Raw genomic sequence first — 101,492 nt, 5'->3', positions numbered from 1 at the left:
CGAGCTGCCCGAGAGGTTGACGTTATTACCAAGACCCGGCCCGGCCTATGTGTGGTTGAACGATGCCTGGACGTTGGATGCCGAACTGGATCTGGACATCAAGACCAAGGAGGAATTGCGCTGGATCGCGCAGGCGCTGCTGCTGGCTGCGCAGGAGATCTACAAGCACGAGGATCAAGATCCCACCGCCACGGCGTCAGAGGATGGCTGGCGGCAGTATCGCGTCGCGCTTCGCGCCTGGCCGCAACATGCCTCGTTTCCCGATATGGATAAACGCCCTACGCCGCCTGCGCAAACTGAGGATGCCGACGATGAAACTTGATAGCGCAGAAACCGTTGGCCTGTTCAAGTGGGTGCTCGGCAGCTGGAGGCGCCTAGGTATGCTGGTTGTGCTCACAGTGTTTGCGGGCTTTTCATATTTCGTGTGGGAGGAGCGCGAAAAGATATCGTCCGCCGCAGCCAGTCGGTGGGCGAATCCGGAAATTATCGAGGAGCGATTGCCCGACGTGGTCGCGGGATTGACGACGGAGCTCAACCCCAAAACCATTTACGTCTGGTCCGCCAATGTCGCCGGCAACACACGGCGCCCCATTTACGTGTGGATCGATGGCGTCCGGCGGCCCGAGCTGGAAGGGAAGGTGGAGATGCTGTTTCCTGACGACAGTCAGGGGATCGGCCACGTCGCACGACTCATCAAGGGGCAGGAATTCTGCGAAGCGTTCGAGCCCCGTGAGTCGATCAGGGAGGCGGTCAAGCAGGCTAACGTCAACTGGTGGTGCGTTGTCGGCATCCCGCCAGAAATGACGACGCTGATTGGCGCCATTACCGTCGGTTTTTCGGAACAGCGGCCTGAAGATTTTTCGGAGATTCAAGCCTCCGTGGTGCGATGGGCACAGTATTCAACGGGGCGCACCTGGTGATGAGCAAGACCTCACATTTCAGCGCACCACTGCGCGTGCAATACGACGCCGAGGCCAGCAAGACCCTCGGCGGCGATCACTGGCGGGTGACCCAGGACTTCCGGTACTACATCCAGCATCACGAATATCCAGCTTGGGTGCACGTGCCGGCTGGCTACCTCACGGACGGCGCCAGCGTCCCCCGTCTGTTCTGGTCACTGATCCCGCCATGGGGCGCCTATGGCCAAGCTGCCGTGGTGCACGACATCGTCTGCGAATACCTGAGCGTTACGGTAGACGGCAAGCCGGCGTCGATCACGCGCGAGTCGTGCGACCAGATCCTGCTCGAGGCGATGACCGTGCTCGAGGTGCCCACGCTCAAGCGCAAAGTCATCTCCGGCGCCGTAGGCCTCTACCGGCGCCTCTCGGGTGTCGCGTATCCCACCAGCACGCCACAGAAGCGTGCGTTGGAAGCGAACTGGTCCAGCTGAAATCGGCCGACGGGTGTGATGCGTGGGGATTATTGGTGGAGGCGTTCCGGGCGTTTGTAGAGCCGCCGGCGCACGTAGAACAGTCGCTGGATGGGCTGGAGGAGGAATAACAAAAGCCCGGCGTTGAGCCGGGCTTACTGGTCAGTCTGCTTGCCCCCAGGGGAGCGCTTGCAGAATGTAACGCGGCTTGCTGTTGCCTATTCTCTTCGCATTTACCGTTATCTTAAATGAGCGATATAGGTGCTGGTTTATGGTGTTCGGATTCGGCACATCTCTCTTGATGCTTCCGTAAATAACATGGCCATCTGCGGTTTTGAACTCAAAGGTTCTTTTGTCTGGCAGGGCCCCAATAAACTCACCCGTGAATGCTTCGATGGTTTCTTTTATGTTGTCTAGGCTGAGCCGTTCCTTGCTGCGCCTTACCTGCTCACTATCAACAAATTGAAATTTTTTCGTCCGAGTAATCAGAGAGCAAGATGCTTCATAGCTGGACAATTTGCCCAGGAAGTCAGCAACAGCTGTAATGGCCCTATCGGCCAGCCTAGATACTGGCTCGGATAATTCTTCATCACTTTTCGTCGTCGCCTCGAGCAGCTCGGCTATCAGATCAATCGCCTGCGAAACCGGCGTGGTCCCCTCAAGATCAAGCTGGCGCTCAGCAGGTGCTTCTTCCAGCTGAAACCCAAAAGATCCCAGTGCCGCACCAGTAATCAATAGCTGATTGCTTGAACGCTTCGGGATGCGGCCTTTATCTTTCAAGGTTCCAGAAATAGAGGCGGCAATCATTGCAACGGCTTCGCTGAATGCCTCGGTAGCCGAGGCTCCAAACTCAGCGAGAACCCCTTGAGTGCCCCACACCGGAGACCCGCGATAGGTTAGCGTCACTTTTGCCGGTTGATAGGAGTTTTCACTATGCTCTTCCAGAAGTGATTTTGTGCGCTGAATCCTGGACTTAAGCGACATGATCGTAAGCTTGCTTAGGCCGGCTTTAGCAATTTCCTTTTCAAGAAAACTAACCTCTGCTGCGGCGTGAAGATACTCATTCCTGTTCATGTGAGAGCTCCTGTTGACGAGCTTCGAGCATTGTCTGCGCCTCTACATCTCGATGTGGCGCCAAGTCCAATTTTAGGAATCCTTTCCATTGTCTCGACCTCCGATGGGACCACATGCTGTACCAATATGCAGTCATTGTTACCAAGCGCTCAGGACTGTCTTGCAGGGATTGGATGTAGAAGTCGACCTTGAATCGCTCCTTGATCCACTCAGTATCACTCAAAAGGCGGATTTGTTCCTCTGTTAGCGCGTCAAAAAAATCATCACCATGATGAGTGAACGTAACAACATCCACATCCCCGGGTGGCCGATGCTCAATCAGCTCGATGTTTTCTGAGAAGCTACCATTGAGCCACTGGAAGCCAGCGTCCATACCCATGCGATGGAGTTCGGCTCGATGCGCCAAGTATCCGCGAAGGATATGACAGCGCTGTACGCTTGTTGCAAATCTCTGAATTAGCTGAATGAGATCGGTTTCGTAAGGCGATCTGTTCAGGTCAACGGGATTCATTTCATTTATTGGAGGTAATAGGCCCTCCGCGTTCCATTCAGGAATCAATCCCGACCTCCTTTTCTTGTTTGTATACGGTCAATCGTACCGAACACCGAAGTTCCACAGAGCCTGAGACTCAGCATTGCCGCACAGAGCGCCCCCTAGATTGTTGTCAGCGCCGAGCTCACGCCCCGGTTTTCAGACAAAAAAATCCCCACGCCTACGGCGCGTGAGCGAGGCGCGGGGCAACAACGGAAATAGGTGAGGAGTGCCGGCCACTCCGCGATCAGCCCCTAGATCTACTAGCGGAGCCATGGTTACCGCCATGTTGGCCAACCCTCCTCGAAATGAATTAAAAGTCAGTGCGTGCTCGGCTGAAAGTGAATAGATATCAAAAACGGATTATGAATTCGGCAGAACGCCGGAGGAGGGGAAAAATCCCCGCACCTGCTGGAGACCAGGTGCGGGGCAAAGACGTTTCGCATGAGGAGCGAAGAGATCTGCAACAGCACGCATGCCTCGTGCTACCTGCTGTTCCCCCCCGGGAAAGAGCCAGCCTTAAGCCCCCTGCAGATCTCTTCGGGGCCTATTAGGGGCTGTGCTTGGCTCTGAGGCCAGTCAAAAAACATCAGAAATAGATTTGGAATTGGCAGAATGCCCGGAGAGGTGGCCCCCTAACTGTAGACGCACGCAGGTGGGGCTAGTTGGCAGTACTTGCGAAGTCGACACTGACTTGGATAACAACGGGGGCTTTTCGTTTTCTGATGAAATTTGGTTGCCCGCCCCCTGATTTTGCTGCGGCAAAGCAAACTTTAGCCGCCAATCCGCATGCGTACTAGAGGTAGATCAGTTCAATGGTGGCAGAACCGTCAATATCAACATCTTGAGTCAAATCAAGATCACTTGCATCGGCTAACGTCAAGTGAGCATCGATCGATCCCGTAACACTCTCGACGGTCGCGGGGGAGGTGTCATTCAAGTTGCCGAAGGAAACCAAGCCGGTACTTTGGTGATCCGCGAGGAAGGGAGCCGGAGACGCCCTCCAATTTTGCCCATCGTCGGACGAGTGCAGGAAAACGCCCCTGTCATTGTCAACCAGGCCTAAACTCACGTCGTATAGGTTGTACCCGATGTTATTGCCACTCGCGTCCTGCCCTATGCCGAATCGCGTAGTCACTGCCTGAGGGCCACCCCCCGAGATTTCAGTACCCTCACGGTTGTCAGTGAACTTTAAAGCGATGCGTGCCCCACCAGGACACATCACTGAATAATTGTTCACGGGATATACCGTGTGACCGAGAAAGTAGTTAAATTCGCCGAAATTGAAGGTGCCGCCGTTGCTAACGTCTAAGGAGCAGGATACGGGCGAAATTTCGCCACTGACGGACAGCGTGACATCGGCGGCGTGCGCTATTGAGGCACTGAGGGCGGTCAGCAATGGCAAAGCCTTCAAAAAACTTGTGTTCATAAAATTCGCTCGCTTGATCGAAGCACTCGTAGCGGCTGAGCATGAGCGTCGCCGAAAGTTTGTTTATGGCTGCCTAATATCCTGAAGACCTCATTAAATACCTAGGCATAGATAATCAAAAAGGCTCGCTGACATCCGGCCCAGCAGCATGAACTCCAGACCCGTCAGTGGCTTGCGCTCGCTTTCGTAGGTCGAACGTGAATTCTGAGTTTGCTAGACTGGCATCCGTTCAAATAGAGCCGAGACTAGTAAGTCATGCAGCTAGTAACGCATGGACAGGGTGCAAGCGCTCCTGGAATCAGACGACGAGTGGATGCGTGAGTGCGTTGGTGGAAGCGTTCCGGTCGTTTGTGGAGCCGCTGGGGCACGTGACGCAGCCTCAGGATGGGCTGGATGAGGAATGAAAAAGCCCCGCACTGGGCGGGGCTTTCAAATGAAGCAATCACTCACTGCGATAAGGCTCGACTCAACCCCCAAACTATCGCACCGACAGCGCTAGAAAGAAGGACTGCTGTGCCGATAAACCACTTGATCAGCGAGCTTTCGACTCGAGTTATCTCAGTTCGGCAATCTGCAATAGCTAAGTTTGCTTTCCCTACCTCCCCGGCCATGTCCGCCTTCGTTGCGAGATTTGGGGCAACATGCTTATCGAATGCTGCCAGTGAGCTCTGGATACCGACAAGCGAATCTCGGATTTCTTGGGTAGTCTTCTCCAGTGCCGCTACGCGCGCTTCCATGATGCCTCCACCTGGTGGGTTTCCACCTCCAGTATTGCGAAGCCTGATCGCTTTGTCATCCTCCATTTGTGGGAAGTCGCGCACGTTATCACTCATAGATTCGATCCTCTATTTGAAAGACGTGCTCCCAAACCGCCCCCGCATTAAGGTGTCTTGTATTGCCGCATTGTCCGCAACTGAGATGGAAGGCCCATTCAGCGATTTCAGAACTATTAACGCTGGGAGTGACATATATCGCAGGCTCTCCCTTAATCATCGGAAAAATCCAATTAGAGCTCCCGCAGGCCGAACAAGGCCGTGCGCAGTTTTTTGCGTAGGTATATTCTCTGAGCTGATCCGTTGTTATGCTCCGGACCTGTCGAACCATCTCATTTATTTCTTTCGCTTTTTCTGTCTCTTCGGTCATGCAAACAAATCCACTGTTCAGATAGGGCGGCGCACTAGGCGGGGCTTTTTATGGTGCGAATGCGCTATCTGACTTTGTTTATTGAAACTAGGGAGTTTCCATCTTCATTGGCTTTCACTATGCATTGAAAGCCTGTCCTGATATTGGCATTAAAGGAGTTTTTCGAAGTGACAAACTGCTGAACTACCCATACTCCTTTTTTCAGATCGGGAGCCGTGACCGGTGTTTCAAAATCAGCAGACGTTGGATCTTTGAGTCGGTCATAGATGGCGCCAAAACATGTGGATTCAACAGAGTCTACGAGTTTTTTTATTTTTTCAGCAGCTTCTTCGGCTGCCTTTTTGTCGGCCGCTTTTTTGGTTTGCTCTTCCTTTTTAATTCTTTCTTCCTCGGCCCACTCCACTTTTTTGACGGCCAGCTCGGCTGGTGTAAGGTTTAGGCTTTTAGCTTTTGAGTAATCTGAATAGGTGCTGAAGCCGTTAGTTTCAGCAAGGTCGTTGCGAATTTTGCTGTTAATCGATTGGAAGGACAAAAGCATCACTATTGATATGGCGATGTAAGCTCGCTTGGTCATATCTCTTTTTGTGAGTTTGTTAATAATTTTTTGTGGGGTTTGAAAAAGCAAGATTAGCGAAATAAATATTCCAATCCCTGCAGTTTTTGATTCACTGCTTATTAGGCAGGCAACATAAATAGATAGAAGTGAAATGTATAGCGCGAATTTAAATAGTTTTTTAAGAAGGGCTTTTCCTTCTTCAATGTCTTGCTTTTCCTTCGCAATTTTCTTCTGTTTTTTTAACTGCTCCCTTAGAAGCTGCTGCGATGCTCCGCAGTGTGGGCAATTGGCTGCGAGGTCGCTCACAGAGCCATTGCATTCGATGCAAGATTGAATAGCCATCATTGTTCCTTTCATGCGCATGAAAGCCGGCCGCATGCCAGCGCGCGAGAGCTTGTCCTTGACTCTGGTGAAGGTCTGTAGGGGGAGCCTTAAAGCCTTGAGGGGGATTCCTGATTTTGTGGCGAGCACTGACGGCGCAGAACGGCTGGAGCCGACAATTTTCACGCCAAAAATCTTGCCGCAAAAAATATTCAGCCATTGGAATACGCGGCCTCTAGAGGCCTGAGATCAAGACATTTGAGGCAACTTTAATGCTGCAAGTGATTGATTATTATATTTATTGTTTCGGACTTAAAATCCCCCGCTCGTAAGGGCGTGCCGGTTCGATTCCGGCTTCGGGCACCATCTTTATCAAGGGCCTGCGAGCGAAAGCTGCGCAGGCCCTTGTTCGTTTCCGGTGCGCAATTATTGACCCGGTCGGCGTTGTTATCCTCTTGCGCCATTCGACGCAGGCTGCGGCACCGGTTCCCCGCTGATCGCATCGACCATGGCTGGATGCTCTCCGGCCGCCACACGCAAATCCTCCGTGACGCGCAATTCCGCACCCGTCGGTGAAAAAGTCGCAGCCGCTGTGAAAGGCGCCGGGTTGGCCGGAACAGGGCGTTTGCCACGGCGCCAGAAGAAAAAGGCGACCATGCAAAGATTGACTGTCGCGAACACCCAGAACAGTCCGTTTGCTCCGTACGAGTTCATCACGGGCGAGATCATCATCGGACTGATCGCCGAGCCCAGTGAGTTGATCAGCAGCAAACCCTGAATCATCGGCACCAGCGCTTCGGCGGGCGCGCGGTCGGCCGCGTGGCTGACGGCAACCGGGTAGAGTGCAAACACGCCACCGCCAAGTAAAAACAGTAGCGCAGCGAGCATGGTTGAAGACAGCGGCAACAACACGATCACCAGTGAGAGCACAGTGCACACCACCGCCAGAAGGGTCAGCACCTGCAAGCGGTCCTTGCGGTCGGACCAGCGTCCAACCGGGTATTGCAAAAGCATGGCGCCGAGGATCGTCCAGGCCATCATGCTGCCGACTTCCCCGACGTCCAGACCGGTGCGTTGCAGGTACAGCGGTAACAAGGTGTAAATCGCCGCGATGGTCACACCCGAGCCGAAACACCCCACCAGCCCGGTCGGCGTCACGCCCAGCAGTTGGCGTGGCTTGAGCGGCTCGACCTGATCGAGCAGTGGCGAGACCCGTGGCAGGATCACGATCGGCAGTACCGACAGCGAGGCGAGCATGCCAGCGACCATGAAGGGCGCGCTGTCGCTTATACCGGTGATCGTGCCCAGCGTGGCCTGTCCGAGAACGCCTGCGCCGTAGAGGACGATCATGTACAGCGCGAGCAGGCGGCCGCGAATCTTCTCGTCACCGGCGAGCAGCAGCCAGCTTTCGATCACCAGAAACACACCGACCGTGGCCCAACCGTTGACCAGACGCAGCACGAGCCAGCCCCAGGTGTCATGGAACAAGCCCTGCAGGAGGATGGTCACGGCAATCAGCGAGGCGAAGCTGCCGTAGGCTCGGATATGACCGATGCGCAAAATCAACCGGTCATTGAACACCGCACCCAGCGTCAGCCCCATGAAGTAGGCCGAAGAAACAATCCCGATCATCGTTGCCGACGCACCGGCCGCATCCAGTCGAAGGGTGGTCAGGGACGACAGAAAACCATTACCCAGCGCAATGATGAACAGCCCGAGCAGGGGCGCCAGCGCCATGGCCAGCAAACGCGGTGACATAAAAAACCTCAAGAAATCGAACAGCGCGACATGCGCCACTTACGCATGCGGTTGCCAGGCTGAAACAGGTGTCAGTGCAAGTGTCTGCCGATCGGGCAGGGCGGTGGCGTGCGCCACACCTCAATGAGGCATGGCCAGGCTTGCAGATTCCTGTCTATGACCCAGACCCGAGCTCTGCAAGAGCGCGCGGGATTCTAAGGCCTGCGCAGGATTTGCCAAGAGCTGAAGGCTGCGACGTTAGGACGCAGGTTCATCCGGCAAAAAAGCGAGCGGCGGAAAAATCATCAATCTCAGCTGCGACAGGGATCTGGTTGTAGACCCCACCGTGGTAATTGAACACCTGTGAATTCCACGAGCAATCCAGTTGCAGTAAAGCCCTAGGTGGTTTCTGACGCGCACATTTGCCGTCGCGGACTTTCACCCCCTTCGGGGCTCAGCACCATGGCGGCGCAAGCGGCCGCCGCAAAAACACTCAGGGCAACGATCACACCGGCAGCCTCCAGCACACCGCCGAATATCGGTGTGCCAGCGGTCTGACCAAGCGCCAGAAGCAGAAACGGAATGCCCAGACCCAGATCCGGACGTTCAGGGAAAAGACTGATGCCCTGAAGCAGATAAACACCTGAGGAGACGATATAGGCCGCACCAAACAGACACATCGCTGCGAGGCCAAACCCGGCTGAAACGCCAGCGGCGGCCAGTCCCAACGTGCCGGCGGCAATCCCTGCGAGCGCCAGATGCTGCATTCGGGCGACACCGAATCGGCCAGTCAGCACACCGGTCATGCATCCGCTGATTCCCGCCGCTCCCAACAATATCCACGCCCACGCAATCGACTGATCGGTGAAACCGGCCTCGCTGCGCAAAATATCGGCACCGAAGGTCCAGATCGCCGTGCTCGCCAATCCCATCAGGAAAGCGCTGGCGCACAACGACAGCACGCCGGGGCGGCGCAGCATTGCCAAAGAGAAATCCTGCGCGACATCATGCGCAACCCGGCGGGGCACCGCCAACCACAGCCAGACCGTGATGCCGACGCCGATCAAGGCAAACAGCGCATAGAGCTGCCGCCATTGCCCGGCTGCCAATACCGCTGCCAGACCCGAAAAAACGATACCTGCCGCCGTCCCGGCATTGATGGAGCCATTCGCACGCGCTCGATTAACCTCAGTGATACGTGCCGCCACCGCGCTGGCCAATGGCGGCGAAGTCAGGCCCGTGCTCAAGCCCGCCAGCGCAATGCCTGCGCCCAGAACCAATCCCGACCAAGCGATGACAACCAGACCCATCCCCAACGTCGCAGCTGCGCCAGCCATTACTGTCAACCCGCGCGGGCTGACCTTGCCGTTGCAGACAAACGCCGCAACGATGCCCACACAGTAAGCCGCAAAAGCGCTGCCGCCGATCCAGCCGGCAGCGGACACGCTGAGTGCCAGATCCTGACGAATCTGCGGCAGCAGCAGTCCATAAGCGAACCGCGCCAGGCCATAGGACAAAGCCGTCAGCGCGAACGCCGCCGCGACCAGATTGATGCTGCGCCGCTCAAGACTCATGGTGAAATCGCACCTGTGTTTGCTGATTGTCCACCACGCCCGATGGATGGTAGGCAAAGGGCGAGGGCAGCACCCCGTTCAGGGGCGTCAGTGCGCCAGCATGTTGTGGTGGATGCTGTCCATGATCCATAGCGAAAGCCCAACCAGTAGAAGAATGATCACCACCGAAAAAATCAGCGCTCTGAGGTTCCAGCGCTGTTCCTTGGCGGTGTCCAGATGCAGGAAGTATTTGAGGTGAGCGAAGACCTGCACCACGCCGAGTGCGACCACCACCCACGCGGTGACGCTGCGTGGCAAGGTAGGGTACATGACGAGGCCAAAGGGAATCACCGTCAGGATTACCGAAATGATGAAGCCGACCATGTATGAACGACTGGTGCCATGGCTGGTGCCGGCACTGCTATGAATCGGGCTCTGGTTATACATGTCACACCACCCCCAGCAGATAAACCACGGTAAACACGCAAATCCACACCACGTCGAGGAAGTGCCAGAACAGGCTCAGGCAACTCAGGCGCGTGGTGTTAGTGTTGGTCAGGCCACGGCCGCTGATCTGCGCCATCAATACCGCCATCCACACCAGGCCGCTGAGCACGTGCGCGCCGTGGGTGCCGACCAGGGTAAAGAAAGCCGTCAGAAAACCGCTGCGATCCGGCCCGTAGCCTTCTTCGATCAAATGATGGAATTCATTGATCTCCATGGCGATGAAGCCGCAACCCAGCACGAAGGTGACGCCAAGCCAGCGCAGCACATGGGCTTTGTCATTGCGGTTCATCGCCAGCATCGCGTAGCCGTAGGTGATGCTGCTCAACAGCAGCAACGCGGTTTCCGCGAGGACGTAGGGCAGTTCGAAAATGTCGACAGTCGAAGGCCCGCCAGCAACGCTGTCGCGCAGCACGGCATAGCCGGCGAACAGCGTGGCGAACAGGATGCAGTCGGTCATCAGGTAGATCCAGAAACCGAAAATGCGCATCGACCCCGCGTCTTCGTGGCCGTGTTCATGGCTGTGTGCGATGTCTTTATCCAGAACGATATTGGACATGTTCAAGCCTCCGCCAGATCTTTGAGACGCGCTGTTTCAATCCGTGCGACTTCCTGCGCCGGGACGAAATAGTCGATGTCTTCGTCGTAGCTGCGCACCACCATCGCCACCACCGAAGCCACCAGGCCGAAGATCGCCAGCCACCAGATATGCCAGACCAGGGCGAAGCTGCAGATCAGCGCGAAGACACTGATCACCAGGCCGGCGGAAGTATTGCGCGGCATGTGAATCGCACGGTAGTCGGTATGGCTCAGGGTGCTGACGCCGCGCTCCTTCATGCCCCAGTAGGCGTCGAGGTCGTTGACCTTCGGTTGTTCGGCGAAGTTGTAGAACGGCGGCGGCGAGGCCGTGGCCCATTCCAGCGTGCGACCGTCCCAGGGGTCGCCCGTGAGGTCGCGGTATTTGGCGCGGTGGCGGATGCTCACGTAGAGCTGCATCAACTGCGTCGCCACACCGCAGAGAATGATGCCGACGCCGACCAGCTCCAGCAGCAGCCACGGTTGCCAGGCGGGGTTGTCGAAATGGTTGAGACGGCGGGTCATGCCCATGAAACCGAGTACGTAAGACGGCATGAACGCGAAGTAGAAACCGACCAGCCAGCACCAGAACGAAATGCGCCCGAGTCGGTCGTTGAGGCGGAAACCGAAGGCTTTCGGAAACCAGTAGGTCAGCCCGGCCATGTAGCCGAACACCGCGCCACCGATGATCACGTTATGGAAGTGGGCGATCAAAAACAGGCTGTTGTGCAGCAGGAAGTCGGCACCGGGAACTGCCAGCAGCACGCCGGTCATGCCGCCGATACTGAACGTCACGATAAAGCCCAGTGTCCACAGCATCGGCGTCTCAAAACGCACGCGGCCGCGATACATGGTGAACAGCCAGGTAAAGATTTTCACCCCGGTCGGCACCGCGATGATCATCGTCATGATGCCGAAGAACGCATTGACGTTGGCCCCGGCGCCCATGGTGAAGAAGTGGTGCAACCAGACGATGAACGACAGGATGGTGATCGCAATCGTCGCCCACACCAGCGAGACATAGCCGAACAGGCGCTTGCTGCTGAAGGTCGCGGCGATTTCCGAGAAGATCCCGAACGCCGGCAGAATCAGGATGTACACCTCCGGATGGCCCCAGGCCCAGATCAGGTTGACGTACATCATCGGGTTGCCGCCGGCTTCGTTGGTGAAGAAGTGCATGCCCAGATAACGATCAAGGGTCAGCATCAGCAGGGTTGCGGTCAGAATCGGGAACGCGGCAAGGATCAGGATCGAGGTGCAAAGCGCATTCCAAGTGAACACCGGCATCTTGAACAGGGTCATGCCTTCGGTGCGCATCTTGAGGATTGTGACGAAGAAGTTGACCCCGGTCAGTAACGTGCCGATGCCGGATATCTGTAGTGACCAGATGTAATAATCCACCCCGACCCCGGGGCTGTAGCCGAGCTCCGACAGGGGCGGGTAGGCGACCCAACCGGTGCGGGCGAATTCACCGACGCCCAACGAGATATTCACCAGCGCCGCGCCGACCACGAACAACCAGAAGCTCAGCGCATTGAGGAACGGATAGGCGACGTCGCGGGCGCCGATCTGCAGCGGCACGACAATGTTCATCAGTCCGACCACGAACGGCATGGCCATGAAGAAAATCATGATCACACCGTGGGCGGTGAAGATCTGGTCGTAATGTTCCGGTGGCAGATAACCCGGCCCGCCGCTCGAAGCCATGGCCTGCTGGGTGCGCATCATGATCGCATCGGAGAACCCGCGCAGCAGCATGACCAGCGCGACGATGATGTACATGCAGCCGATTTTCTTGTGGTCGACCGAGGTAAACCATTCACGCCAGATGTAACCCCATTTGCGTTTCCAGGTGATGGTGCCGACCAGGGCAAAACCCATCAGGCCAACGATGGCCAGGGTGTACATGACGATGGGTTCGTCGAAGGGAACCGCGTCCCACGAAAGTTTCCCGAACATGATTTAACGCTCCTCGGCCAGCAGACTTGGTTGTTGATTGGCGCGCGCGTCGTCGCTGTTGCGTTGCACCTGGGTTTGGTTCTTGCGCGGTGCCTTGTTCATCCCTTCGTACTTGTCGACGATGTCGAGAAACAGTCGCTCCTGCACAGTCGAGTAATAAGTGATCTTGTGCGCCACCGAAGGTTTGGCCAATTCTGCGTAACTGGTCTGATCAAGTTGGCTGGGCGCCGCTTTGACTTTGTTGATCCAGGCTTCGTAGTCCGCGCCGCGCAGTGCCAGGGTGCTGAAGTGCATGTCGGAAAAACCGTGGCCGTTATAGTTCGCGGCGATGCCGCGATACTGGCCGATTTCATTGGCGATCAAGTGCAACCTGGTCTGCATGCCGGCCATGGCATATATCTGCCCGCCGAGTGCCGGAATAAAGAACGAAGTCATCGCCGCGTCTGAGGTGACGGTAAAGCTCACCGGCGTGTTCACCGGAATCGCCAGTTCATTGACCGAAGCGATGCCCAGATCCGGGTAAATGAACAGCCATTTCCAGTCCGTCGCCACCACTTGCACGTTGACCGGTGGCACGTCCGAATCCAGCGGTCGGTACGGATCCAGTGCATGGGTGGTTTCCCATGTCACCCAACCCAGCACGCAGATGATCAGGAACGGCACGCCCCAGACCACGGCTTCGATCTTGTGCGAACTGGCCCAGCGCGGCGAATAGCGCGCCTTCTTGTTGGTGGCGCGGTAGCGGTATGCAAACAGGAAGGTCATGACGATGACCGGGATCACCACCAATAGCATCAGCCCCGTTGCGAGGATGATCAGGTCGCGTTCATCACGGGCAACATCACCCTTCGGGTTGAACACCACCAGATTGCACCCGGCAAGCAAAACGCTGCTCGCGAGACAGACCAGGCAATGGCTGATGATTCGCTTCATACATCCCCCTGTTTCCATATCGATCCCTGTTTGTTCGGGCAACACTTGGCCAGGGACAGACATCACTGTTTCTGTGCCCGCTTATCACCATCGGCGGATTAACGAGTTGTACTTGCGCTCGCCTGGCCTCGAACTTTTGAATGAGCATTCGGGCGATGGTTTTACAAAATGTTTCGCAAGCTGACGAACGGTTGAACCAGCGAAACGGCGAGCGGCAACTGGCGGGCTATGCTGAAAATGCCTCTCCACAAACGGAAATCACTCCGCGAGAGGCCGGTTTTTTATAGAGCAAGTTGAGTTCAGGAGTACGACATGTTCATACGCGGTGAGATCTACGAAAAATGGAAGGCAACGCAAAAGCCAGAGAAGTGCCACACGGAAGAAGTCGAGAACGGTTGCCACATCGAAGTGCGCGCACGGGAGGCCGATGACGGCGACGTGGAAATGTTCATCAGTGTCTACACCGCGACCGGCGAGCGCGCTTACGAGCGCATCAAGAAACTGCCCGGCGTCGAGTGGGAAGTTGAAGATGCGCTCAAACGCGGTATCGATCAGGCAGAACGAATCGCTGGCGGCGAGTCCGGGCGATTGGCCTGTGCCGACGCGCAGGGTCACGACAATGAGTGACCCTGCGCGACGTTCAATTGGCCTGTCGAACGTCAACCTCCCCGAGCTGGTTGCACTGCCAGCGCCAGGCATCGGCGAGCATGCATTGCAGTGAGCGGCTCGCCTGCCAGCCCAATTCTTCACTGGCTCTTTGCGGGTCCGCCCAGCAGCGTGCAATGTCACCTGGTCGCCGCGCTTCGATACGCAGCGCGATCTTGATACCGCTGACTCGTTCGAAGGCGCTGATGACCTCCATCACCGAATAGCCACGCCCGGTGCCAAGGTTCCAGATACTCACACCATGGCGATCGCGCAGGGCGTCGAGTGCGCAAACGTGCCCGAGCGCGAGGTCGACAACGTGCAGGTAATCGCGGATGCCGGTGCCGTCCGGGGTCGGGTAATCGTTGCCGAACACTGACAGGTGCGAGCGCTGGCCGCTGGCGACTTCCAGCAGATAGGGCAACAGATTGTTCGGCGTGCTGGTGGGCGCCTCGCCGAGCAGCCCCGAGGGATGCGCACCGATCGGATTGAAATAACGCAGCAGACCGATCGACCAGCGTGGATCGGAGCTGGCGACGCTCTTCATGATGTTTTCCGACATCAGTTTCGACATCCCATAGGGATTGGTCGGCTGGCCGGTGGCGCAGGTTTCGTTGATCGGCAGGGTGGTGCAGTCGCCATAAACAGTGGCCGATGAACTGAACAACAGATGGAACACTCCGGCCTGGGCCATCGCCTGGCATAAGGTCAGGCTGCCACCGACATTGGTGTCGAAATAGCGCAGAGGCTCGCGCACGCTTTCGCCTACGGCTTTCAAACCGGCGCAATGCACCACGGCATCGATCGGGTAATTGCGCAAAAGATTGTCGAGCAGGCGTCGATTGCGCACATCACCCTGAATGAACTCCGGCCGTTTTCCGGCCAGCGTACTGATGCGCTCGATCGCCGTGCGCTGGCTGTTGCACAAGTTGTCGAGGATCAATACCTCTTCGCCCTGACTCAGCCACTGCAGTGCGACGTGCGCACCAATGTATCCCGCACCTCCTGTTATCAAGATCATGCGCCCGCCCTCACAAGTGCCGCCATCGGCGATGGCTTCGCAGTAGATGGTTTGCATGCGCCTTGCGGCGGCAAAACCATGATTGTCATGGACGGTAGGGGACGGATTGTCCGGCGAGTTCAACCTTGTTTGCCCACCGGTACATGCCCTTCATCGGTTGCGGGCAATGTTCGGCTGAACGCTGGGTGATCAGCGTGATTCCAACATTCACGAGCCTTGCGGCCTCATCGAGAAATGCCCTGCACTTGCAGTGTCGACAAGTGTGACGGGGCGGTGGCTCGGCTTTGAGTCGTCTTGTTTTCCTTGATGAGGATCTGGCTATGAATCTTGCAGAACAACCTGAGTCGCTCGCACTGGCAAGCGCGCAAAACACTGTAGAAACTTCGCTCCAGCTACGGCCAACACTGGTGTGCCTGTCGCACTTGCGTTGGGGCTTCGTTTATCAGCGGCCGCAGCACGTCATGTCGCGATTGGCCAAAGCCTACGACGTGGTGTTTTTCGAAGAGCCGGTATTTGCTGAAGGCATCACGCCCAGGCTTGAAATACTGAATCCGGCGGCAGGGCTGGAAGTGGCGGTTCCGCATCTGCCTATCGGCCTGAGTGCAGAGGCCATCCAACAGGCGCAGAAGCAGTTGCTTGATAAACATCTCGCCGGGCGAGTGCAGGGTGATCTGCTGCTGTGGTACTTCACACCGATGAGTCTGCTGTTTACCGAGCACCTCGACGCTCGGGTCACTGTGTACGACTGCATGGATGAGCTGTCCGCTTTCATTGGCGCGCCCGCGCAGTTGATCGGCATGGAGCAACAACTGCTGGCCAAGGCCGACGTGGTGTTTACCGGCGGCGTCAGTTTGTGGGAGGTCAAGCAGCGTCAGCACGGCAATGCCTACCCTGTGCCGAGCAGCGTCGACATCGCGCATTTCGCCGCGGCGCGACAGGCATTGCCGGAGCCGCCCGATCAGACATCGATAGCGCGGCCACGCCTGGGCTTTTTCGGCGTGATCGACGAACGCTTCGATATTGAATTGATCGAGCGAGTGGCGACGATGCGCCCCGATTGGCAGATCGTCCTGATCGGGCCGGTGGTGAAGATCGATCCGCAAACGCTGCCACAACGGCCGAACATCCATTATCTGGGCGCCAGGCAATACGCCGAACTGCCGGATTACCTCGCAGGCTGGGACGTGGCGCTGATGCCGTTCGCACTCAACGCCTCCACGCGTTTCATCAGCCCGACCAAAACGCCGGAATATCTCGCAGGCGGATGCCCGGTGGTGTCAACGCCGATTCACGATGTGATCAGCGGCTACGGCCAGAGCGGCGCGGTGTTCATTGCCGATACCGCCCAGGCTTTCGTCGAGTCCATCGAAAAAGCCTTGCAGCTCAAAGGTACGACTGAATTTCTGCAGTGCGCCGATGCCGCCATCGCGGGTATGTCGTGGGATAACACCAGCCGCTTCATGCAGGAGCAAATCGAATGCCTACGATAAGCCTTGAGAGCGCCAGGTCCGAACGCGGCACTTACGATTACCTGATAGTCGGTGCCGGATTTGCCGGAAGTGTCATCGCTGAGCGCCTGGCCGAAGGGCTGGGCTGCCGTGTGTTACTGATTGACCGGCGCCCACACATCGCCGGTAACGCCTACGATCATTACGATGCCGCCGGGGTGATGGTGCATCGTTATGGCCCGCATATTTTTCATACCAACGCCCAGCGGATCGTCGATTACCTGTCGCGCTTCACCGAATGGCGCCCTTACGAGCATCGAGTCCTCGCCCAGGTGGACGGTCAACTGGTACCGATTCCAATCAATCTGACCACGTTGAATACGCTCTACGGCTTGTCGATGTCCTCCGAGGAAGCTGAGGTTTTCCTCGCCGAACGCGCCGAACCCGTAGCGACCATCCGCACCTCTGAAGACGTCGTGGTCAATCAGATCGGTCGCGAACTCTACGAGAAATTCTTCCGCGGCTATACCCGAAAGCAGTGGGGACTGGATCCGTCGCAGCTGGATAAATCGGTGACCTCACGCATCCCGACGCGGACCAGTGAAGACGACCGTTACTTCGGCGACACCTTCCAGATCATGCCCCGCGACGGCTACACGAAAATGTTCGAGCGCATGCTCGATCACCCGCACATCGATCTGCTGCTCAGCACCGATTTCAAGGCTGTGCGTGACGTCGTGAAGTACAAGCACCTGATCTATTGCGGACCGATCGACGAGTACTTCGACTTCCAGTTGGGCCGCTTGCCGTACCGATCCTTGCGCTTCGAACACCAGACCCTTGAACATGAGCACTTTCAACCGGTGGCGGTAGTGAATTATCCGCACCCGGACGTGCCCTACACGCGCATCACCGAGTACAAACACCTCACCGGGCAGACGCACCCGTGCACCAGCATCACCTATGAGTTTCCCTGTGACGAGGGCGACCCGTATTACCCCGTGCCCCGGGCGGAAAATGCCGAACTGTACAAACGCTACCGAGCACTTGCCGAGCAGACACCGAACGTGACGTTCCTTGGGCGCCTGGGCACCTACAAGTACTACAACATGGATCAGGTAGTGGGGCAGGCGCTGGCCTTGTACCGGGATATTCAAGCGGCGACCGCCGAACCCGCCGGTGCAACCGAGATCGATGCTTCATGACAGCTCTGCCGAGGGGCGACCAGTATGAGCCCGGCCCCATCTTCAGCAGCTTCGTGATGGCCGGTTTCGAATGTTCCAGTCAGCGCCGCCAGGACGGTCGCCGGCTCGACCTGTTGGCCGACACCGGACATGCGCGCTGGGTGGACAAGGACTATCGACGCCTGGCCGACCTGAACATCCGTTGCGCACGCGACGGATTGCGCTGGCACCTGATCGAGCGCAGCCCCGGCCGTTATGACTGGAGCAGCTTCGTGCCGATGCTCAAAGCGGCGCAAGCGCAGCGACTGCAAGTGGTCTGGGATCTGTGTCATTACGGCTATCCCGATGATCTGGATATCTGGCGGCCGCAGTTCGTTGAGCGCTTCGCCCGTTTCGCCGGTGCTGCGGCGAAGTTGATGACGGACGAGGGTGTCAGCGTGCCGTTCTACTCGCCGATCAACGAGATTTCGTTCTGGAGTTGGGCGGGGGGTGAGGTTGCGTACTTCAATCCGAACGCACGCGGGCGTGCGCTGGAGCTCAAGCACCAACTGGTGCGGGCGAGCATCGCCGCAATCGAAGCGATTCGCGAACAGGCGCCGAATGCGCGGTTCGTCCAGTGTGACCCGTTGATCCATGTGATCGCCGGCTCACGGCGCAGCGACGATATCGAAGCCGCCGAATCCTATCGGCTGTCGCAATTTCAGGCGTGGGATTTGCTCACCGGACGCCAATGGCCCGGGCTGGGCGGGCAAGAGCATTACCTGGATATTATCGGCGCCAATTTCTATGCGCATAACCAGTGGTATTTCCATGGCCGACGCATCCTTCGCGGCGAGCGTGATTTCCGTCCGCTGTCGGGCATGCTCAAGGAACTGCATCAGCGTTATCAGCGGCCAATACTGATCGCCGAAACCGGCGCCGAAGATGAAGAACGCTTGCCGTGGCTGGCTTACATCGTCGAGCAGACGCTGCTGGCGCTGGAGCGCGGCGTGCCGGTGCAGGGGATTTGCTGGTACCCGTTTCTCGATTACCCGGGCTGGGACAACGGGCGATATTGCCCCACCGGCGTCTTTGGCTACCCCGACGGGGAGGGTGAGCGCGCGGCGTTTCACCCGCTGCATGTCGAGCTGGCGCAGGTGCCCGAGCGGGTTGTTGCCTGTTTGCGCAGGGTCAATGGCGGACACATCGAGAGGCCGGGCAGATGAACTTCCAGCGCAGGCGCGATGAGCCCTTGCCGGCGTCAGCCGCTGCGTTTTTATGGCGCTACATAAGAGTCCGCCCGGCGCACTTCATCGCGATGATCGCACTGGTGAGCGGCGCAGCGTGCTGCGCGGTGGTGGTGCAGTACGGCATGAAACTGCTGGTCGATGCCATGGCCGCCGGGTCGGCGGCGGATCAGGTCTGGCACGCGTTCGGCCTGTTCATGGCGTTGATCGTCATGGAAAACCTGTTGTGGCGCCTCGGTGGCTGGGTCGGCTGCCACACCATTGTCGGCAGTTGCGCCGATCTGCGCGTGGACCTCTTTCATCACCTGACCGGCCATCCGATGCGCTATTTCCGACGGCATTTCTCAGGCTCGCTGGCCAATCGCGTCTCGGCGATCGGCGCCGCTGCCGACAAGGTTTACGGCGGTCTGACCTGGCGCATCGTGCCGCCATGCGTGGATTTCATCGGCGCCGTGGCTCTGCTGTTGGCGGTGCATGCGGCGATGGCACTTGCCCTGGTCGGTTGCGTGATCGTGGTTGCCGCGTTGATCACCGTGTTCGGCGTGCGCGGCCGAAGCCGACACATCGCCTTTGCTTCGCAGTCGGCGCGGGTCGGTGGCGAAATTGTCGATCTGGTTTCCAACGTCTGGACGATCAAGGCCTTCTCCGGCCGCGAACGCGAGCGCCTGCGGCTCGAGCGCGAGATCGGCATCGAGGCTGATTCGCACCGCAGCAGCTGGATGTACATGGAAAAGGCCCGGGTGCTGCATGACATCTGCCTGACCGTCATGGCTGGCGGCATGCTCGGCTGGGCGATCCTGCTCTGGCGGACAGGGCAGGTGACGGCGGGCGATGTGGTGATGGTCAGCGCGTTGACCTTTCGCATTCTGCACGGTTCGCGCGAACTGGCGCTGGCGTTGGTGGAGACCAGTCAGCAAATGGGCGTCATCAGCGAAACGCTGGGCATCGTCGCGCAACCGCACGAGCTCAGCGACACTTCGGAAGAACTGGCACCGACGCGCGGCCACATCAAAATGCTCGACGTCAGTTACGCCTACCCGGACGGGCGCACGGTCTTCGAGCATTTTTTTCTGGATATCCCGGCCGGACAAAGTGTCGGCATCGCCGGCACCTCGGGTTCGGGCAAATCGACGTTGCTCGGCTTGCTGCAACGTCTGGACGACGTGCGCAGCGGGGTGATCCTGATCGATGATCGCGACATCCGCTCGGTCAGTCAGGACAGCCTGCGCCGGCAAATCGCCGTGGTGCCGCAAGAGCCGACGCTGTTCAATCGCAGCATTCTGGAAAACATCGGCTACGGCCAGCCGTACGCCACCGAGCAGCAGATCATCGAAGCGGCGCACCAGGCATTTTGCGACGAGTTCGTCCAGGCGCTACCGCAGGGTTATCACACCCCGGTCGGTGAGCGCGGAGTGACCTTGTCCGGTGGACAGCGCCAGCGCCTGGGGCTGGCGCGGGCGTTTTTGAAGGACGCACCGATTCTGATACTCGACGAGGCGACCTCAGCGCTCGACTCCGACTCCGAAGCGATTATCCAGCGAGCGCTGAGCAACCTGATGCGCGGCAGGACGGTACTCGCCGTGGCTCACCGACTTTCGACCATCGCCAATTTCGACCGGGTGCTGGTGCTGGAGGACGGCGAGATCGTGCAGGACGGCACACCGCAGGAGTTGCGTGAGAGCCAGGGGCGTTTCCGCACGCTGTGGCAGATGCAGGCGATGGTGCACAACCGTTGAGCGCAGCCCTATTGCGCTGAACGGGTCCAGACCCTGACGTAATCGATGCGAAAGACCGAGGGCAGGTCAGCATCGTCGACCACGCCGAACCAGTCCCACATCGCTTCGCTGTCGAAAACGATTTGCATGGGAAAGTGCCAATAGTTGTTCTTCATCTCTCGAACCAGAACGCCGTCGACGTACCAGCGCAAGGTTTCGGGTTGCCAGTCGAAACCGTAGACATGAAAGGTATTGGCCAGCCGCCACGGTGCGATCCAGGTGCTGCCGGAGCTCAGGTGTTGATCATTCTGCGGTCTGGCCCAGACATGGGCGTTCATGTTGTACCGGCGATCAAACACTTCGTTGCGGGTTTTGCCGCCGATTTCGAAAATATCGATTTCCGTGGCGTTGTCCGGCAGGCCGGTCCAGGCCAGCCAGAACGCACTGGACCCGGCAGAATTCATCGGTTTCGCCCGCGCTTCGTAATAGCCGTACATCCCCCGTTCATGGGTGCGCACCATTGCCGAGCTGTAGTCCTTGTAGCCCATGGCGACATATTTCTCCGGGAGGGTCTGCTTGCGGAAGGTGATGTTCAGATTGCCGCTGCCGACCTTGGCGTTCTCCGGCAGAAACAGCGCCGGTTTGCGCCCGAGGGAATCGGTGCCGGTGGCGTTGTTGACGTGCCAGCGTTCGGCATCGAGGGCGCTGCCGTTGAATTCATCGGACAGGCGTGCATCGAGCTTCCAGCCGCCGGCATTGGCCTGATCCGACAGTGGAACATCGGGTGTAACCGGCGTCGGTGTCGGGCCTAGCGGGCCGATGCGGGTCCACGCATCGGCCTGTTGCGGAACGGCGACCGCCCATTTTTGCGCCAGGTAGTCGAACACGCTACGGCGTTCGTCCTGGTTGCTGAATGGGCGGTCATAAACCAGCACTTCGGCGATGTCGCCACGCAGGATCTCCGAGGTGCCGACCACGTTGCGCGCGACCGCGAACGGGCCGATCGGCACGTCACTGGTTTCCAGCAGCGCCAGTGTCGGTTCGTACGCGCTGGTCTGCTGCACGCTGATGCCGAAGTTCGGCGCGACGTTATCGTTGTCAGCCAGTTGCGGTCGCGAACTGAACAGCCGTTGCCAGGCCTTGCCACCGGCCTGCTCGGGCAAACGCCGCGAGACCACGAACACCGTCACCGGGCCTTTGGCTGTGCGAATCGCCTGGCCCATGAACGCCGCCGTGCCGCTGAAGCGCACCACGCCATGACCATTGAGGGCATTGTCGACCCGCGTTGGCAATGTCGTCGCGGCTCGATTGTCGACGCTGACGTCATTGCCCTTGCCGGATTTGTCGAGCCAGCGCACGACCTGATTTTGCCCCTCCAGAGTCATGGCCGCCGGATCGTTACCGTCGAGCCACAACACCAGTCCTTCAGTGACCGGCCCTGGAATATTGGCGTTGGCGCCAGCGCTCAGCAGCAGTAAAACAAACAGCATGCAGCGTGATCTGTTCATGAGTTGTCCCTAACGTGGATTTGCGCCGGTTCAAGTGCCCACCGCCAGCAGCGGCGCCGGTTGCGGACGGTAACCCCATGGGTTGTTGGTCTGCCAGCGCCAGCTGTCGATGAGCATTTGCGTCAGCTCGCGCTGCGCCCGCCAGCCCAGTTCGCGTCCGGCCTTGCTCGCATCTGCTCGGCACTCGGCGACATCACCGGCGCGGCGCGGCGCGAACTGGTAGGGAATGCTTAGGCCGGTGACATCTTCGAAGGCGCTGATGATCTGCAATACGCTGTAGCCGGTGCCCGTGCCGAGATTCCAGATATGCAGGCCATGGTCATCGCTTTGCAGAATATGCAGCGCCTTGAGATGACCTTCGGCCAGATCCAGCACATGGATGTAATCGCGAATACAGGTGCCGTCGGGGGTGGGATAGTCATTGCCGTATACGGTCAACGCCGCGCGCTGGCCGCTGGCAACCTCGGTCAGGCACGGCAGCAGATTGTTCGGCCGACCGTTGGGCGCTTCGCCGATCAGCCCGCTTTCATGCGCACCGATAGGGTTGAAGTAGCGCAGGACGGCGATGTTCCAGCGCGAATCGGCGCGGGCGAGGTCGCTGAGCAATTCTTCGATCATCAGCTTGGAGCGACCGTAAGGATTGGCCGGTTTGCCGGTGCCGTGGGCTTCGACGATCGGCGTGACGGCTGGCTCGCCGTACACCGTCGCCGATGAGCTGAACACCAGGTTGAACACATGCGCACGGGCCATGGCCTGACACAGATTGAGTGTGCCGACGACGTTGTTGGCGTAGTAATCCATCGGCCGGCGCACGCTTTGCGCCACCGCTTTGAGGCCGGCGAAATGCAGCACCGCGTCAATCGCGTAAGTGCTGAAGATCTCTTCGAGCAACGCCGCGTCACGGATATCGCCTTCGATGAAAACGATGCGCGAATGACTCAACAGCTCAAGCCGTGCGATTGACTCGCGGCTGCTGTTGCACAGGTTGTCGAGGATCAGTACCGAGCATCCGGACTCGATCAGTTGCAGTGCCGTGTGCGATCCGATGTAGCCGGCACCGCCCGTGATCAACGTGGTTTTGCGCATGACGACGTGCTCCATTGCGAGGAAGTCCAGCTCAGCGGGCGGTAAACACCAGCCTGAATTCTTGCGGCCAGCGCGGATGCAGCAGGCTGTAGGCCAAGGCGTAGGTCAGCGTGCCAATGGCGATGTCACCGGCCAGGTGTGCGTAGCCGGACAAGCCTGTGTGCCGCGATAGCCAGAGCACCACGACGGCCATCAGCAGCGAGGCGAACAGACTGCGATAACCGGACTGGAAAAAGCAGCGCCAGTGGTAACCGATGGCCGCATGCAGGCCGCGCACCTGCAACGGCGTGATCAGCAGCATGCGCAGTAGCAAAGCGAGGGCCGCCGCCATGCCGCCGTAAGTAGCGCCGAGCAGATAAACCAGTGCCAGCGCGAGCAGGGTGGTAACGACTTCGGCCTTGAGCGTCAGGTGCGTGCGGTTGACCGCCACCAGCGCGGTGGTCGCATACAGCGCCAGATTGCCCAGCGCCGCTGTGCAGGCCAGCACTTGCAGCAGGGGGATGGCGTCTGCCCATTTGGCACCGAAGATCAACAGGATGATGTCTTCGGCAGTCAGGGCAATACCGAAAAACAGCGGCGTCAGTACGAAGCCGCTGATGGCGGTGGAATCGCCGATCACCCCGATCAGCCGCGCCGGCTCGGTACTGCGCCGGGCGAACACCGGCAAGGCGTAACTCATCAAACCGTTATAGATCGCCGAGCGCGGCAGATCGATGATGCGCATGGCCAGGTTGAACATGCCCACTGCATGGGCACCGGCGGTGAGACCGAGAATCACGTTGACGCCACGTTGCAGCGTCTGTGAACTCATGACGTTAATGCACACCGGCAGACCAGCGCGCAGCAATTGCCCCAGCACCTGGCGGTCGATCAGCAAGGGAATGCGGCGACGTTCGCTGCGCATCAGCACCACCGTGGCGATGCAGTCCATGATCAACGCCTGCGCGATCACCGCCCACGGCCCGAATCCCAGCAGCGCCACCGCTACACCGCCGACACCGCCGGCGACTTTGCCAAGCAACGTACGCGAGGCCAGCAGCTTGAAATTGCCCGTGCGGCGCATCTGCGCGACATACACCCGGGCCATCAGGGTGAAGAGGATTTTTATCGAGGCCACCGCGGTCATCCAGCGCAACGCAGTGGACGGTGTGTACAGCACGACCGCCAGTGAAATCAGCGCAATCGAGCCCAGACTGACCAGCACCGCAAACCAGAACACGCTGCTGACGTGCTTGTCTTCCAGGCGCTGCAGGCGCACCAGCGGATCTTCCAGCATCGACGAAAACACAATGCCGACCACTTCGACCACGGCGATGATCACCGTGCCGATGCCCAGCTCCGTGGGCGTCAGCAGGTGGGCGTAGACGACAAAGGTGATCATCGAGAGGAAAATCAGGCCGAATTTCTCGGTGAAAATCCATACGAGGGTCATCAGGCGACGGTTGGCCATGAGGGCGATACCTGAATGAGTCAGCTGCTTTTGCGCAAGCTTTTAAAGCAGGCGTAGAGGTAGCGCAGGGTCGGCTTGCCCTGGAGGAAAAACAGCGTCTGCCATGAGTGCCCGAGCATCTGCCGAAACACCTCGATCACCCGCCGATGATCGCCGCGCCGGGAAAACGCGTTGAGAAATTCGGCGTGGTTGGCCAGCACGAAATAGATCCGCTGCTGCCTGTTCAGCCGCGTGCCGTAACGCGCCAGGTACAGCTGGATGAAGCGCAGCTTGTGCGGGTAATACTTGTGCGGTTGCGCGGTGATGTTGGCGCCGTTGACGGCGCGCCAGTGCAGGATTTGCGGCACGCTGTGGATCTCGCTGATTTCAGCGATGCGGGTCCACAGCAGGCGATCCTCGGCAAAGCGCAGGCTCTGATCGAAGCCGCCGATGGCGACGATGATCTCCCGCAGCGCCAATACCCCGGAGGTGCCGTTGATGATGTTTTCGCGCATGAAATCGGCAAAGTGATCGCCCTGCTTGCAGCGATCCTCCAGTTGCCGTTTGCCGTCGCTGAATTCGCTCATCTGATAACAATCGACCAGGCCGACCCTGCGCCCCTGTTGCGTCAGTTCGGCGTGCAGCGCCAGTTGTTTTTGCAGTTTCTCCGGATGCCAACGGTCGTCGGCATCGAGGAAGGCGATAAAGGTTTCCTCGGCACTGAACACGCCGCGATTGCGCGCACTGGCCGGGCCTTGGTTGGGCTGCTGCAAGAGCACGATGGGGAAGGGCGCTGAATAGTGCCTGACGATGTCCGGCCCGGCATCGCTGGAGCCGTCATCGACGACGATGACCTTGTCGGGCAGGCGGGTTTGCGCGCTCACTGAATCCAGCGTGCGTTCGATGCTGGAGGCGGCGTTGTACAGCGCAATCACCACGCACACTGTGACGGCGGACGGTTCGTTCAGCATGGGCGTTGCTCCTTGAACGTTGTGCGCAGCGGCCGGGCGGTGGCAATCGGCACCGGCTGCGTGCGTGTGACGAGGTGATGGCGGAAGGTCAGGCTGAGGACACAGAAAATCAGGAACTCGCCCGAGCGGTAATTGGGGATCACGTAGGCAACGTAGTTGGTGACCACGAACAGACCGATGATCACCAATGCGCAAGCCTGATATCGTGCGGACTGGTCCGCCGTGATTGCCCGATAGCGCTTGGTCAGGGTCTGGGCAAACATCAGCAGCAGGGCAATCAACTGAATCACACCGCCGTTGAGCAGCGTCTCGACGTAGCCGCTGTGGGCGTTGCCGATGTAGCCCCAGCGCGTGATGAACGCATCGGCATCGGCACTGGCCCAGAACGCGCCGAACCCGTAGCCCTTGAGAAACTGATCGTCGATCAGCGGTTGCAATAGCTCCCAGATCAGCGTGCGGTCGGTGAGTGACGGGTCGCGGCCGACCAGTTCCAGCAGCATGGCGTAGTTGGCGTAGAGCACCGCGCACAAGAGGAAGAACACCAGCGTCGCTGCGGTGAACGCGAGCAGTGAGCGGTTGATGCGCAAGCGGATCAGCGTGATGAAGTACGCGTAGCTGGCGGTGCCGGCGACGATCAGCGCAATCGCCGTTGCCGATTGCGCCAGGCCTATGGCGATCAACGCGAACAGCCCGTAGAGCATGGCCAGCGGGTTGCGCTGGCGGATCATCGGCAGCAGTAACAGGATCGCGATTGCGTTGAGACGTGCACCGGCGTTCTTTTCCGCGAAAACGCCGCGAAAGGCACCGTCGCGAATGCCGCCGGAAATGAACGCGATATCCGGCCGGATCAAAGCGAAGATCAACCCGACCAACGCCGCCGCACCGATCACGCAACCGAACAGAAAGGCGATGCGTTCCAGGCTGTAGCGCCAGGCGATGAACCCGGCGAAAAACACCACGCTGAGCAGCGCCACGAAACGCTTGAAACTGAGCATCGGCTCGCTCGACCAACTGATCGACGCCGCCACGCAGGCGAGGAACAACAGCAAAAACAGATTCTGCCGGTAGAAGCTTTTGCTAAGGAACACCTTGTGCCGGATGAAGAACAACAGCGGCACCAGCAAAGTCAGCAAGCCACAAATCTGATTGGCCAGATTGCCCTCAAGATCCTGCTGCGCATCGTCCAGCGTGCTGACGTTGCCCAGGCGCAGAAAGAAGCCGATCACCTGCGTATAGAACAGCACGCCGAAGAGGGTGAAAGCATCGGCCAGCGTCGAATAGCGCACTTGCAGGCGATTCATCTCAGTGCCTCCGCAATAACGCCTTGAGGTAGGTTTGCACGGCGCGACCACTGACGAATCGCGCGGCGGCATCGATGCGCCGCTGACGATGCAGGGCGCGCGGTGTGGTCATTTGATCGCTGATTGCAGCGGCGAGCGCGACCGCGTCGTCAACCTCGACCAAGGGCGCGACGGCGCCATCGGCGAGGATTTCCTGCGGGCCATACGGACAACGCGTCGCCACCACAGGCGTGCCGGTCGACAGGGCTTCGACCAGGGCGTTGGGACTGCCCTCGAAACGCGACGACAGGACGAAACAGTCGGCTCGGGCGATTTCGGCGATGGGATCGCTGGCATAACCGGGCAAGTCGCAGCGCTGCGCGATACCAAGCGCTGCCGCTTGGGCGAGCAGTTCAGTGCGCAGTGCGCCTTCGCCAAAGATGATCAGGCGCGCATCGCATTGCGGCAGGCGGGCGAAGGCCTCGATTAAAGTGTCGAAGCCTTTTTGCTGCGCCAGCCGTCCGACCGCGACAATCACCGGGGTGGTTTTGTGTACAAGCCACGGGTGGCTGGGTGCGGCGGCAGGCTTGTCGCGAAAGTCGTTGTCGAGCACCGGGTTGTCGGCCGTGGTCACGTCGCGCGGGCGGGCGATGGTGGTGTCGACCAGATCCTCGGCGACGCCTTGTGACACACAGATCACCGGGTTGGGAATCAGCCGGTACAGCCACGGCGCCAGCCAGTAGGCCAGCTTGACCGATAAGGCCGGGTTGACGTGCTTGTCCCGCGAGAACGCGTTGCGCTCGCTGACGTGCAGTCGCGCCAGCGTCCCGGACAGCGCGGCCGCGGCAATGGCCACGACGTTGACGTGGGTCAGGGCGGCCAGTTGCGCGTCGTACCGATTGCTGCGCAAAAACCGTGTCAGCGCCGGAACAGCCGCCGCGCTGCGCGGACTGTCCAGCAGCACTTGCCTGACCCGAGGGTCGAGCGCCGGCTGATTCACCCCGGCACCGGTGAGCATCAGCAGAGTGACTTCGTTGCCGGCCTCAACCAGGGCGCCGGCGAGGCGCACCATCATTTTTTCCGCGCCGCCGGCGCCGAGATCCTGGAGGATGATCAACAGTTTTTTCATCGGTTCCACACCTGATAATAAGCCTGGGCGGCGTATTGGCTGGTATAGGGCAGGATCGCCTCACTGACTGAACGACGCACCGGCGCTGCGGGTTCGCGGCTGGCCAGACTGTCGAGCAGCGCTTCGGCCAGAGCCGGAACATCGTTGACGCTGACCAGACGTCCGAGGCGTCCGCCGTCGAGCAACTCGCGCGGGCCGCTCCCGCAATCGGTGGAAATCACCGCCGTGCCCAGCGCCAGCGCCTCGACCAGCACCGTCGGCAAGCCTTCGTGCAACGAACTGAGCACCAACAGTTGCGCATGGCGAATCAGCGGATAGGGATTGCGCAAATGCCCGGTGAAATGCACCAGCCGTTCGATGCCCAGTCGTTGCGCTTGGGCCTCAAGCTGTTCGCGCAACGGGCCGTCGCCGGCAATCACCAGATACGGCAGCGTGCGTTGTTGCGCCGCTAGTGCATAAGCTTCCAGCAGCCGGTCAAAGCCCTTGGTTGCAACCAGTCGGCCGACCGCCAGCCAGTAGTGATGGGGCACGCCACCGGGCAATGGTGCTTGCGCGGCACGTAACAATTGCTCGGTGATCACCGCGTTCGGGCAATAACGAATGCGCGGCTGGCCCCACGGCATCAACCCGGCAAGCGACTGGCGCAAACCCTGAGACACCGCGACCACCTTGCCGCTGCCGCACAGATACAACGCGTACAACAGGCGCAGACTGGCGCGCCCGGTGTTCTGCTCGGCACAATCGAGCGCGGCGTGGCGCGTGTAAATGACCTTGCAAGTGCTGCCCAGAGTGGCGAACCAGGTGCACAGATTGGCCTGCTCCTTGGCGCCGATCAGATGCGTCACGCCTTCGCGGCGAATCATTCGGCGCAGCAGCACAATCGATTTCAGCCAGCCGCCGAGGCCGCTACCGCCACCGGCCATGCTCCGTGCGCCGTCGATGTTTGGCGAATCGCCGTTCATGACGAAAAAACTCACCCGGCGGCCGTCCTGCAGGAACTGCTCGGCGAGGCGCTGCTGCACGCATTCGACGCCGCCGCCAGTCTGGTAATCCTTGAGCGTAAACAGAATATGCATCGGCAAAATCCTCACGGGGCGGTGACATTGATCGCCACTTGCTGGCGCAGAATCAGTTCGGTCAGGCGCAGGGCATTGCTCGGGTAATCGAGCAGGTAGCGCTTGATCGTGTGCGGCTCGCGGTACATGCGGTAGAAGGCGCGCAGATGCAGACGATTGATGGCGTCGGGGTAGTAGCGCTCGCTGGCATTGGCTTCCTGGCGGATGAAGCCACCGCAGGTGAAGGCCACGCCGCTGAAACCGCCGTGCAGCGCCTCAAGGACAAAGCGTTCTTGCAGACCGGCGCCGAGGCCGACCAGCAACAGGTTGGTCCGGCGCTGGCGGATATCGGCGTGCAGCGCAGCGCCTTGTCCGGCGTCGAAGTAACCGCTGTGCGCGCCGACCAGTTGCAGGCGCGGATATTGAATGCCGAGTTTTTCCACGAAACGATCAAGTTCCGCCTGCCGCGCGCCGACCACATAGACGCGCTTGCCGCGTCGCTCGGACTCGCGCAAAACCGGATCGGCAATTGAGGTGAAGTCGAAACTGACCCTCTCAACCGCGCGCCCGGTGATGCGCGACATGAAACCGGACATCAGCATGCCGTCGCAGAAATACGCCAGCGACGGTGGCGGCTGGCGAATGAAGCTGCCGATCGAGGCGAAGTTGAGAAAGGAGAACGCCCGGTTCGATTCCAGCAGCGCCGGCGAATAACGATCCAGCAATTCCAGGCGGATCATGATGCGAGATCCTGTGCTTCGGCAGCGCAGGTCGGCCGACCCACGCTGATGTAGGTGAACCCGCGTGCGCTCAGGCGTTGCGGATCGAACAGGTTGCGGCCATCAAAGATCAGCGGATTTTTCAGCTGGCGGGCGAGCAGTTCGAAGTCCGGCGCGCGAAACGCTTGCCACTCGGTGACGATGACCAGGGCGTCAGCGTTTTTCAGCGCCGCTTCCTTGGTTCCGGCCAGGGTCAGGTCGTCGCGCGGGCCGTAAAGCTGTTGCGCCTGCTCCATGGCTTTTGGGTCGAACGCCTGCACACTGGCGCCGGCACGCCACAGCGCTTCCATCAACACACGGCTGGGCGCTTCGCGCATGTCATCGGTGTTCGGCTTGAAACTCAGGCCCCACAGCGCAAAGGTCTTGCCTTCCAGGGCGCCGTTGAAGTGATCGGCGATCTTGTGGAACAGCGTGCTCTTCTGCTCGTTGTTGCGCGACTCAACCGCCCTGAGCAGGCGTGCATCGATGTCGACGCCGTGGGCGGCATGGATCAGCGCGCGGACATCCTTGGGAAAGCACGAGCCGCCATAACCAATGCCGGGGTAGATGAACTGATAGCCGATGCGCGGATCCGAGCCGATGCCGTGGCGAACCATTTCGATGTCGGCGCCGAGCTTTTCCGCGAGCCCGGCCATTTCGTTCATGAAGCTGATCTTGGTCGCGAGCATGCAATTGGCCGCGTATTTGGTCAGCTCGGCGCTGCGCACATCCATGACGATGATTTTTTCGCGGTTGCGATTGAACGGTTCATACAACTCACGCATTACCGCTTCGGCACGCGGGCTGTTGGTGCCGATAATGATCCGGTCAGGGCGCATGCAGTCGTCGACTGCGCAGCCTTCCTTGAGAAATTCCGGGTTGGAAACCACATCGAACGTCAGCGCACTGCGACCGCTGTCCGTGAGGATTGCGCTGATACACTCGCGCACCCGATCCGCCGTGCCCACCGGCACCGTGGATTTGTCGACGATGATCTGCTCGCCGCGCAGGTGCTCGCCGATGGTGCGGGCGACGCTGAGGACATGTTTGAGATCCGCCGACCCGTCCTCGTCCGGCGGCGTGCCGACCGCGATCAGCAACACGTCGCCGTGCTTTACCGCGGCGGCCAGATCACTGCCGAATTGCAGCCGTGCGCTGTGATGATTTTCCCGCACCAGGCTTTTCAGGCCGGGTTCGTAGATGGGCAGGGAGCCGTCGTTCAAGGCCTGTACCTTGGCCGCATCGACATCCACACACAGCACGTTGTGGCCCACCTCGGCCAGCGCGGCGCCCTGGACCAGTCCGACATAACCGATACCGAATACACTCACATTCATGGGAAAACCTCATGCGCGGTGGGGTGGGCCAGCGAGGTGGCCGCTGTCAGTAGATGTTTTTCGAGAACAGGGTGAAGGGCGTCTTCAGCAGGATCTTGATGTCCAGCCACAGCGACCATTGATTGATGTAATTGAGGTCCTGGGCGACCCGGCGCTGCATCTTTTCCACGGTCTCGGTTTCACCGCGATGCCCGGTGATTTGCGCCAGGCCCGTGATACCGGGCTTGAGTCGATGGCGCGCCATGTAGGCGCGAACCTTGCCGGTGTAATAGATGTTGTGGGTGACCGCGTGCGGGCGCGGGCCGACCAGCGCCATGTGGCCGAACAACACGTTGAACAGTTGCGGCAATTCATCAATGGAGCTGCGCCGCAGAAAGCGTCCCAGCGGCGTGACCCGGTCGTCGTCGCGGGTGGCCTGGCGCACTTGCTGATCGTCATGCACGCGCATCGAGCGGAATTTCCACACGCGAATCACTTCGCCGTCGCAACCATGGCGGTTCTGCTTGAACAGCACCGGCCCCGGCGAAGTCAGCTTGACCGCGATGGCCACGCCGAGCAGCAACGGGCTGAGCAGAATCAGCGCTACCGCCGCCACGCTGCGTTCGAACAGATCCTTGCAGAACAGGCTGCCGGGGTGCGAGGTGAGCAGGCTTTCGTTGAGGTAGATCGCCGGCATCCGCTCGATCTCGGAGATCGAATGGTTGAGCAGCACCATGCTGCCCAGATCCGGAATCCACACCACGTCGACATTCATGTCGAGCAGGTTGATGTACAGCGCTTCGATCGTTGCCGCTTCGGCCATCGGCAGGACGATATACACCCGTCGCGCCTGCAAGCGCGTGATGATTTCGCGAATGTCTTCGACCTCGCCGAGCAGCGGCAGAATGCTCGGCGCCGGGCCGCTGTCGCCTTTGGCAGCGACGAAACCCAGCAGCAGCGCGCGGTCGGGGTCGAGGAGTTTTCGCGCCAGTTCATGGGCGGTCGGGCATGTGCCGATGATCACCGCGCGGCGCTCGTTGCAGATCATCTTGGTGTACATGCGCACGAATAGATGCAAGGGCAAGAAACTCGCTGCCTGGGCGAGGAACCCGACCACCGCCCAGACGATCACTACCTGCCGGGAAAACAACGCACTGGTCTGGGTGACGAAAGCGATGCTCATCAGCAGCCCGAGCAGAATCAGCCAGCCGGCAAGCAATCGCCCCAATCCGACCAGCAAGCCATGGCGTTTGTGATAGACCTGCACCAGGCTGTAGACCGGCATCGAGCCGAGCACCGTGAGAATGATCAGCAGCCGGTATTCACTCGGCATAGCGCCGATGCGCCAGTGCACCAGTACGATCAGCAAGAGGTTGACCAGGGTCATTGCGCACCACCATTGCCCCCAGAAGGTGAGGCCGCGACGGTGTGCCATTTGCGCGGAATATTGCGAAGTCATCGGCGCGATCTCCGATTCGTCGAGCACGGGAAAGGATCGGCGCTGCCGGGCGGCACGGCCCGGAGGATCAGCGCGGGGCGAAGTCGTAGTCGTAGAAGGAGCGGGAATGGCCATGGCCGTATTTGCGCGCCTTGCGCAGATCGACCTGATTGAGCACCACGCCGAACACCGGCGCCTGGCTTTGCTGCAACACCGCGATGCTTTTGCGCACCTGGCCCACGGGCGTGCTCTGCGCCTTGACCACATAGATCACCGCGTCGGAATGCTTGGCCAGCAACAGCGCGTCGCTGACGATTTCTGCCGGCGGCGAATCGATGATGATGTGCCGGTAGCGCGATTTGAGAATCTGCAACAGCCGGCCGAGGCGTGGTGAACTGAGCAAGTCCTGCGCGGGCGCCACGGCGTTGCTCGAGCTGCTCGATGATTTCAGCCGAGGCGCATCGAACGGGTCGAGCGCCGAGGGCGTCAGGCAGCCAGCCGGCAACATGTCGAGATTGCCCACGCTGCGAATGCAGTCTTCGAGCCGCGCAGTGCCGGCCATCAGGTTGGCCAGGCCGGGGTTTTCCGGCGGGAAATCGAAGTTCAGCGACAGCGTCGGTTGACGCATGTCGGCGTCGATCAGCAACACCCGTTCCAGCGGCGCCAGCGACGAGGCGAGGTTGTTGGCGATAGTGCTCTTGCCTTCGCCGGACACCGAGGACGTCACCAGCACCACTTGCGCCGGCCGTTCGTTGCTTTGCAGCATCAGCCAGGTGCGCAGGTTGCGGATGGTTTCGCAGAAGCGCGGGTGGTCGTTATCCTCGAACAACCGCGCCAACTGTCGACGGCTCTTCTTCATCACCAGCGGCACCACGCTGAGCAACGGCACATTGAGCAGGCTCTCGACGGTGTCGTCGGTCTTGAAGGTGTTGCTCAGCGTATCGAAGAGGAAGGCCAGGGCGACACCGACCACGGCGGCGACCAGCGCGACGATCGCCAGAATCAGGTTCTTGCGCGGCTTGCTCGCTTCCAGCGGCGCGATGGCCGGATCGACGATGCGTGCCTTGGCCGAATCCATGTCGGAGGTGGCGGCGGTTTCCTTGAGGCGGGTGACGAAGGTTTCGTAGAGCGCTCGCGTGCTGTCGACTTCACGCTGGTATTCGCGCAACTGGAATTCCTTGCGCGAGATGTCCTGAATCTGCGCCTTGTTGCTGTTGAACGACTTACGCAGCGCGTCTTCGCTGGCCACCGCCAGTTGATATTGCCGTTCAATGCCGGCGACCACCTGCTGCACTTGCAGGCGCAGGCTGTTGGCGGCGGTGCGCTGTTCGGAGCGGGCGGAAATCAGCGCCGGGTGTTTCGGCCCGTAGCGGCCCGACAGCTCTTCAACTTTTGCCTGGGCCTTGGCCAGATCGGCCTGGAACTGTTGAATCAACGGATTGCTCAGCACCGCCGGGACACTCGACAAACGACTGATATCACCGTTGCTCAAGGCCTGCGCCTGGCGGAACTGGCTCTCGGCTTCGGCGCGATCACGCCGCGCATCGATCATGCGGTTGCCGGTCATTTGCAGCTCGTTGGCACTGATCGTGGCAACGCCGTCAACGTCGACCAGACCCTGTTCCTCGCGATAGGCCTGCAACTTGTTTTCGGCAACGCGCAGGTTGTCGCGCAACTCGACCAGACGGGTGTTCATCCAGCTGGTGTTGTTCTGCGAGGACTTGAGGCTGGTGTCCTGCTGGCTGTCGATGAAACCTTGGGCGAGGGCATTGGCCACGGCGGCAGCGAGGGCCGGGTCGGGCAGCTCGACATCGATTTCCAGCAACTGGCTCTTGCCAACGAATTTGACGCTGGTGTGCAGCATCAGGTTTTGCGTGACGTCGTTGAATATCTGTTCTTCGGTGGCTGGCGGCTTCGGCGCCGGGAGCAGATCCGCCCACGGCAGCCATTGATCACGATTGAGCTCGGCCAGCCACTGGCGCGGGGTGAACCAGCTCTGCGCCTGTTGCCGTGGGTCAGTGATCGGGTGAGTGGTCAGGCCGAGTTTGCGCACGGCGCGCTCGGCCAGTTCCCGTGACTGCAACAGGGCTTGCTGGGTCTGCAGGTAATCGGTGGTAGTGGCGCCGCCGGATTCCGCCGCTTGTTGAAAACTCATGACCGGCGGCGTCTTGTCCTTGATCAGCAACGTCGCGCTGCCGACGTATTGCGGCGTAATCAATGACAGCGCCGCCACCGCCAGCGCGCAACTGAGCAGCACCAGCCAGGCGATGTTCCACTTGGCCGTCCAGACCACGCGCCACAGGTGCAGCAGATCAAGGGTGTCCGACTCATCGGCGGCTTGCGCTTGCAAGTGGCCCTGGAGTGGACGTTCGAGGTAGGTGCTTGGGCTGTTGTCCATGATCAGAAAAAGCCTTGTGCAATGGAAATGGTGTCGCCGGGAGCGATGACGGTGGTGCGCGAGATGTTTTCAGTGACCGGCGGGCCGCCGCTGCCGCGCAGAATCGTCACGCGTTTCATCGAAGCGCGTTCGGTCAGTCCGCCACCCAGCGCAATGGCTTTTTCCAGGGTGAGCCCGGGCTGGAAGGGATAACTGCCGGGCTTCTGCACTTCGCCATTGATGTAGAAGGGCCGGTATTCGATCTGGCTGAGGCTGACTTTCGGATCGACCAGATAGCCTTGCTTGAGGCCGTCGACGATTTTCTGTTCGACCTGATTGGGCGTCAGACCCTTGGCGACGATCTCGCCGAGAAACGGGTAGGAAAAAGTGCCGGCATCGTTGAGGCGGATTTTCTTGAAGCTCAGTTCCGGCTCGCCGAACACGGTAATGCGCAAGACATCGCCGGCGGCCAGACGGTAATCGGTGGCGCTGTCCGCTGCTTCGACCGTAGGCACAGTCCAGAGCAGCAACAACAGTAAAATCAGGCGCGTATGCATGGCCCAACCCTCCTACAGACTGACGTCGAAAGTGATCTGCATGACGTTGCGGGTGAAGCTCTCGTTGTCGGCATCGGAATCGTTGTCGCGGTGGCGATAGGCGAGTTCGATGTCCAGCCAGCGGCGCATTTCGTAAATCACGCCGAGTTTGTAATCCTGCAAATCGTCGCTGCGGTCCTGGCCTTCATAGACGTAATGGCCCATGCCGGCTTCGGCGACCGTGGTGATGCGCTCGGTCCAGCCGTGCCGCCAGCCGATCTGGGTGAACGTGGCTTTCACCGCGTCGGAGCCATCGTCGCCCTCGGCCATGGCCTGGCGGGCGAGGAAGGTAAAGGTCGACCAGGTGCGCGGTTTCCACGCCAGATCCACTTGCCAGGTCGGATTGCTGAGGTCGTCGGAACCGCTGCGATCGAAGTTCTTGCGCTCGTAGCCGACGCGCAATTTGCCGGTGGTTTTCGCCGTCATGTCCCACTCGGCGCCGGCCAGCACGGCATCGGAGCGACTGCTGCGCGGGCTGTTCGATTGCAGGTAATCGAAGCGGGTGTGGTCGTACTCAAGCAAGCCACGGGTCTTGCTCCCTAGGCGGTGATACCAGGTGGTGGTCAGGTTGCTGGTGTTGCGCTCCTTGTCATCATTGATGCCATCGGAGTTGTCATAGCGCAGTTGCGCGTAGCTGGCGCCGAGATCGATCTGGTTCAGCGCGCTGCGCGCGCCAAAGGTGTAGACGCCGCCGACGCGCTTGCTCTCGATCTTGTCGTTGATGCCATCGACGGCGGTCGAGGTGGTGCGCTCGTATTTGCGCGCCTCGGCTTCGAGCTTCAGCCGATGCCGATCGGTGAACTCCATGATGCTGTCGGCGCGCAGGCGCTGGGCGGTGTTCGAAGCGTCGGAGGCGCTGTGATAGATGTAGCGCGTCGGCTCCCAGATCACCCGTGTGGCGCTGTTGCGATCTTCGGCCTTGAGCTCGAAGGCGGGCGCCAAGCGGGTGACCATGGTTGATTCGACATCGTGTTCGACTTCGCGAAAGTTGTCGTCGTAGCTTTCCGACAAGGCAAACGTCGGGGTGAAATCGAAGCCATAGACATTGATCGCTTGCGGCTCAACGCTCCACGTGACTTCGGGGGCACAGCAGGCGACGACTAAAACCAGGGAACAGCGAGGCTTCAGAGCCATGGATCACGCTCCTGATGAAGGGGGTCGGTGTCAGGGCGAAGCGGATCCGGCGTTATTGTCGCTGGCGTTCGAGGTAGCTCAGCGGGACGCTGACGTGCTGTTGGCGGTTGAGGAAATTCAGCAAAATCATCACGCGCTCGTCGCCCTGCATGGACAGGAACACGCCTTCAAGCGGGGACAGCGGGCCGTCGACGATGTGCAGGGCGTCGCCGGGTTGGAGTGTCTGCTCGGCGGGAAAACCGAGCGACTCCTGGCTGCGTGCGCGCAATCGCGTAATCACGTCTTCGTCGACCCGGGCAGGCACGTGATTGAATTCGACGATGCGGCTGACACCGCGCGTCGAGCGAATCGGCGCCCAGTTGTCATCCCGACTCAATTGAATGAAGACGTAACCGGGAAACAGCGATTCCAGCGTTCGTTGGCGTTTGCCACGAATACTGCGCTCGCTCATCAGCTGCGGCCGAAAGGTCGAGTAGTTCTGTTGCTGCAAATTGAGTTGTGCCCGTTCATCCTGGCGGGGCTTGCACTGCAATAAATACCAGTTAGAACCGTTGCGGCAAACCGTTAGCATGCTGGAGTACTCCATACATAGCGATCGTTTAAGCAGCGCGGCCGATAACGTGGGACGAGCCGTCATGCTTGCTAGTAGGTAGTAGGCTGATCAAGGCAAAGTGCCGAGCCAGATGCATCAATGTTTATTGGCAGAAGAAGTGTTTCAAAAATGAATCAACTTGGTCGGGTTATTGTTATATCCGTGGTCGTCTTGGCTATAACGAACTGGCGTGCTTTTGTTTGAGCAAAGCTACCGCACGGTTCGCAGTTGCGACCTTCAGGATCCAATTACATAACTAGCCCAAGCGCTGCAAAGTGCGCGACGGCTTTAGCTCTTCGGGCAGTGATTAGTTATCGGCCAGTCTTTGCAGGCTGTCAATTAATAACAGTCAAAAAGACTGCCTTTCATCCGCTGATGATGGCCATGTTTCGTAAGTCACTGGATTGTAAAGACGAAATTTATTCGTCGGATTTTTTAAACTTTTCGAGTGTATTGAAGTCGCGCATCGCTAGATGCAGTCGGTGATAGCAAATTAGTTTCATTATTACATGTTTGAGCCGGAGGAAAGACATCGTGATATATGCCTCACGTCGGATCGCGCTGGTCTCGGAAACTAACGTGGCCTATGACTAGTTGCCGAAGTACTGTTGCGAGACGTCCGGGCTGCGCATCTTCTTAGAGTCCAACTGGGAATCGAGGCAATTATGAGCGTTCTGGTAACGGGGGCAGCAGGCTTTATCGGTTATCACACGGTCATGCGTTTATGTCGCGAGGGCCAGCAGGTCGTCGGCATCGACAACCTCAATCCGTACTACGACGTTAAACTCAAACAGGCTCGTTTGCACCGATTGCAGGCGCTGGCCAATTTTACGTTCCACCCAATGGATATCGTTGACCAGGCTGCGCTGTCCGCGCTGTTCGAACACGGCCACTTCAAACAGGTCATTCACCTGCCCGCGCAGGCCGGGGTGCGCTATTCCCTGGATAATCCTGACGCTTACGCGCAGTCGAATCTGGTGGGTTTTCTCAACGTGCTGCAAGCCTGCCGACACCACCAACCCGACCATCTGATCTACGCCTCCAGCAGCTCGGTATATGGCGCCAACAGCAAAATGCCGTTTCACGAGGACGACCCGGTCGACCGGCCGGTGTCTTTGTACGCGGCGACCAAACGCGCCAACGAATTGCTCGCGCACAGTTACTGCCACCTCTATGGGCTACAAGCCACCGGCCTGCGCTTTTTTACCGTTTACGGCCCTTGGGGCCGACCGGACATGGCGCTGTTCAAATTCACCGACGCGATGCTGCAAGGGCGCGCCATCGATATTTACAACCGGGGCGAAATGGCGCGGGATTTCACCTATATCGATGACATCGTCGAAGCGATATTCCGACTGCTCGAGCGGCCGCCCGCACGCAGCGCCGAGCGCGGCACGAATCGCTTATTCAATATCGGGCGCGGCAGCCCGGTGGCCCTGATGAGCTTTGTCGAATGTCTGGAGAGCGCCCTGGGGATCAAAGCGCAGCGCCGCTATCTGCCGATGCAGGAGGGCGATGTGCTGAAAACCTGGGCGGACGTTTCAGCGCTGTCACGCTGCATCGACTTCAGTCCGCAAATGCCGATCGAGCAGGGCGTGCAGGCTTTTGTGCAGTGGTATCGCCAGTTCTATCGGTCTGAGTGAGGCCATAAGACTGCGGTCGAGAAAAAGAACAGAAACGCTTCTATGGGCAACGGCCTAGTCCGTCGCCAAGAGTTTCTTGACCTCAGCCACAATCACGTCAATGTCGAAAGGCTTGGCCAGCACCACATCGAACAGATCCGAGCGCTGCATGCCGATGTGGGCCTGAGCGCCACTCATCAGGATGATCGGCAAGTGATTGACGGACGGCAGGGCACGCACGGCTTCGGCAAACTCCAGGCCGTCCATGACCGGCATCATGAAGTCGGTGATGATCAAGGCTGGACGTTCTCGCTCCAGCACTTCCAGAGCCTTTTTGCCATTGCTGGCGGTCACCGTCATGAAGCCCTCATCCTCGAGCGCGAAGCCAAGGATGTCAGCAATCAGATATTCGTCGTCGACTACCAGGATGGTGGTCATGTTATTTCAACCCGCTCAAAGACTTACGATGATGAACCAGGCAATGACTCAGTTGAGACTGAAGGTTCATTTCTCAAAGCCTTTTCCAGGAACACATCTTGATCACGGATAACCACCTCGAACCGCGACGGGTTATAGGCGCTATCTCGTACCTTGAGAATGGAAAGTGTCCTGCGAAGTTCAGCGTGATTCTCAAAGAAACGCATGAGTATCAGGTTGTCGACAATACTGGACAGGTCGGAGGTCGGTGCGCTGATCTGGGAGCCGAACAGGTCGCGCATTTCCCAGGAGGCAAACACCGTAACGCCTCTGGAGCGCAGCTCGTTCATCAGTGCACTGAAAAAGTCGGTGATGCGTTCCGGAGTGGTCGAAACCCGTGTCATGCCGCTGAGGCTATCGATGAACAGACGCTTGATGCGTTTTTCCTCGACCAGGCTGAGCAAACGTGCGCCGAGGCCATCCAGCAGGCCTTCGGTAGTAGGCTGCCAAGTGATGCTCAGGGCACCACAGCGTTCCATTTCTTCGATATCGATGCCCAGCGAGCGGCCTTTGAGGCGCAGGCGCTGCGGGCTCTCATAGAAACCGAAGTGCAGCCCCGGAGCGTCGGGCGTCGATTGCGCGAGGAACTTCAGGCCTAGTGTCGTTTTACCGATGCCGGACGGCCCCATCACCAGGGAAACGCTGGAACTGTGCAAGCCACCACCGAGAATGTCATCCAGCGAAGCGATGCCGCTGGGAATGCGCGTCATGTCGGCACTGTCCGGGGCGGAAGGGCGCTTGTACAGGCTCTCAAGGCGCGGATAGACCACCAGACCGTCATCGTTGATTTCGCATTCGTGGACACCGGTCAATGCGCCGCTACCGCGCGTTTTGCGCAAATGGATACGTCGCACCGAACGGGTACCGAACAGCTCTTCGCCCATTTCGATGACGCCGTCGACCATGGTGTGTTCGGGGCTGCCGTCGTCAAGGCGCGAGCTGGTAAGAAACAGCACGGTGCAACCGGCAAATGCCGCATGGCCTTGCAGCTCGGAGATGAATTTTTTCGTGTCGATAGGCGAGTCGGCCTTGGAGCGAGCATTGAGCAATCCGTCAACCACCATGACAGTCGCCTTCTGCCGACTGATTTCACGCCGAAGCAGTTTCACCACCTCATCAAGGCCTTCGTTTTCCAGCGTATCGAACGCGCTGACAAATTGTATTTCGGCGCCTATACGCGACGAGTCGAAGAAACTCATCGTCGACAGGAACTGAAACAGACGGTCGTGCGACTCGGCCAGCAACGTGGCGACTAAAACACGACCGCCGTTGCGCGCATGATGAAATCCAAGCTGATTGGCAAGGATGGTTTTGCCGGAGCCCGGACGCCCTTGAATGATGTACGAAGCACCCGCGACCAGCCCTCCCTGAAGCAGCGCGTCGAGCCCTTCGATTCCGCTTTGAAGGCGTTTTAGCTTTTCCACAATGCGACCCTGATCTGAAAAAAACAGGCTTGTTCAGCCCAATGGTCGGGATGCTAACGCCATTTCAATCCGGCGGCCATTGCGGATAAGAGAAAGTCGCGTTGGCCCTGGGGAAACGGGGCACGTGATCGTCCTCTGGTCGGTTCTTCTGAACTGCCGCTGAACCACCGGGCTCCATTGACTAATCAAGTCGAGAAGGCAGCGCCATGAACTCCCTGACCAACACATTTTCACTCGAGCAACAGCTGAAGCTGCAGGCTTACGATCGCTGGCATCGGGCATTTGATGATGACGCACTGCGAAGCGAGTGCCCGGATACCTGGCATGAGGAACTCCTGCGCCAGGCCGATGAAATGGACAGACTGGGTTTAGTGGACTGGCAGGAGTGGCGAGAACTGCGAGTCGAGGCAGACGAGGCCTATCTGCGCGCTGCGGCGGGAGGGGACTATCACGACTGATGCGTTGCAAGCTCAAGATCAGTTGTCTGTGACAGAAATTGAACTTTGCCACAGTCACGAGCTTCCACTGCTTCAGGTTACAACCTGCCAGCTCCCGGCACTGCAGCTGAATTCTCCACCTGAATCAAGGGCTGAACGTGACGACTCCAACGCATAAGACTTCTCTTCGCCGGGCAATCACCGGCCCGATGCTGTTCCTCTTTATTCTCGGGGATGTTCTGGGAGCAGGCGTTTACGCACTCGCCGGAACGATTGCAGGAGAGGTTGGCGGGGCCATCTGGGTGCCGCTGCTGGTGGCACTGTTTTTTGCGATGTTGACTGCCGGTTCTTACGCCGAGCTGGTAACGAAGTATCCGCATGCTGGCGCGGCTTCCGTGTTCGCCGAAAAAGCCTTCAAATCTCCGCTCGTTTCCTTTCTTGTCGGCTTTTGCATGCTGGCTGCTGCGGTGACCAGCGCGGCCGGTTTGTCGCTGGCATTTGCGGGTGATTACCTCAAAGCCTTCGTTGACGTACCGCCTCATATTGCGGCGCTGGTGTTCCTGCTGGCGATAGGGTTACTCAACGCGCGCGGTATCAAGGAATCGCTTGGGGCCAACCTGGTCATGACGTTGATCGAGCTGTCAGGTTTGATTCTGGTGATTGTTGCCGCTGCGTGGTTTTTCCGCACCGGCGAGGCGGATTTGGCTCGCACACTGTCGTTCAAGCCTGGCGTCAGTCCGGTGCTTGCGGTGTTGGGCGCGGCGTTGCTCGCCTTCTATTCCTTTGTGGGATTTGAAACTTCTGCCAATCTGGCCGAAGAAATCAAAGACGTTCGCAAGGTCTACCCCCGCGCATTGTTCGCGGCTTTGCTGACCGCAGGTGTCGTTTACATCGCGGTGGGTGTGGCCGCTTCTTCGGTTCTGTCCACGGAGCGCTTGCTGGCGACGTCGGCGCCGTTACTTGAGGTCGTGCGAGTATCCACGTTGAATATTCCACCGGCACTGTTCTCGTTCATCGCACTGATAGCGGTCGCTAACGGTGCGCTTTTAACCATGATCATGGCCAGTCGCTTGACGTATGGCATGGCCAATCTGGGACTGTTGCCGGGCGTTCTGGGTGCGGTTCTGCCGAAACGACAAACCCCATGGGCGGCAATTGTCGCAACCACTGTGGTGGCAATTGCCCTGACGCTAACGGGTACCCTGGCGACGCTGGCGCAAACGGTCGTTCTGCTGTTGCTGTTCGTGTTTCTCAGCACAAACGTTGCGGTGCTGGTTCTGCGCCGCGACGTAGTCGAGGAAAGTCACTTCCGAGTTCCCACATTTGTCCCGATGCTTGCTATCGCGTCTTGTCTGGTGCTGCTCAGCCAGCAGGGCTGGGAGACCTGGTTGCGGGCGGGTGCATTGATCATCGTGGGAATGCTGTTGCACGGGTGCTCTCGTATCCGCCTGTCGGCAATCAGTAAACCTGGCTAGCGCACCGCAATAGATGAGGAACGTTCCAGAAAGAACAGGGAACCCCAGAAACGACAAAGCCCTGAATAATCAGGGCTTTGTCGGTACAAAATATGGCGGAGGCGATGGGATTCGAACTCATGGACCTGTTACAGTCGACGGTTTTCAAGACCGTTGCCTTAAACCACTCGGCCACACCTCCGTTTGCGTTGCGGGCGCCATAATACCTGAATGAAACACACTGTCAAACTCTCTGCATGGCTTGTTACAGAGCGTCTGTTATGATCTTTGCGACTGAACGTTTCAAACCAACAGGAGTGTCGCCATGCGCGAACAGGATTACGCAGTTAATAACAGCGTGCAGGCTGAGCAGCTAGAGGTTAGCCGCGTCCTGCGCAACACTTATGGTCTCTTGGCTCTGACCCTCGCATTCAGCGGCGTGATGGCCTTCGTAGCCCAGCAGATGCGTGTCGGCTACCCGAACATCTTCGTGGTGCTGATCGGCTTCTACGGGCTGTTCTTCCTCACCAACAAACTCCGTGATTCCGCGTGGGGCCTGGTGTCCGCTTTCGCGTTGACCGGTTTCATGGGTTTCCTGCTCGGCCCGATCCTCAACCGTTATCTGGGCATGCAGGGCGGCGCCGAAGTGGTCAGCTCGGCATTCGCCATGACCGCGCTGGTGTTTGGTGGTCTGTCGGCCTACGTGCTGATCTCGCGCAAGGACATGAGCTTCCTGAGCGGTTTCATCACCGCCGGTTTCTTTGTCTTGCTGGGCGCGGTGGTCGCAAGCTTCTTCTTCCAGATCAGTGGCCTGCAACTGGCGATCAGCGCCGGTTTCGTGCTGTTCTCGTCGGTCTGCATTCTGTTCCAGACCAGCGCGATCATCCACGGCGGCGAGCGCAACTACATCATGGCGACCATCAGCCTGTATGTATCGATCTACAACCTTTTCGTCAGCCTGCTGCAACTGTTTGGCATCATGGGCCGCGACGATTGATCGTAACGCTTTGAACAAAAAACCCGCTTCGGCGGGTTTTTTGTTGTCTGGAGAAAGGTCCCGGTTCAGTTGATGACGATGCTGCCATCCGCTTGCTGGCGGTAGATCGTGTAGGGCAGCAGCAAGGTATCGAGCGCGCCGGATAGCACGGCATCGACCAGCACCACGGGGATCGCCGCATTGCGATGATCATCGGGATCGATACCTGACGCCAGCGGAGCGTTCAGCGTGCAAAAGTCATAGGCGAGGCCGCTGTAAATTCTCGGCACCGCCCCGCAGTAACTCTTTTGTTCCTTGAGCCCGTCAACGGCAGCCTGATCGTTGCGAACCACCGTTTGTATCGTGCCACAGCCGTTGAGCAGCAATGCCGCGAGCATTAATACCTGGATTTTCATATCGCCATTCCCTAGCCAAAAAAGGCGTCAATCATACGTCGGTACGCGCACAAGAAAGCACCTAGGCCATCGGCGGCAGTCGCCGTTTGACCGGGGTTTTTTTGACAATAGATGTGTTGGTTTCGGCCAAGGTGTTGAGGCGGTCGAGCAGGGTGTCGAGTTGTTCCATCGAGCGCACATGCAGGCGAGCGATAAAGCAATCTTCGCCAGTCACCTTGTCGCACTCCGTGAATTCGGGAATCGACAGAATCTGCCGCTCTACCTCCTGCAATTGCCCCGGCAGCGGCCGGACCCGAACGATCGCCTGCAATTGATAGCCGAAGCATTTCGGATCGATCTCCACGGTGTAGCCCTTTAGCACGCCGCGCTCTTCCAGACGCCGCAACCGCTCGGCCACGCTTGGCGAGGACAAGCCGCTGATCTGCGCCAGTGCCTTGAGCGAGCGCCGCGAATCTTCCATCAGCGCGCTGATGAGGATCTGGTCGATATCGTCAGTCATGAGCAAAGTCCCGATTAGGCAGAGGGCGCGAATCACCCTCGATAAAAAAGGCAAAGATCGAGTTTAGCCTGCTTTATGCGCTGGAGCAGCCCGGTGTGCGCTTGGCATACTTTTGCCATGTTTACACTACAGGCTCAGGAGAAGAAATGATGGACAACGTAATCCGTCGCGGCTCGCTGGAAATGACCGCCGCCATGCTGATATCCGGGACAATCGGCTGGTTTGTGCTGGTGTCCGGGCAATCCGTACTGGACGTGGTGTTCTGGCGCTGCGTGTTCGGCGCCGGCACTTTGCTGTTGATCTGCGCCGCGTTCGGCTTCCTGCGTTCAGGCATTCTGACCCGCACCACATTCCTGCTGGCTGTGCTCAGCGGGGGCGCGATTGTTGGCAACTGGGTATTGCTGTTCGCTTCCTATTCCCGCGCTTCGATTGCCATCGGTACCGCCGTCTATAACGTGCAACCGTTCATGCTGGTCGGCTTGGCTGCGTTGTTTCTCGGGGAAAAAATCACTGTGCAGAAGCTGTTCTGGCTAGCGATTTCGTTCGTGGGCATGCTCGCGATTGTCAGCGCACATGGTACCCACGGCGACAGCGGCAATGACTATCTGCTGGGAATCGCTTTGGCGTTGGGTGCGGCGTTGTTGTATGCGATTGCCGCGCTGATCATCAAGCGCCTGACCGGTACGCCGCCGCATCTGATTGCACTGATTCAAGTGTGCACCGGGGTGTTACTGCTCGCGCCGTTTGCCCACTTCGATGCGTTGCCGCAAGGCGCCGATGCCTGGGCCAGTCTGGTGACCCTGGGCATCGTTCACACCGGTCTGATGTATGTGTTGCTGTACGGCGCGATTCAAAAATTGCCGACCGCATTGACTGGCGCGCTGTCCTTCATCTATCCGATTGCGGCGATCTTTGTTGACTGGTTCGCCTTCGGCCATCGCCTCGAATTGCTGCAGTGGGTCGGCGTCGCGGCGATCCTGCTCGCCGCTGCCGGCATGCAACAAGGTTGGGGCTGGAAAGCCCGGCGGCTGGCGACGCCGTAAGAGTCAGATGTTCCAGCGCGGCGCGGTGGCCGCCAGGCGCTGGCGCATTTCGCTGATGTTGGCAGCAAGTTGCCGGGTCAACATCCGGTAGCCGTCCAGCGTATTGGCAACCGGCGCATCCAGTTCCGCGCCCGGCAGTTCCATTGGCCGATCAAGCCGCTGCGAGGCGCCGGTTTTCAATGCGCGAGCCATGCCGATCAGTTGCACGCGAATCTGCCGGTGTTCAGCCTTGAGCGCTGTTTGCAGATGGGCGGTGGCCTGTGGGTCGGTGGCGTTGGGGCGGATGTTGCCGAGGATTTCCAGGGTGCTGATGCACATCCGCAGGTTGCGCTGAAGCGCATCCAGTTCGGTCATGGATATTTTCACTTCCTTGGACACCGACGGCATCAGCGAACGCAACTGCACCATCACCGCACCGAGCTTGCTCATCAGCCGCACATGTTCATCAGTGCTGATCGGCTCACCGCTGATGATACGGCCATAAACCGTAGCGCAGTCGCGCAAGGCATCGGCGAGGTTATAGCGCCACGAATACACCGCGTAGAGCGGCAAGGCGAAGGAAAAGGCCAGGGCCAGGGCGATACCGATCAATATATCGACGCCACGCCACAAACCATCGGTGATCGGGTTGTCGCCATGCCCGGCGACGATGAACACGGTGATGGCCGAGAGCAGGGCGGTATAGCCGCCTTTTCCGATCGCGTGATAAGAGAAAAAACCGCACACCACGGCCATCGAAAAGTAAGTCAGCCAAGGCATGCCCAGCCAGGCATGCTGCGCCACCAATGCCAGTCCGACACCCGCGCCGATCAAGGTGCCGATGGCGCGCTCGGCGGCTTTTTTGCCGATATTGCCGTGATGCTGCAAACCGCCGATGACCACCAGCATGGTCACCGAGGCCCATTCGCCGTGGGGCAGGCTGATGCCGGTGGTCAGCAGAATCGTCGCCAACAATCCCAATGCCACCCGCAACGAGTGGATCAGTCGCGCGTGGCGGTAGCGCCGATACGGATCAAGCAGCGGTCGCAGGATCCGGCGCAACAGCGGTGGCCATCGATGGGTGCTGAATCTACTCAGTGCAAGGCCCTCGTCAGAAAATGTAATCGGTGGTCAGGAAACTCGAATCGCGCCCGCGAATGATTTCGCTGATCAGATCCTTGTTGCTCTCCTGGAATTTGGTCGCCACCAGCGTGCGGATCGAAAACACCCGCAACGCATCGTGTACCGACAGCGTGCCTTCGGCAGAGTTCTTGCGACCGTTGAACGGGTAGGTGTCCGGGCCGCGCTGGCACTGGGCGTTGAGGTTGATTCGGCCGACCTGATTGGCGAACGTGTCGACCAGCCGCCCGACCGCCACCGGGTTGGTGCCGAAAATGCTCAACTGCTGGCCGAAGTCGGATTCGAGCACGTAATCGATCACCGTATCGAGGTGACGGTACGGCACGATCGGCACCACCGGGCCGAACTGTTCTTCCTGATAAACGCGCATTTGCGGATTCACCGGGTACAGCACCGCCGGGTAGAAGAACGAAGCATGAGATTCGCCGCCATTCGGATTGACCACCTGCGCACCTTTGCTTTGCGCATCCGCTACCAGACCGTGCAGATAATCAACCTTGCCTGACTCCGGCAGCGGCGTCAGCGCCACGCCGCTGTCCCACGGCATGCCCGGTTTCAGCGTGGCCAGTCTGGCGTTGAATTTCTCGATGAAGCTGTCAACGACATCCTCATGGACAAACAGTATTTTCAGTGCAGTGCAGCGCTGGCCGTTGAACGATAGCGAGCCTGTCACCGCTTCGCTCACTGCGTTGTCCAGATCGACCTCGGGCAAAACGATGCCAGGGTTCTTTGCATCCAGACCCAGCGCGGCACGCAGGCGGTGCGGTTTCGGGTGCAGTTTCTTCAGGTCGCTGGCGGCTTTATTGGTGCCGATGAAGGCGAAGATGTCGATCTTGCCGCTGGCCATCAATGCACTGACGGTCTCACGGCCGCTGCCGTAGATCACGTTGATCACGCCGGTCGGGAAGCTGTCACGGAACGCTTCGAGCAACGGGCGGATCAGCAGCACGCCGAGTTTGGCCGGTTTGAATACCACGGTGTTGCCCATGATCAGCGCCGGGATCAACGTAGTGAAGGTTTCGTTCAGCGGATAGTTGTAAGGCCCCATGCACAGGGCGACGCCAAGTGGTACGCGGCGGATCTGGCCGAGGGTGTCCTGCTCCAGCTCGAAACGGCTGGAGCGGCGGTCAAGTTCTTTCAGGGCGTTGATGGTATCGACGATGTAGTCGCAGGTGCGGTCGAACTCTTTTTCCGAGTCCTTGAGGTTCTTGCCGATCTCCCACATCAGCAGTTTCACCACCGCTTCGCGCTGCTCGCGCATGCGGCCGAGGAAGGCTTCGACATGCTGGATGCGTTCGGCCACACGCATGGTCGGCCACAGGCCCTGTCCTCGGTCATACGCGCGGACGGCGGCGTCCAGAGCGGTGAGGGCGGTTTCGGCATCCAGCAGCGGTGTGCTGCCGAGGATCACTTGCTCTTCGCCCGTCTCACCTCGCACATAGACCGGGCTGCGCACCTGCGCGAGCGGGCCGTCCCAGCGGCGCAATTGCCCGTCGACCAGGTATTCGCGTTGCTCGACCTGGTCGTCCAGGCGGTATTTTTCCGGGATGTCGCTGACAGAAGGGAACAGGTTGCCAAGGATGTTTGCTGTGGTCATGTCGCTACCCTGTGTTGAAACCGGCGTGCCGATCAAAAAGTCTTGTGAAGGTTATACGCCTGAATGCCCTCGGATTTAACCCTGTGAATGTCATGCGAATGTCACGCAGCGGTGCAGGGCAGGAGGGCAGGAACAACGCCGTTTCCCCTGTGGGAGCGAGCCTGCTCGCGAAGACGACGGCACACTCAATACCTTCATTGGCTGACCTGACGCATTCGCGAGCAGGCTCGCTCCCACAGTCGAGCGTGTACATCCATCAATCCGTCTTCGGTAATGAAGCTTTTATGACAAAAGTTCGGTAGCACATAGCCAGTCCGGTCATGCCTGTGTAACGCGCTTGAGGAGCCTTTAGGGGCGCACTTTGCAAGCCGACGCGGGACGCCGGGAGTGAGGCAATGGGGACTATGGAACGCTATTCGAAAGTGGGCATGCAGGAGCTCGATCAACGTCTGTCGAAGATCGTCGAGGCCGCGCGCAAGAAGCCTGTTTCGGTGTATCGCTACGGCGCGCCGTGGGTCTGGATTGTCTCGCAGGATGACTGGCAGGGCGCCTTGAAAGAGGTCTCCAGCTACATTCCGCCGGGCCATTCGCTGGTCTTGTTGCGTCCGCAGATCGACGACCTGCTCGACACCCACCGCGACCTGCTGCACGACCTCAATGCCCAACCCGGCATGCTCATTCCCGCGCAAACGGTCATGCACATCCTGCTCCTGCAACTGCTGTATTCGGTGCCCAGCGAACAGCAACTCTATGAACAGCTCAACTACAACCTGCTGTTCCGCTGGTTCGTCGGCCTGGGCCTGAACCAGAAGGTCTGGAGCTTCAACGCCCTCAGTCGCGACATCGCCACGCTGCTCAACGAGCCGCGCGCGGTGCTGTTGATTCAGAAAATCATCGGCGAAGTGTTCTGCGGCGCCTTGCTGCAAATGCCTGAGTTCTCGCTGAACTTCGCGCTGTTGCACACCTGGCTGGGCAAGCACACCTGCGCCACAACGATCAGCAATTGACGCAACACACCGGGCGCTAACGCCATCAGGTCATCGCGAATTTCAGGGGGTAGTGTGGAACGGATTTTCACGTCACGGCTGGCGCTGTGGGGCTGGCTGCTGGTGACGGCGGGCGCGCAGCCGGCGCTGGCCGAGGAGGGCGCAGAGGCGCCCGCCGCGCAGCGTCTGGTCGACGTCAACGAGTACTTCGTGCGCGGCAACACCGTGCTCGATGCGCGGGCGATCGAGGAAGCGGTGTACCCGTACCTCGGCCCGCAAAAAGCCTTGAGCGACATCGAAGGCGCCCGCGATGCGCTGCAGAAGGCTTATCAGGAGCGCGGCTACCAATCGGTGTTCGTCGAGCTGCCCGAGCAGGCCGTGGCCGATGGCATCGTCTATTTGCAGGTCAGCGAAACCAGGGTCGGCCGGGTGCGTGTGGTCGGTGCCAAACACTATTCGCCACTGGACATCCGCGACAACGTACCGGCGCTGAAGGAAGGCGAGGTGCCGGACTTCGCCAAGGTCCAGGGCGAACTGGCGCAACTGAATAAAACCCCCGGACGCCAGGTCATGCCGTTGGTGCGTGAAGGCCAGCGCCCCGGCACCATGGATGTCGATCTGCAGGTCGAAGACCAGAACCCGTGGACTGCCAGCGTCGGCCTGAACAACGACTACAGCGCCGACACCGAGAAGCTGCGCAGCGTCACCAGCCTCGGTTACAACAACCTCTGGCAGCTCGGCCACAGCGTCAACCTGACGTTCTTCACTGCGCCACAGGAAACCGACAACGCCAAGGTCTGGTCGGGCTCCTATACCGCGCCGCTGAGCGAACGCTGGAGCGTGCAGTTCTCCGGTTACCAGTCGGACAGCAACGTGGCCACGATCGGTGGCAGCAACGTGCTCGGCAAGGGCCATTCCTATGGCGTTGCGGCAATTTACACGTTGCCGTCGAGCGGCAACTGGTCGAACTCGCTGTCGGCCGGCATCGACTTCAAGGACTTCGACGAACGTCTGAGCCTGTCCGGCGAAAGCGACAAGGTGCCGTTGAAATACGCGCCGTTCACCTTCGCCTACAACGGTTATCGCTACAGCGAAAAGAGTCAGCTCGGCCTCGGCCTGAGCTTGGTTGCCGCCACCCGCAGCGTATTCGGCTATGGCAGCGACGACGAAGATTTCGACTACAAACGCTACCGCGCCAAGCCGAGTTTCGCCGTGCTCAAGGGCGACACCAATTACACCTGGACCTTCGACAACGACTGGCAGAGCGCAAGCAAAGCCGCATTTCAACTGGCCTCGGGGCCGCTGGTTTCCAACGAACAATTTTCCGCCGGCGGCGCCACCTCGGTGCGCGGCTATCTGGCTGCCGAGCGCACCGCCGATGACGGCTACCTGCTCAGCCAGGAATTGCGCACACCGTCGCTGGCGAAATTTGCCGGCACGTGGATTCAGGACTGGCGCTTCTATGCCTTTGCCGAAGGTGCGCAGCTGTATCTGCGCGACGAACTGCCGGATCAGGACGCCAACTACGCCCTGGCCAGCGTCGGTCTCGGCACCCGCGCCAGCCTCAGTAAATGGCTGTCCGGCAGCCTCGATTGGGGCTACCCGCTACTCGAAGGGCCGAACACCTCGAAGCAGGAATCGCGCCTGCACTTTAACCTTCAAGCCACTTTTTAACGGAGCACGTCCATGCAACGCCTTTTCCTTTCGTTGTTGATCTGCCTGGGCTTCGTGCTCCCGGCCACGGCTCAGGCCTGGTGGCAGGACGACTGGCATTACCGCAAACAGATCGCCGTCGACACCACGCCGCAAGGCGCGGCGATCAATCAGGCGCTCGGCCGCACCGCGTTGCTGGTGCGCCTGCACACCGGCAACTTCACTTTCGACGGTGTGAAAGAGGACGGTTCGGATCTGCGCTTCGTCGCCGCCGATGACAAAACCGTGCTCAACCATCAGATCGAGAGTTTCGACGCGCTGATGGGCATGGCGCTGATCTGGGTTGATGTGCCGAATGTCGAGGGCGGCCAGCGCCAGGACATCTGGATGTATTACGGCAACCAGAAAGCCCCGGCCACCGGCAACGGCCAGCTGACGTTCGATCCGAATTACACCGCGCTGTATCACTTCGACGGCGCCACCGGCACCCCGGCGAAAGACACCACGGCGTATGGCAACACCGCGCAAAGCGCGACCGGCGTAGCAATAGATGGCGTCGTAGGACGCGCCTTGCAGTTCAGCGGTCAACCGTTACTGCTGCCGGCCAGTCCTTCGCTGCAGCACAACGCTGGCAGCGCGTTCACCTTCAGTGCCTGGCTGCGTCTGGATCAGGCCAGTGGCGAGCAACTGATTCTGGCCCGCCGCGAAGGCGCGCAAAGTCTGCTGATCGGCGTCAGCCAGGGCCTGCCGTTCGTCGAGATCAACGGCCAGCGTGCCGCCGCCACGCAGGCGCTGACGCCTGCGCAATGGCAGCACGTGGCGCTGACCGCCGAAGGCGCGAAAGTCACGCTGTATCTCAATGGTCGCGAAAGTGCGGTTCTGGCCCAGGCGATGCCAGCGTTCAACTCGGTCATGGCCATCGGCGCCGATCTGCATGAAGGTGCGTTCCAGCCATTCGCTGGCGCCATCGACGAACTGCGCCTGTCGAAAGTCGCCCGTCCCGCCGCGCTGTTGCTCGCCGATGCCACCTCGCAAGGCGCCGAGTCGAAACTGGTGGCTTACGGCGTCGACGAAGAGCAGTCCGGCTTCGGTTTCGGCAGCCTTGGCTTCCTGCTCAACGCGGTGCCGGTCGACGCGTGGGTGATCATCGCCGTGCTGGTGCTGATGATGTTCCAGTCGTGGATCATCATGCTGCGCAAGAACCGCAGCCTCAGCCGCGTCACTGCGGCCAACGAAGACTTCCGCGTGCAGTTCGCCAAAGTCGGCACGCGTCTGGAAATGTTCGCCGACGACGCGCAACTCGCCCAGCGTCTACAGCATTCGTCGCTGTGGCGCCTGTATCTGGTGGCCGTCAAGGAAATCCGCACCCGCCGCGAGCAGGGCGCCGATACCTCGTCGGTTTCCGCCGCGACCATCGAAGCCATCCGCTGCTCGATGGACGGCGTGCGCACCCGCGAGAACCAGCAACTGAGCTCGAAACTTTCGACCCTGTCCAACGCCATTGCCGGCGGCCCGTACATCGGCCTGCTCGGCACGGTGCTGGGGATCATGGTGGTGTTCCTCGGCACGGCGATGGCCGGCGACGTCAACATCAACGCCATCGCGCCGGGCATGGCCGCCGCTCTGTTGGCCACGGCGATGGGCCTGTTCGTCGCGATCCCGGCGCTGTTCGGCTACAACCGCCTGATCACCCGCAACAAGGAAGTCAGCGCCGACATGCGCGTGTTCGTCGACGAGTTCATCACCCGCCTGGCGGAGATGCACGGCGAGAGCCAGTTCAGTGAGTCGTCGCATCAGCGCGGCCATCACGCCAACCACTCTGTACCGGCCTGAGGAGCACTGCCATGGCGTCCGTAAATGCCTCCCATGACGATGACGAAGATGCCGCGGTGGACAGCATCAACATCACTCCACTGGTCGACGTGCTGATGGTGGTGCTGGTGATGTTCATCCTCACCGCCACCGCGCAGGTGTCCGGGATCCAGATCAACCTGCCCAAGGCCAGCGCTTCGGTGTCGCTGTCCGAGGCCAAGACCAAGGCGATCTCGGTGAATGACGGCGGCCAGGTGTTCCTCGATGCCTATCCGGTGACGCTGGCCGAACTGGAAGAACGCTTGCGTATCGAGAAGGCACAGAGCCCGGATTTCCCGGTGATCGTGCGCGGCGATGCGACGGTGCAGTACCAGAAAGTCATCGAAGTGCTCGATCTGCTGCGCCGGCTGGAACTCTCCCAGGTCGGTCTCGTCACCGGCAAACCGAGTCAGGGCTGAGTCATGACCGCACAACTCCCGATCGAGCCGCTGCCCGTGAAAAAGTCGCCATTGCGCTATGTGAAGTGGGGCGCCGGTTTGCTCATCGGCGCGCTCGCCGCGTGGTTCCTCTGGCAATGGGCCAACGACATGGCCGGTGTGCGTCGCGAAGCACCGAAGGTGCCGACGATCATTCCGTTGCCGCCACCACCACCTCCGCCGCCTGAGAAACCGCCGGAGCCGGAGACACCGGTAGAGGAAAAAGTCGTCGAACCCGAGCCAACGCCCGAGCCGGAAGAGGTCAAGCCCGAGGAAGAGGCGCCACCATCGCCGGCGGACGATCTGGCCAACCCGATGCAAATGGACGGCGATGCTCAGGCCGGCAGTGACGCTTTCAACATCGGCGCAGGCAAGGGCGGCGGCATGGCCGGTGCCGGCGGCGGGCGTTTGGGCACGGGCACCTACAGCCAGTTTCTCGCGTTCACTTTCCAGCGTTTGCTGCGCGAGAACCCCGAGCTGCGCAACCTCGCGTTTTCGCTGCAGGCCGATGTCTGGCTGAGCAGCGTCGGCGAGATCACCCGCGTCGAGCTGGTCAAGTCCAGCGGCAACCCGCAAATCGATACCCAAGTGCTGGCCGCGCTGCGCGGTGCGCCGGCCCTCAGCGAACGGCCTCCGGCCTCCATCACTTTGCCTGTGCGCCTGTCCCTGCAAGGGCGGCGTCCGGGTTAATTCACTTATTCAGTGTTGCCAAAAGGAGTTGTGTGCAGATGATTTCCAACGTGAATCGATTGTCCCTGGCGGTCGGCATGGTCATTGCGACCCTGGTCGGTCAGGCCGCGGCAGCGCCTGCGCCCTCGGAGAACGCCACGATCAATCTGATCCGCTTGCTGGTCGAGCAGGGCATTCTGAAACAGGACAAGGCCGACGCGCTGATCGCTCAGGCGCAGAACGAAGCGGCGCAGGCCAAACAGGCTGCCGCCACTACCGCAGTCGCGGCGGGACCCGTCGCCGCACCGGGCGATGTGCGTGTGCAATACGTGCCGGCGGCGGTGCGCGACCAGATTCGCGATCAGGTCAAAGCCGAAGTCATGGCCACCGCCAAACAGGAAAACTGGGCAGCGCCCAATACCTTTCCGGATTGGGCCTCGCGTATCAGCTTCGACGGTGACATTCGCCTGCGCGACGAATCGCGTTACTACTCGGGCAACAACAGCAACGAAATCGTCGATTTCGCCAAGCTCAACAACAACGGCCCGTACGACGTAAACCCCAACAGCAGCACCAGCTTGCCGCCGTTGCTCAACACCCGCGAAGACCGCGAGAACCTGTTTCGCCTGCGCGCACGCCTGGGCATGAAAGCCGTGATCTCGGAGGAATGGACTGCCGGCATCCGCATCGGCACCGGTTCGGACAACAACCCTGTATCGACCACGCAGAACCTCGGCGGTGGCTTCGCCAAGAAAGACATCTGGCTGGATCAGGGCTATCTGACCTGGAAACCGCTGGATGAGCTGACCCTGACCGGTGGGCGTTTCGCCAACCCGTTCATGTCCACCGACATGCTCTATTCCAACGATCTGAATTTCGACGGCGTGGCGGCGATTTTCGACCACAAGCTCAACCGCGATTGGGGCGTGTTCGGCACGGTCGGTGCGTTCCCGGTGGACTACACCAACGATACGTCCAGCAGCAACGGTTTCGACAAGGAAGAGAGCGACAACAAGTGGCTGTACGGCGCGCAGCTCGGCGCGAAGTGGGCGATCAACAGCAATAACCGTCTGAAAGGAGCGCTCGCCTATTACCGTTTCGACGACATTCAGGGCCAGCGCTCAAGCCCTTGCGAGCCCTGGGCCGGTGCGCCGGGCTGCGACAGCGACGGCACCCGCGCGGCATTCATGCAGAAGGGCAACAGCGTGTTCCTGTTACGTGATATCACGCCGAACCCGCTCAACCCGAGCGCCACGCCGCAACCGCAATTCGTCGGCCTGGCGTCCGAGTTCAACCTGCTCGACCTGAATCTGATCTGGGACGCCGACCTGCCCGAGGACTTCAAACTGCGCAGCCAGGGCAACTACATCCACAACCTCAGCTACGACGAAGGCGATATGCGCAAGCGCTCCGCCGGGCAGATCGTCAACAACCTCGACAGCAATGGCGAGATCGAAAGCGGCGCCAATGCGTGGATGGTGCAGTTCACCCTCGGCAACGCGCTGGACCTCAAGCGCAAGGGCGACTGGAACCTGTTCGCCGGCTACAAGTACATCCAGCCGGATGCCTTGCCGGACGGCTTCAACGATTCGTCGTTCCACCTCGGTGGCACCAACGCCAAGGGCTATTTCATGGGCGGCAACTACGGTCTGGCGAAAAACGTTTCCGCCACTGGCCGCTGGATGAGCACCGAAACGGTGTACGGCGCGCCGTTCGACATCGATGTCTTGCAGCTGGAAATCAACACGCGCTTCTAGGGCGCCGGGAGAGCTTTATGAACACGCGTTTTTTCGCGCTGGGCCTGGGTTTGTTGATTGCCACCGGGGCGAGCGCCGAAGGCATGGAAGAACGCTTGCGCACGCAACTGCGCAGCACCACCCAGCAATTGCAGGCCTTGCAGAGCCAGCAGGCCCAGGCCAGCGCCGCGCAACTGGCGGCGCAAAACGAAGCCAAGGCTGCGCAGGCGCAGATCAAGCAATTGACTGCTGAACTGGCCAAAGCCAAAGGCCTCGCCGAACAACTGGCCGGGCAGCAACAGAGCCTGCACAGCCAGGCTCAGGCGCAGGTGGCGGCCAGCGTCGAGCAGACCGGCAAATTCAAAAAGGCCTACGACGAGTTGCTGGTGCTGGCCCGCGCCAAAGAGGCGGAACGCGCCAAGTTGCAAACACAACTGGCTGAACGTGACACACAAGTGCAGCAATGTTCAGCCAAGAATCAGCAAATGTACGGCGTCGCCAAACAGATCCTCAGCGCCTACGAAAACATCGATGTGGCCGAGGTGATGAAAATCCGCCAGCCCTTCGCCGGCAGCGCTCGAGTGAAGTTCGATGAACTGGCCCAGGGCTTTGGCGACGAGCTCTACAAGACCCAATTCGACGCGCCGAAAGCCGCGATCGCTCACTGATTGAAAGACGGATTCAAAAGACTGATGAACAAGGAAGCAGACATGACTCAATTGATCACCCAAGTGTCCCCGCAATCGCTGACCGACGTTCTGCAAGCCGCTGGTTACCGCGTTAACCAGAGCGAGCAGAACGGCATTGTCCAGTTGCTCAGCGCCAGTCAGGGCATCGGCTACGCCGTGCGTTTCGGCAACCCGGCGCCGGAGCAGGGCGGCTTCGTCGATTTCACGTTCAGCTGTGCGCTGCGCGTGCAAGGCGACCTGCCGCAAGGTGTGGCAGAACAGTGGAACGCGACGCGACGGTTTGCGCGGTTGTCGTTGCAGGGCGAATTCTTGCTGATGGAAATGGACGTTGTGGTGGCCGCTGGCGTCAGCAACGAGCATCTGCGTGGCAACCTCGAACTGTGGGATCGCCTGTTGCAGGAGTTCATCGTTTATCTGCGCGACTTCAGTCAGGCCGGGCAAGCATCCACTGCAAAAGCCGCCGTTGCCGAACCAGAGGAAGTCGCGCTGTGAAGAAGCCAGCCATGGTGATCGGCGCCGGAGCGGGGGCGCTGTTGGTGGTGGCCGTAGCGCTGGTGTTGCGACCGGGCAGTGACCCGGTGGCCGCTCAGCCGCCGTCGCCAGTAACAACGATTGCCAGCGGGCCGGCGGTGGCGCGGTTGGGCAATCAGCAGGTCTCGCCTGAGGAATTGCAGGCGTTGCTGGCCACCGTTCCGGCGCAAACCCGCGAACAACTGCGCAGTAATCGCGAGGCGCTGGAGCGCTGGATTCGCACGCGACTGGCCGAGAAAGCGGTGCTGGAACAGGCCGATGCCCAGGGCTGGGCCCAGCGTCCCGACGTCGCCCGGCAAACCCGTGCGGCGACTGAGCAGATTGTTTTTCGTGATTACTTGCGTTCGGTGAGCCAAGTGCCGGCGGAGTACCCGAGTGCGACCGAATTACAACAGGCGTACGAGGCGGGCAAGGCCAATTGGCAGACGCCCGCGATGTACCGGGTCAGCCAGATTTTCCTTGCGGTGAGCGATGCCTCGAATGTGGAAACCGTTCGCAAGCAAGCACTCGAATTGAGCAAGAAAGCTCAGTCGGCGCCGGGTGATTTCGCTGCGCTGGCCAGCCAGTATTCACAGGATCGGGTCACGGCAGAGCGGGGCGGCGACACCGGGCTGCAACCGTTGCAGCAACTGGTGCCGGAGGTACGTGGCGCCGTGGCGCGGCTCAAGGTCGGCGCTGTATCTGACCCCGTACAAAGCGCCGCCGGATTTCATCTGATCAAACTCACCGAGCAACAACCGGCGCGCACCGCGACACTGGATGAACTGCGCGACCAACTGACCCAGGCCTTGCGTGCCCAGCGTCAGGAACAGATCGCCCAGGCATACCTGGACGGCATGCTCAACACCGCGACGCTGAGCATCGACGGCGCTGAACTGAACAAAATAATAGGCAACTGACACACGTTGCTCCTGTAGGAGCTGTCGAGTGAAACGAGGCTGCGATCTTTCGATATTGCTTCTAAAGAGCAAAAGATCGCAGCGTGCCGCAGCTCCTACACACGTTGCTCCTGTAGGAGCTGTCGAGTGAAACGAAGCTGCGATCTTTTGATCTTGCTTCTAAAAAGCAAAAGATCGCAGCGTGCCGCAGCTCCTACACACGTTGCTCCTGTAGGAGCTGTCGAGTGAAACGAGGCTGCGATCTTTTGATCTTGCTTCTAAAGAGCAAAAGATCGCAGCGTGCCGCAGCTCCTACAAAGATTTGCGCAACGACAACCACATAGATCGACAGGGAGTCATCAATGTCATTCACCGAGCCCGCAGGACGCGCCAACACCAGCGAGTACCGCCCGCCGCAAACCAAAGCCGAACCCTGGCTCAACCAGGCCGCGACCATCGACAACGAAGTCGCCCAATACTTCCTGGTCAGCGCCCGCTGCGGCTGCTTCATGCAGGCCGCGCGCAGCCTCAATGTGCGCTCGACCTTGTTGCGCAAACAACTCGCGCAACTGGAACAACAACTGCAACATTCCCTGTTCAGTTTTCAGGGCAGCGCCCTCAGCCTGACTCGCGAAGGTCAACAATTGCAGGCCCGGCTCATCACCCTGGCGCACGAACGCAAACTTCCGGTGCTCGAGCAGCGATTGATTCGCCTCGCCGTCGCCGAATCGATCCTCCACGACATCCTCGGCCGCGACCTCATCGCGCTGTTGCGCCGTAACGCCAGCCTGCGCCTGGAAATCATCGCCCTCGACAGCGAACTGGCCCTGCGCGCCGTCAGCGCCGACATCGTCCTCTGGCTCGCCCCCGGGCAAACCCCAAATCCCGGCCCGACGTTCGCCACCAGCGAACCGCAATGCCTGGCGCAGATCGAGTATCTGCCGCACATTGCCAAGCGCTATTCACGGGTGACCGCGCGACCGCAAACGCCGGGTGATCTGGCGGATTTCATGCTGGTGCAGTGGCAGCATGATCGGCGAGTTGAAAGCTTTCAGCCTTGGAATGCGCTGGTGGAGCAGAGATTGGCCGGAGTAGTGCAGATGCAATCCTATGAGCTCATGCTGGAGATGATTCGGTGCAGCGCGTGTATCGGTTTGCTGCCGGCATACATGAGCCGCTTCGACCGTGGCCTGATTGCGCTGCCCGGATTATTTGCCAAACCGATGCAGCTACACGCTTGGCTCGCGATCAACGCGGATTCACAAAACGCGCCGGAAATCAAAGCCCTCACCGACCTCATCCAGCAAACCTTCAACGAACGCCACGAATGGTTCCAGCCTTAACGCGATCCCCTTGTAGGAGCGAGCCTGCTCGCGAATGCAGTCCGCCAGTCGATACTTCAATGACTGACACACTGCCTTCGCGAGCAGGCTCGCTCCCACAGGTTTAACGGCGTGAGCACAACCTTGTGATCGACAGAGACCCGTGTGGGAGCGGGCTTGCCCGCGAAGGCGTCGGCAGGCTCAACGCCTCACTGACGGCCAGCTACTGCGGCAACTCCAGATTATCCAGCACCCGATTCACCGCCAGTTCGCCGAGCATGATCAGTTGCGCGATGCCCATCAGCGTCCGGCGCTGGGACGGCTTGACCAGTCCGGCGAATTCCTGGGCGATGATTTTGGCCGAGGCGAGGGTTTCGCAGGCGTTGGCCAGCAGGTCTTCGTTTTTGGTGTCGGCGGTGACGGCGTACATCGATCGCGGAGTGTACGGCGGAGGGGTCGAGCCGGGTGGGCAGAGGTAATGGTCGAGGGCGCGCTCGGCGGCGTCGTGGAGTTTTTTGGAATCGAGGGATTCGTAGGGGAAGGTGGGGTCGGTTTCGGGTGGGTTGGGTGTTGGTTTGATCATGGTAAAGCTCCTTGAGAGATGGAGCCGGCAGCCTTCGCTGCTAAACGAAGAGGGTGGCGGCTTTACGCGGGTTAGCAGACCAGGCTCAAGGATCCCGGCGCACCGAAGTGCCCCACGCAAGCCGCCATAAAAAGAGAGGCGGAGCCAGCGTGCCTTGAAAATTTGCCGGGCTGCTAAACCCGATCACTGAAGATTCAGCGACCGCACCACAATAGAACCCGCCCCCAAGGCGTACAAGCCGGCGGATTCTGGCGTAGCTGTAGGTAACGGCGCAAGGATTTGTAGCCTGGAAGGCATGTCTGGAGGTGTCTTTTAAACACCTTTGTTTAAATTTAAAAAATTGCGTCGGACTTGATGGCTCCTTTTCGCGAGCAAGCTCGCTCCCACATTTTCACCTCGCCAGATTAAAGATCCGCAGTTTAGAGTTAGGGCCCCCTTTGATCACGGACCGATCCCATGTCAGACCCAAGCCCCACCATCCACCTCGAACGCTCCAACGAATCCCACCTCGAAGGCATCACCGCGCTTTACAATGACCCCGCCGTGGCGCGGCAGGTGCTGCAGATGCCGTTCCAGTCCGCTGAGATCTGGCGCCAGCGAATCCAGGGCGACAACGAGCGTGCGTTGAAACTGGTGGCGCTGCATCAGGGCGTGGTGATCGGCAACATTGGCCTGGAGGCCTGTGCCCGCATGCGCCGTGCCCACGCGGGCAGTTTCGGCATGGCTGTGGCGCTGGCGTGGCAGGGCAAGGGGGTCGGTTCGACGCTGTTGGCGGCGGCGCTGGAGGTTGCCGACAACTGGATGAATCTGCACCGCGTCGAACTCACGGTGTACGCCGATAACGAGGCGGCGATCGGACTTTATCGCAAGTTCGGTTTCGAGGCCGAAGGGCTGTTTCGAGATTACGCGGTACGTGACGGGCAGTGGGTCGACACCCTGAGCATGGCCCGTCTGCGCAATTTATCGAAAGCCTGAGTCAGTCGCCCAAAGCGAACGCCACCGCCGATTGCGCATGCAACCCGGTGGTGTCGAGCAGGGGCAGGGCGCTGTGTCCGGGTTTGATCAGCAGGCCGATTTCGGTACAGCCGAGGATGATCGCCTGGGCGCCACGGGCGCTGAGTGATTCGATCACCCGCTGGTAGGTCTGACGGGAAGTTTCGCTGATCATGCCGACGCAGAGTTCCTCGTAGATGATCCGGTGTACGTCCTTGCGTTCGGCTTCGTCGGGCACCAGCACGGTCAGGCCTTGGGCGATCAGACGCTGCTTGAGGAAGTCCTGTTCCATGGTGAACGCGGTGCCGAGCAGCCCGACCGTGCGCGCGTCGATTTCCAGTGCAGCCTGGGCGGCGGGTTCAGCAATGTGCAGAAACGGAATGCTGATCGCTGCCTGAATCTGCTCGGCGACCTTGTGCATGGTGTTGGTACACAGCACTACACAATCGGCGCCGCCGGCTTCAAGCCTGCGCGCTGCATCTACCAGAATCGCCGCGGCATCGTCCCAGCGTCCGGCATGCTGGGCCTGTTCGACCGGGCCGAAGTCGACGCTGTACATCAGCAACTGTGCCGAACGCAACGGCCCGAGACGGTCGCGAACCTGCTGGTTGATCAAGCGATAGTATTCGGCGCTGGACTCCCAGCTCATGCCGCCGATAAGGCCGATGGTGCGCATACGGTGCTCCTGTGCAGTGATGGCGTGGTGGCGAGTGTCGTTTGGAACGGAATTTCGATCCATCAAAATTTTACGCATGCCGGTGCTGCGCATCTGCCATGCTCGGAGTCCGCAGGACCCTTCAGGGAACATCGCTATGAACGACGTACAGCAACTGGGCGAAATGCTTCGCCACTATGCCGAAAGCGAAGCGCACAAGAAGCAACTGTTCACGACGCAATCGGCAGCGTGGGCCGAACGGATTGGTGCGCTGTTCGACGAGATCGAGCAATGGCTTGAGCCGGTCAAGGCACCGAATCTGCTGGAGGTGAGCCGCGAGGCTTATGTCGCGTTCGGGCCGAGCGTGCCGGTGGAGACCTCGACGTTCAAGACGGAAAAACTGAGCATTGTGATTGCTGGCAAACCGGTGGAGTTCGTGCCGGATGTAATGGGCAACGGCGGGCAGATTTCACTGGCGGTAATGGGCCTGACGGCGGCCCGATATGGGAGTATTTCGCTGGTCGGGTTGGTGGATGGCACCTGGCAGTGGCGCAAGACCAACGGCTTGAAGGATCCGGACACGTTTGCTTTTGATGCGAATTTTCTCGCACAGCAACTGCAAAGTCTGATCCCCCGCGAGCGCACCTGACTGCACGCGGCCTTTGTAGGAGTGAGCCTGCTCGCGATAGCGTTTTGTCAGGTTCAAATGAGGTGACTGACCCACCGCGATCGCGAGCAGGCTCTCTCCTACAGTTTGAAAGGCGAATACCGGGGAAACCCTTAGGATCATCGCCAATCCGGGATTTTCCCTTGGGTCACTGATGGCCTTTTGGTAGAGTCGCCGTCGCCAGCGGGTTTTCGGCTGGACGATGGAATCGAAGAAGGGAGTCTTATCAGTGAGTCCGGGCAAAAAAATTCTCGGTCTCACGGCGTCGCTTTTGCTGCTGACGCTGTGGGCCAGCTACTTTTATGTATTCAAGGAAAACCGCGACGGCCAGCTCGGCGGTGTCGGCGAAAGCACGGCGTGGTGCGGCACGCCACCGACCACGGAAGCGGCGCTGCTGGACAAGGATCAGCTGACCTTGCGGGTCACCAACAACCTGCGCGGCGAGTTCATGCTCAGCGGTTCGCTGGTGGTTTCCGAACGCACGTTCAACCGCTACGACCTGGGCCGCAACGAACTGCGCCTGCGTCTGGAACCCTTGCAGTGGTCGTTCGGCGTCACGCCGATCTTCCTTGAACAGGTCAAGGTGCAACCGCTGAGCCGCAACCTCTCGTCGACCAATAAAAGCGCCTTCGCCGAACTGGAGCCCCGCCCGATCGGCGTGCAGGCCCAGACCGCCGCATTCCCTTTCGACACCTATCGCTACGGCTACAAACCGGTGCTGTATTACCTCAAGGGCAGCGAGCGTATCGACCTGCGGTTCAAGAACATCACCACGCTGATGCAGATGTCGAACTCCTTCACACCGATTCAGAAATACAACCGCGTCGATTACATCAACGAAAAAAACTCGATGATCCGCGACGAGGACTACAAGCCTTACGGCCCGCACGAATGTGCGTTCAGCGTCGAGCGCAAAGGCTCGTTCAAGGTCGTAGTGTTGTTGCTCCTGCTGGTGCTGTGCCTGCCGCTGATGCTGGTGTTCTATCGCGATGAGCCGGGTATCGACTTTCTGGCCACGCTGGTGGGGATTGCTGTGGTACGGGTGTTGTTGATCGGGCCGGTGGAGGATTTTCAGCTCTACAACATCGATTTCCTGTTCGGTGCGGCGATTCTGCTGGTGGGCACGGTGTCGCTGATCAAGGCGATGCGGGCCAATAGCAGACGGGAGATGGCGCTGCGCAGTGGCGAGACGTCTTCGTGGTGATATTGGGCTTGACCCCGGCACCGCGTGCAACGCCGTTTCAAAATCGCGTCCGGCAATCGCAATTGCGCCGGTTTTAGCTATAACTGTAATTCCCCTATGCAAATGATTTGGCCGTTAACAGGAGTTACAGAATGAAGTTAGCCGTAATGATGGGCACGCTGTGCATCGCCACCCTTGCTGTGGTGGGATGTTCCAGCAAAACCGTCGCGCCAGACGAGTACTCCGGATTTCTCAAGGATTACAGCCAACTGAAAGAGGCCAAGTCACCGTCAGGTGCTGAAGTGATGCGCTGGATTGATCCGAAGGTCGATATCAATGCGTACACCAGCGTCTACATTGAGCCGACCCAGCTTTACCCGAAACCACAACCCACCACAAAAATCCCTCAGCAAACCCTGAACGGCATCACTGGCTACTACGATCAGGCGCTCAAGCGCGAGATCGGCAAGGATCTACCGTTGGCCGCCGGTCCCGGGCCGGGCGTGCTGGTCGTACGTGCGGCGATCACTGCGGTCAGCAGCAAGACCGAGGGACTGAAACCCTACGAAGTCATCCCGATCGCATTGGTCGCTGCGGCTGTCAGCACGGCCAGCGGTATCCGTGATCAGGAAACGACACTCGCAACCGAGGCCGTGTTTCTTGATGGAGCCAACAATAAAGTCCTTGCGCAAGTAGTACGCAAAGGCACTGGCAAGCCACTGGAAAACGACGCTCAGGTATTGAAGGCCGATGACGTGAAAAGCGTGATCGATGGCTGGGCTTCGGACTTGCGTCAGTCTTACCGCACACTCAAAAACAAATAATCGCCTGCGCTGCCTGCGATCCCGAATGACCTGTGCAGCAGTTTTACGCGAGGCTGCGATCTCTTGACTCTGCTCTTCCAGCACAGTCGAAAGACCGCAGCCTTTCAGCATCTGAAAAAAACACTGTGGATATCTACACCCTGTCAACTCTGACAGTTGTCAGAAAGGAGGGAGGAGCATTTGATGTGCGTGCACAGCGCAACGTCAGGCTTGCGCACAAACGCGAGAAAGGAAAGCAAACATGGCTACTGGAACGGTGAAATGGTTTAACGAATCGAAAGGCTTTGGGTTTATAACGCCGGATGACGGTGGCGAGGATCTCTTCGCACACTTCTCTGCGATCCAAATTAACGGTTTTAAGACCCTTGCAGAAAACCAGAGAGTTTCTTTCGAGGTAACGCAAGGCCCTAAAGGCAACCAAGCGGCAAATATTCAGCCCCTCTGAATAATCCCGCTTCCTGAGCTGCCGCCGGGTACGAGCCTCGGCAGCTCATAGGGGGGGCATCCATCAAAGCGCACCCACCATTTCAAACAGGGCATAGGTCGTCGAATCTTCGTGGGTGGCTTCCGCCTCTTGCATGCTTTCATTCGCACCGTCAGAAGGACTCAAGTCACCCTTATTAGTCGTACGGGCCGGGCTTGAAACCAAAAACCACCAGAAGGTCAGATTCATTTCTCTTTTGCTCTGCCAAAGTCGAGCGGAAACGCTATATCGCTACGGGTACTTATAGGTAAATAATATATCAGACTGTCATTTATGACAGTGGTTGCGAGGTGAGCATCGTTGTACGGTGAGTTTCGGCTGAGGGTCCGCTGCAAATCGGATAATTCTCTGTCGGGGATAATCCCAGGACAACTACTGTATGGAGAAAGCTATGAATAATGATAAAACAGAAAAACATGTTTCGACGGATCAAAATGTACTGTTCACTCTTGTGAAACGTGCTCTTGCAAACTCAGAGTTCAAGAATGCCAGTGTGGCGGATACACAGAAGATGGAACAGATGGATTTCGCTGAAGGGGTACCCCAGCGGGTCGGGAACACCATGGTAGCCGTAGAAACCGGCGGCATTCACCCTTTTCGGGGGCAAGTACATTTCATATGGCGGGCTTTGGATGAAGAGGTGTTATTCGAAAAAATTGAATACAGGATTGACAAGGGCAGAAACAGTGGAGGGAACGGCGCCGACGTTGACGTTGTTATTATTGGCGCGGACGTCGCTTCATCCTCAACAGATGGGGGAATACAAGATGGACAATGGCATACATTGATTACCAATCGTTCAGTCCGTAGATCCAAGCACATTATGCTTATGGTATCCATCCAGTTTGACAGAGCCGTAGTGACAGACCCTGCTCCAGAAGGCGGAATAGGGATAATTACACTTTGATCTCGATATTCGGGAATCGGGTGAGGCCTGTCGAAACTGATCACAGTGGTAGTGGAATCAGTTTCGGCATAGGCCAGATAGTCATTTCGTGGTTAACTTCGCTCGTGATTCTCATCCATTACGTCCAGAAGGATTCCATTCATGGCTCAAGTCACCCTCAAAGGCAACCCGGTTCAAGTCAACGGCGAGTTGCCACAAGCCGGTTCCAAGGCGCCAGCCTTTTCCCTGGTAGCCGGCAATCTGTCCGACGTTACCCTGCAAGACTTCGCCGGCAAGCGCAAAGTCCTGAACATCTTCCCAAGTGTCGACACCCCGACCTGCGCGACCTCCGTGCGCAAATTCAACGCCCAGGCCAACGACATCAGCAACACCGTGGTGTTGTGCATTTCCGCTGATCTGCCGTTCGCCCAGGCACGCTTCTGCGGCGCCGAAGGTCTGGAAAACGTGCAGAACCTGTCGACCCTGCGCGGCCGCGAGTTCATCGAAAACTACGGTGTGGCCATTGCTGACGGCCCGCTGAAAGGCCTGACCGCTCGTGCTGTCGTTGTGCTGGACGAAAATGACAACGTCCTGCACAGCCAACTGGTCAAGGAAATTGCCGAAGAGCCTGACTACGAAGCGGCACTGTCCGTTCTCAAGTAAGGCTTTTACAATTGTTAACGGCCTGGCCCTGTCCAGGCCGTTTTCATTTGTGTATCAGGGTTTTGCCTCACACCTTGAAACGTAAGTGGAAGGTAAATTGCCGGTAAAGCTGCTTTGCTTAAATCCACTCAGTGCTTATCGTTCAGCCTCCCGTAATAGAAGCCCACGCGCCCAATGGTCAATAACTCCATGCAATCGTCTCCCCGCAAATCCCGTCGCTGGCTGATCAGCCTGCTTGTCCTGTTGGTAATCGCCGTCCTGTGCTGGAAATTCTGGCCCGCCGGCTCTGCTGACAAGGCGGGCGGTGATAAAGCGGCCGCCGGGCATACCGGGCGCTCGGGGATGATGCGCCCGGGCTTCGGCGGCGGCACCGGGCCGATTCCAGTGCGCGTGGCGCCGGCAGTGAAGGGCGACTTCCCGCTGTATTACAAGGCGCTGGGTACGGTAACGGCGCTGAACACCATCAACGTGCGCAGTCGGGTGGGTGGCGAGCTGGTAAAAATCCATTTCGAAGAAGGGCAAATGGTCAAGGCGGGCGACCTGCTGGCCGAGATCGATCCGCGTCCTTACCAGAACGCCCTGCTGCAGGCTGAAGGCACCTTGCTGCAGAATCAGGCGCAGTTGAAAAATGCCCAGGTCGACGTCGAGCGTTATCGTGGCCTGTATAAAGAAGACAGCATCGCCAAACAGACCCTCGACACTGCCGAAGCGCTGGTCGGTCAGTATCTGGGCACGGTCAAGACCAACCAGGCGGCGGTCAACGACGCCAGGCTCAATCTCGAATTCACCAAAATCCGCGCGCCGATTGCTGGCCGTGTCGGCCTGCGCCAGGTTGACGTTGGCAACCTCGTCGCCGCCAACGACACCACGTTCCTCGCGGTAATCACCCAGACGCAACCGATCAGCGTGGCCTTCACCCTGCCGGAAAACAGCCTCGACACCGTGCTGGCCCGTTATCGCAGCGGCGCCAGATTGCCTGCCGAAGCCTGGGATCGTAGCGACACCAGGCTGCAGGCCACCGGCGTGCTGCAAAGCCTCGACAACCAGATCGACGTGGCCACCGGCACCCTGAAATTCAAGGCTCGCTACGACAACCGCGACCAGTCGCTGTTCCCCAACCAGTTCGTCAACGTGCACCTGCTGGCCGACACGCTCAAAGGCGTGGTGCTGGCACCGTCCGCCGCTATTCAGTCCGGCACCAACGGCACTTTCGTCTACGCCCTCGACGGCGATAAGAAGGTCACCATCCGGCCACTGAAAATCGGTGCCAGCGATGGTGACAACACCGTGGTTACCGAAGGCCTCGCCGCTGGCGATCGCGTAGTGCTCGAAGGCACCGACCGTCTCAAGGAAGGCAGTGAAGTAGAAGTGGTCAACGACAGCACTGAAGTGCCGACCAGCCCGACCGAACACTTGCAAGGCAAGTCGGCCGCCAATCCGGACGCGATCACTGCTGACAAGGCCAAGAAGGGCGCATGAACATTTCGCGGCTGTTCATCCTCCGTCCGGTAGCCACTACCCTGAGCATGCTGGCTATCGTGCTGGCCGGTCTGATCGCTTATCGCCTGCTGCCGGTGTCGGCCTTGCCGCAGGTCGATTACCCGACCATCCGCGTGATGACTCTGTACCCCGGCGCCAGTCCGGACGTCATGACCAGCGCGGTCACCGCACCCCTTGAACGGCAGTTCGGGCAGATGCCGGGCCTTACGCAAATGGCCTCGACCAGTTCCGGCGGCGCTTCAGTGCTGACCCTGCGCTTCAGCCTCGACATCAACATGGACGTCGCCGAACAGCAGGTGCAGGCCGCGATCAACGCGGCGACCAACCTGCTGCCAACCGACCTGCCGGCACCACCGGTGTACAACAAGGTCAATCCGGCGGACACCCCGGTGCTGACCCTGGCCATCACCTCGAAAACCATGCTGCTGCCCAAACTCAATGATCTGGTCGATACGCGCATGGCGCAGAAAATCGCCCAGATCAGCGGCGTCGGCATGGTCAGCATCGCCGGCGGCCAGCGGCAGGCGGTGCGGATCAAGGTCAACCCCGAGGCACTGGCCGCCGCCAGTCTGAACCTGTCGGATGTACGCACGTTGATCGGTGCCTCCAACGTCAACCAGCCCAAGGGTAATTTCGATGGGCCGACCCGGGTGTCGATGCTCGATGCCAACGACCAGCTGACCTCGCCCGAGGACTACGCCAACCTGATCCTTGCCTATAAAAACGGCGCCCCGTTGCGGCTCAAGGACGTTGCGGAAATCGTCGACGGCGCCGAGAACGAGCGCCTCGCCGCATGGGCCAACCAGAATCAGGCGGTACTGCTGAACATTCAGCGTCAGCCCGGTGCCAACGTCATTGAAGTGGTCGATCGCATCAAGGCCTTGCTGCCGAGCATCACCGACAACCTGCCGGCCGGCCTCGATGTCACCGTGCTGACTGACCGCACCCAGACCATCCGCGCCTCTGTCACGGATGTGCAGCATGAATTGTTGATCGCCATCGCGCTGGTGGTCATGGTCACGTTTCTGTTTCTGCGCCGCGCCAGTGCGACGATCATTCCCTCGGTGGCCGTGCCGCTGTCGCTGATCGGCACGTTCGGCGTGATGTACCTTGCCGGGTTCTCCGTCAACAACCTGACGTTGATGGCACTGACCATCGCCACCGGTTTCGTGGTCGACGACGCCATCGTCATGCTCGAGAACATTTCGCGCTTTATCGAAGAGGGCGACAGTCCAATGCAGTCTGCGCTTAAGGGCGCAAAACAGATCGGCTTCACCCTGATTTCCCTGACGCTGTCGCTGATTGCCGTACTGATTCCACTGCTGTTCATGGCCGATGTGGTCGGGCGCCTGTTCCGCGAATTCGCCATCACCCTGGCCGTGGCGATCCTGATTTCCCTGGTCGTCTCGCTGACCTTGACGCCGATGATGTGCGCGCGCCTGCTCAAGCGTGAGCCGCAGGAGCATGAGCAGGGCCGTTTCTACCGGGCCAGCGGGGCATTCATCGACTGGATGATCAACGAGTACGGGCGGATGCTGCGCTGGGTGCTCAAGCATCAGCCGCTGACCTTGCTGGTGGCCATCGGCACGCTGGCGTTGACCGTGTTCCTTTACGTGATCGTGCCAAAGGGCTTCTTCCCGGTGCAGGACACCGGGGTGATTCAGGGCATTTCCGAAGCGCCGCAGTCGATTTCCTTCGCCGCCATGGGTGAGCGTCAGCAGGAACTGGCGAAGATCATTCTCGAAGATCCGGCCGTGCAGAGCCTGTCCTCCTACATTGGTGTCGATGGCGACAACGCCACGCTCAACAGCGGCCGCTTGCTGATCAACCTCAAGCCCCACGGCGAGCGGGATCTGAGCGCCAGTGAAGTGATCACTCGCCTGCAACCGCAACTGGACAAACTGGTCGGCATCCGGCTGTTCATGCAACCGGTGCAGGACCTGACTATCGAGGATCGGGTCAGCCGCACCCAATATCAGTTCAGCATGTCTTCGCCGGATTCCGAACTGCTCAGTCAGTGGAGTAGCCGTCTGGTCGAAGCCCTGGCGCAGCGTGCAGAGCTGACCGACGTTGCCAGCGATTTGCAGGACAAAGGCTTGCAGGTCTACCTGGTGATCGACCGCGACGCGGCTTCACGTCTCGGCGTGTCGGTGGCGAACATCACCGACGCGTTGTATGACGCATTCGGCCAGCGGCAGATTTCGACCATTTACACCCAGGCCAGCCAGTACCGCGTGGTGCTGCAAGCCCAGGCCGGGGAGAAGATCGGCCCGCAGGCGCTCGACCAGATTCACGTCAAAACCACCGATGGCGCGCAGGTTCGCCTGTCCAGTCTGGCGCACGTCGAAGAACGCCAGGCGCAATTGGCGATTACCCATATCGGCCAGTTCCCGGCAGTGATGATGTCCTTCAATCTCGCACCCGGCGTAGCGCTTGGGCATGCCGTGGACATCATCGAGCAGGTGCAGCAGGAGATCGGCATGCCGGGCGGCGTGCAGACTCAGTTTCAGGGCGCGGCGCAAGCATTCCAGGCGTCGCTGTCGAGCACCTTGCTGTTGATTCTGGCGGCGGTGGTGACCATGTACATCGTGCTCGGCGTGCTCTACGAGAGCTACATCCACCCGATCACTATCCTCTCGACCTTGCCGTCCGCCGCAGTCGGCGCGTTGCTGGCGTTACTGCTCAGCGGCAACGATCTGGGGATGATCGCGATCATCGGCATCATTCTGCTGATCGGTATCGTCAAGAAGAACGCGATCATGATGATCGACTTCGCTCTTGACGCCGAACGCACTCAGGGCATGGCACCGGCGGAGGCGATCTATCAGGCGGCGCTATTACGTTTCCGGCCGATTCTGATGACCACCTTGGCGGCGTTGTTCGGTGCGGTGCCGTTGATGCTGGCCACAGGGTCGGGCGCTGAGCTGCGTCAGCCGCTGGGGCTGGTGATGGTCGGTGGTCTGCTGGTGAGCCAGATCTTGACGCTGTTCACGACGCCGGTGATTTACCTGTACTTCGACCGTCTCGGCCGGCGCTTTGGCAAATCCAAAGCCGAAGGTGAAGAGGTCGCGGTATGATCTCGCAATCAGCACTTATTCCATGTGGGAGCGAGCTTGCTCGCGAAAGCGGTGGGTCAGTCACTTTCAATGTTGAATGTAATACCGCATTCGCGAGCAAGCTCGCTCCCACAGGATTCAGCAGTAGGGACTGGAGCGAATGAACCTCTCCGGCCCTTTCATCAAACGCCCCGTGGCAACCATGCTGCTCTCTCTGGCAATCATGTTGCTCGGCGGTGTCAGTTTCGGTCTGTTGCCCGTATCGCCGTTGCCGCAGATGGATTTCCCGGTGATCGTCGTTCAGGCCAGTCTGCCGGGCGCCAGTCCGGAAGTCATGGCCTCGACCGTGGCGACGCCGCTGGAGCGTTCGTTCGGTGCGATTGCCGGCGTCAACACCATGAGCAGCCGATCCAGCCAGGGTTCGACCCGGGTCATTCTGCAATTTGACCTCGACCGCGACATCAATGGCGCGGCGCGCGAGGTGCAGGCGGCGATCAATGCTTCGCGCAATCTGCTACCGAGCGGGATGCGCAGCATGCCCACCTATAAAAAGGTCAACCCGTCACAGGCGCCGATCATGGTGCTGTCGCTGACCTCGGACGTCCTGGAAAAAGGCCAGCTCTATGACCTGGCCTCGACCATCCTGTCGCAGAGTCTCTCGCAGGTGCAGGGCGTCGGTGAAGTGCAGATCGGCGGCAGTTCGCTGCCGGCGGTGCGTATCGAGCTGGAACCGCAGGCGCTGAACCAGTACGGCGTGGCGCTCGACGATGTGCGCAAGACCATCGCCGACGCCAACGTGCGCCGGCCCAAGGGTTCGGTTGAGGACGGCGATCGTTTGTGGCAGATCCAGGCCAACGACCAGTTGGAGAAGGCCAAGGATTATGAGTCGCTGATCATTCACTACGCCGACGGCGCCGCGCTGCGCCTCAAGGACGTGGCGAAAGTCAGCGATGGCGTCGAAGACCGCTACAACAGCGGTTTCTTCAACGACGACGCGGCGGTGCTGCTGGTGATCAACCGGCAGGCCGGCGCCAACATCATCGAAACGGTCAACGAGATCAAGGCGCAGTTGCCGGCGCTGCAAGCGGTGCTGCCGGCCAGCGTAAAACTCAACCTGGCGATGGATCGCTCGCCGGTGATCAAGGCGACGCTGCATGAAGCCGAGATGACGTTGCTGATCGCCGTCGCCCTGGTGGTGCTGGTGGTGTACCTGTTCCTCGGTAACTTCCGTGCCTCACTGATCCCGACCCTGGCGGTGCCGGTGTCACTGGTCGGCACCTTTGCGGTGATGTACCTCTATGGTTTTTCGCTGAACAACCTGTCGCTGATGGCGCTGATTCTCGCCACCGGTCTGGTGGTCGACGACGCCATCGTCGTGCTGGAGAACATCTCCCGGCACATCGACGAGGGCGTCAAGCCGATGCAGGCGGCGTACCTCGGTGCCAAGGAAGTGGGTTTCACCCTGTTGTCGATGAACGTCTCGCTGGTGGCGGTATTCCTGTCGATCCTGTTCATGGGCGGGCTGGTCGAAAGCCTGTTCCGCGAGTTTTCCATCACCCTGGCGGCGGCGATCGTCGTGTCGCTGGTGGTTTCACTGACGCTGACGCCAATGCTCTGCGCCCGTTGGTTGAAGCCACATGTGCCGGGCCAGGAAAACCGTCTGCAACGCTGGAGCCATCACACCAACGACTGGATGGTCGGCAAATACGCCACCAGCCTCGACTGGGTGTTGCGCCACCGGCGCCTTACTTTGCTCAGCCTGCTGCTCACCGTCGGCGTCAACGTTGCGCTCTACGTGGTGGTGCCGAAAACCTTCCTGCCGCAGCAGGACACCGGGCAGTTGATCGGATTTGTGCGTGGCGACGACGGTCTCTCGTTCAACGTCATGCAGCCGAAAATGGAGACCTTTCGCCGCGCCGTGCTCAAGGACGATGCGGTCGAGAGCGTTGCCGGGTTCATCGGCGGCAACAACGGCACCAACAACGCCTTTATGATCGTGCGCCTGAAACCGATCAAGGATCGTCAACTGTCGGCACAGAAAGTCATCGAACGCCTGCGCAAGGAAATGCCCAAGGTGCCCGGCGCGCAACTGATGCTGATGGCGGACCAGGACCTGCAATTTGGCGGCGGTCGCGAGCAGACCAGTTCGCAGTACACCTACATCCTGCAAAGCGGCGACCTGAGCGAATTGCGCAAGTGGTTCCCGAAAGTGGTCACGGCGTTGCGGGCCTTGCCCGAGCTGACCGCCATCGACGCCCGCGAAGGTGCCGGGGCGCAGCAGGTGACGCTGATTGTCGACCGTGATCAGGCCAAACGCCTGGGTGTCGACATGAACATGGTCACGGCGGTGTTGAACAACGCCTACAGCCAGCGGCAGATATCGACGATCTATGACAGTCTCAACCAGTATCAGGTGGTGATGGAGGTCAATCCGAAATACGCCCAGGATCCGGTCACGCTCAAGCAGGTCGAGGTGATTACCGCGGACGGTGCACGGGTGCCGCTGTCGACGTTCGCCCATTACGAAAACAGCCTGGAAAACGACCGCGTCAGCCACGAGGGCCAGTTTGCTTCCGAAAGCATTTCCTTCGACATGTCCGAAGGCGTGACGGTCGAGCAGGGCAGCGCCGCCATCGAGCGGGCGATCGCCAGGGTCGGCCTGCCGGAAGATGTCATTGCGAAAATGGCCGGTACTGCGGACGCCTTCGCCGCCACGCAGAAGAGCCAGCCGTTCATGATCCTCGGGGCGTTGCTCGCGGTGTACCTGGTGCTGGGCGTGCTGTATGAAAGCTACATTCATCCGCTGACCATCCTTTCGACCTTGCCCTCGGCCGGCGTCGGCGCGCTGTTGTCGATCTACGCACTCGGCGGCGAGTTCAGCCTGATTTCGCTGCTGGGTATATTCCTGCTGATCGGCGTGGTGAAGAAAAACGCCATTCTGATGATCGACCTCGCCTTGCAACTCGAGCGCCAACAGGGCCTGTCACCGCTGGAGTCGATTCGCAGTGCCTGTCTGCAACGCCTGCGGCCGATCCTGATGACCACGCTGGCGGCGATCCTTGGCGCCTTGCCGCTGCTGCTCGGCCGCGCCGAGGGTGTGGAAATGCGCCAGCCGCTGGGCCTGACCATCATTGGCGGTCTGGTCTTCAGCCAGGTCCTGACCCTTTACACCACCCCGGTGGTTTACCTGTATCTCGACAAGCTGCGCCATCGTTTCAACAAGTGGCGTGGCGTGCGTACTGATGCCGCTCTGGAAACTCCGCTATGACCGACCGTTCGCTTATCCAATTGGCCACCGTGCGCGGCTCACGCCTGCTGAGCCTGTCGCTGTGCGTAGCGCTGCTCAGCGCCTGCGCAGTCGGCCCGGACTACCAGCGCCCGCAAACCGCCGAAATCGCTCAGTTCAAGGAAGCCGAAGGCTGGCGTCAGGCCAACCCCAGTGACTCGCTGGCCCGTGGCGCCTGGTGGGAGTTGTACGGCGATCAACAACTCAACGCTTTGATCGAAAAACTCAACAGCGCCAACCAGACCGTCGCCCAGTCCGAAGCGCAGTTCCGTCAGGCGCAGGCCTTGGTACGCAGTGCTCGTGGGGCGTTTTACCCGAGTGTCGACCTGAGTCTGGACAAGACCCGCACCAGCCGGGGCGCCGGCAGCAGCAGTTCGAGCCTGAGCAGTTCCTCAAGCGGCATCCGCGACACCTATAACGCGCAGTTGGGCGTCAGTTGGGAGGCGGACATCTGGGGCAAACTGCGCCGAGGGCTTGAGGCCGATGAGGCCAACGCTCAGGCGAGTTTTGCCGATCTGGCGGCGATGCGCTTGAGTCAGCAGTCGGAGCTGGTGCAGAACTACCTGCAATTGCGCGTCATCGATCAGCACAAGCGTCTGCTTGAAGCCACTGTCGCCGCTTATGAGCGCTCGTTGAAAATGACCCAGAACCAGTACCGCGCCGGGGTTTCCGGACGCGATGCGGTGGCGCAGGCGCAGACCCAGTTGAAAAGCACCCAGGCCGATCTGGTCGACCTGATCTGGCAGCGTGCGCAGTTCGAGAACGCCATTGCCGTACTGAACGGTGAAGCGCCGGCGAACTTCAGCATCGCCGAAAGCCAGACCATTCCGGATCTGCCGCAGGTGCCCTTGAGTCTGCCATCGCAATTGCTGGAACGCCGTCCGGACATTGCCGCAGCCGAGCGCTCGGTGATGGCTGCCAACGCGAATATCGGCGTGGCGAAAGCCGCGTACTACCCGGACCTGACCCTGAGCCTGAGCGGCGGCTACAGCAGCAGTACCTCGAAAAACCTGATCAGCCTGCCGAACCGTTTCTGGTCGGTCGGGCCGCAGTTGTCGTTGCCGCTGTTCGACGGCGGCATTCGTTCGGCCGAGGTCGATCGCACCGAAGCGGCCTATGACGAGACTGTTGCCCGCTACCGCCAGACTGTGCTGGACGGTTTCCGCGAAGTGGAAAACTACCTGGTTCAGCTCAAGGTGTATGAAGACGAAGCGGCGGTACGTCAGGAAGCGCTGGATGCCGCGCGTGATTCATTGCGTCTGACGGAAAATCAGTACAAGGCCGGCTTGATTGCCTATATCGACGTGGTCGTGGTGCAGGCGACGGCGTTGAGTAATGAGCGCAGTGTGCTGAATATTCTGCAGAACCGACTGATTGCAAGCGTGCAGCTGATCGCCGCACTCGGCGGCGGCTGGGATGGCCAACTGGACGTCAGCGACAACCGCTGAACCTGTGGGAGCGAGCTTGCTCGCGAAGGCGGTGGGTCAGTCGAGCGAGATGCTGGATGTGCTGATGTCTTCGCGAGCAAGCTCGCTCCCACAGGGATTGTGTCCGGTGCGAGATCGCTTCCATAGGGTGGGCTTAAAGCCCACCCCAGAACCTTGTAGGACGATCGAACAAGCGTTTCATCGGCTTGATGGCAATTTGGTTACTTTGTCAGTGCGTTCTGCCGCGCAATCAGTACAATCGCCGCATTTGCCCAACCGAGAATGGAAGCAGTACGGTTTCGGGTCGTCACGAGAACGTTCATGCTCATCGGCAGCTACTCCTTCACCCTGGTTTTCATTTCGCTGTGCGTGGCAATCCTGGCTTCCTACACGGCGCTCGACCTCACCGGGCGCATCGCCACGGCGAGAGGCCGGGCCGTGCAGTTCTGGACGGCGGGCGGGGCGTTTGCGATGGGCGTTGGCGTCTGGTCGATGCACTTCATCGGCATGCTCGCCTTCAAATTGCCGATCGAACTGGGCTACGACTTCGCCCTGACGGCGCTGTCGCTGTTGATTGCGGTTCTGTCCTGCGGCTTTGCCTTGTGGCTGGTCAGCCAGCCTGAACTGCCGCTTGCGCAACTGGCATTCGGTGCGCTGATCATGGCCTCAGGCATCAGCGCGATGCATTACACCGGCATGGCCGCGCTGCGTATGACTCCCGGTATCGATTATGACCCGACCCTGTTCAGTGCTTCGCTGCTGATTGCCGTCGGCGCCTCGGCAGCGGCACTGTGGATTGCCTTTCGCTTGCGCCAGCAATCGCCCTATGTGCGGATGATTCGCGCCGGCGCGGCGGTGATCATGGGCGTGGCGATTGTCGGCATGCACTACACCGGCATGGCCGCTGCGCAATTTCCTGACGGCAGTTTCTGCGGCGCGACGGTCAATGGCTTGAAAGGCAACGGCCTCGACAGTCTGGTGGTAATCACCACGCTGGCGGTACTGTCGATCGCCTTGCTGACCTCGATTCTCGACGCCCGCCTCGAAGCGCGCACTGCGGATCTGGCGCACTCGCTGACCGTGGCCAACCGCGAACTCACCCAACTGGCGCTGCACGACCCGCTGACTGGTTTGCCCAATCGCATGCTGCTCGACGACCGGATCGATCAGGCGATCAAGAAGGTTGAGGAGCAGGGCGGCTGCTTCGCCCTGATGTTCATCGATCTGGATGGCTTCAAACCGGTCAACGACGCGTTCGGCCATCACATGGGCGATCAGTTGCTGCGCGAAGTCGGCGTACGGCTGCGTGAAGATTTGCGCAGCCAGGACACGCTGGCACGGATCGGTGGCGATGAATTCGTTCTGCTGGTGCGCCTCACCGAGCCCGACGACGCCTTGAGCCTGGCCGCGCGCCAGGTCGGCTTGATTGGTCGCACCTTCCGCGTCGCCGAGCATGACCTGCAGATTTCCGCCAGCGTCGGCATCGCCGTGTATCCGGGCAATGGCGAGAACGCCCAGGAACTGCTGATGAACGCCGATGCCGCGATGTATCACGCCAAGGGCGGTGGCAAGAACGGCTACAGCTTCTTCGACGCGTCAATGAACACCAACGCGCGCAAACAGCTGCAACTGCTGCAGGATCTGCGCGCGGCCATCGAGCACAACCAGTTCAGCCTGCATTACCAGCCCAAATTCGACGCAGCCAACGGCCGTCCGGTCGGTGCCGAAGCGCTGCTGCGCTGGGCGCACCCGGTTCACGGGTTGTTGATGCCGGACAAATTCATCGATCTTGCCGAGAAAACCGGCCTGATCATCCCGATGGGCGAATGGGTGCTCAACGAAGCCTGTCGGCAGATGCGCGAGTGGTACGTGCTGGGTTACACCGACTGGCGCATTGCCGTGAACCTCTCGGCGTTGCAGTTCTGTCATGCCGGGCTGGTGCAAAGTGTCGCCAAGGCGCTGGCCACCCATCATTTGCCGGCTAACAGCCTGACCCTGGAAATCACCGAAACCACGGCGATGAGCGATGCCGACGCGAGCATGACCGTGCTGCAAGAGCTGTCGGACATGGGCGTCGACCTGTCGATCGATGACTTTGGCACCGGTTATTCCAGCCTGATGTACCTCAAGCGTCTGCCGGCCAATGAGCTGAAGATCGACCGGGGGTTCGTCCGCGATCTGGAGCACGACAGCGATGACGCCGCGATTGTCTCGGCCATTGTGGCGCTGGGGCAGGCGCTGGACCTGCGGATTGTCGCCGAAGGCGTCGAGACTGGTGCGCAGCAGGATTTCCTCACCAGGTTGGGCTGTGATTCGCTGCAGGGCTATCTGCTTGGCCATCCGATGCCGGCGGAGCGCTTCATGCAGGACATCGTCCGCGGACAGCGACTGGCCGTGGTCTGAGGTCTTCGCGAGCAGGCTCGCTCCCACAGTTGATTGCAGTCCCTTGTGGGAGCGAGCCTGCTGGCGAAGGCGATTGCCCAAACACCATAGAACTCATGCAAAAGCCTTGAATGGCAGTTATTCTTGGCCGCGACTGTTACGTCTGCACGTGGGGGAAGGCCAGCATGGATAAAGTCATTGTCATCACCGGTGGCGGGCGTGGAATCGGCGCTGCGACGGCGCTGTTGGCAGCCGAACAGGGCTATCGGATCTGTATCAACTATCAGGCGGATGAACAGGCTGCGCACAGCGTACTGGAGCAGGTTCGAGCCCTGGGCGCTCAAGCCATCGCGGTACGCGCCGATGTCAGTATCGAAGATGAAGTGATCGCCATGTTTCAGCGCGTCGACAGCGAACTGGGCCGCGTCACTGCGCTGGTCAACAACGCCGGTACGGTCGGGCAAAAATCGCGGGTCGATGAAATGTCCGAATTCCGCATTCTCAAAATCATGAAAACCAACGTTTTGGCGCCGATCCTCTGCGCCAAACACGCGATCCTGCGCATGTCCCCCAGACACGGCGGGCAGGGCGGCAGCATCGTCAATGTGTCGTCGGTCGCGGCGCGTCTGGGCTCGCCGAACGAGTACGTTGATTACGCAGCGTCCAAGGGCGCGCTCGACACCTTCACCATCGGCCTGTCCAAGGAAGTGGCCGGCGAGGGCATTCGGGTCAATGCGGTGCGGCCGGGCTACATCTATACCGACTTCCATGCCCTGAGCGGCGACCCGGATCGGGTCAGCAAACTCGAGTCGGCGATTCCCATGGCCCGCGGCGGGCGACCTGATGAAGTAGCCGAGGCGATTGTCTGGTTGCTGTCGGACAAGGCTTCGTATGCGACGGGGACGTTTGTGGATTTGGGGGGCGGGCGGTAACCCTCTGGATTTTCGTTGTTAATGCCGGCCCCATCGCGAGCAGGCTCGCTCCCACAGTGGATGTGTGACTACAGAACCAATTGTGGGAGCGAGCCTGCTCGCGAAGGGGCCAGACTCGACAATATCTGTCTGTCAGAACGACCGCACAATCCGCCCCAACGTCTCCATGGCCTTTTCCGATTCCTCGCTCCACGGGCTGCCGTAATTCAAGCGAATACAATTCCTGAAACGCCGGGTCGGCGAGAAGATCGGCCCCGGTGCGATGCTGATGCCTTGCGCCAATGCCATCTGAAACAGCTTCAGCGAATCCATCTGCTCGGGCAATTCCAGCCAGAGAAAGTAACCGCCGGCCGGCTGGCTGACCCGGGTCTGCGGCGGAAAGTAACGCGCGATCGCCGCGAGCATGGCGCTCTGCTGTTCCTCCAGCGCATAGCGCAGTTTGCGCAGGTGCCGATCGTAACCGCCATGTTGCAGATAGTCGGCAATCGCCGCCTGCGCCGGCATCGAGGCGCATAACGAGGTCATCAGCTTCAGCCGCTCGATTTTCTGCGCATAACGCCCGGCGGCAACCCAGCCGATGCGATAGCCGGGCGCCAGGCTCTTGGCAAACGAGCCGCAGTGCATCACCAGGCCCTCGGTATCGAAGGCCTTGGCCGGTTTTGGCGCCTGTTGGCCGTAATAGAGTTCGGCGTAGACATCGTCCTCGATCAACGGCACCTGATGCTGGCGCAGCAACTCGACCAGCTCCTGCTTCTTCGCCTCGGGCATGGTCGCACCCATCGGGTTCTGGAAACTGGTCATGCACCAGCAGGCTTTGATCGGATGGCGTTCCAGTGTTTGCGCGAGCACGCCGAGGTCGATGCCGTCGCGCGGGTGCACCGGGATTTCCACGGCTTTGAGTTTGAGCCGTTCCAGCACTTGCAGGCTGGCGTAGAACGCCGGAGCTTCGATGGCCACCAGATCACCGGGTTCGGTCACCGCTTGCAGGCACAGATTCAGCGCTTCGAGGGCGCCGTTGGTGATCAGCAGTTCTTCCATCGGCAACATCAGTCCGCCGACCATATAGCGCAGAGCGATCTGCCGACGCAGTTGCGGATTGCCCGGTGACATATCGGTGACCACCATGCGCGGGTCCATTTCCCGCGCAGCGCTGGTCAGTGAGCGCGACAGGCGTTGCAGGGGAAACAGGGTCGGGCTGGGAAACGCCGAGCCGAAGGGCACGGTGTTCGGGTCTTTGATCGAGTCGAGCACAGAGAACACCAGTTCACTGACGTCGACTTCGGTGGATTCATTGACTTGTGGGCTGATCACCGGCTCGGAGAACGGGCTCGGCGCATGGGTGTTGACGAAGTACCCGGAACGCGGCCGGGCGCGGATCAGGCCCCGGCGTTCGAGCAGGTAATAGGCCTGGAATACGGTGGACGGGCTGACGCCGTAGGTCTGGCTGGCATAGCGCACCGACGGCACACGCTGACCGGGGCCGAGGACGCCGGAGCGGATCAGTTCAGCGATGTCGTCGGCGAATTTTTCGTAGCGTTTCATCGGTATTCCGCAATGGACTGAATTCGGTTAGCTGTTGTGGCGAGGGAGCTTGCTCCCGCTTGAGTGCGCAGCACTCACAAGATTCAGGAGCTGCTGCGCAAACCCGCGGGAGCAAGCTCCCTCGCCACAGGGATTGCATCATTCTGAAGGCTCAGCGATTGATCGGCGCCACGAACCGGCTCTTCGCCACGCTGTACACCTGCGGTTCATTACTGTCCTCAATCCGGAAACTCAACGTCTGCGAACTGCTGGCGGGCCGTTGCGCAGTCATCGCCACCGACACCGGCACATCGACAATCTCCCCCGGCGCCAGGCTCAGCGCCGTTTTGCCTTGCAACTCGAACCCGTCACCGTCAACCAGGCGCAACCGGTAATCCTGCCGTTGCTGCGTCTTGTTGATGACCTTGAGCGAGTAAATGTTTTCGATCTGTCCTTGGGCGTTCTTACGGAACAAGCCGCGATCCTTGGTCACGTCCAGCGACACCATCGGCCGCTCGACCAAGGCCAGCGCCAGCGCGCCGATCATCACCAACAGCACCGCCGTATAGCCAGTCAGGCGCGGGCGCAGCAGATGAGTCTTGCCGCCCTGCAATTCGCGCTCGGAACTGTAGCGGATCAAACCGCGCGGGTAATGCATTTTGTCCATGATCGAATCGCAGGCATCAATGCACGCCGCGCAGCCGATGCATTCCATTTGCAGTCCATCGCGGATGTCGATGCCGGTAGGGCAGACCTGCACGCACAGTTGGCAATCGATGCAATCACCGAGGCCCGCTTCGACCGGGCGAACATCGCGCTTGCGCGGGCCGCGGTTTTCGCCACGGGCAGCGTCGTAGGCGATGGTCAGCGTGTCCTTGTCGAACATCACGCTCTGGAACCGCGCATACGGACACATGTGCATGCACACCGCCTCGCGCAGCCAGCCCGCGTTGATGTAAGTGGCGGCGGCGAAAAAAAGCACCCAGAACAGGTTGAGCCCACCGATCTGCAGGGTCAGCAGTTCTTCAGCCAACGGGCGGATCGGCGTGAAATAGCCGACAAAGGTCACCCCGGTCATGACGCTGATTGCCAGCCACAGGGTGTGCTTGGCGGCGCGCCGCGCCAGTTTGTTCAGGCTCCAGGGTGCGGCTTGCAGTTTGATCCGCTGGTTGCGTTCGCCTTCGGTGATCTTTTCGCACCACATGAAGATCCACGTCCACGAACTCTGCGGACAGGTGTAACCGCACCAGACCCGCCCGGCGAACACCGTGATGGCGAACAGACCGAACGCGGCGATGATCAGCAGGGCCGAGAGCAAAATGAAATCCTGCGGCCAGAACGTCGCGCCGAAGATGTGGAATTTGCTTTCCGACAAATCCCACAACACCGCTTGCCGCCCGCCCCAGTTCAACCAGACCGTGCCAAAGAACAACACGAACAGAAACCCCGCACCGCTCATGCGCAAGGTACGAAACAGCCCGGTGAAGCTGCGGGTGTGGATCTGATTGTCGCTGGCTCTGGCCGTCGCCTTGATCGGGCGCGCGGGAACCTTGTTCATGGTGGGAGACGCATCTACGGTTCGGACGGGGATTCGGTCGCTCATGGTCGTTCGCTCATCAGCCTCCATCAGGCCGATGCACTATGAGCGCCGATCTGTTTGCAGAACAGACTCAGGTCTGGCAATAAAAAGCGGATCAGATGCGCATTGGCGCAATGCCTGCGACAACTTGAAGCAACGCGGCGGGCGCGGCGCCAACGCCTATCGCAGGCGTCGGCGGAGAGCGTTGAGCGAGATCAATCAAACCACCGAATCACTGTCATCGGCCTTCAAATGTTTGCGCCCATCCTTGGCCCCAGCGACGGTCAAGGCATCGGCTTGTGCTTCAGTGATGAAGACACGCCTGCCTTTTATTTCCACGAATGACATGGCTTTTTCACTGTCCGTCATGACTTCCAGCGTGTCGCAGATACGAATTTCCTGGCCATTTTCGACGGTGAAAATACAGACTTTTTTCTCAGGGTTGGATTCATCGATTTCAACGGTCATGCCGGCAGTCCTCTTTATCCAGGGATATCTGCACGTTAGGAAGTGCTGCGCGTCGATCGTTCTGCGCAACCGATTAATGGTCGCTGTTGTCCATCGCTAATCAAGCCAATAACAAGGGAGGCACGATGGAAGACTGGTGGGATGAAGTGTGGACAACCCTGCAAGCCGAATTCGCTGACATCGGCGATGCCTCGCAATTGACGCGAATTACCGTACGGCTGGTGATGGCGGCGGTACTCGGCGGGATTCTCGGTTTTGAGCGTGAACATAAAGGCAAGGCAGCGGGTGTGCGTACGCACATGCTGGTGGCGCTGGGTGCTGCGCTGTTCGTATTGGTGCCGCAGACGTCGGGCGCGGAGTCCGACGCCATGAGTCGGGTCCTGCAGGGGGTGATCGCCGGGATCGGCTTTCTGGGCGCCGGCACTATCCTGAAAAACGAGAAGGGCGACGAAGCCCATGTCAAAGGCCTGACCACGGCCGCCGGGTTATGGATGACAGCGGCGATCGGCGTAGCGGTAGGTTTGGGCAAGGAGGCGACGGCGTTGCTCAGTACGATTCTGGCGCTGGCGATCTTCAGCGTGATGCCTTACCTGGTTCGACTGTTCGAGAAAGATGTCGACAAGAACGACCATCTCTAGCCAATTGCTCGGTCCCGTGTAGGAGCTGCCCAAGGCTGCGATCTTTTGACTTGATCTGATCTTGAAGATCAAAAGATCGCAGCCTTCGGCTGTTCCTACAGGGCCGGCACACAGATACGTCAGACGATCACCGGCGGCATCGTATTCGGCGGTTCTTCTTTCGGCGGTGGCGTGGTGCCGGGCGGTTCCTGCTCGGGAACCGGCGCCGGCTCGGTCTCGGGCAGGGCAGGTTTGTCGATATTCGGATCGGGCGTTTCCGCCGGAATCGGGATGTTCATTTGATGACCCTCCGTGTGGCACATGGCGTGAGACGTGCTTAAGTGGGTTGACCCGCCTGCGCTCAATTCGATCCGTGTACGTGACTTGATAATTTCATCTGAACTTTTCCCCGCGCCGGTTGCTCGGAACCTAAGTGAGTTCATGACAGGGCCGGCGCTTTGTTGCAATTACTGTTCCGGCACAAGAGCGTCCTTGGGGCGTTAAGGAGAGATGCTCAATGACTGCTGAAAGACCATCAGAACTGAGTTACAACCCGCACATGCCGTTGTCGCAGGCATTGCTGTTGCCGCGCATCGTCATCGAAAACACCATGCCGACCCTCGACGGTGGCCAATTTGCCGTCAAGTCCATTGCCGGGCGTGAAGTGGTGGTGACCAGCAAAGTGTTTGCCGATGGCCACGACAAACTGGCGGTGCGCATCCGCTGGCGCGAGGAAGGCCAGGAAACCTGGCAGACCGAGGTGATGTCCGATCAGGGCAATAACACCTGGCGAGGCCAGTTCCGCCCAGAGGAGCAGGGCCGATACCTGTACTGCATCGAAGCGTGGATCGACCATTTCGCCAGCTTCCAGTACGAGCTCGAAAAGAAGCACAACGCCGCAGTGCCGGTTTCCCTGGAGCTGCAGGAAGGCCGCACCATGGTGCAACAGGCCGCCGAGCGCAGCGAAGGTCAGCTCAGCGAACAACTGGCCGCGCTGCACCACGAATTGTCCGGCCTGCTTGAAACCGAGCAGGTCGCGCTGTTTCTGCACTCGCGCAGTGCAGAGTTGATGGCCCAGGCCGATCACCGTGCCTATCTGAGCGTCATTGCCGAATTCCCGATGGACGTTGAGCGTGAGCTGGCCGAGTTTGCCAGTTGGTATGAGCTGTTCCCGCGCTCGATCACCGACGATCCCAAGCGTCACGGCACCTTCAACGACGTGCACTCGCGCCTGCCGATGATTCAGGACATGGGCTTCGACGTGCTGTATTTCACGCCGATTCACCCGATCGGTCGCGCCCACCGCAAGGGCCGCAACAATTCCCTGACCGCCGGCCCTGATGATCCCGGCAGTCCGTATGCGATCGGCAGTGAGGAGGGCGGGCACGAGGCGATTCATTCGCAGCTCGGCACCCGCGAAGATTTTCGCCGACTGGTGGCCGCCGCTGCCGATCATGGTCTGGAAATCGCGCTCGATTTCGCTATCCAGTGTTCCCAGGATCACCCGTGGCTCAAGGAGCATCCGGGCTGGTTCAACTGGCGCCCGGACGGCACGATCAAATACGCCGAGAACCCTCCGAAGAAATATCAGGACATCGTCAACGTCGACTTCTATGCGCCAGATGCGATTCCGAGCCTGTGGGTCGAGTTGCGCGATATCGTGGTTGGCTGGGTCAAGGAGGGGGTGAAGATCTTCCGCGTCGACAACCCGCACACCAAGCCGCTGCCATTCTGGCAATGGTTGATCGCCGATGTGCGCACGCTGTATCCGGAAGTGATCTTCCTCGCCGAAGCCTTTACCACCCCGGCAATGATGGCGCGTCTGGGCAAGGTCGGTTACTCGCAGAGCTACACCTATTTCACCTGGCGCAATACCAAGGCCGAATTGGCGGAATATTTCACCGAATTGAATGAGTCGCCGTGGCGCGAATGCTACCGGCCGAATTTCTTCGTCAATACCCCGGACATCAACCCGGCCTTCCTGCATGAGTCGGGGCGTCCCGGTTTTCTCATCCGCGCTGCGCTGGCGACCATGGGCTCAGGTCTGTGGGGCATGTACTCCGGTTTCGAACTGTGCGAATCGGCACCGGTGCCCGGCAAAGAGGAATACCTGGATTCGGAGAAATACGAAATCCGCGTCCGCGACTTCACTGCCCCCGGCAATATCATTGCCGAGATCGCCCAGCTCAACCGCATCCGTCGGCAGAACCCGGCGCTGCACACGCATCTGGGGCTGAAAATCTACAACGCCTGGAACGACAACATTCTGTACTTCGGCAAACGCAGCGCCGATGGCAGCAATTTCATCCTGGTCGCGGTCAGCCTTGATCCGCACAACGTGCAGGAAGCGAATTTCGAACTGCCGCTGTGGGAAATGGGCCTGCCCGACGACGCCACGACCCATGGCGAAGATTTGATGAACGGTCATCGCTGGGACTGGCACGGCAAGTACCAGTTCATGCGCATCGACCCGGCCTATCAGCCATTCGGGATCTGGCGGATTAGCGCCGCCTAAAGCATTGCACAAACCCCTGTAGGAGCTGCCGAAGGCTGCGATCTTTCAAATGCAAGATCAAAAGATCGCAGCCCTCGGCAGCTCCTACAGAGGGATCAGCATAATCAGATTCTGTGCAGAAACGAATTTTTCAGGAGCTACACATGGCGAAGAAACCCAAGGCAGCCGCCTTCATCAAAGACCCGCTCTGGTACAAGGATGCGGTGATTTATCAGGTTCACGTCAAATCGTTTTTCGACTCCAACAATGACGGGATCGGCGACTTTCCCGGGCTGATCGCCAAACTCGATTACATTGCCGACCTCGGCGTCAACACCATCTGGCTGTTGCCGTTCTACCCTTCGCCGCGCCGCGACGATGGCTACGACATCGCCGAATACCGTGGCGTGCACAGCGACTACGGGACCATGGCCGACGCCAAGCGTTTTATCGCCGAAGCGCACAAGCGCGGGCTGCGGGTGATCACCGAGCTGGTCATCAACCATACCTCCGACCAGCACCCGTGGTTCCAGCGGGCGCGCAAGGCCAAGCCCGGCTCGGCAGCGCGGGACTTCTATGTCTGGTCCGATGACGACCAGAAATACGACGGCACGCGGATCATCTTCCTCGACACCGAGAAGTCCAATTGGACCTGGGATCCGGTCGCCGGCCAGTATTTCTGGCACCGGTTCTACTCGCACCAGCCAGACCTGAATTTCGACAACCCGCAAGTCATGAAAGCGGTGCTGTCGGTGATGCGTTACTGGCTGGACATGGGCATCGACGGCCTGCGCCTCGATGCGATTCCGTATCTGATCGAACGCGATGGCACCAACAACGAAAACCTGCCCGAGACCCACGATGTTCTCAAGCAGATCCGTGCCGAGATCGACGCCAACTATCCCGACCGCATGCTGCTGGCCGAGGCCAATCAGTGGCCGGAAGACACTCAGCTGTATTTCGGTGACACCGATGCCGCCGGCCTCAACGGCGACGAATGCCACATGGCTTTCCACTTTCCGCTGATGCCACGCATGTACATGGCGCTGGCTCAGGAAGATCGCTTCCCGATCACTGATATTCTGCGTCAAACCCCGGAGATCCCGGCGAACTGCCAATGGGCGATCTTCCTGCGCAACCACGATGAATTGACTCTGGAAATGGTCACCGACCGCGAACGCGACTACCTGTGGAATTACTACGCAGCTGACCGTCGCGCACGGATCAACCTGGGTATCCGCCGCCGTCTCGCACCGCTGATGGAACGCGACCGCCGCCGCATTGAACTGCTCAACAGCCTGCTCCTGTCGATGCCCGGCACGCCGACCCTGTATTACGGCGACGAAATCGGCATGGGCGACAACATCTACCTCGGCGACCGCGACGGCGTGCGTACGCCGATGCAGTGGTCGATCGACCGCAACGGCGGCTTCTCCCGCGCCGACCCGGCCAGCCTGGTGCTGCCGCCGATCATGGATCCGCTGTACGGCTATCAGTCGGTCAACGTCGAGACCCAGTCCGGCGATCCACATTCGCTGCTGAACTGGACTCGCCGTCTGCTCGCAGTGCGCAAACAGTCGAAAGCCTTCGGGCGCGGCACCTTGAAAATGCTCTCACCGAGCAATCGTCGCGTACTGGCCTATACCCGCGAATTCACCGACGCCGACGGCAAGCACGAAATCATTCTGTGCGTGGCCAACGTTTCACGCAGTGCGCAAGCGGTGGAACTGGATCTGTCGGCTTACGTTGGCATGGTGCCGGTGGAAATGCTCGGCGGTAACGCCTTTCCGCCGATCGGCCAGCTGAATTTCCTCCTGACCCTGGCACCGTACGGTTTCTACTGGTTCGCCCTGGCGGCGGAAAACCAGATGCCGAGCTGGCACGTCGAGCCGGCGCAGAGCCTGCCGGATTTCACCACGCTGGTGCTGAAAAAACGTATGGAAGAACTGCTCGAAGCACCGTCGCGTACGACGCTGGAGCAAAGCATTCTGCCGAGCTGGCTGCAAAACCGTCGCTGGTTCGCCGGCAAGGATGCGGCCATCGACAAGGTCAACCTCGCGTATGGCGTGCGCTTCGGCGATGCCCAGCACCCAGTGCTGCTCAGCGAGATCGAAGTCACCAGCGGCGGGCAGACCAATCGTTATCAGCTGCCGTTCGGCTTTATCGCCGAGGATCACGTTGGCCCACCATTGCCACAGCAATTGGCGCTATCGCGGGTGCGTCGTGTGCGTCAGGTCGGCTTGATCACTGATGCGTTCAGTCTGGAAACCTTTGTCCGCGCTGTGTTGCAAGGTATGCAGAACAACACCGTGCTCGAATCTGCGGAAGGGGAAATTCGCTTCGAGCAGACCGCGCATCTGGAAAAACTCGGCCTCGGTGCCGAGTCGGATGTGCGCTACCTGTCTGCCGAGCAATCCAACAGCTCGGTGGTAATCGGCAACAGTCTGGTGCTTAAGCTGATACGCAAAGTCGCTTCTGGCGTACACCCGGAACTGGAGATGAGCGCTTACCTGACCGAGGCCGGTTTTGCCAATATCTCTCCTCTGCTGGGTTCGGTGATTCGCCGTGATGCACAGGGCGAAGACAACCTGCTGATGATCGCTCAGGGTTATCTGAGCAATCAGGGCGATGCCTGGGAATGGACGCAGAACAACCTTGAGCGTGCGCTGCGCGATGAACTGGCCGACGCGATGTCCGAGCAGGAGCAGCATTACAACGCATTGGGCGAGCTGAGGGACTTTGCCGGCATGCTCGGCCAGCGGCTGGGCGAGATGCATCAGGTACTCGCCGCGCCGACCGATAACGCCGACTTCGCCCCGCAAGTGTCGTCGAGCAAGGACATGGCGGCGACGGGCAAGGACGTCACCGCACAGGTCGAACACGCGCTGAAACTGCTCAAGCAGCATCAGGGCGAACTGAATGCCGCCGATCAGAAACTGGTCAAGCGACTGGTCGATGAGAAGAAAACCATCCTTGCCCATGTGCAGGATCTGGCGAAAAAAGCCACCGGCGGCTTGCGCATTCGTGTGCATGGCGACTTGCATCTGGGCCAGGTGTTGGTGATCAAGGGCGATGCCTACCTGATCGATTTTGAGGGCGAACCGGCGCGGCCACTGAGTGAGCGCCGCGGCAAACACAGCCCGTACAAGGATGTCAGCGGTGTGCTGCGCTCGTTCGATTACGCAGCGGCGATGACTATCAACGTGCATAACGTCGATAACAGTGCCGAAGCCGAAGCGGCGCGCAAACGCGTCGCCGAGCGTTATCTGCGTGAAGCCCGCGAAGCATTTGTCCAGGCATACCGCGGGGCGGCAGCTAGTCTTGAGCATGCCTGGCAGGATCCTGAGGGGGCCGACGCCGCGCTGGCGTTGTTCGGTCTGGAAAAAGCCGCCTATGAAGTGGTCTACGAGGCAGAAAACCGTCCGACCTGGCTGCCCGTGCCATTGCACGGCTTGTATGGATTATTGACCGGGCTTAAACCCTTTTCCGAACTTGGTGGAGAGTTGTCATGAGTTTCTCGAACAAGGAACAGGGTGTGGTGAAGCAAGCATTGTTACCCTCGGCAAGAGACATCGATGCGCTGGTGCGCGCTGAACATCCGGATCCGTTTTCAATACTCGGCCCGCATGGCGACGGCGCAAGCGGGCAGTTCATCCGCGCCTACCTGCCGGGTGCACTGAGTGTGTCGGTGCTGGATAGAGACAGCGGCGAAGAGATCGGCCCGTTGCAAATGACCGAAACGCCGGGCCTGTTCGTTGGCCATTTCGATCAGGCGCGCCCGTATCTGCTGCGTACGCGCTGGGCGGGTGGCGAACAGGTCGCGGAGGATCCTTATAGCTTTGGCCAATTGCTCGGTGAGATGGATCTGTATCTGTTTGCCGAGGGCAATCACCGCGACCTCAGTGCCTGCCTCGGTGCACAGCTGAAAACCGTTGATGGTGTCGACGGCGTGCGCTTCGCCGTGTGGGCGCCGAACGCGCGCCGTGTGTCGGTGGTCGGCGACTTCAACGTCTGGGACGGTCGTCGTCATCCGATGCGCCTGCGTCATCCTTCCGGTGTCTGGGAATTGTTCATTCCGCGCCTGCAGGCGGGGGAGTTGTACAAATACGAAATCCTCGGTGCCCACGGCATCCTGCCCCTCAAGGCCGACCCGATGGCGCTGGCCACCAGCCTGCCGCCGGACACTGCCTCGAAAGTCGCCGCACCGCTGCAAATCGACTGGCAGGATCAGGACTGGATGAATGCACGCCACGACCGGCAGCAGCGCTCCAGACCGTTGTCGATCTACGAGCTGCACGCTGGTTCCTGGCAATGCGAGCTGGATGATCTTGGTGAAGTCGCGCGCCAGTACACTTGGCCGGAACTGGCGGAACGGCTGATTCCATATGTGAAAGAGCTGGGTTTCACCCACATCGAGCTGATGCCGATCATGGAGCATCCGTTTGGTGGTTCGTGGGGTTATCAGTTGCTCTCACAGTTCGCTCCGAGCGCACGCTATGGCACACCTGAGCAGTTCGCTGCGTTCGTCAACGCTTGCCATCAGGCTGATATCGGCGTGATTCTCGACTGGGTGCCCGCGCATTTCCCCACCGATACCCATGGCCTGGCGCAGTTCGACGGCACCGCGCTGTATGAGTACGGCAATCCGCTGGAAGGCTTCCATCAGGATTGGGACACGCTGATCTATAACCTCGGCCGTACCGAAGTGCATGGCTATATGTTGGCCTCGGCACTGCACTGGTTGAAGCACTTCCATATCGACGGCCTGCGCGTCGACGCGGTGGCCTCGATGCTGTATCGGGACTATTCGCGCAAGGCCGGCGAATGGGTGCCGAACCGCCACGGTGGTCGCGAGAACCTCGAAGCCATCGATTTTCTGCGTCACTTGAACGACGTGGTTGAGCTGGAAGCGCCGGGCGCGCTGGTCATCGCTGAAGAATCCACCGCATGGCCGGGCGTCAGCCAAAGCACTCAGCAGGGTGGGCTCGGCTTTTCCTACAAATGGAACATGGGCTGGATGCACGATTCGCTGCATTACATCCAGCAGGATCCGGTGTACCGCGCCCATCACCACAATGAGCTGAGTTTCGGCCTGGTCTATGCCTGGTCTGAGCGCTTCATCCTGCCCATCTCTCACGACGAAGTGGTGCACGGCAAACATTCGCTGATCGACAAGATGCCCGGGGACCGCTGGCAGAAATTCGCCAACCTGCGTGCCTACCTGAGTTTCATGTGGACGCATCCGGGCAAGAAGTTGCTGTTCATGGGCTGCGAGTTTGGCCAGTGGCGCGAGTGGAACCACGATCAGCAACTGGATTGGTATCTGTTGCAGTATTCCGAGCACAAAGGCGTGCAGAAACTGGTCGGTGATCTCAATCGACTGTATCGCGATGAGCCGGCCCTGCATGACCAGGACGACGCGCCGCAGGGCTTCCAATGGCTGATAGGCGACGACGCGATCAACAGCGTTTATGCATGGTTGCGCTGGAGCAAGGATGGCTCGCCGGTACTGGTGGTCGCCAACTTCACCCCGGTGCCGCGTCAGTCTTATCGAATCGGTGTGCCTTTTGCCGGGCGCTGGACTGAGCTGTTCAACAGTGATGCCGACATTTATGCCGGCTCCAACTATGGCAATGGCGGCGGGGCACTCACGGAAGAAGTGCCAAGCCATGGCCAGTCGTTATCGCTGGAACTCAACTTGCCACCGTTGGCGGTGTTGATCCTAAAGCCGCAGGGCTAGCACCTGTGGGAGCGAGCCTGCTGGCGAAGGCGCCATGTCAGTCAACGATGAGGTTGAAGGTGGCATCGCTTTCGCGAGCAGGCTCGCTCCCACAAGGTTCTTCGTTGTCCAGAAATTCACCAGCGCATCCGCACTCCCAGGCTGCCAATGATTCCGTTCAGGTCATTGTCATCCACATCGCTGCTGTAATCAGCGCTCATGTACAGGCTCACTGCCGGCGTCACCCGTGCCACCAGCCCCAACCCCAGTTCGACGGTAGAGGACTTGCGGCTGCTGCTGATCTTGTCGACCTGATCCAGTGTCACCGTGCTGCCGGTATACACGGTGTGCCAAAGGTTGGTACGCAAGTAGGGCTCAACCGGCAAACCATTCAAGTCATAACTGCCCTTCAAACGCGCACCGACGCGGCCGCTCCACGCGGTCAGCTCGGTCGAAGACGCGTTGCCGGAACCGGCGTAAGGCGCGTTGAGACTGATGCGCTGGTTGATCAATTGCGCTTGCGGTTCAACCACCCAGTTATCGCTGAGCCCAATCGGATAACCGCCCTCCAGCGAAAAGCTCATGGCGCTGCCTTCGCTGGCCTGGCGTTCGCCCTGTGGAGTCCGACTGAAACCGCTGACCCGGCCGCCACTGGCCGACAGGTCAACATGCCAGCCCTGTGCTCCGACCAGACTGTAATAGGCGCCGAGGCTCTGGCCTTGCAGGTTGAGGCTGTCAGTGTGCGGGTCGGAGAGGGCACCACGAGCCAGCGCACCACTGGCATTGATCTGAATCTGATTGCCGCCACCGATCAGCCCAAGCGTCTGAGTGGCACCGTTAGCGCTGCGCAATGTCACCACCGCCGGCCCTTTGAATTGGCCGGCGGGCATCGCATATCTCGAAGGCAACGCGTCGGCCTGGTTCTGCCCAGCAGTTTTGCCGTACAACTCATCCCAGTCCGACGGCGCCGGCTCTTCACTGATCAGTCGCGAACTTCGTTGACCCAATGGCAGAGGCCTGGGCGTGATCACCGTCGCCGGCAAGATCATGACCGGCACATCGGCGCGATACCATGCGGTTTCACCCGCCGCAGATCCCGCGTGCGCCTCCATGGAAGAGCACAGTAACAACGAACCAGACACTGTGCAGAGTGTGATTTTGAACGCGTGTGGGGTCAGTGAAGTTTTCATGGGGGTCTACCTTGCAAGCGCATGCGTCATCTCGAGTTTGGCGTCTCTCCTACCCCGAATGAGGGGCGACCGAATAGAGCGGGGCGAACCGCGGCTGCTCGATTTCGCGAGTGCCGGAGGGTCAGCCCCAGTAGTGATTCCGGGGGTAGTAAGGTAGAGATAAGAAGAGCGACGGCTTCGCGTCAAGAAAATGCACGATGAAAGGCTTGGCTAAATCAACCTTCGCAAGCGTTTGTTTTTCTGCACATAACTAAGTGTTTGTTTGCAGGGAAAAACGCTGGCGAATTGGATGGGCGGCGGTTTATTGCCGCCGACGAAAGGTCATCAGAGCGCCGAACGGGCTCACGCTGGCGTCATTTAATTGCTGTCAAATACGCGTCTACAGATGCACCTCAACCGCCAACGGAAGATGATCGGATAAGTGCGTCCATGGCTTGTTGCCGAGAATCCGTGGGTCATGGCTGCTGGCGTTGCGCAGGTAAATCCGGTCCAGCCTTAGCAACGGGAACCGCGCCGGATAGGTTTTCGCCGGCCGCCCGTGATGACGCTCAAAGGCTTCGTGAAGGTAATCGCGGCGCGCCAGGGCGGCGTTGCCCTGCAATTGCCAGTCATTGAAATCGCCGGCAATGATCACCGGCGCATCTTCGGGCAGCGACTCCAGCAACTGACAGAGCAACTGCAACTGCAATTGCCGATGGCTTTCCAGCAAACTCAAGTGCACACAGATCGCATGCACCTCAGCGTGCCCAGGCACATCGAGGATGCAGTGCAACAGCCCGCGCCGCTCCGGGCCGGTGATCGACACGTCAAGATTGCGGTATTCGCGGATCGGATATTTCGACAGCAGCGCGTTGCCATGGTGGCCATCGGGATAGACCGCGTTGCGCCCGTAGGCAAAATCGCTCCACATGCTGTCGGCGAGAAATTCGTATTGCGAGGTCTGCGGCCAGTCGTTGTAGCGGCTCGAATGGCGCTCGTGTTCACCCACCACTTCCTGCAGAAACACCAGATCGGCCGAGGTACTGCGTACCGCTTCGCGCAGCTCTGGCAGGATGAAACGCCGATTCAGCGCGGTAAAGCCCTTGTGGGTGTTGACCGTGAGTACCCGCAGGCGATGAATGACTGGCGCGTCGACCGCTTGACGCTTGGGATCGCTGGACACGTTCACTCCTCTGAATTGGGCCATGCCTGTTCATGCGACTGGCTTGAGGGGGTGGCAGTTCCGTTTTCCGAGCGGCGCCAGGCAATGCAGGAGTGAGCCTGCTCGCGATGGTGGAGTGTCAATCAACCCTGCATCAACTGACAGATGGCTATCGCAAGCAGGCTCGCTCCTACAGAGGAGATTGGTGTTTAGACGAACACGATCTCGTACGGCAAGCGCATCCGCTCCAGCAACACCGGCGGCAACAGCGGGGCGATACCGATTGCCGGTTCGCCTTTTAGCTGGCTGGCGTAGGCGTGGGTGGCGTGGCTCTTGCGCGCTACGGTCCAGGTGTCAAGCCGCAACTTGCGTGCCCGCTCCCAGGGAATCAGTTGCTGGTCGCGCTCCGGCCAGTGCCAGGCCCACACCGGCACATCATGAAAACTGGCTCCGGCCCTTTGCGCCGCGTCGAAACTGGCCCGGCCGACCACCTCATGATCGGGTGGGCCGTCTTTGCGCCAGGTGCTGAACACCACATCACCGGGTCGTAGATAACGGCCGATGAACTCGGTCAATTGCGTCTGCTGATCACTCAAGGCGTTGTCGGTAAAGCCGCCGCGTACCCACTTCAGGCTGTGCATCGGCAAGCCGAGACGGCGTAGGGCTTCGACGCTTTCCTGGGGGCGGAACACGCTCAAGCGTTTTTCCGACCATTGCCGAGAGCCGGGATGACTGGCACTGCCGTCGGTGATGGAGAGCAATTGGAGCGGATGGCCGAGGCTGCACAGTAACTGCAGCAGACCGCCGCAGGTGACGACTTCATCACCCGGATGCGGGGCGATGATCACGGCGCGGGCGCCGGCGGGAACCAGACTGTGGGTGTTGATCACGGGAATATTGTCGAGTTGCGGCGCGCTGTTCCAGATTTGCGCGGGCAAGCCGTGTTCATTGAGGATTAACGGTTTCATGAGTGCGACGTCCTTGTTGTGTCTCGCCCTCAGTCGCGAACAGCAAACGCTGGTCACGCCCCGTGAAGGCAGATGAATGGCAAGCGCGCAGCGTTCCAACCCTTGGATGACTGCGAGCAAGAGTATTGCTCAAGACACGGGATTCGTCGCGTCACAGATCAATCTGAACCGTATTTTTTTATTCAAGCTGTACCAGTTTTCGCAGATAGTCACCAAAACCACCTCGCGCGCGACTGTGCAGTCGTGAGCTGGTGTGCACTTGCGGACGGTGGCTCCAGGCGATATTGGCACCGCTGCGCTCCAAGGCGCGCACCAAGTGCACGTCTTCGTCGCACGCCAAGGGCTTGAAGCCTCCGGCCAGACGATAAGCCTCTGCGCTGACGCCCAGATTGGCGCCATGGATATGCCGATGGCCGTCGCGGGCCTGATAGTGGCGGTGATAACGAATCTGCGCTGCCTCATCGATCGATTCATGCCAATGCTCGACGGTGACCGTGCCGCACACGGCGTCAGCTCCCAGCCCGAGCTGCGCCGCCAGCCAGTCATCGGCAACGCGGCTGTCGGCATCGGTGCAGGCAATCCAGCGCGCACCGCGCTCCAGCAGCAGGCGCGCGCCGGCCGCGCGTGCTTCGCCGACATTGCGCGCGTCGATTTGCAAACTCAGCACCGGATAGGCGCTGACAATCTGCGCCGAGCCGTCGCTGCAGCTGTCGAGCACCACCAGTATTTCAACCGGCTCACCGGCCAGTTGTGCATGTTGACTGGCGCGCAGGGCTGCGCGCAGACATTCATCGAGCAGCGCTTCTTCGTTGTGCGCCGGAATGACAATACCGATCAACGCAAGCCCTCCAAGGCTGCCACCGAGCGTGGCTCGCGGCTCCATAGTTCCAGAATGAAATCCGCTTCCTGATGCAGCACCAGACGCGGTAAACCCAATTGCTCGTGAATCCGCTCGTGAACCTGACGCGCGTTCAAAGGGCAGCCATCAATTGGCGGGCGCCAATGGCAAGCCAGCAGTTGACCGTCGGCGCTCAGGGATTGGCTGATGCGCCGGATGACTTCCGTCAGATCATTGCCATCGAGGTAGTAGCCGATTTCGCTAAATACGATCAGGTCGAATTTTTCGTCCGGCCAGTCGCCCGGAAGACGTCCCTGACGGACTTCGGCGTGGTCGAACATGCTCAAACGGGTGCGTGCCAGTTTCACCGCCGCGCTTGCGGTGTCACAACAGAGCAGGCGCTCGCAACGCGGCGCCAGTTCCGCACTCAGCTCGCCATTGGCGCAGCCCGGTTCGAACACCGTCCGATAGCGCGGACGGGGCAAGGCGGCCAGCGTAATTGCGCGTTTGCGCTGCTCGTACCAGCGCTGGCGAAACGCCCACGGGTCGTCATTCCCCGCGAACAGCCCATCGAAATAGCGGTCGTCAACGCTCAAAGAAACACCACTTCAAAAGGTTGTAACAAACGTTCGAGTACATAAGGCGCAAGCACTGGGCCAAGCCCCGCGTCGCGGTCGCCTTCCAGCTGGCTGGCGAACGCATGCGCTGCGTGGCGTTTACGGGCAATGTGCGTTGGCGACAGCAGAATCTTGCGCGCTCGCTGCCACGGCACCGTAGCGTCTTCCGGAGTTGCCCAGTGCCAGGTCCACACGGGAAGTTCATGGCATGTAGCGCCGACTCGTTGCGCTGCTTCGACACTGGCGCGACCGACGGCCTCATGATCGCTGTGCCCGTCTTCGCGCCAAGTGGTAAACACCACGTCACTGGCGTGCAAATAGCTGGCGATGAATTCACTCAACCGGGTTTCCTGAGCCGCAACTTGCGTATCGGTAAAACCGCCGCGCAGCCATTTCAGGCTGTGCATCGGCAAGCCGAGACGCCGCAAGGCTTCAGCGGACTCCTGTGGACGCACCACGCTCAGACGCTCGACCGGCCAGCGATGCGAACCGGGGTGGCTGGCACTGCCATCGGTGACCGAGATCAATTGCAATGGACGTCCGGCCGCCGCGAGCAGTTGCATGATTCCGCCGCAGCCGAGCACTTCGTCATCAGGGTGCGGCGCGACGATCACCGCCCGAGATCCCGGTGGTACCAGATCAAGAATATCGATGGCGGGAAGCTCGGCCAGACGCCGAGAACTTTGCCATTGTTGTAACGAGGTGCCTTGCCCAACGATCGGGTTTTCCTTCATAACGCCCAGACCTCGCAAGACTGACCAGCGACTTGCTGGCCCAGCGCGGCAAGGTCGCGTTCGGCGTGACTCTGGCGCAGAAACACCGGTAGATCAGCACTGAGTCGAGCGAAATGCCGATCCTGACAAAACGGTCCGGCGCCCAGCGCACGCCCGACCTCCCGCATCACTTGTTCGGCAGACTGTTCGACCACCGCACGCGCGCGCCGGGCCAGCAGTTCGGCGTCGGCTTCGGGTTGCGCGTCAATCTGCAAAGCGCTGAAGCGCAATACATCGGCCGCCGCTTGCAGGGCGGTGTCAGTGGCGCCGAGATGGGCGAGGGCATGCGGTTCATCGCGCTGCGCGCAGTGCTGGCGCAGCCCTTCGGCAATCCGTCGCGCAGCGCCATACCAACAGGCCGCGATGCCGATTCCGCCTTGCCAGAATCCCGGTCGTTGCAGGTAGTCGCCGGGATTGCCGATGGCTTGCGCTTCGGCATTCTCGAACAGCACTTCAACGCTGCCGGTCGCGGCCATGCCTACCGCTTGCCAGCCTTGATCAGTGATGATTACACCGGGTTGATCGAGCGCCACAGCGACCAGTTGCTGCTGATCGTCTGCGTCCCACGCGGTGAGCAAGGCATGGCTGAGCACCGCTGCCCCGGAGCACCACGCCTTGCGCCCGTTCAGCGTCACCATGTGCCCGGCGGGCGTGACTGTCACCCGCGCCTGTGGCGGCTCCGCTGCCCACATACCCCACGTGCTGCCCGGGGTTGGCGTGCCGCCCAATTGCTCGATGATCGCCAGCGCGTCGGTGTGGCCTTCGTAGAGTTTGCACAGCCCCAGATCATGGCCGCCGACCTCGGAGAGACGCTGAAACCGTTCCAGCGTGTGACCGCTGCCGGGCAACGGCAAGCGGTCCAGGCCGGCCTCAACCATTGCCCGCAGGCAACGGCCGAGGGCATTGGTATCGGCGTAATCCGGCGGACGGCGGGCCAGATAGTGTTGAAAATCCATATCAGTCTTCTTCGTCACGTTGCAGTTCGAACAGCAGCAACGAGCGTCCGGTTACCGAATATTCATGGCCGAAGTCGAAGCGTTCCTGACCGCGGATCGACGGCTGATTGGTGTCGATCATGCAGGTCCAGAAACCACCGTCCGGAACTTCCGGCAGGGTGAAGTTGACGATGTCGTGGTGCGCGTTCACCACCAGCAACAGCGTCGCATCGCCACCCTTGCGGCGAATGCCGGTTTCCTGCGCACGGCCATCGAGCAGCATGCCCAGGCAACGATTGTGCGCGTCGTGCCAGTGCTCGGTGGTCATCTCGGTGGCGTCCGGGGCCAACCAGGTCACGTCTTTAACGCCGATGTCTTCGTTGTACTCACCGACCAGGAAACGCCCGCGACGCAGGATCGGGTAAGTCAGGCGCAGCTTGATCAGACGTTTGACGAATTTCAGTAGCGCCTTGCCGTCCTCGCTCAAGTCCCAGTTGACCCAGCCAATCTCGCTGTCCTGGCAATAGGCGTTGTTGTTGCCGTCCTGGGTGCGAGCGAACTCGTCCCCGGCAACGATCATCGGCGTGCCTTGGGCCAGCAGCAGGGTGGCGAAGAAATTGCGCATCTGCCGATGACGCAGAGCATTGATTTCCGGGTCGTCGGTCGGCCCCTCGACGCCGTGGTTCCAGGACAGGTTGTTGTTGCTGCCGTCCTGATTGTTCTCGTCGTTGGCTTCGTTGTGCTTGTCGTTGTACGAGACCAGATCGTTGAGAGTGAAACCATCATGGGCGGTGATGAAGTTCACCGACGAATACGGCCGGCGGCCACGCTGGTTGAACATTTCACCGGAGGCAGTCATGCGGCTGGCGAAGTCGGCCAGCTGGGCGTCGTCACCTTTCCAGAAGGCACGCACGGTGTCGCGGAACTTGTCGTTCCATTCGACCCAGCCCGGCGGGAAGTTGCCGACCTGATAGCCGCCGGGGCCGCAATCCCAGGGTTCCGCAATCATTTTCACCTGACGCAGCACCGGATCCTGACGGCAGGCGACGAGGAAGCTGTGGCGTTCGTCGAAGCCATCGTGGTAACGGCCGAGAATGGTTGCCAGGTCGAAGCGGAAACCGTCGACGTGCATCTCGCTGGCCCAGTAGCGCAGGGAGTCGGTGACCATCTGCAGCACACACGGATGGCTCAGATCCAACGTGTTGCCGGTACCGGAATCATTGATGTAATAGCGCTTGTCATCAGGCATCAACCGGTAGTACGAGGCATTGTCGATACCGCGCATGGAGAGGGTCGGGCCTTGCTCGTTGCCCTCGGCGGTGTGGTTATAGACCACGTCGAGGATCACTTCGAGGTTGGCGTCGTGCAGATGCGCGACCATTTCCTTGAATTCGGCGATCTTGCCGCTGGCCAGATAACGCGGATCCGGTGCGAAGAAGGCGATGCTGTTGTAGCCCCAGTAGTTGGTCATGCCTTTCTGCAGCAGATGCTGATCATTGACGAAGGCATGAATCGGCAATAGCTCGACAGAAGACACGCCGAGCTTGCGGATATGTTCCAGCACATCATCGACCATCAGGCCGCCGAAGGTGCCGCGCAGGTTTTCCGGCACCGAGGGGTGACGCATGCTGATGCCGCGCACATGGGTTTCATAAATGATGGTCTTGTCCCAGGGCACGCTGACCCGGTGGTCATTGCCCCAGGTGTGTGCCGGGTCGATGACCTTGCATTTGGGCACGAATGGCGCGCTGTCGCGTTCGTCGAAACTGAGGTCAGCGTCGGGATGGCCGATGGTGTAGCCGAACAGCGCTTCCGACCATTTCAACTCGCCCACCAGTTGCTTGGCGTACGGATCGATCAGCAGTTTGTTGTGATTGAAACGGTGACCATTGGCCGGGTCGTAAGGACCATAGACGCGGTAGCCGTAGATCAGCCCCGGATGCGCGTCGGGCAGGTAGCCGTGGTAGATCTCATCGGTGTATTCCGGCAGTTCGATGCGCTCGAGTTCAACTTCGCCGCTGTCATCGAAAATGCACAGCTCGACTTTGGTGGCGTTGGCGGAAAACAGAGCAAAGTTCACCCCCAGACCATCCCAGGTCGCACCGAGCGGGAAGGGCAGGCCTTCACGGATTCTCGACGGCTCGGCGTGCGCAGCGGGTTCGGCTTTCTTTGGACGGGTCATGATTGCTCCTGCAAAATCGGGACAGTTCGAATTACATCAATCCCTGTGGGAGCGAGCCTGCTCGCGAAAGCGTCGGTACATTCGACATCTTCACCAACTGACCCACCGCTTTCGCGAGCAGGCTCGCTCCCACAGGGTTGTGTGTTTTTCCCCAAGGAGGGGCTTTCTTCGGGGCGCAAAAAGCCCCTATGGCGAGCAAGCTCGCCACACAGTCATTCAGTTCAAAGGTGGATCGGGTCAGTTCGCGGGAGGCTTTTTCGCAACTCGCGGCTTTTTCTCGGCAGCCTTTTCGCCCGGCGGGACTACTTTAGGCGTGGCCGCAGGCTTGGCTTTTGCCGCCGGTTTGGCTTTGGCAGCGGCCGGGGTTTTACCGTCCAGCCCTTTGGCATCGGTACTCTTTGCTGTCGAAGTCTTGCCGGCGGTTTTACTGCCAGTCGCCTTCGCTGGCTTCTTCGGCGCCAGGGCTTCGGCCTCGGCCAATTTGCGCGCCATCTCCCAATGGCGTTCTTCCTGGCCTTCAGGCTTACCTTCCGACTCCCAGATCTGATAGGCGAATTCGCGAATGCGTTTATCGTCGGTGCTCATCGCAATGCTCCTGAACTGAACTCATGCGTGTGTTAAGTGTTGGATAAAGAGATTGACCGGGACATCCCCCAGCGCGTCGCTGACATTCAGCTCCCTGTTTTGTGTGACTACACTGCAGGCAAAAAGTCCCTTCAGGTTTTTGTCTGAAACGGCAGACGGTAAAACCACCCGGGTATCGCCCCAGCGCAGCGCATCGACCCGAGGAAGGGCACTGTTTTCCAGCAACGTTGCGCAGCGCACCGGGACGATCACAATGGCCAGTTGATCCTCATGCTCGCGTGCGAATGCCAGCACGTTGTGCGCCTGGCTACCCAGCACTTGCAGCGGCTGGTAGCTGCCACGGCGGAACAGTTCGCTGTGCGCCGTGCGCAGGTTCAGCACTTCGCTGATCAGCGCCTGTTTGATACGTCCGTCACGCCATTGCTCGAGCAGCTCGGCGTCTGGCACGGATGCCTGCAACGCCTGCTCGCGGGCGGCGTAATCCACTGGCCGGCGGTTGTCCGGATCGACCAGGCTGAAATCCCAGTACTCGTTGCCTTGGTAAAGATCAGGCACGCCCGGCACGGTCATGCGCAGCAAGGTTTGCGCCAGCCCGTTGAGCGCGCCGGCAGCAGCGATGCTGTTGACGGTCTTGCTCAGCGCCGCCCGCAGCAATTCACCTTCCTCGCCAGTGAGCAGTTTTTCGGTGAACGCCTGCGCGGCGTTTTCGTAAGCTTCGTTCGGTGCGCTCCAGCTGCTTTGCAGCTTGGCTTCACGCAGCGCCTTTTGCTGCCATTGCCAGATGCGTTTGGCGTAGTCGGCGAACCCGGCCTGATCGTCATCGCGCAGATCCAGCGGCCAACTGCCAAGCAAGGCTTGATACAGGATCAGTTCGTCGCCGGCCGAAGGTGCTTCATCTTCAATGCGCACCGGACGGGCGAGGGCGCGCCACAGT

General features: G+C 59.8%; 88 protein-coding genes, 1 tRNA gene and 1 pseudogene (1 of these 90 running past the window's edge). 40 read left to right on the top strand and 50 right to left on the bottom strand.

Annotation, left to right across the window (positions count from 1 at the left end):
- From VNV36_RS23155 to VNV36_RS23145, 3 genes and pseudogenes are all read left to right on the top strand, one after another.
- A pseudogene (locus tag VNV36_RS23155) lies at window positions 1-322 on the top strand (hypothetical protein); the annotation flags it as partial.
- A complete protein-coding gene (locus VNV36_RS23150) occupies window positions 312-920 on the top strand; it encodes a hypothetical protein (protein WP_325720927.1) in 609 nt (202 codons plus the stop codon). The pseudogene VNV36_RS23155 and the gene VNV36_RS23150, both read left to right, overlap by 11 nt.
- Window positions 920-1,390 (top strand): DUF1353 domain-containing protein, encoded by a 471-nt coding sequence (locus VNV36_RS23145; RefSeq protein ID WP_325720925.1) that lies wholly within the window; start codon window positions 920-922, stop codon window positions 1,388-1,390. Before VNV36_RS23150 ends, VNV36_RS23145 begins: the two co-directional genes overlap by 1 nt.
- A gap of 141 nt (window positions 1,391-1,531) precedes the next feature.
- Here the strand turns inward: VNV36_RS23145 and VNV36_RS23140 are convergent, their stop codons facing one another.
- The 11 genes from VNV36_RS23140 to cyoA form a co-directional block, all read right to left on the bottom strand.
- Window positions 1,532-2,443 carry a hypothetical protein gene (locus VNV36_RS23140; protein ID WP_325720924.1) on the bottom strand — a complete coding sequence of 304 codons (912 nt, stop codon included), beginning with the start codon at window positions 2,441-2,443 and terminating at the stop codon, window positions 1,532-1,534.
- A complete protein-coding gene (locus tag VNV36_RS23135; RefSeq protein ID WP_325720923.1) occupies window positions 2,430-3,002 on the bottom strand; it encodes a DUF6932 family protein in 573 nt (190 codons plus the stop codon). The genes VNV36_RS23140 and VNV36_RS23135 overlap by 14 nt, the downstream gene beginning before the upstream one ends.
- A 769-nt stretch (window positions 3,003-3,771) precedes the next feature.
- Window positions 3,772-4,404 carry a DUF1120 domain-containing protein gene (locus VNV36_RS23130; RefSeq protein WP_325720921.1) on the bottom strand — a complete coding sequence of 211 codons (633 nt, stop codon included), beginning with the start codon at window positions 4,402-4,404 and terminating at the stop codon, window positions 3,772-3,774.
- A 446-nt stretch (window positions 4,405-4,850) separates the two neighbouring features.
- Window positions 4,851-5,237 (bottom strand): hypothetical protein, encoded by a 387-nt coding sequence (locus VNV36_RS23125; protein ID WP_325720919.1) that lies wholly within the window; start codon window positions 5,235-5,237, stop codon window positions 4,851-4,853.
- Window positions 5,238-5,611: 374 nt separating this feature from the next.
- The gene (locus VNV36_RS23120; protein ID WP_325720917.1) at window positions 5,612-6,610 is read right to left on the bottom strand and encodes a hypothetical protein; all 999 of its coding nucleotides are present in this window, start codon (window positions 6,608-6,610) and stop codon (window positions 5,612-5,614) included.
- A 261-nt stretch (window positions 6,611-6,871) separates the two neighbouring features.
- Window positions 6,872-8,182 (bottom strand): MFS transporter, encoded by a 1,311-nt coding sequence (locus VNV36_RS23115; protein ID WP_325720915.1) that lies wholly within the window; start codon window positions 8,180-8,182, stop codon window positions 6,872-6,874.
- 377 nt (window positions 8,183-8,559) lie between these two features.
- The gene (locus VNV36_RS23110; protein WP_325720913.1) at window positions 8,560-9,735 is read right to left on the bottom strand and encodes an MFS transporter; all 1,176 of its coding nucleotides are present in this window, start codon (window positions 9,733-9,735) and stop codon (window positions 8,560-8,562) included.
- 87 nt (window positions 9,736-9,822) lie between these two features.
- Complete coding sequence (gene cyoD / locus VNV36_RS23105) at window positions 9,823-10,161, bottom strand: cytochrome o ubiquinol oxidase subunit IV (protein WP_016774550.1); 339 nt, start codon at window positions 10,159-10,161, stop codon at window positions 9,823-9,825.
- Between the two features lies 1 nt (window position 10,162).
- Window positions 10,163-10,777, bottom strand: coding sequence for a cytochrome o ubiquinol oxidase subunit III (locus tag VNV36_RS23100; RefSeq protein ID WP_253501382.1), 615 nt, complete (start codon window positions 10,775-10,777; stop codon window positions 10,163-10,165).
- A 2-nt stretch (window positions 10,778-10,779) separates the two neighbouring features.
- Window positions 10,780-12,753, bottom strand: a complete 1,974-nt coding sequence (cyoB, locus tag VNV36_RS23095) for a cytochrome o ubiquinol oxidase subunit I (RefSeq protein ID WP_325720910.1) — start codon at window positions 12,751-12,753, stop codon at window positions 10,780-10,782.
- Window positions 12,754-12,756: 3 nt separating this feature from the next.
- A complete protein-coding gene (cyoA, locus tag VNV36_RS23090) occupies window positions 12,757-13,686 on the bottom strand; it encodes a ubiquinol oxidase subunit II (RefSeq protein WP_325720909.1) in 930 nt (309 codons plus the stop codon).
- Between the two features lie 312 nt (window positions 13,687-13,998).
- Here cyoA and VNV36_RS23085 point away from each other — a divergent pair, with 312 nt between their 5' ends.
- Window positions 13,999-14,313 carry a hypothetical protein gene (locus VNV36_RS23085; protein ID WP_325720907.1) on the top strand — a complete coding sequence of 105 codons (315 nt, stop codon included), beginning with the start codon at window positions 13,999-14,001 and terminating at the stop codon, window positions 14,311-14,313.
- Between the two features lie 13 nt (window positions 14,314-14,326).
- Here VNV36_RS23085 and galE (VNV36_RS23080) read toward each other — a convergent pair whose 3' ends face one another.
- Window positions 14,327-15,352, bottom strand: a complete 1,026-nt coding sequence (galE, locus tag VNV36_RS23080) for a UDP-glucose 4-epimerase GalE (protein ID WP_325720944.1) — start codon at window positions 15,350-15,352, stop codon at window positions 14,327-14,329.
- A gap of 320 nt (window positions 15,353-15,672) precedes the next feature.
- Here galE (VNV36_RS23080) and VNV36_RS23075 point away from each other — a divergent pair, with 320 nt between their 5' ends.
- From VNV36_RS23075 to VNV36_RS23060, 4 genes are read left to right on the top strand one after another with little or no spacing between them, the layout of a single operon-like run.
- Entirely contained in the window at window positions 15,673-16,842 is a 1,170-nt protein-coding gene (locus VNV36_RS23075; protein WP_325720905.1) for a glycosyltransferase family 1 protein, read from the top strand.
- Window positions 16,830-18,005, top strand: a complete 1,176-nt coding sequence (glf, locus tag VNV36_RS23070) for a UDP-galactopyranose mutase (protein ID WP_325720903.1) — start codon at window positions 16,830-16,832, stop codon at window positions 18,003-18,005. Before VNV36_RS23075 ends, glf begins: the two co-directional genes overlap by 13 nt.
- Entirely contained in the window at window positions 18,002-19,189 is a 1,188-nt protein-coding gene (locus tag VNV36_RS23065; RefSeq protein WP_325720901.1) for a glycoside hydrolase family 1 protein, read from the top strand. Before glf ends, VNV36_RS23065 begins: the two co-directional genes overlap by 4 nt.
- Window positions 19,186-20,946, top strand: a complete 1,761-nt coding sequence (locus tag VNV36_RS23060; protein WP_325720899.1) for an ABC transporter ATP-binding protein — start codon at window positions 19,186-19,188, stop codon at window positions 20,944-20,946. Before VNV36_RS23065 ends, VNV36_RS23060 begins: the two co-directional genes overlap by 4 nt.
- A gap of 8 nt (window positions 20,947-20,954) precedes the next feature.
- Here the strand turns inward: VNV36_RS23060 and VNV36_RS23055 are convergent, their stop codons facing one another.
- The 14 genes from VNV36_RS23055 to rfaH form a co-directional block, all read right to left on the bottom strand.
- A complete protein-coding gene (locus VNV36_RS23055) occupies window positions 20,955-22,433 on the bottom strand; it encodes a family 16 glycosylhydrolase (RefSeq protein ID WP_325720897.1) in 1,479 nt (492 codons plus the stop codon).
- A gap of 30 nt (window positions 22,434-22,463) precedes the next feature.
- Window positions 22,464-23,519 (bottom strand): UDP-glucose 4-epimerase GalE, encoded by a 1,056-nt coding sequence (gene galE / locus VNV36_RS23050; RefSeq protein WP_325720895.1) that lies wholly within the window; start codon window positions 23,517-23,519, stop codon window positions 22,464-22,466.
- 31 nt (window positions 23,520-23,550) lie between these two features.
- The gene (locus VNV36_RS23045; RefSeq protein WP_325720893.1) at window positions 23,551-24,969 is read right to left on the bottom strand and encodes an oligosaccharide flippase family protein; all 1,419 of its coding nucleotides are present in this window, start codon (window positions 24,967-24,969) and stop codon (window positions 23,551-23,553) included.
- A gap of 20 nt (window positions 24,970-24,989) precedes the next feature.
- Window positions 24,990-25,919 carry a glycosyltransferase family 2 protein gene (locus VNV36_RS23040; RefSeq protein WP_325720891.1) on the bottom strand — a complete coding sequence of 310 codons (930 nt, stop codon included), beginning with the start codon at window positions 25,917-25,919 and terminating at the stop codon, window positions 24,990-24,992.
- On the bottom strand, window positions 25,913-27,220 hold the full coding sequence (locus VNV36_RS23035) for an O-antigen ligase family protein (protein WP_325720889.1): 1,308 nt from the start codon (window positions 27,218-27,220) through the stop codon (window positions 25,913-25,915). Before VNV36_RS23035 ends, VNV36_RS23040 begins: the two co-directional genes overlap by 7 nt.
- Window position 27,221: 1 nt before the next feature.
- A complete protein-coding gene (locus tag VNV36_RS23030; RefSeq protein WP_325720887.1) occupies window positions 27,222-28,328 on the bottom strand; it encodes a glycosyltransferase in 1,107 nt (368 codons plus the stop codon).
- The gene (locus VNV36_RS23025; protein ID WP_325720885.1) at window positions 28,325-29,404 is read right to left on the bottom strand and encodes a glycosyltransferase; all 1,080 of its coding nucleotides are present in this window, start codon (window positions 29,402-29,404) and stop codon (window positions 28,325-28,327) included. Before VNV36_RS23025 ends, VNV36_RS23030 begins: the two co-directional genes overlap by 4 nt.
- Before the next feature lie 11 nt (window positions 29,405-29,415).
- Window positions 29,416-30,123: a WecB/TagA/CpsF family glycosyltransferase gene (locus VNV36_RS23020; protein ID WP_325720883.1), complete on the bottom strand. Its 708-nt coding sequence runs from the start codon at window positions 30,121-30,123 to the stop codon at window positions 29,416-29,418.
- A complete protein-coding gene (locus VNV36_RS23015; protein WP_325720881.1) occupies window positions 30,120-31,478 on the bottom strand; it encodes a UDP-glucose dehydrogenase family protein in 1,359 nt (452 codons plus the stop codon). Before VNV36_RS23015 ends, VNV36_RS23020 begins: the two co-directional genes overlap by 4 nt.
- A 46-nt stretch (window positions 31,479-31,524) precedes the next feature.
- Window positions 31,525-32,916 (bottom strand): undecaprenyl-phosphate glucose phosphotransferase, encoded by a 1,392-nt coding sequence (locus VNV36_RS23010; RefSeq protein WP_325720879.1) that lies wholly within the window; start codon window positions 32,914-32,916, stop codon window positions 31,525-31,527.
- A 67-nt stretch (window positions 32,917-32,983) separates the two neighbouring features.
- Window positions 32,984-35,293 (bottom strand): GumC family protein, encoded by a 2,310-nt coding sequence (locus VNV36_RS23005; RefSeq protein ID WP_325720878.1) that lies wholly within the window; start codon window positions 35,291-35,293, stop codon window positions 32,984-32,986.
- Between the two features lie 2 nt (window positions 35,294-35,295).
- Entirely contained in the window at window positions 35,296-35,829 is a 534-nt protein-coding gene (locus VNV36_RS23000) for a polysaccharide biosynthesis/export family protein (protein WP_325720876.1), read from the bottom strand.
- Window positions 35,830-35,841: 12 nt separating this feature from the next.
- The gene (locus VNV36_RS22995) at window positions 35,842-37,002 is read right to left on the bottom strand and encodes an outer membrane beta-barrel protein (protein ID WP_325720874.1); all 1,161 of its coding nucleotides are present in this window, start codon (window positions 37,000-37,002) and stop codon (window positions 35,842-35,844) included.
- Window positions 37,003-37,054: 52 nt separating this feature from the next.
- Window positions 37,055-37,573: a transcription/translation regulatory transformer protein RfaH gene (rfaH, locus tag VNV36_RS22990; protein ID WP_325720872.1), complete on the bottom strand. Its 519-nt coding sequence runs from the start codon at window positions 37,571-37,573 to the stop codon at window positions 37,055-37,057.
- A 686-nt stretch (window positions 37,574-38,259) separates the two neighbouring features.
- Between rfaH and VNV36_RS22985 the strand changes: the two genes are divergently transcribed.
- Complete coding sequence (locus VNV36_RS22985) at window positions 38,260-39,237, top strand: SDR family NAD(P)-dependent oxidoreductase (protein ID WP_325720870.1); 978 nt, start codon at window positions 38,260-38,262, stop codon at window positions 39,235-39,237.
- A 54-nt stretch (window positions 39,238-39,291) separates the two neighbouring features.
- Here the strand turns inward: VNV36_RS22985 and VNV36_RS22980 are convergent, their stop codons facing one another.
- Both VNV36_RS22980 and VNV36_RS22975 read right to left on the bottom strand, forming a co-directional pair.
- On the bottom strand, window positions 39,292-39,654 hold the full coding sequence (locus tag VNV36_RS22980; RefSeq protein ID WP_325720868.1) for a response regulator: 363 nt from the start codon (window positions 39,652-39,654) through the stop codon (window positions 39,292-39,294).
- Between the two features lie 23 nt (window positions 39,655-39,677).
- Entirely contained in the window at window positions 39,678-41,117 is a 1,440-nt protein-coding gene (locus VNV36_RS22975) for an ATPase domain-containing protein (RefSeq protein ID WP_325720866.1), read from the bottom strand.
- Between the two features lie 206 nt (window positions 41,118-41,323).
- On the opposite strand from VNV36_RS22975, the gene VNV36_RS22970 reads away from it, so the two are divergent.
- Entirely contained in the window at window positions 41,324-41,575 is a 252-nt protein-coding gene (locus tag VNV36_RS22970) for a hypothetical protein (protein WP_325720864.1), read from the top strand.
- A gap of 188 nt (window positions 41,576-41,763) precedes the next feature.
- A complete protein-coding gene (locus VNV36_RS22965; RefSeq protein WP_325720942.1) occupies window positions 41,764-43,029 on the top strand; it encodes an APC family permease in 1,266 nt (421 codons plus the stop codon).
- A gap of 93 nt (window positions 43,030-43,122) precedes the next feature.
- Here VNV36_RS22965 and VNV36_RS22960 read toward each other — a convergent pair.
- Window positions 43,123-43,210 (bottom strand) — tRNA-Ser (locus tag VNV36_RS22960).
- 123 nt (window positions 43,211-43,333) lie between these two features.
- Here VNV36_RS22960 and VNV36_RS22955 point away from each other — a divergent pair.
- Complete coding sequence (locus VNV36_RS22955) at window positions 43,334-44,005, top strand: Bax inhibitor-1/YccA family protein (protein ID WP_325720862.1); 672 nt, start codon at window positions 43,334-43,336, stop codon at window positions 44,003-44,005.
- Window positions 44,006-44,070: 65 nt separating this feature from the next.
- Here VNV36_RS22955 and VNV36_RS22950 read toward each other — a convergent pair whose 3' ends face one another.
- Window positions 44,071-44,400, bottom strand: coding sequence for a YceK/YidQ family lipoprotein (locus VNV36_RS22950; protein ID WP_325720860.1), 330 nt, complete (start codon window positions 44,398-44,400; stop codon window positions 44,071-44,073).
- A gap of 61 nt (window positions 44,401-44,461) precedes the next feature.
- Window positions 44,462-44,899: an Lrp/AsnC family transcriptional regulator gene (locus VNV36_RS22945; protein WP_325720858.1), complete on the bottom strand. Its 438-nt coding sequence runs from the start codon at window positions 44,897-44,899 to the stop codon at window positions 44,462-44,464.
- 149 nt (window positions 44,900-45,048) lie between these two features.
- Between VNV36_RS22945 and VNV36_RS22940 the strand changes: the two genes are divergently transcribed.
- A complete protein-coding gene (locus VNV36_RS22940; RefSeq protein WP_325720857.1) occupies window positions 45,049-45,942 on the top strand; it encodes a DMT family transporter in 894 nt (297 codons plus the stop codon).
- A 3-nt stretch (window positions 45,943-45,945) separates the two neighbouring features.
- Here the strand turns inward: VNV36_RS22940 and VNV36_RS22935 are convergent, their stop codons facing one another.
- Both VNV36_RS22935 and VNV36_RS22930 read right to left on the bottom strand, forming a co-directional pair.
- Window positions 45,946-46,986, bottom strand: coding sequence for an FUSC family protein (locus tag VNV36_RS22935; protein ID WP_325720940.1), 1,041 nt, complete (start codon window positions 46,984-46,986; stop codon window positions 45,946-45,948).
- Between the two features lie 46 nt (window positions 46,987-47,032).
- The gene (locus VNV36_RS22930; RefSeq protein WP_325720855.1) at window positions 47,033-48,658 is read right to left on the bottom strand and encodes an NADP-dependent glyceraldehyde-3-phosphate dehydrogenase; all 1,626 of its coding nucleotides are present in this window, start codon (window positions 48,656-48,658) and stop codon (window positions 47,033-47,035) included.
- Window positions 48,659-49,053: 395 nt separating this feature from the next.
- On the opposite strand from VNV36_RS22930, the gene VNV36_RS25870 reads away from it, so the two are divergent.
- From VNV36_RS25870 to VNV36_RS22880, 10 genes are all read left to right on the top strand, one after another.
- Window positions 49,054-49,665, top strand: a complete 612-nt coding sequence (locus tag VNV36_RS25870; protein WP_414705534.1) for a transposase — start codon at window positions 49,054-49,056, stop codon at window positions 49,663-49,665.
- Between the two features lie 54 nt (window positions 49,666-49,719).
- Entirely contained in the window at window positions 49,720-51,318 is a 1,599-nt protein-coding gene (locus tag VNV36_RS22920; RefSeq protein WP_325720853.1) for a ShlB/FhaC/HecB family hemolysin secretion/activation protein, read from the top strand.
- A 12-nt stretch (window positions 51,319-51,330) separates the two neighbouring features.
- Complete coding sequence (locus VNV36_RS22915) at window positions 51,331-53,130, top strand: DUF2341 domain-containing protein (RefSeq protein ID WP_325720851.1); 1,800 nt, start codon at window positions 51,331-51,333, stop codon at window positions 53,128-53,130.
- Between the two features lie 11 nt (window positions 53,131-53,141).
- Window positions 53,142-53,567, top strand: coding sequence for an ExbD/TolR family protein (locus tag VNV36_RS22910; RefSeq protein ID WP_007915482.1), 426 nt, complete (start codon window positions 53,142-53,144; stop codon window positions 53,565-53,567).
- Between the two features lie 3 nt (window positions 53,568-53,570).
- A complete protein-coding gene (locus VNV36_RS22905) occupies window positions 53,571-54,275 on the top strand; it encodes an energy transducer TonB family protein (RefSeq protein ID WP_325720842.1) in 705 nt (234 codons plus the stop codon).
- Window positions 54,276-54,313: 38 nt separating this feature from the next.
- Entirely contained in the window at window positions 54,314-56,011 is a 1,698-nt protein-coding gene (locus VNV36_RS22900) for a putative porin (RefSeq protein WP_325720841.1), read from the top strand.
- A 17-nt stretch (window positions 56,012-56,028) separates the two neighbouring features.
- Entirely contained in the window at window positions 56,029-56,658 is a 630-nt protein-coding gene (locus VNV36_RS22895) for a DNA repair protein (RefSeq protein WP_325720839.1), read from the top strand.
- A 42-nt stretch (window positions 56,659-56,700) separates the two neighbouring features.
- Complete coding sequence (locus VNV36_RS22890) at window positions 56,701-57,171, top strand: YbjN domain-containing protein (RefSeq protein ID WP_325720837.1); 471 nt, start codon at window positions 56,701-56,703, stop codon at window positions 57,169-57,171.
- Window positions 57,168-58,109 (top strand): peptidylprolyl isomerase, encoded by a 942-nt coding sequence (locus VNV36_RS22885; RefSeq protein WP_325720835.1) that lies wholly within the window; start codon window positions 57,168-57,170, stop codon window positions 58,107-58,109. The genes VNV36_RS22890 and VNV36_RS22885 overlap by 4 nt, the downstream gene beginning before the upstream one ends.
- Before the next feature lie 341 nt (window positions 58,110-58,450).
- Window positions 58,451-59,431, top strand: coding sequence for a LysR substrate-binding domain-containing protein (locus tag VNV36_RS22880; RefSeq protein WP_325720833.1), 981 nt, complete (start codon window positions 58,451-58,453; stop codon window positions 59,429-59,431).
- Between the two features lie 202 nt (window positions 59,432-59,633).
- Here VNV36_RS22880 and VNV36_RS22875 read toward each other — a convergent pair whose 3' ends face one another.
- On the bottom strand, window positions 59,634-59,993 hold the full coding sequence (locus tag VNV36_RS22875; RefSeq protein ID WP_325720831.1) for a DUF6124 family protein: 360 nt from the start codon (window positions 59,991-59,993) through the stop codon (window positions 59,634-59,636).
- A 456-nt stretch (window positions 59,994-60,449) separates the two neighbouring features.
- Between VNV36_RS22875 and VNV36_RS22870 the strand changes: the two genes are divergently transcribed.
- Window positions 60,450-60,968 carry a GNAT family N-acetyltransferase gene (locus VNV36_RS22870; RefSeq protein WP_325720829.1) on the top strand — a complete coding sequence of 173 codons (519 nt, stop codon included), beginning with the start codon at window positions 60,450-60,452 and terminating at the stop codon, window positions 60,966-60,968.
- Window position 60,969: 1 nt separating this feature from the next.
- Here VNV36_RS22870 and VNV36_RS22865 read toward each other — a convergent pair whose 3' ends face one another.
- Window positions 60,970-61,662 carry an aspartate/glutamate racemase family protein gene (locus VNV36_RS22865; protein WP_325720827.1) on the bottom strand — a complete coding sequence of 231 codons (693 nt, stop codon included), beginning with the start codon at window positions 61,660-61,662 and terminating at the stop codon, window positions 60,970-60,972.
- Between the two features lie 136 nt (window positions 61,663-61,798).
- On the opposite strand from VNV36_RS22865, the gene VNV36_RS22860 reads away from it, so the two are divergent.
- The 4 genes from VNV36_RS22860 (at window position 61,799) to VNV36_RS22845 (ending at window position 64,760) form a co-directional block, all read left to right on the top strand.
- Window positions 61,799-62,290: a hypothetical protein gene (locus tag VNV36_RS22860; protein ID WP_325720825.1), complete on the top strand. Its 492-nt coding sequence runs from the start codon at window positions 61,799-61,801 to the stop codon at window positions 62,288-62,290.
- A 247-nt stretch (window positions 62,291-62,537) separates the two neighbouring features.
- Window positions 62,538-63,512 (top strand): hypothetical protein, encoded by a 975-nt coding sequence (locus VNV36_RS22855; RefSeq protein WP_325720823.1) that lies wholly within the window; start codon window positions 62,538-62,540, stop codon window positions 63,510-63,512.
- Between the two features lie 131 nt (window positions 63,513-63,643).
- Window positions 63,644-64,315, top strand: a complete 672-nt coding sequence (locus tag VNV36_RS22850; protein ID WP_325720821.1) for a DUF3313 domain-containing protein — start codon at window positions 63,644-63,646, stop codon at window positions 64,313-64,315.
- Between the two features lie 241 nt (window positions 64,316-64,556).
- Window positions 64,557-64,760, top strand: coding sequence for a cold-shock protein (locus VNV36_RS22845; protein WP_325720819.1), 204 nt, complete (start codon window positions 64,557-64,559; stop codon window positions 64,758-64,760).
- A 63-nt stretch (window positions 64,761-64,823) separates the two neighbouring features.
- Here VNV36_RS22845 and VNV36_RS22840 read toward each other — a convergent pair whose 3' ends face one another.
- Window positions 64,824-64,988 carry a hypothetical protein gene (locus tag VNV36_RS22840; RefSeq protein WP_325720817.1) on the bottom strand — a complete coding sequence of 55 codons (165 nt, stop codon included), beginning with the start codon at window positions 64,986-64,988 and terminating at the stop codon, window positions 64,824-64,826.
- A gap of 202 nt (window positions 64,989-65,190) precedes the next feature.
- Between VNV36_RS22840 and VNV36_RS22835 the strand changes: the two genes are divergently transcribed.
- From VNV36_RS22835 to VNV36_RS22800, 8 genes are all read left to right on the top strand, one after another.
- Window positions 65,191-65,706 (top strand): hypothetical protein, encoded by a 516-nt coding sequence (locus VNV36_RS22835; RefSeq protein ID WP_325720816.1) that lies wholly within the window; start codon window positions 65,191-65,193, stop codon window positions 65,704-65,706.
- A 141-nt stretch (window positions 65,707-65,847) separates the two neighbouring features.
- Window positions 65,848-66,348 (top strand): thiol peroxidase, encoded by a 501-nt coding sequence (gene tpx / locus VNV36_RS22830; protein WP_325720814.1) that lies wholly within the window; start codon window positions 65,848-65,850, stop codon window positions 66,346-66,348.
- A gap of 174 nt (window positions 66,349-66,522) precedes the next feature.
- Window positions 66,523-67,827: an MdtA/MuxA family multidrug efflux RND transporter periplasmic adaptor subunit gene (locus VNV36_RS22825; RefSeq protein ID WP_325720812.1), complete on the top strand. Its 1,305-nt coding sequence runs from the start codon at window positions 66,523-66,525 to the stop codon at window positions 67,825-67,827.
- Entirely contained in the window at window positions 67,824-70,925 is a 3,102-nt protein-coding gene (locus tag VNV36_RS22820; RefSeq protein WP_325720810.1) for an MdtB/MuxB family multidrug efflux RND transporter permease subunit, read from the top strand. Before VNV36_RS22825 ends, VNV36_RS22820 begins: the two co-directional genes overlap by 4 nt.
- A gap of 139 nt (window positions 70,926-71,064) precedes the next feature.
- On the top strand, window positions 71,065-74,172 hold the full coding sequence (locus VNV36_RS22815) for an efflux RND transporter permease subunit (protein WP_325720808.1): 3,108 nt from the start codon (window positions 71,065-71,067) through the stop codon (window positions 74,170-74,172).
- On the top strand, window positions 74,169-75,638 hold the full coding sequence (locus tag VNV36_RS22810; RefSeq protein WP_325720806.1) for an efflux transporter outer membrane subunit: 1,470 nt from the start codon (window positions 74,169-74,171) through the stop codon (window positions 75,636-75,638). Before VNV36_RS22815 ends, VNV36_RS22810 begins: the two co-directional genes overlap by 4 nt.
- A 300-nt stretch (window positions 75,639-75,938) precedes the next feature.
- Window positions 75,939-78,020, top strand: coding sequence for a putative bifunctional diguanylate cyclase/phosphodiesterase (locus tag VNV36_RS22805; RefSeq protein ID WP_325720804.1), 2,082 nt, complete (start codon window positions 75,939-75,941; stop codon window positions 78,018-78,020).
- A 164-nt stretch (window positions 78,021-78,184) separates the two neighbouring features.
- Window positions 78,185-78,931 (top strand): SDR family oxidoreductase, encoded by a 747-nt coding sequence (locus VNV36_RS22800; RefSeq protein WP_325720802.1) that lies wholly within the window; start codon window positions 78,185-78,187, stop codon window positions 78,929-78,931.
- 132 nt (window positions 78,932-79,063) lie between these two features.
- On the opposite strand, the gene mapR is transcribed toward VNV36_RS22800, so the two are convergent.
- The 3 genes from mapR to VNV36_RS22785 form a co-directional block, all read right to left on the bottom strand.
- Window positions 79,064-80,473: a GntR family transcriptional regulator MpaR gene (gene mapR, locus VNV36_RS22795; protein ID WP_325720800.1), complete on the bottom strand. Its 1,410-nt coding sequence runs from the start codon at window positions 80,471-80,473 to the stop codon at window positions 79,064-79,066.
- A 151-nt stretch (window positions 80,474-80,624) separates the two neighbouring features.
- Window positions 80,625-82,055 (bottom strand): cytochrome c oxidase accessory protein CcoG, encoded by a 1,431-nt coding sequence (gene ccoG / locus VNV36_RS22790; RefSeq protein ID WP_325720799.1) that lies wholly within the window; start codon window positions 82,053-82,055, stop codon window positions 80,625-80,627.
- Between the two features lie 195 nt (window positions 82,056-82,250).
- Entirely contained in the window at window positions 82,251-82,499 is a 249-nt protein-coding gene (locus tag VNV36_RS22785) for a DUF3203 family protein (RefSeq protein ID WP_325720797.1), read from the bottom strand.
- Window positions 82,500-82,624: 125 nt separating this feature from the next.
- Here VNV36_RS22785 and VNV36_RS22780 point away from each other — a divergent pair, with 125 nt between their 5' ends.
- On the top strand, window positions 82,625-83,137 hold the full coding sequence (locus VNV36_RS22780; RefSeq protein WP_325720796.1) for an MgtC/SapB family protein: 513 nt from the start codon (window positions 82,625-82,627) through the stop codon (window positions 83,135-83,137).
- Between the two features lie 119 nt (window positions 83,138-83,256).
- Here the strand turns inward: VNV36_RS22780 and VNV36_RS22775 are convergent, their stop codons facing one another.
- Entirely contained in the window at window positions 83,257-83,415 is a 159-nt protein-coding gene (locus tag VNV36_RS22775; RefSeq protein ID WP_325720794.1) for a hypothetical protein, read from the bottom strand.
- A gap of 218 nt (window positions 83,416-83,633) precedes the next feature.
- On the opposite strand from VNV36_RS22775, the gene VNV36_RS22770 reads away from it, so the two are divergent.
- The 3 genes from VNV36_RS22770 to glgB all read left to right on the top strand — a co-directional run bounded on the left by VNV36_RS22770 (window position 83,634) and on the right by glgB (window position 91,350).
- Complete coding sequence (locus VNV36_RS22770; RefSeq protein WP_325720792.1) at window positions 83,634-85,631, top strand: alpha-1,4-glucan--maltose-1-phosphate maltosyltransferase; 1,998 nt, start codon at window positions 83,634-83,636, stop codon at window positions 85,629-85,631.
- 143 nt (window positions 85,632-85,774) lie between these two features.
- Window positions 85,775-89,122, top strand: a complete 3,348-nt coding sequence (gene treS, locus VNV36_RS22765; RefSeq protein ID WP_325720790.1) for a maltose alpha-D-glucosyltransferase — start codon at window positions 85,775-85,777, stop codon at window positions 89,120-89,122.
- Window positions 89,119-91,350 carry a 1,4-alpha-glucan branching protein GlgB gene (glgB, locus tag VNV36_RS22760; RefSeq protein WP_325720788.1) on the top strand — a complete coding sequence of 744 codons (2,232 nt, stop codon included), beginning with the start codon at window positions 89,119-89,121 and terminating at the stop codon, window positions 91,348-91,350. Before treS ends, glgB begins: the two co-directional genes overlap by 4 nt.
- A 116-nt stretch (window positions 91,351-91,466) precedes the next feature.
- Here glgB and VNV36_RS22755 read toward each other — a convergent pair whose 3' ends face one another.
- The 10 genes from VNV36_RS22755 to VNV36_RS22710 all read right to left on the bottom strand — a co-directional run.
- Entirely contained in the window at window positions 91,467-92,519 is a 1,053-nt protein-coding gene (locus VNV36_RS22755) for an autotransporter outer membrane beta-barrel domain-containing protein (RefSeq protein ID WP_325720786.1), read from the bottom strand.
- Window positions 92,520-92,898: 379 nt separating this feature from the next.
- Window positions 92,899-93,681 (bottom strand): endonuclease/exonuclease/phosphatase family protein, encoded by a 783-nt coding sequence (locus VNV36_RS22750; RefSeq protein ID WP_325720785.1) that lies wholly within the window; start codon window positions 93,679-93,681, stop codon window positions 92,899-92,901.
- Window positions 93,682-93,869: 188 nt separating this feature from the next.
- A complete protein-coding gene (locus VNV36_RS22745) occupies window positions 93,870-94,628 on the bottom strand; it encodes a PIG-L deacetylase family protein (protein ID WP_325720783.1) in 759 nt (252 codons plus the stop codon).
- Between the two features lie 178 nt (window positions 94,629-94,806).
- Window positions 94,807-95,466: a glycosyltransferase family 2 protein gene (locus tag VNV36_RS22740; RefSeq protein ID WP_325720782.1), complete on the bottom strand. Its 660-nt coding sequence runs from the start codon at window positions 95,464-95,466 to the stop codon at window positions 94,807-94,809.
- A complete protein-coding gene (locus tag VNV36_RS22735; RefSeq protein ID WP_325720780.1) occupies window positions 95,463-96,062 on the bottom strand; it encodes an SAM-dependent methyltransferase in 600 nt (199 codons plus the stop codon). Before VNV36_RS22735 ends, VNV36_RS22740 begins: the two co-directional genes overlap by 4 nt.
- A complete protein-coding gene (locus VNV36_RS22730) occupies window positions 96,059-96,817 on the bottom strand; it encodes a PIG-L deacetylase family protein (RefSeq protein WP_325720778.1) in 759 nt (252 codons plus the stop codon). The genes VNV36_RS22735 and VNV36_RS22730 overlap by 4 nt, the downstream gene beginning before the upstream one ends.
- The gene (locus VNV36_RS22725; RefSeq protein ID WP_325720776.1) at window positions 96,814-97,812 is read right to left on the bottom strand and encodes an acyl-CoA dehydrogenase family protein; all 999 of its coding nucleotides are present in this window, start codon (window positions 97,810-97,812) and stop codon (window positions 96,814-96,816) included. Before VNV36_RS22725 ends, VNV36_RS22730 begins: the two co-directional genes overlap by 4 nt.
- Before the next feature lies 1 nt (window position 97,813).
- Window positions 97,814-99,973 (bottom strand): glycogen debranching protein GlgX, encoded by a 2,160-nt coding sequence (gene glgX, locus VNV36_RS22720; protein ID WP_325720774.1) that lies wholly within the window; start codon window positions 99,971-99,973, stop codon window positions 97,814-97,816.
- A 237-nt stretch (window positions 99,974-100,210) separates the two neighbouring features.
- Window positions 100,211-100,558 (bottom strand): DUF2934 domain-containing protein, encoded by a 348-nt coding sequence (locus VNV36_RS22715; RefSeq protein ID WP_325720772.1) that lies wholly within the window; start codon window positions 100,556-100,558, stop codon window positions 100,211-100,213.
- Between the two features lie 21 nt (window positions 100,559-100,579).
- Window positions 100,580-101,492, bottom strand: the 3' portion of a protein-coding gene (locus VNV36_RS22710) for a malto-oligosyltrehalose synthase (protein ID WP_325720770.1). Its footprint extends 1,862 nt past the window's final position; 913 of the gene's 2,775 nt are visible here — the last part of the coding sequence; the start codon falls outside the window, past its right edge — the gene reads right to left on this strand; it ends in the stop codon at window positions 100,580-100,582.

The sequence above is a fragment of the Pseudomonas sp. genome, assembly GCF_035554175.1.
Lineage (GTDB): Bacteria > Pseudomonadota > Gammaproteobacteria > Pseudomonadales > Pseudomonadaceae > Aquipseudomonas.
Note: the sequence above shows the minus strand (reverse complement) of the source record. Positions and strands in the feature narration are given on the sequence as shown.

What these genes read in the sequence shown, in the direction of transcription:
- VNV36_RS23150 (WP_325720927.1), top strand. Translation starts at nt 312, where the DNA reads ATGAAACTTGATAGCGCAGAAACCGTTGGCCTGTTCAAGTGGGTGCTC.
- VNV36_RS23145 (WP_325720925.1), top strand. Translation starts at nt 920, where the DNA reads ATGAGCAAGACCTCACATTTCAGCGCACCACTGCGCGTGCAATACGAC.
- VNV36_RS23140 (WP_325720924.1), bottom strand. Translation starts at nt 2,443, where the DNA reads ATGAACAGGAATGAGTATCTTCACGCCGCAGCAGAGGTTAGTTTTCTT.
- VNV36_RS23130 (WP_325720921.1), bottom strand. Translation starts at nt 4,404, where the DNA reads ATGAACACAAGTTTTTTGAAGGCTTTGCCATTGCTGACCGCCCTCAGT.
- VNV36_RS23125 (WP_325720919.1), bottom strand. Translation starts at nt 5,237, where the DNA reads ATGAGTGATAACGTGCGCGACTTCCCACAAATGGAGGATGACAAAGCG.
- VNV36_RS23115 (WP_325720915.1), bottom strand. Translation starts at nt 8,182, where the DNA reads ATGTCACCGCGTTTGCTGGCCATGGCGCTGGCGCCCCTGCTCGGGCTG.
- VNV36_RS23110 (WP_325720913.1), bottom strand. Translation starts at nt 9,735, where the DNA reads ATGAGTCTTGAGCGGCGCAGCATCAATCTGGTCGCGGCGGCGTTCGCG.
- cyoD (WP_016774550.1), bottom strand. Translation starts at nt 10,161, where the DNA reads ATGTATAACCAGAGCCCGATTCATAGCAGTGCCGGCACCAGCCATGGC.
- VNV36_RS23100 (WP_253501382.1), bottom strand. Translation starts at nt 10,777, where the DNA reads ATGTCCAATATCGTTCTGGATAAAGACATCGCACACAGCCATGAACAC.
- cyoB (WP_325720910.1), bottom strand. Translation starts at nt 12,753, where the DNA reads ATGTTCGGGAAACTTTCGTGGGACGCGGTTCCCTTCGACGAACCCATC.
- cyoA (WP_325720909.1), bottom strand. Translation starts at nt 13,686, where the DNA reads ATGAAGCGAATCATCAGCCATTGCCTGGTCTGTCTCGCGAGCAGCGTT.
- VNV36_RS23085 (WP_325720907.1), top strand. Translation starts at nt 13,999, where the DNA reads ATGTTCATACGCGGTGAGATCTACGAAAAATGGAAGGCAACGCAAAAG.
- galE (WP_325720944.1), bottom strand. Translation starts at nt 15,352, where the DNA reads ATGATCTTGATAACAGGAGGTGCGGGATACATTGGTGCGCACGTCGCA.
- VNV36_RS23075 (WP_325720905.1), top strand. Translation starts at nt 15,673, where the DNA reads ATGAATCTTGCAGAACAACCTGAGTCGCTCGCACTGGCAAGCGCGCAA.
- glf (WP_325720903.1), top strand. Translation starts at nt 16,830, where the DNA reads ATGCCTACGATAAGCCTTGAGAGCGCCAGGTCCGAACGCGGCACTTAC.
- VNV36_RS23065 (WP_325720901.1), top strand. Translation starts at nt 18,002, where the DNA reads ATGACAGCTCTGCCGAGGGGCGACCAGTATGAGCCCGGCCCCATCTTC.
- VNV36_RS23060 (WP_325720899.1), top strand. Translation starts at nt 19,186, where the DNA reads ATGAACTTCCAGCGCAGGCGCGATGAGCCCTTGCCGGCGTCAGCCGCT.
- VNV36_RS23055 (WP_325720897.1), bottom strand. Translation starts at nt 22,433, where the DNA reads ATGAACAGATCACGCTGCATGCTGTTTGTTTTACTGCTGCTGAGCGCT.
- galE (WP_325720895.1), bottom strand. Translation starts at nt 23,519, where the DNA reads ATGCGCAAAACCACGTTGATCACGGGCGGTGCCGGCTACATCGGATCG.
- VNV36_RS23045 (WP_325720893.1), bottom strand. Translation starts at nt 24,969, where the DNA reads ATGGCCAACCGTCGCCTGATGACCCTCGTATGGATTTTCACCGAGAAA.
- VNV36_RS23040 (WP_325720891.1), bottom strand. Translation starts at nt 25,919, where the DNA reads ATGCTGAACGAACCGTCCGCCGTCACAGTGTGCGTGGTGATTGCGCTG.
- VNV36_RS23035 (WP_325720889.1), bottom strand. Translation starts at nt 27,220, where the DNA reads ATGAATCGCCTGCAAGTGCGCTATTCGACGCTGGCCGATGCTTTCACC.
- VNV36_RS23030 (WP_325720887.1), bottom strand. Translation starts at nt 28,328, where the DNA reads ATGAAAAAACTGTTGATCATCCTCCAGGATCTCGGCGCCGGCGGCGCG.
- VNV36_RS23025 (WP_325720885.1), bottom strand. Translation starts at nt 29,404, where the DNA reads ATGCATATTCTGTTTACGCTCAAGGATTACCAGACTGGCGGCGGCGTC.
- VNV36_RS23020 (WP_325720883.1), bottom strand. Translation starts at nt 30,123, where the DNA reads ATGATCCGCCTGGAATTGCTGGATCGTTATTCGCCGGCGCTGCTGGAA.
- VNV36_RS23015 (WP_325720881.1), bottom strand. Translation starts at nt 31,478, where the DNA reads ATGAATGTGAGTGTATTCGGTATCGGTTATGTCGGACTGGTCCAGGGC.
- VNV36_RS23010 (WP_325720879.1), bottom strand. Translation starts at nt 32,916, where the DNA reads ATGACTTCGCAATATTCCGCGCAAATGGCACACCGTCGCGGCCTCACC.
- VNV36_RS23005 (WP_325720878.1), bottom strand. Translation starts at nt 35,293, where the DNA reads ATGGACAACAGCCCAAGCACCTACCTCGAACGTCCACTCCAGGGCCAC.
- VNV36_RS23000 (WP_325720876.1), bottom strand. Translation starts at nt 35,829, where the DNA reads ATGCATACGCGCCTGATTTTACTGTTGTTGCTGCTCTGGACTGTGCCT.
- VNV36_RS22995 (WP_325720874.1), bottom strand. Translation starts at nt 37,002, where the DNA reads ATGGCTCTGAAGCCTCGCTGTTCCCTGGTTTTAGTCGTCGCCTGCTGT.
- rfaH (WP_325720872.1), bottom strand. Translation starts at nt 37,573, where the DNA reads ATGCTAACGGTTTGCCGCAACGGTTCTAACTGGTATTTATTGCAGTGC.
- VNV36_RS22985 (WP_325720870.1), top strand. Translation starts at nt 38,260, where the DNA reads ATGAGCGTTCTGGTAACGGGGGCAGCAGGCTTTATCGGTTATCACACG.
- VNV36_RS22980 (WP_325720868.1), bottom strand. Translation starts at nt 39,654, where the DNA reads ATGACCACCATCCTGGTAGTCGACGACGAATATCTGATTGCTGACATC.
- VNV36_RS22970 (WP_325720864.1), top strand. Translation starts at nt 41,324, where the DNA reads ATGAACTCCCTGACCAACACATTTTCACTCGAGCAACAGCTGAAGCTG.
- VNV36_RS22965 (WP_325720942.1), top strand. Translation starts at nt 41,764, where the DNA reads ATGCTGTTCCTCTTTATTCTCGGGGATGTTCTGGGAGCAGGCGTTTAC.
- VNV36_RS22955 (WP_325720862.1), top strand. Translation starts at nt 43,334, where the DNA reads ATGCGCGAACAGGATTACGCAGTTAATAACAGCGTGCAGGCTGAGCAG.
- VNV36_RS22950 (WP_325720860.1), bottom strand. Translation starts at nt 44,400, where the DNA reads ATGAAAATCCAGGTATTAATGCTCGCGGCATTGCTGCTCAACGGCTGT.
- VNV36_RS22945 (WP_325720858.1), bottom strand. Translation starts at nt 44,899, where the DNA reads ATGACTGACGATATCGACCAGATCCTCATCAGCGCGCTGATGGAAGAT.
- VNV36_RS22940 (WP_325720857.1), top strand. Translation starts at nt 45,049, where the DNA reads ATGGACAACGTAATCCGTCGCGGCTCGCTGGAAATGACCGCCGCCATG.
- VNV36_RS22930 (WP_325720855.1), bottom strand. Translation starts at nt 48,658, where the DNA reads ATGACCACAGCAAACATCCTTGGCAACCTGTTCCCTTCTGTCAGCGAC.
- VNV36_RS25870 (WP_414705534.1), top strand. Translation starts at nt 49,054, where the DNA reads ATGGGGACTATGGAACGCTATTCGAAAGTGGGCATGCAGGAGCTCGAT.
- VNV36_RS22915 (WP_325720851.1), top strand. Translation starts at nt 51,331, where the DNA reads ATGCAACGCCTTTTCCTTTCGTTGTTGATCTGCCTGGGCTTCGTGCTC.
- VNV36_RS22910 (WP_007915482.1), top strand. Translation starts at nt 53,142, where the DNA reads ATGGCGTCCGTAAATGCCTCCCATGACGATGACGAAGATGCCGCGGTG.
- VNV36_RS22905 (WP_325720842.1), top strand. Translation starts at nt 53,571, where the DNA reads ATGACCGCACAACTCCCGATCGAGCCGCTGCCCGTGAAAAAGTCGCCA.
- VNV36_RS22900 (WP_325720841.1), top strand. Translation starts at nt 54,314, where the DNA reads ATGATTTCCAACGTGAATCGATTGTCCCTGGCGGTCGGCATGGTCATT.
- VNV36_RS22895 (WP_325720839.1), top strand. Translation starts at nt 56,029, where the DNA reads ATGAACACGCGTTTTTTCGCGCTGGGCCTGGGTTTGTTGATTGCCACC.
- VNV36_RS22890 (WP_325720837.1), top strand. Translation starts at nt 56,701, where the DNA reads ATGACTCAATTGATCACCCAAGTGTCCCCGCAATCGCTGACCGACGTT.
- VNV36_RS22880 (WP_325720833.1), top strand. Translation starts at nt 58,451, where the DNA reads ATGTCATTCACCGAGCCCGCAGGACGCGCCAACACCAGCGAGTACCGC.
- VNV36_RS22875 (WP_325720831.1), bottom strand. Translation starts at nt 59,993, where the DNA reads ATGATCAAACCAACACCCAACCCACCCGAAACCGACCCCACCTTCCCC.
- VNV36_RS22870 (WP_325720829.1), top strand. Translation starts at nt 60,450, where the DNA reads ATGTCAGACCCAAGCCCCACCATCCACCTCGAACGCTCCAACGAATCC.
- VNV36_RS22865 (WP_325720827.1), bottom strand. Translation starts at nt 61,662, where the DNA reads ATGCGCACCATCGGCCTTATCGGCGGCATGAGCTGGGAGTCCAGCGCC.
- VNV36_RS22860 (WP_325720825.1), top strand. Translation starts at nt 61,799, where the DNA reads ATGAACGACGTACAGCAACTGGGCGAAATGCTTCGCCACTATGCCGAA.
- VNV36_RS22850 (WP_325720821.1), top strand. Translation starts at nt 63,644, where the DNA reads ATGAAGTTAGCCGTAATGATGGGCACGCTGTGCATCGCCACCCTTGCT.
- VNV36_RS22845 (WP_325720819.1), top strand. Translation starts at nt 64,557, where the DNA reads ATGGCTACTGGAACGGTGAAATGGTTTAACGAATCGAAAGGCTTTGGG.
- VNV36_RS22840 (WP_325720817.1), bottom strand. Translation starts at nt 64,988, where the DNA reads ATGAATCTGACCTTCTGGTGGTTTTTGGTTTCAAGCCCGGCCCGTACG.
- VNV36_RS22835 (WP_325720816.1), top strand. Translation starts at nt 65,191, where the DNA reads ATGAATAATGATAAAACAGAAAAACATGTTTCGACGGATCAAAATGTA.
- tpx (WP_325720814.1), top strand. Translation starts at nt 65,848, where the DNA reads ATGGCTCAAGTCACCCTCAAAGGCAACCCGGTTCAAGTCAACGGCGAG.
- VNV36_RS22825 (WP_325720812.1), top strand. Translation starts at nt 66,523, where the DNA reads ATGGTCAATAACTCCATGCAATCGTCTCCCCGCAAATCCCGTCGCTGG.
- VNV36_RS22820 (WP_325720810.1), top strand. Translation starts at nt 67,824, where the DNA reads ATGAACATTTCGCGGCTGTTCATCCTCCGTCCGGTAGCCACTACCCTG.
- VNV36_RS22815 (WP_325720808.1), top strand. Translation starts at nt 71,065, where the DNA reads ATGAACCTCTCCGGCCCTTTCATCAAACGCCCCGTGGCAACCATGCTG.
- VNV36_RS22810 (WP_325720806.1), top strand. Translation starts at nt 74,169, where the DNA reads ATGACCGACCGTTCGCTTATCCAATTGGCCACCGTGCGCGGCTCACGC.
- VNV36_RS22805 (WP_325720804.1), top strand. Translation starts at nt 75,939, where the DNA reads ATGCTCATCGGCAGCTACTCCTTCACCCTGGTTTTCATTTCGCTGTGC.
- VNV36_RS22800 (WP_325720802.1), top strand. Translation starts at nt 78,185, where the DNA reads ATGGATAAAGTCATTGTCATCACCGGTGGCGGGCGTGGAATCGGCGCT.
- mapR (WP_325720800.1), bottom strand. Translation starts at nt 80,473, where the DNA reads ATGAAACGCTACGAAAAATTCGCCGACGACATCGCTGAACTGATCCGC.
- ccoG (WP_325720799.1), bottom strand. Translation starts at nt 82,055, where the DNA reads ATGAGCGACCGAATCCCCGTCCGAACCGTAGATGCGTCTCCCACCATG.
- VNV36_RS22785 (WP_325720797.1), bottom strand. Translation starts at nt 82,499, where the DNA reads ATGACCGTTGAAATCGATGAATCCAACCCTGAGAAAAAAGTCTGTATT.
- VNV36_RS22780 (WP_325720796.1), top strand. Translation starts at nt 82,625, where the DNA reads ATGGAAGACTGGTGGGATGAAGTGTGGACAACCCTGCAAGCCGAATTC.
- VNV36_RS22775 (WP_325720794.1), bottom strand. Translation starts at nt 83,415, where the DNA reads ATGAACATCCCGATTCCGGCGGAAACGCCCGATCCGAATATCGACAAA.
- VNV36_RS22770 (WP_325720792.1), top strand. Translation starts at nt 83,634, where the DNA reads ATGACTGCTGAAAGACCATCAGAACTGAGTTACAACCCGCACATGCCG.
- treS (WP_325720790.1), top strand. Translation starts at nt 85,775, where the DNA reads ATGGCGAAGAAACCCAAGGCAGCCGCCTTCATCAAAGACCCGCTCTGG.
- glgB (WP_325720788.1), top strand. Translation starts at nt 89,119, where the DNA reads ATGAGTTTCTCGAACAAGGAACAGGGTGTGGTGAAGCAAGCATTGTTA.
- VNV36_RS22755 (WP_325720786.1), bottom strand. Translation starts at nt 92,519, where the DNA reads ATGAAAACTTCACTGACCCCACACGCGTTCAAAATCACACTCTGCACA.
- VNV36_RS22745 (WP_325720783.1), bottom strand. Translation starts at nt 94,628, where the DNA reads ATGAAACCGTTAATCCTCAATGAACACGGCTTGCCCGCGCAAATCTGG.
- VNV36_RS22730 (WP_325720778.1), bottom strand. Translation starts at nt 96,817, where the DNA reads ATGAAGGAAAACCCGATCGTTGGGCAAGGCACCTCGTTACAACAATGG.
- VNV36_RS22725 (WP_325720776.1), bottom strand. Translation starts at nt 97,812, where the DNA reads ATGGATTTTCAACACTATCTGGCCCGCCGTCCGCCGGATTACGCCGAT.
- glgX (WP_325720774.1), bottom strand. Translation starts at nt 99,973, where the DNA reads ATGACCCGTCCAAAGAAAGCCGAACCCGCTGCGCACGCCGAGCCGTCG.
- VNV36_RS22715 (WP_325720772.1), bottom strand. Translation starts at nt 100,558, where the DNA reads ATGAGCACCGACGATAAACGCATTCGCGAATTCGCCTATCAGATCTGG.